Origin of the sequence: Candidatus Pseudomonas phytovorans (genome assembly GCA_029202525.1) — a bacterium.
Taxonomy (GTDB): Bacteria; Pseudomonadota; Gammaproteobacteria; order Pseudomonadales; family Pseudomonadaceae; genus Aquipseudomonas; species Aquipseudomonas phytovorans.
In genome coordinates this window covers 2,087,360-2,201,971 of record CP119325.1, presented here as the reverse complement: position 1 = coordinate 2,201,971, position 114,612 = coordinate 2,087,360, and the positions used below count along the sequence as shown (strand labels likewise).

At 61.9% G+C, this 114,612-nt stretch carries 105 protein-coding genes and 5 tRNA genes (1 of these 110 running past the window's edge); 38 read left to right on the top strand and 72 right to left on the bottom strand.

Annotated elements, in window-relative coordinates; genetic code table 11:
- The 27 genes from P0Y58_09870 to P0Y58_09740 all read right to left on the bottom strand — a co-directional run.
- Nucleotides 1-1,500 carry the 5' portion of an N-acetylneuraminate synthase family protein gene (locus P0Y58_09870; GenBank protein ID WEK32472.1) on the bottom strand. Its footprint begins 399 nt before the window's first position, so the window shows 1,500 of its 1,899 coding nt (coding positions 1-1,500); the start codon lies at nt 1,498-1,500; its stop codon lies beyond the left edge, outside the window.
- Entirely contained in the window at nt 1,497-2,861 is a 1,365-nt protein-coding gene (locus tag P0Y58_09865; protein ID WEK32471.1) for a CBS domain-containing protein, read from the bottom strand. The genes P0Y58_09870 and P0Y58_09865 overlap by 4 nt, the downstream gene beginning before the upstream one ends.
- Nucleotides 2,858-3,550 carry a sugar phosphate nucleotidyltransferase gene (locus P0Y58_09860; GenBank protein ID WEK32470.1) on the bottom strand — a complete coding sequence of 231 codons (693 nt, stop codon included), beginning with the start codon at nt 3,548-3,550 and terminating at the stop codon, nt 2,858-2,860. The genes P0Y58_09865 and P0Y58_09860 overlap by 4 nt, the downstream gene beginning before the upstream one ends.
- Entirely contained in the window at nt 3,550-4,872 is a 1,323-nt protein-coding gene (gene rfbH, locus P0Y58_09855) for a lipopolysaccharide biosynthesis protein RfbH (protein ID WEK32469.1), read from the bottom strand. The genes P0Y58_09860 and rfbH overlap by 1 nt, the downstream gene beginning before the upstream one ends.
- On the bottom strand, nt 4,865-5,932 hold the full coding sequence (gene rfbG, locus P0Y58_09850; protein WEK33305.1) for a CDP-glucose 4,6-dehydratase: 1,068 nt from the start codon (nt 5,930-5,932) through the stop codon (nt 4,865-4,867). The genes rfbH and rfbG overlap by 8 nt, the downstream gene beginning before the upstream one ends.
- The gene (gene rfbF, locus P0Y58_09845) at nt 5,923-6,693 is read right to left on the bottom strand and encodes a glucose-1-phosphate cytidylyltransferase (protein ID WEK32468.1); all 771 of its coding nucleotides are present in this window, start codon (nt 6,691-6,693) and stop codon (nt 5,923-5,925) included. Before rfbF ends, rfbG begins: the two co-directional genes overlap by 10 nt.
- 204 nt (nt 6,694-6,897) lie before the next feature.
- Nucleotides 6,898-8,373, bottom strand: coding sequence for a transcriptional regulator FleQ (gene fleQ, locus P0Y58_09840; protein ID WEK32467.1), 1,476 nt, complete (start codon nt 8,371-8,373; stop codon nt 6,898-6,900).
- Between the two features lie 168 nt (nt 8,374-8,541).
- Nucleotides 8,542-8,871 (bottom strand): flagellar protein FliT, encoded by a 330-nt coding sequence (locus P0Y58_09835; protein WEK32466.1) that lies wholly within the window; start codon nt 8,869-8,871, stop codon nt 8,542-8,544.
- Complete coding sequence (gene fliS, locus P0Y58_09830) at nt 8,852-9,253, bottom strand: flagellar export chaperone FliS (protein ID WEK32465.1); 402 nt, start codon at nt 9,251-9,253, stop codon at nt 8,852-8,854. Before fliS ends, P0Y58_09835 begins: the two co-directional genes overlap by 20 nt.
- Nucleotides 9,254-9,379: 126 nt before the next feature.
- Nucleotides 9,380-10,768, bottom strand: coding sequence for a flagellar filament capping protein FliD (fliD, locus tag P0Y58_09825; GenBank protein WEK32464.1), 1,389 nt, complete (start codon nt 10,766-10,768; stop codon nt 9,380-9,382).
- An 83-nt stretch (nt 10,769-10,851) separates the two neighbouring features.
- Nucleotides 10,852-11,202: a flagellar protein FlaG gene (locus P0Y58_09820; protein ID WEK32463.1), complete on the bottom strand. Its 351-nt coding sequence runs from the start codon at nt 11,200-11,202 to the stop codon at nt 10,852-10,854.
- A 77-nt stretch (nt 11,203-11,279) separates the two neighbouring features.
- Nucleotides 11,280-12,722 (bottom strand): flagellin, encoded by a 1,443-nt coding sequence (locus P0Y58_09815; protein WEK32462.1) that lies wholly within the window; start codon nt 12,720-12,722, stop codon nt 11,280-11,282.
- A 268-nt stretch (nt 12,723-12,990) separates the two neighbouring features.
- Nucleotides 12,991-13,920, bottom strand: coding sequence for a ketoacyl-ACP synthase III (locus P0Y58_09810; GenBank protein WEK32461.1), 930 nt, complete (start codon nt 13,918-13,920; stop codon nt 12,991-12,993).
- A gap of 376 nt (nt 13,921-14,296) precedes the next feature.
- On the bottom strand, nt 14,297-15,859 hold the full coding sequence (locus P0Y58_09805) for a flagellar hook-associated protein 3 (GenBank protein WEK32460.1): 1,563 nt from the start codon (nt 15,857-15,859) through the stop codon (nt 14,297-14,299).
- Nucleotides 15,860-15,872: 13 nt separating this feature from the next.
- Nucleotides 15,873-17,915, bottom strand: coding sequence for a flagellar hook-associated protein FlgK (flgK, locus tag P0Y58_09800; GenBank protein WEK32459.1), 2,043 nt, complete (start codon nt 17,913-17,915; stop codon nt 15,873-15,875).
- A 12-nt stretch (nt 17,916-17,927) separates the two neighbouring features.
- On the bottom strand, nt 17,928-19,082 hold the full coding sequence (flgJ, locus tag P0Y58_09795) for a flagellar assembly peptidoglycan hydrolase FlgJ (GenBank protein WEK32458.1): 1,155 nt from the start codon (nt 19,080-19,082) through the stop codon (nt 17,928-17,930).
- Nucleotides 19,083-19,093: 11 nt separating this feature from the next.
- Nucleotides 19,094-20,209, bottom strand: coding sequence for a flagellar basal body P-ring protein FlgI (locus tag P0Y58_09790; GenBank protein ID WEK32457.1), 1,116 nt, complete (start codon nt 20,207-20,209; stop codon nt 19,094-19,096).
- Nucleotides 20,210-20,215: 6 nt separating this feature from the next.
- Nucleotides 20,216-20,911 (bottom strand): flagellar basal body L-ring protein FlgH, encoded by a 696-nt coding sequence (gene flgH, locus P0Y58_09785; GenBank protein WEK32456.1) that lies wholly within the window; start codon nt 20,909-20,911, stop codon nt 20,216-20,218.
- A 36-nt stretch (nt 20,912-20,947) separates the two neighbouring features.
- Nucleotides 20,948-21,733, bottom strand: coding sequence for a flagellar basal-body rod protein FlgG (gene flgG, locus P0Y58_09780; protein WEK32455.1), 786 nt, complete (start codon nt 21,731-21,733; stop codon nt 20,948-20,950).
- Between the two features lie 47 nt (nt 21,734-21,780).
- Nucleotides 21,781-22,521 (bottom strand): flagellar basal body rod protein FlgF, encoded by a 741-nt coding sequence (locus P0Y58_09775; GenBank protein WEK32454.1) that lies wholly within the window; start codon nt 22,519-22,521, stop codon nt 21,781-21,783.
- A gap of 160 nt (nt 22,522-22,681) precedes the next feature.
- The gene (locus tag P0Y58_09770) at nt 22,682-22,873 is read right to left on the bottom strand and encodes a hypothetical protein (GenBank protein ID WEK32453.1); all 192 of its coding nucleotides are present in this window, start codon (nt 22,871-22,873) and stop codon (nt 22,682-22,684) included.
- 155 nt (nt 22,874-23,028) lie between these two features.
- Entirely contained in the window at nt 23,029-24,351 is a 1,323-nt protein-coding gene (gene flgE / locus P0Y58_09765) for a flagellar hook protein FlgE (protein WEK32452.1), read from the bottom strand.
- 28 nt (nt 24,352-24,379) lie between these two features.
- Entirely contained in the window at nt 24,380-25,081 is a 702-nt protein-coding gene (gene flgD / locus P0Y58_09760; GenBank protein ID WEK32451.1) for a flagellar hook assembly protein FlgD, read from the bottom strand.
- 12 nt (nt 25,082-25,093) lie between these two features.
- The gene (flgC, locus tag P0Y58_09755; GenBank protein WEK32450.1) at nt 25,094-25,537 is read right to left on the bottom strand and encodes a flagellar basal body rod protein FlgC; all 444 of its coding nucleotides are present in this window, start codon (nt 25,535-25,537) and stop codon (nt 25,094-25,096) included.
- Nucleotides 25,538-25,539: 2 nt separating this feature from the next.
- Nucleotides 25,540-25,950 carry a flagellar basal body rod protein FlgB gene (flgB, locus tag P0Y58_09750; GenBank protein WEK32449.1) on the bottom strand — a complete coding sequence of 137 codons (411 nt, stop codon included), beginning with the start codon at nt 25,948-25,950 and terminating at the stop codon, nt 25,540-25,542.
- Nucleotides 25,951-26,471: 521 nt separating this feature from the next.
- Nucleotides 26,472-27,299: a protein-glutamate O-methyltransferase CheR gene (gene cheR / locus P0Y58_09745; GenBank protein WEK32448.1), complete on the bottom strand. Its 828-nt coding sequence runs from the start codon at nt 27,297-27,299 to the stop codon at nt 26,472-26,474.
- A 50-nt stretch (nt 27,300-27,349) separates the two neighbouring features.
- The gene (locus tag P0Y58_09740; protein WEK32447.1) at nt 27,350-28,279 is read right to left on the bottom strand and encodes a chemotaxis protein CheV; all 930 of its coding nucleotides are present in this window, start codon (nt 28,277-28,279) and stop codon (nt 27,350-27,352) included.
- Between the two features lie 77 nt (nt 28,280-28,356).
- On the opposite strand from P0Y58_09740, the gene flgA reads away from it, so the two are divergent.
- The 4 genes from flgA (at nt 28,357) to P0Y58_09720 (ending at nt 30,926) form a co-directional block, all read left to right on the top strand.
- Complete coding sequence (gene flgA, locus P0Y58_09735; GenBank protein ID WEK32446.1) at nt 28,357-29,109, top strand: flagellar basal body P-ring formation chaperone FlgA; 753 nt, start codon at nt 28,357-28,359, stop codon at nt 29,107-29,109.
- 162 nt (nt 29,110-29,271) lie between these two features.
- Nucleotides 29,272-29,586 carry a flagellar biosynthesis anti-sigma factor FlgM gene (gene flgM / locus P0Y58_09730; GenBank protein ID WEK32445.1) on the top strand — a complete coding sequence of 105 codons (315 nt, stop codon included), beginning with the start codon at nt 29,272-29,274 and terminating at the stop codon, nt 29,584-29,586.
- Between the two features lie 49 nt (nt 29,587-29,635).
- Nucleotides 29,636-30,103 carry a flagellar protein FlgN gene (locus P0Y58_09725; protein ID WEK32444.1) on the top strand — a complete coding sequence of 156 codons (468 nt, stop codon included), beginning with the start codon at nt 29,636-29,638 and terminating at the stop codon, nt 30,101-30,103.
- 79 nt (nt 30,104-30,182) lie between these two features.
- Nucleotides 30,183-30,926 (top strand): flagellar brake protein, encoded by a 744-nt coding sequence (locus tag P0Y58_09720; protein WEK32443.1) that lies wholly within the window; start codon nt 30,183-30,185, stop codon nt 30,924-30,926.
- 104 nt (nt 30,927-31,030) lie between these two features.
- Here the strand turns inward: P0Y58_09720 and P0Y58_09715 are convergent, their stop codons facing one another.
- The 3 genes from P0Y58_09715 to bkdR form a co-directional block, all read right to left on the bottom strand.
- Complete coding sequence (locus P0Y58_09715) at nt 31,031-32,371, bottom strand: MFS transporter (GenBank protein ID WEK32442.1); 1,341 nt, start codon at nt 32,369-32,371, stop codon at nt 31,031-31,033.
- Between the two features lie 125 nt (nt 32,372-32,496).
- Entirely contained in the window at nt 32,497-33,738 is a 1,242-nt protein-coding gene (locus tag P0Y58_09710) for a glutamine synthetase family protein (GenBank protein ID WEK33304.1), read from the bottom strand.
- 275 nt (nt 33,739-34,013) lie between these two features.
- Nucleotides 34,014-34,499 (bottom strand): Bkd operon transcriptional regulator BkdR, encoded by a 486-nt coding sequence (bkdR, locus tag P0Y58_09705; protein WEK32441.1) that lies wholly within the window; start codon nt 34,497-34,499, stop codon nt 34,014-34,016.
- Nucleotides 34,500-34,697: 198 nt separating this feature from the next.
- Between bkdR and P0Y58_09700 the strand changes: the two genes are divergently transcribed.
- From P0Y58_09700 to lpdA, 4 genes are read left to right on the top strand one after another with little or no spacing between them, the layout of a single operon-like run.
- The gene (locus tag P0Y58_09700) at nt 34,698-35,930 is read left to right on the top strand and encodes a 3-methyl-2-oxobutanoate dehydrogenase (2-methylpropanoyl-transferring) subunit alpha (protein ID WEK32440.1); all 1,233 of its coding nucleotides are present in this window, start codon (nt 34,698-34,700) and stop codon (nt 35,928-35,930) included.
- A gap of 1 nt (nt 35,931) precedes the next feature.
- Complete coding sequence (locus tag P0Y58_09695) at nt 35,932-36,990, top strand: alpha-ketoacid dehydrogenase subunit beta (GenBank protein ID WEK32439.1); 1,059 nt, start codon at nt 35,932-35,934, stop codon at nt 36,988-36,990.
- Nucleotides 36,991-38,262: a dihydrolipoamide acetyltransferase family protein gene (locus P0Y58_09690; GenBank protein ID WEK32438.1), complete on the top strand. Its 1,272-nt coding sequence runs from the start codon at nt 36,991-36,993 to the stop codon at nt 38,260-38,262.
- Nucleotides 38,263-38,264: 2 nt separating this feature from the next.
- Nucleotides 38,265-39,644, top strand: a complete 1,380-nt coding sequence (gene lpdA, locus P0Y58_09685; protein WEK32437.1) for a dihydrolipoyl dehydrogenase — start codon at nt 38,265-38,267, stop codon at nt 39,642-39,644.
- A 179-nt stretch (nt 39,645-39,823) separates the two neighbouring features.
- Here the strand turns inward: lpdA and P0Y58_09680 are convergent, their stop codons facing one another.
- Nucleotides 39,824-40,822, bottom strand: a complete 999-nt coding sequence (locus P0Y58_09680) for a diguanylate cyclase (GenBank protein ID WEK32436.1) — start codon at nt 40,820-40,822, stop codon at nt 39,824-39,826.
- A 217-nt stretch (nt 40,823-41,039) separates the two neighbouring features.
- Between P0Y58_09680 and P0Y58_09675 the strand changes: the two genes are divergently transcribed.
- The 4 genes from P0Y58_09675 (at nt 41,040) to P0Y58_09660 (ending at nt 44,975) form a co-directional block, all read left to right on the top strand.
- The gene (locus P0Y58_09675; GenBank protein ID WEK32435.1) at nt 41,040-41,567 is read left to right on the top strand and encodes a hypothetical protein; all 528 of its coding nucleotides are present in this window, start codon (nt 41,040-41,042) and stop codon (nt 41,565-41,567) included.
- Nucleotides 41,568-41,693: 126 nt separating this feature from the next.
- On the top strand, nt 41,694-42,314 hold the full coding sequence (locus P0Y58_09670; GenBank protein ID WEK33303.1) for a GntR family transcriptional regulator: 621 nt from the start codon (nt 41,694-41,696) through the stop codon (nt 42,312-42,314).
- A 305-nt stretch (nt 42,315-42,619) separates the two neighbouring features.
- Nucleotides 42,620-43,993, top strand: coding sequence for a fosfomycin efflux MFS transporter AbaF (gene abaF / locus P0Y58_09665; protein ID WEK32434.1), 1,374 nt, complete (start codon nt 42,620-42,622; stop codon nt 43,991-43,993).
- 37 nt (nt 43,994-44,030) lie between these two features.
- Nucleotides 44,031-44,975, top strand: a complete 945-nt coding sequence (locus P0Y58_09660) for a dihydrodipicolinate synthase family protein (GenBank protein ID WEK32433.1) — start codon at nt 44,031-44,033, stop codon at nt 44,973-44,975.
- On the opposite strand, the gene P0Y58_09655 is transcribed toward P0Y58_09660, so the two are convergent.
- Nucleotides 44,972-45,850, bottom strand: a complete 879-nt coding sequence (locus P0Y58_09655; GenBank protein ID WEK32432.1) for a LysR family transcriptional regulator — start codon at nt 45,848-45,850, stop codon at nt 44,972-44,974. The genes P0Y58_09660 and P0Y58_09655 overlap by 4 nt on opposite strands.
- A gap of 121 nt (nt 45,851-45,971) precedes the next feature.
- Between P0Y58_09655 and P0Y58_09650 the strand changes: the two genes are divergently transcribed.
- The 3 genes from P0Y58_09650 to P0Y58_09640 all read left to right on the top strand — a co-directional run bounded on the left by P0Y58_09650 (nt 45,972) and on the right by P0Y58_09640 (nt 48,641).
- Nucleotides 45,972-46,706: an AzlC family ABC transporter permease gene (locus tag P0Y58_09650; protein WEK32431.1), complete on the top strand. Its 735-nt coding sequence runs from the start codon at nt 45,972-45,974 to the stop codon at nt 46,704-46,706.
- Entirely contained in the window at nt 46,703-47,029 is a 327-nt protein-coding gene (locus P0Y58_09645) for an AzlD domain-containing protein (protein WEK32430.1), read from the top strand. Before P0Y58_09650 ends, P0Y58_09645 begins: the two co-directional genes overlap by 4 nt.
- Before the next feature lie 202 nt (nt 47,030-47,231).
- On the top strand, nt 47,232-48,641 hold the full coding sequence (locus tag P0Y58_09640) for an amino acid permease (protein ID WEK32429.1): 1,410 nt from the start codon (nt 47,232-47,234) through the stop codon (nt 48,639-48,641).
- On the opposite strand, the gene P0Y58_09635 is transcribed toward P0Y58_09640, so the two are convergent.
- A tRNA-Arg gene (locus tag P0Y58_09635) sits at nt 48,620-48,696 on the bottom strand. The genes P0Y58_09640 and P0Y58_09635 overlap by 22 nt on opposite strands.
- 111 nt (nt 48,697-48,807) lie before the next feature.
- Nucleotides 48,808-49,401, bottom strand: a complete 594-nt coding sequence (phnN, locus tag P0Y58_09630) for a phosphonate metabolism protein/1,5-bisphosphokinase (PRPP-forming) PhnN (GenBank protein ID WEK32428.1) — start codon at nt 49,399-49,401, stop codon at nt 48,808-48,810.
- A gap of 345 nt (nt 49,402-49,746) precedes the next feature.
- Here phnN and P0Y58_09625 point away from each other — a divergent pair, with 345 nt between their 5' ends.
- Nucleotides 49,747-50,073, top strand: coding sequence for an Arc family DNA-binding protein (locus tag P0Y58_09625; GenBank protein WEK32427.1), 327 nt, complete (start codon nt 49,747-49,749; stop codon nt 50,071-50,073).
- Nucleotides 50,074-50,250: 177 nt separating this feature from the next.
- On the opposite strand, the gene mgtE is transcribed toward P0Y58_09625, so the two are convergent.
- The 21 genes from mgtE to acs form a co-directional block, all read right to left on the bottom strand.
- On the bottom strand, nt 50,251-51,693 hold the full coding sequence (mgtE, locus tag P0Y58_09620; protein ID WEK32426.1) for a magnesium transporter: 1,443 nt from the start codon (nt 51,691-51,693) through the stop codon (nt 50,251-50,253).
- A gap of 400 nt (nt 51,694-52,093) precedes the next feature.
- Nucleotides 52,094-52,170 (bottom strand) — tRNA-Arg (locus P0Y58_09615).
- A 74-nt stretch (nt 52,171-52,244) separates the two neighbouring features.
- Nucleotides 52,245-52,321, bottom strand: a tRNA-Arg gene (locus P0Y58_09610).
- A 71-nt stretch (nt 52,322-52,392) separates the two neighbouring features.
- Nucleotides 52,393-52,469 (bottom strand) — tRNA-Arg (locus P0Y58_09605).
- Between the two features lie 106 nt (nt 52,470-52,575).
- Nucleotides 52,576-52,666 (bottom strand) — tRNA-Ser (locus P0Y58_09600).
- Nucleotides 52,667-52,738: 72 nt separating this feature from the next.
- Nucleotides 52,739-52,927 carry a carbon storage regulator CsrA gene (gene csrA, locus P0Y58_09595; protein WEK32425.1) on the bottom strand — a complete coding sequence of 63 codons (189 nt, stop codon included), beginning with the start codon at nt 52,925-52,927 and terminating at the stop codon, nt 52,739-52,741.
- Between the two features lie 168 nt (nt 52,928-53,095).
- A complete protein-coding gene (locus P0Y58_09590; GenBank protein ID WEK32424.1) occupies nt 53,096-54,331 on the bottom strand; it encodes an aspartate kinase in 1,236 nt (411 codons plus the stop codon).
- Between the two features lie 84 nt (nt 54,332-54,415).
- The gene (gene alaS, locus P0Y58_09585; GenBank protein WEK32423.1) at nt 54,416-57,040 is read right to left on the bottom strand and encodes an alanine--tRNA ligase; all 2,625 of its coding nucleotides are present in this window, start codon (nt 57,038-57,040) and stop codon (nt 54,416-54,418) included.
- Between the two features lie 292 nt (nt 57,041-57,332).
- Entirely contained in the window at nt 57,333-58,340 is a 1,008-nt protein-coding gene (gene astE / locus P0Y58_09580; GenBank protein WEK32422.1) for a succinylglutamate desuccinylase, read from the bottom strand.
- Between the two features lie 10 nt (nt 58,341-58,350).
- A complete protein-coding gene (locus P0Y58_09575; protein ID WEK32421.1) occupies nt 58,351-58,641 on the bottom strand; it encodes a topoisomerase II in 291 nt (96 codons plus the stop codon).
- Between the two features lie 13 nt (nt 58,642-58,654).
- Nucleotides 58,655-60,004: an N-succinylarginine dihydrolase gene (gene astB, locus P0Y58_09570; GenBank protein WEK32420.1), complete on the bottom strand. Its 1,350-nt coding sequence runs from the start codon at nt 60,002-60,004 to the stop codon at nt 58,655-58,657.
- A gap of 23 nt (nt 60,005-60,027) precedes the next feature.
- Nucleotides 60,028-61,491, bottom strand: coding sequence for a succinylglutamate-semialdehyde dehydrogenase (gene astD, locus P0Y58_09565; protein ID WEK32419.1), 1,464 nt, complete (start codon nt 61,489-61,491; stop codon nt 60,028-60,030).
- Entirely contained in the window at nt 61,492-62,520 is a 1,029-nt protein-coding gene (gene astA / locus P0Y58_09560; protein ID WEK32418.1) for an arginine N-succinyltransferase, read from the bottom strand.
- 78 nt (nt 62,521-62,598) lie between these two features.
- Entirely contained in the window at nt 62,599-63,618 is a 1,020-nt protein-coding gene (gene aruF, locus P0Y58_09555) for an arginine/ornithine succinyltransferase subunit alpha (GenBank protein WEK32417.1), read from the bottom strand.
- Between the two features lie 135 nt (nt 63,619-63,753).
- On the bottom strand, nt 63,754-64,974 hold the full coding sequence (locus P0Y58_09550) for an aspartate aminotransferase family protein (protein ID WEK32416.1): 1,221 nt from the start codon (nt 64,972-64,974) through the stop codon (nt 63,754-63,756).
- Nucleotides 64,975-65,492: 518 nt separating this feature from the next.
- Nucleotides 65,493-66,473: a transcriptional regulator ArgR gene (argR, locus tag P0Y58_09545; protein WEK32415.1), complete on the bottom strand. Its 981-nt coding sequence runs from the start codon at nt 66,471-66,473 to the stop codon at nt 65,493-65,495.
- A 98-nt stretch (nt 66,474-66,571) separates the two neighbouring features.
- Entirely contained in the window at nt 66,572-67,336 is a 765-nt protein-coding gene (locus P0Y58_09540; GenBank protein WEK32414.1) for an ATP-binding cassette domain-containing protein, read from the bottom strand.
- Between the two features lie 22 nt (nt 67,337-67,358).
- Nucleotides 67,359-68,057 (bottom strand): ABC transporter permease, encoded by a 699-nt coding sequence (locus P0Y58_09535; protein ID WEK32413.1) that lies wholly within the window; start codon nt 68,055-68,057, stop codon nt 67,359-67,361.
- Nucleotides 68,054-68,743, bottom strand: a complete 690-nt coding sequence (locus tag P0Y58_09530; GenBank protein ID WEK32412.1) for an ABC transporter permease — start codon at nt 68,741-68,743, stop codon at nt 68,054-68,056. Before P0Y58_09530 ends, P0Y58_09535 begins: the two co-directional genes overlap by 4 nt.
- An 88-nt stretch (nt 68,744-68,831) precedes the next feature.
- Entirely contained in the window at nt 68,832-69,617 is a 786-nt protein-coding gene (locus P0Y58_09525) for an ABC transporter substrate-binding protein (GenBank protein ID WEK32411.1), read from the bottom strand.
- A gap of 516 nt (nt 69,618-70,133) precedes the next feature.
- Complete coding sequence (gene acs / locus P0Y58_09520) at nt 70,134-72,095, bottom strand: acetate--CoA ligase (GenBank protein ID WEK32410.1); 1,962 nt, start codon at nt 72,093-72,095, stop codon at nt 70,134-70,136.
- A 398-nt stretch (nt 72,096-72,493) separates the two neighbouring features.
- Here acs and P0Y58_09515 point away from each other — a divergent pair, with 398 nt between their 5' ends.
- Nucleotides 72,494-72,748, top strand: a complete 255-nt coding sequence (locus P0Y58_09515) for a DUF2790 domain-containing protein (GenBank protein ID WEK32409.1) — start codon at nt 72,494-72,496, stop codon at nt 72,746-72,748.
- 150 nt (nt 72,749-72,898) lie between these two features.
- On the opposite strand, the gene P0Y58_09510 is transcribed toward P0Y58_09515, so the two are convergent.
- Nucleotides 72,899-74,458, bottom strand: coding sequence for a sigma-54-dependent transcriptional regulator (locus P0Y58_09510; protein WEK32408.1), 1,560 nt, complete (start codon nt 74,456-74,458; stop codon nt 72,899-72,901).
- Nucleotides 74,459-74,713: 255 nt separating this feature from the next.
- Here P0Y58_09510 and phhA point away from each other — a divergent pair, with 255 nt between their 5' ends.
- From phhA to P0Y58_09490, 4 genes are all read left to right on the top strand, one after another.
- Nucleotides 74,714-75,502, top strand: coding sequence for a phenylalanine 4-monooxygenase (gene phhA, locus P0Y58_09505; protein ID WEK32407.1), 789 nt, complete (start codon nt 74,714-74,716; stop codon nt 75,500-75,502).
- Nucleotides 75,503-75,541: 39 nt separating this feature from the next.
- A complete protein-coding gene (locus tag P0Y58_09500; protein ID WEK32406.1) occupies nt 75,542-75,898 on the top strand; it encodes a 4a-hydroxytetrahydrobiopterin dehydratase in 357 nt (118 codons plus the stop codon).
- Between the two features lie 190 nt (nt 75,899-76,088).
- Complete coding sequence (locus P0Y58_09495) at nt 76,089-76,217, top strand: hypothetical protein (protein ID WEK32405.1); 129 nt, start codon at nt 76,089-76,091, stop codon at nt 76,215-76,217.
- A gap of 90 nt (nt 76,218-76,307) precedes the next feature.
- Entirely contained in the window at nt 76,308-77,507 is a 1,200-nt protein-coding gene (locus P0Y58_09490) for an MFS transporter (GenBank protein ID WEK32404.1), read from the top strand.
- A 137-nt stretch (nt 77,508-77,644) separates the two neighbouring features.
- Here P0Y58_09490 and P0Y58_09485 read toward each other — a convergent pair whose 3' ends face one another.
- Nucleotides 77,645-80,665, bottom strand: coding sequence for an FAD-binding and (Fe-S)-binding domain-containing protein (locus P0Y58_09485; GenBank protein ID WEK32403.1), 3,021 nt, complete (start codon nt 80,663-80,665; stop codon nt 77,645-77,647).
- Between the two features lie 152 nt (nt 80,666-80,817).
- Between P0Y58_09485 and P0Y58_09480 the strand changes: the two genes are divergently transcribed.
- Nucleotides 80,818-81,702 carry a LysR substrate-binding domain-containing protein gene (locus P0Y58_09480; GenBank protein WEK32402.1) on the top strand — a complete coding sequence of 295 codons (885 nt, stop codon included), beginning with the start codon at nt 80,818-80,820 and terminating at the stop codon, nt 81,700-81,702.
- Between the two features lie 181 nt (nt 81,703-81,883).
- Here P0Y58_09480 and P0Y58_09475 read toward each other — a convergent pair whose 3' ends face one another.
- The 6 genes from P0Y58_09475 to P0Y58_09450 form a co-directional block, all read right to left on the bottom strand.
- Nucleotides 81,884-83,302 (bottom strand): amino acid permease, encoded by a 1,419-nt coding sequence (locus P0Y58_09475; GenBank protein WEK32401.1) that lies wholly within the window; start codon nt 83,300-83,302, stop codon nt 81,884-81,886.
- Nucleotides 83,303-83,947: 645 nt separating this feature from the next.
- Nucleotides 83,948-85,054: a pseudouridine synthase gene (locus tag P0Y58_09470; protein WEK32400.1), complete on the bottom strand. Its 1,107-nt coding sequence runs from the start codon at nt 85,052-85,054 to the stop codon at nt 83,948-83,950.
- Between the two features lie 273 nt (nt 85,055-85,327).
- Nucleotides 85,328-86,095, bottom strand: coding sequence for an SMC-Scp complex subunit ScpB (gene scpB, locus P0Y58_09465; protein WEK32399.1), 768 nt, complete (start codon nt 86,093-86,095; stop codon nt 85,328-85,330).
- Complete coding sequence (locus P0Y58_09460; GenBank protein ID WEK33302.1) at nt 86,082-86,807, bottom strand: ScpA family protein; 726 nt, start codon at nt 86,805-86,807, stop codon at nt 86,082-86,084. The genes scpB and P0Y58_09460 overlap by 14 nt, the downstream gene beginning before the upstream one ends.
- Nucleotides 86,808-86,932: 125 nt before the next feature.
- A complete protein-coding gene (locus P0Y58_09455) occupies nt 86,933-87,562 on the bottom strand; it encodes an L-threonylcarbamoyladenylate synthase (protein WEK33301.1) in 630 nt (209 codons plus the stop codon).
- A gap of 13 nt (nt 87,563-87,575) precedes the next feature.
- On the bottom strand, nt 87,576-88,436 hold the full coding sequence (locus P0Y58_09450) for a PHP domain-containing protein (GenBank protein ID WEK32398.1): 861 nt from the start codon (nt 88,434-88,436) through the stop codon (nt 87,576-87,578).
- A 67-nt stretch (nt 88,437-88,503) separates the two neighbouring features.
- Here P0Y58_09450 and P0Y58_09445 point away from each other — a divergent pair, with 67 nt between their 5' ends.
- The 5 genes from P0Y58_09445 (at nt 88,504) to P0Y58_09425 (ending at nt 92,200) form a co-directional block, all read left to right on the top strand.
- Nucleotides 88,504-89,097, top strand: a complete 594-nt coding sequence (locus P0Y58_09445) for a septation protein A (GenBank protein ID WEK32397.1) — start codon at nt 88,504-88,506, stop codon at nt 89,095-89,097.
- A 1-nt stretch (nt 89,098) separates the two neighbouring features.
- A complete protein-coding gene (locus P0Y58_09440; protein ID WEK32396.1) occupies nt 89,099-89,398 on the top strand; it encodes a YciI family protein in 300 nt (99 codons plus the stop codon).
- Between the two features lie 205 nt (nt 89,399-89,603).
- Nucleotides 89,604-90,281, top strand: a complete 678-nt coding sequence (locus P0Y58_09435) for a response regulator transcription factor (protein ID WEK32395.1) — start codon at nt 89,604-89,606, stop codon at nt 90,279-90,281.
- Between the two features lie 101 nt (nt 90,282-90,382).
- Nucleotides 90,383-90,799 carry a Spy/CpxP family protein refolding chaperone gene (locus P0Y58_09430; GenBank protein ID WEK32394.1) on the top strand — a complete coding sequence of 139 codons (417 nt, stop codon included), beginning with the start codon at nt 90,383-90,385 and terminating at the stop codon, nt 90,797-90,799.
- A 60-nt stretch (nt 90,800-90,859) separates the two neighbouring features.
- The gene (locus tag P0Y58_09425) at nt 90,860-92,200 is read left to right on the top strand and encodes a HAMP domain-containing sensor histidine kinase (GenBank protein ID WEK32393.1); all 1,341 of its coding nucleotides are present in this window, start codon (nt 90,860-90,862) and stop codon (nt 92,198-92,200) included.
- Nucleotides 92,201-92,347: 147 nt separating this feature from the next.
- On the opposite strand, the gene P0Y58_09420 is transcribed toward P0Y58_09425, so the two are convergent.
- Entirely contained in the window at nt 92,348-92,905 is a 558-nt protein-coding gene (locus P0Y58_09420; GenBank protein WEK32392.1) for an NAD(P)H nitroreductase, read from the bottom strand.
- A gap of 102 nt (nt 92,906-93,007) precedes the next feature.
- On the opposite strand from P0Y58_09420, the gene P0Y58_09415 reads away from it, so the two are divergent.
- Nucleotides 93,008-94,462 (top strand): TrkH family potassium uptake protein, encoded by a 1,455-nt coding sequence (locus P0Y58_09415; protein ID WEK32391.1) that lies wholly within the window; start codon nt 93,008-93,010, stop codon nt 94,460-94,462.
- Here the strand turns inward: P0Y58_09415 and P0Y58_09410 are convergent.
- Nucleotides 94,419-95,480 carry an AraC family transcriptional regulator gene (locus P0Y58_09410; GenBank protein ID WEK32390.1) on the bottom strand — a complete coding sequence of 354 codons (1,062 nt, stop codon included), beginning with the start codon at nt 95,478-95,480 and terminating at the stop codon, nt 94,419-94,421. The two genes, P0Y58_09415 and P0Y58_09410, sit on opposite strands and share 44 nt — an antisense overlap.
- Nucleotides 95,481-95,634: 154 nt before the next feature.
- Between P0Y58_09410 and P0Y58_09405 the strand changes: the two genes are divergently transcribed.
- Entirely contained in the window at nt 95,635-95,946 is a 312-nt protein-coding gene (locus P0Y58_09405; protein WEK32389.1) for a DUF962 domain-containing protein, read from the top strand.
- 30 nt (nt 95,947-95,976) lie between these two features.
- Here P0Y58_09405 and P0Y58_09400 read toward each other — a convergent pair whose 3' ends face one another.
- Nucleotides 95,977-96,789 carry a UDP-2,3-diacylglucosamine diphosphatase gene (locus tag P0Y58_09400; protein ID WEK32388.1) on the bottom strand — a complete coding sequence of 271 codons (813 nt, stop codon included), beginning with the start codon at nt 96,787-96,789 and terminating at the stop codon, nt 95,977-95,979.
- A gap of 126 nt (nt 96,790-96,915) precedes the next feature.
- On the opposite strand from P0Y58_09400, the gene P0Y58_09395 reads away from it, so the two are divergent.
- A complete protein-coding gene (locus P0Y58_09395; protein ID WEK32387.1) occupies nt 96,916-97,683 on the top strand; it encodes an AraC family transcriptional regulator in 768 nt (255 codons plus the stop codon).
- 184 nt (nt 97,684-97,867) lie between these two features.
- The gene (locus tag P0Y58_09390) at nt 97,868-98,758 is read left to right on the top strand and encodes a DMT family transporter (protein ID WEK32386.1); all 891 of its coding nucleotides are present in this window, start codon (nt 97,868-97,870) and stop codon (nt 98,756-98,758) included.
- Here P0Y58_09390 and P0Y58_09385 read toward each other — a convergent pair whose 3' ends face one another.
- Nucleotides 98,759-99,040 carry a SelT/SelW/SelH family protein gene (locus tag P0Y58_09385; GenBank protein WEK32385.1) on the bottom strand — a complete coding sequence of 94 codons (282 nt, stop codon included), beginning with the start codon at nt 99,038-99,040 and terminating at the stop codon, nt 98,759-98,761. It lies immediately after the preceding gene.
- 67 nt (nt 99,041-99,107) lie between these two features.
- Between P0Y58_09385 and P0Y58_09380 the strand changes: the two genes are divergently transcribed.
- The gene (locus P0Y58_09380) at nt 99,108-101,294 is read left to right on the top strand and encodes a patatin-like phospholipase family protein (GenBank protein ID WEK32384.1); all 2,187 of its coding nucleotides are present in this window, start codon (nt 99,108-99,110) and stop codon (nt 101,292-101,294) included.
- Nucleotides 101,295-101,326: 32 nt separating this feature from the next.
- Here P0Y58_09380 and P0Y58_09375 read toward each other — a convergent pair whose 3' ends face one another.
- Together P0Y58_09375 and recQ are read right to left on the bottom strand one after the other, a co-directional pair.
- Nucleotides 101,327-101,764: a MarR family transcriptional regulator gene (locus tag P0Y58_09375; protein ID WEK32383.1), complete on the bottom strand. Its 438-nt coding sequence runs from the start codon at nt 101,762-101,764 to the stop codon at nt 101,327-101,329.
- Between the two features lie 150 nt (nt 101,765-101,914).
- Complete coding sequence (gene recQ, locus P0Y58_09370) at nt 101,915-104,062, bottom strand: DNA helicase RecQ (protein WEK32382.1); 2,148 nt, start codon at nt 104,060-104,062, stop codon at nt 101,915-101,917.
- A 247-nt stretch (nt 104,063-104,309) separates the two neighbouring features.
- On the opposite strand from recQ, the gene P0Y58_09365 reads away from it, so the two are divergent.
- The 3 genes from P0Y58_09365 (at nt 104,310) to P0Y58_09355 (ending at nt 106,940) form a co-directional block, all read left to right on the top strand.
- Nucleotides 104,310-104,897: a YecA family protein gene (locus P0Y58_09365; protein WEK32381.1), complete on the top strand. Its 588-nt coding sequence runs from the start codon at nt 104,310-104,312 to the stop codon at nt 104,895-104,897.
- Nucleotides 104,857-105,270 (top strand): YbaN family protein, encoded by a 414-nt coding sequence (locus tag P0Y58_09360; GenBank protein WEK33300.1) that lies wholly within the window; start codon nt 104,857-104,859, stop codon nt 105,268-105,270. The genes P0Y58_09365 and P0Y58_09360 overlap by 41 nt, the downstream gene beginning before the upstream one ends.
- Before the next feature lie 311 nt (nt 105,271-105,581).
- Nucleotides 105,582-106,940 (top strand): TolC family outer membrane protein, encoded by a 1,359-nt coding sequence (locus P0Y58_09355; GenBank protein WEK32380.1) that lies wholly within the window; start codon nt 105,582-105,584, stop codon nt 106,938-106,940.
- Nucleotides 106,941-106,982: 42 nt separating this feature from the next.
- Here the strand turns inward: P0Y58_09355 and P0Y58_09350 are convergent, their stop codons facing one another.
- Nucleotides 106,983-107,582 (bottom strand): DTW domain-containing protein, encoded by a 600-nt coding sequence (locus P0Y58_09350; protein ID WEK32379.1) that lies wholly within the window; start codon nt 107,580-107,582, stop codon nt 106,983-106,985.
- 258 nt (nt 107,583-107,840) lie between these two features.
- Here P0Y58_09350 and P0Y58_09345 point away from each other — a divergent pair.
- Nucleotides 107,841-109,195, top strand: a protein-coding gene (locus P0Y58_09345; protein ID WEK32378.1) for an IS3 family transposase whose coding sequence is annotated in 2 segments (ribosomal slippage) — nt 107,841-108,333 and nt 108,333-109,195 — 1,356 coding nt in all. Because the reading frame shifts where the segments join, the coding sequence is not laid out codon by codon here.
- Between the two features lie 82 nt (nt 109,196-109,277).
- On the opposite strand, the gene P0Y58_09340 is transcribed toward P0Y58_09345, so the two are convergent.
- Together P0Y58_09340 and P0Y58_09335 are read right to left on the bottom strand one after the other, a co-directional pair.
- On the bottom strand, nt 109,278-110,843 hold the full coding sequence (locus P0Y58_09340; protein WEK32377.1) for a PAS domain-containing methyl-accepting chemotaxis protein: 1,566 nt from the start codon (nt 110,841-110,843) through the stop codon (nt 109,278-109,280).
- A 136-nt stretch (nt 110,844-110,979) separates the two neighbouring features.
- Complete coding sequence (locus P0Y58_09335; protein WEK32376.1) at nt 110,980-111,873, bottom strand: LysR family transcriptional regulator; 894 nt, start codon at nt 111,871-111,873, stop codon at nt 110,980-110,982.
- A gap of 225 nt (nt 111,874-112,098) precedes the next feature.
- Between P0Y58_09335 and speB the strand changes: the two genes are divergently transcribed.
- Together speB and P0Y58_09325 are read left to right on the top strand one after the other, a co-directional pair.
- Nucleotides 112,099-113,049, top strand: coding sequence for an agmatinase (gene speB, locus P0Y58_09330; GenBank protein ID WEK32375.1), 951 nt, complete (start codon nt 112,099-112,101; stop codon nt 113,047-113,049).
- Nucleotides 113,050-113,181: 132 nt separating this feature from the next.
- Nucleotides 113,182-114,561, top strand: coding sequence for a sodium:solute symporter (locus tag P0Y58_09325; protein ID WEK32374.1), 1,380 nt, complete (start codon nt 113,182-113,184; stop codon nt 114,559-114,561).
- The last annotated feature ends 51 nt before the right edge of the window (nt 114,562-114,612 follow it).

Here is a 114,612-nt window from a genome sequence, read left to right as displayed (position 1 = left end):
GATCAGCTCGGTACCGGCGAAGTCCACCTGACGGCAGGCTTCATGGAAACGCTCGTAGAGTTCGGGCCGCATGGCCAGCGGGCGTGGCGCGTCGGCGGAGAAACCGCCGATGTTGGCAACGATCAGCCGAGCATCGGCCGCCGGGAAGAACTCGCCGATCTGCAGGGTGGCATCGACCACGCGCTGCAAGTTGTCGATGGAGCGTCGACGGTAGGCGGGATCGTCCGCAACCAGGTCCAGCAGCTCGCTGTTCTCGAACAGCTCCGGGGCGTGTACCACCAAGCGCGAGCAATCCACCTCGGCCAGGAAGGGCTGCGGCTTCAGGCTGAGGTCACGGTACGACAGGTGGAACTCGAACAGGTCCGGCTCGATGCGCCGACGGTAGTCGAGAAAATCGTGGTAGCGCACCGGCACACCCCAGCGAATCGGCATGTCGAACGCCAGCTTCTGCTCGGTTTGCCGTTCCAGCAAGTCGCTCTCGAAAAGGAAGTCGCCCTGGGCGATGTCGCGACAGGCAGGCTTGCCCAGCAGTTCCGGCAGCCGGTATGGCGGCAAGCCCTGGCCGGGGCTGGCGATGCGCAGCATGCCCTGTTCCAGTGCCGCGCCACGGGGGATGTCGCGGGCAGCGATCACGCTCTTGCCGAGGTTCTCGCGGTTCAGCAATTCACCCTGGCTGGCATGACGACCAGGCCCTTGCCAAGGCAGTGCCAGCTCCAGTTGGCGGATACCGTCCACCAGTTGGCGGAATTCGGTGGGCTCCAGGCTGGCTAGGTGATCCGGGCCTTCCATGTTGCGATCCAGCGTGATGTGGCGCTCCACCAGGCGGGCGCCCAAGGCCACAGCGCCAAGGGTGATGGCGATACCGCGCTCATGGCCGGAATAGCCGATCAGGCCATGCAGTTCCTGCAGCCGGCGCAGGTAGCCAAGCTGAATATCCGCTTCCGGTGCCGGGTAGGCGCTGTTGCAGTGCAGCAGCGCGAAGGGTGTGCCCAGCGCGTTGAGCTGTTCGATGGCACGGATGATTTCGTGCTCGAACGACATGCCGGTGGACAGGATCAGCGGCTTGCCCAGGCTGGCGGCCTTGGCGATCAGGTAGGGGTTGCTCAAGTCCGCCGAGGCGATTTTCAGGGCCGCCACATCGAAGTCTGCCAGGGCATCGACGCTAGGTTCATCCCAAGGGGTGCACAGATAAGTGATGCCCTTCTCAGCACAGTAGGCGCGTACCTCGCGGTGCTCGTCCAGGCTCAGTTCAACCTTGTCCAGCAGGTCCTGGATGTACTCCACACCGAGGTCTTCGGCACGCGAACCGTCGGCCTTGCGCCGGTACAGCGCCTCGCGGTTGCGCAGTTGGAACTTGACGCAGTCGGCGCCCGCCGCAATGGCGGCATCCACCAGTTGCCTGGCCAATGCCAGCGAGCCATTGTGGTTGTTGCCGGCTTCGGCGATGACGTACACGCGATCGCCACCCAGGGCGATGCCGTCGAGAAAAATTGTGGTCATTGGATTTTCGTCCGCCAGGAAGTTACACCGCTGGACTCGAAGCGGAAGCCTTGAGTCTGGCAGCCCAGTGCGCGCACCGCATGCACCACCCGTTGGCGATGCTGGGGCTGTACGTAGAACAGGAAGAAACCGCCGCCACCGGCGCCCAGCAGCTTGCCGCCGAGCGCACCGGCCGCCAACGCGGCCGCGTAGATTTCATCAAGGTGACCATGGCTGATTGCAGAGGAAAAACGCTTTTTCAGGCGCCAGGCCTCGTCCATGCACAGGCCGAAATCGCGCAGCTCGCCACGAATCAGATAACGGTGCATACGCCGACACAGCGCCACGCTGGCATGCAGCAGGTCTGTTTGCGAAGACTCCGACTGCATCTCCTCGCGCTGCAGTTCGTGCAGGCGACCGGAGTCGTGAGAAATGCCGGTGTCACACAGCACCAGGCAGGACTCCAGCTCATTGCGGATCGCCTCTTCCAGCCGAATCGGGTGTACCAGGTTGCGCTGGTTCTCGAACTCGATCAGGTTGAAGCCCCCGAAGGCCGAGGCGTACTGATCCTGCCAGCCACCCGCGATACCAAAGCACAGGCGCTCGGCCTGGAATGCCAACTCGGCGATCTCGTAAGTGCTCCAGCGATCCTGGCGCAGTTCATTGAAGACCGCGATGGTGGCCGTGGTGGCAGCAGAGGAGCCGCCTAGCCCGGAGCCCACGGGAAAGTCCGAACGCAAATAGAGGTCGAAGCCGTATTGCGGCTTGATCACCGAAACAATGGTCGCCAGCAGGCTTTTATCACTGGCAGCCAGCAAGTCAGCCAAGGAGTCGTAGTCTTCCTCGCGCCCCAGATCCTCGGAAAAAATGCGGATACCACGATCGCCACGAGGCACCAAGGTAGCGTGAGCATAAAGCCCGACGGTACAGCTGAGCACCGCTGCGGGGTGGTCGATGAAGAAATAGGTCAGGTCGGCGCCGCCGCCGCAGAAGCTCATGCGTACTGGTGCGCGTGCCCGCGCCAGCACCGGCACTTCCGGGCTGGCCGCCATCTGGCGGGTATAGACCTCAACCAGGTGCCCGTGCTCATCCACGGCAGGGATGGCGTTGAAACCCAGGTCGAAAGCCTTGAGCAACTCCTCTCGCGACGCACCGACCTGAACCGCGCGGTAATGGGTGTTCATGCAAGTCGTTACCGGCAGGTCGGTATGCCCGCCCTGCAGCAGGTGGCGACGCACATCGCCGTTGGTCACCACCCCCAGCAGACGGTGGTCGTCAGCAACCACAAAAGCGATCTGCAAGGCGCCCGCCTCGATGCACTTGACCGCATCGAGAATGCTTTGGCGCTCGCCAATGCTGAGGGTCTGCACCAGCAGGCTCATAGGGAAGTATCCGGATGAAATGCATGGGTGTAGTGCGCAAGCGACTCAGGCGTGCCGATGTCGATGAAACGCCCGCTGTAATCGACAACGTTCACGGGCCCTCGCTGGAGCAACTCGGGCAACAGGTCGTGCTCCATCGAGCATGCGCGAACGGGCGTATCGGCGAAGGCCGACGCGGTGAAGGCGTAAACCCCGGCGTTGATCAGCCCGGCGCCCTGCACGCCTTTTTCCTGCAGCGCAGCCAGGTGCCCGGTAGCCGTCAGCGCCAGGCTGCCATACCGGCTGCGGTCATCTACCCGCGCCGCCAGCACGGCGTTGCCTTCGCTCAGAAGCATCTGCCGGTAGCCCTGCACATCCACGAAGGTGTCGGCATTCAGTACCAGGTACCGACCCTGCGCAGTTTGCTCGCTCAACGCGTTGAGCAGCGCACCGCCAGTTCCCAGTGGGCTTTCCTCCACAACCATCGACAGTGGCAGCCCGGCCTGGCGAGCCAAATCGGCAAGCTGCTCGACTACCTGCTCGGCGCGGTAATGCGCGCACAGCACGCCTTCGCTGATGCCGGCACGGGCCAACTGGCTCAGTACGCGCGCCAGGAATGGCTCACCGTGAACGGGTACCAAAGCCTTCTGCGAGTCAGTGACGCTGCGCAGCCGCGTACCGAAACCGCCACACAGGACGTAGGCGCGCATCAGCACACCCTCTGCAGGTAGGTTTCCAGGCAGCGTGCCGCATGTTCCAGATGGTCGTCGCTCAAGCCCGGCCACAGGCCGATCCAGAACGTGTCGTTCATGATCTTGTCGGTGACCGGCAACTCGCCGGAAACCCGGTAGTTCAACCCCTGCATGTAGGGCTGACGGGTCAGGTTGCCGGCAAACAGCAAGCGCGTGCCCACACCGTGCTCATCCAGGTAGCGCACCAGTTCGACGCGATTTATTGCGCAGCCATCGCGCAAGGTAATCGGATACCCGAACCAGGAAGGGTCACTGTCGTGGGTAGCCTGCGGCAGGATCAGTTTGTCCGCACAACCGGCCAGCCGGTCGCTGAGCCAGCCAAAGTTGCGCTTGCGCGCAGCAACGAAATCATCAACCCGGTCCATCTGCGCCAGCGCGCAGGCGGCCTGCATGTCGGTGATTTTCAGGTTGTAGCCCAGGTGCGAGTATGTGTACTTGTGGTCGTAGCCTTGCGGCAGGTCACCCATTTGCCAGCAGAAGCGCTTGCTGCAGGTGTTGTCCTCGCCCGGCGCGCAGTAGCAATCGCGGCCCCAGTCGCGGTACGACTCGATGATGCGCTTGAGCAACGGCGAGTCGGTGAACACCGCTCCGCCCTCGCCCATGGTGATGTGGTGCGCCGGGTAGAAGCTGAGGGTGCCGATGTCGCCGAAAGTGCCGACCATGCGCCCCTGGTAGGTGGAACCCAAGGCATCGCAGCAATCTTCGATCAGCCACAGGCCGTATTTGTCGCACAGGGCGCGGACGACGCTCAGGTCGAACGGGTTGCCCAGTGTGTGGGCCAACATGATGGCCTTGGTTTTCGGGCCGATGGCCGCTTCGATAAGCGCGGGGTCGATGTTGTAGGTGCCCATCTCGATATCGACGAACACCGGTACCGCACCGAACTGCAGGATCGGGTTGACGGTGGTCGGGAAACCGGCAGCAACGCCGATCACCTCGTCACCCGGCTTGATCGCCCGGTCGCCGAGGCGTGGCGATGTCAGGGCGGAAAACGCCAGCAGGTTGGCCGAGGAGCCGGAGTTGGTAGTGAGTACGCAGCGTCGCCCCAGGTACTTGGCCAGGCGCTTCTCGAACGCCTCGTTGAAGCGGCCGGTGGTCAGCCAGCCATCCAGCACGGCTTCGGTCATGGACTGCAACTCGCCCGCGCCGATCACCTTGCCGGAAGGCGGAACGCTGCTCTGCCCGGCCACGAAGGGTTTCGGCGCCATCTGCAGCTCGGCATAGCGCCCGACCAGTTCGGCAATCTGTTGGCGCAACTGCTGCGCCGTACTGTCACTCATGGGTTCCGCCTTGGTGAACCGCGATCTGCTCGCGGGTAACGATGTTCATGTCACGCCCTGCGCGCCAGGCCAGGTGCCAGTCCAGGGTATGTTTCAGGGTGTCGTCCAGCGACCAGCGGGGTGCCCAGCCAAGCACTTGCCGCGCCTTGCTTGAGTCCAATGCCAGCAGCCCGGCTTCGTGCGGCTGGGCATCGCCGGCAACCGACCAGCGCGCCTCGCCCGGCCAGCGTTCGGCCAGGCGCTGGACGATGTCGCCTACGGTGGCCAACCCGGCGCTGTCGGGGCCAAAATTCCAGGCGGTTGCGTGTTGGCCCGCGTCAGTCAGCAAGCCCTGCGCCAGCTGCAGGTAGCCCATCAGCGGGTCGAGCACGTGCTGCCAAGGACGCGTCGCGTCGGGATAGCGCAAGACCACCTCTTCACCGGCCTGCCAGGCGCGGAAGATATCCGGTAGCAAGCGCTCGGCAGACCAGTCGCCGCCACCCAGTACATTCCCCGCGCGGGCCGTGGCCAAGGCCACGCCTGCGTTACGCAGAAACGAGTCGCGGTAGCTGGCGCACAGCAGCTCGACACAGGCCTTGCTGCTGCTATAAGGATCGAAGCCGCCCAGTGCATCCTGCTCCCGGTAAGGCCAGGGCCACTCGCGGTTGTCGTAGCACTTGTCAGTGGTCACCACCAACACCGCGCGTACCGAAGGCGTGGCGCGCACCGCCTCCAGCAGGTTGAGCGTGCCCATCACGTTGGTTGCATAGGTATCGGCTGGCGCACGGTAGGATTCGCGCACCAACGGCTGCGCCGCCAGGTGCAGCACCAGTTCGGGCTGAAACTCCTGCAGGGCACGCGCCAGCGACGAGGCATCGCGGATATCGGCGAAGTCACCGGGCGCCTGCTGTTCCAGCTGTGCAACCTGCCACAGCGATGGCGTGGTTGCAGCAGGCAAGGCATAGCCGCGCAGCTCGGCGCCAAGCTGGCGCAGCCATAGCGCCAGCCAGCCGCCCTTGAAGCCGGTATGCCCGGTCAGGAAGACTCGGCGGCCAGCCCAGAATGCCGGGCTCAACGCCATAGCTGCCATGCTGCGTCGCCGTTCTTCCAGTGTGTTTCAAGCAGCGTGCGATCACGCAGGGTATCCATCGGTTGCCAGAAGCCACGATGCAGGTGGCTCATCAGCTGGCCGTCTTCGGCCAGGCGACGCAGGGGCTCGTCTTCCCAGGTGGTGGCATCACCTTCGATGTATTCGAGCACGGCCGGTTCGAGCACAAAGAAACCGCCATTGATCCAGCCACCATCACCCGCGGGCTTTTCCTGAAAGCCACGCACCTGTTCGCCCTGCACATCCAGCGCGCCATAACGCCCTGGCGGTTGCACGGCGGTAACCGTGGCCATCTTGCCGTGCTGGTGATGGAAATCGATCAGGCGCGGAATATCGACATCGGACACACCGTCGCCGTAAGTCAGGCAAAAGGTTTCATTGCCAACGTACTCGCGGACACGCTTCAGGCGGCCACCGGTGGCGGTGTTTTCCCCAGTGTCCACCAGCGTCACACGCCAAGGCTCGGCGTGGCGGTTATGGATGTCCATGCGGTTTTCCACCATGTCGAAGGTCACGTCCGACATGTGCAGGAAATAGTTGGCGAAGTACTCCTTGATCACATAGCCCTTGTAGCCCAGGCAAATGACGAAGTCGTTGATACCGTAGTGCGAATAGATCTTCATGATGTGCCAGATGATCGGTTTTCCGCCTATCTCGATCATTGGCTTGGGGCGCAGGTGGGATTCTTCGCTGATGCGTGTGCCCAGCCCACCGGCCAGAATGACTGCTTTCATTGTGCTCTTCGTCCGCATTGGTCGGAGGGGCGACAGAAAACTGACCCCTGGCCCTATGCACTAGGCAAAGCAAAACGCATGCCTGCTTTATGAAAGCTTTTTAATGGATTGGATTTTGATCCTGGCCACTTGCCTGGCCCCATTCGCGGGTTCATCGATGCGTCGAACCGCGCGTAGAGGCCGGCACAGGCCAGGCGCCAGGCATCAATCCTCTGCCTGGTCCTCGCCGCCTTGGCGACTCATACCGTACTTGCGCATCTTCTCGACCAGGGTGGTACGACGAATACGCAAACGTTCAGCCGCGCGCGCAACGATACCGTTGGCATCGTCCAGCGCCTGCTGGATCAGGCCCTGCTCCAGGCTACCGAGGTAGTCCTTGAGGTCCAGGCCTTCGGGCGGCAGCATTGCAGGGTTGCTGAAGTTGGGTGTGTGACCGTTGATGGCCACGCGTTCTTCCAGGTCGCTGCGCAGGCTGTCGACCATCTGCTCGTCTTCGTCATCGACGTAGCGGAATTTCTTCGGCAACTCGGACACGCCAATCACCCCGTACGGGTGCATGATCGCCATGCGCTCGACCAGGTTGGCCAGTTCGCGCACGTTGCCCGGCCAACCGTGGCGGCAAAGCGACATGATCGACGCCGAGTTGAAGCGGATGGAACCGCGCTTCTCGTGCTCCATGCGCGAAATCAGCTCGTTCATCAGCAACGGGATGTCTTCCACCCGCTCACGCAGCGGCGCCATCTCGATGGGGAACACGTTCAGGCGGTAGTACAGGTCTTCGCGGAAGGTGCCGTCCTCGATCATGGTTTCGAGGTTTTTGTGCGTTGCCGCGATGATACGCACGTCGATGCTCTGGGTCTTGTTGCTACCCACGCGCTCGAAGGTACGCTCCTGCAGCACACGCAGCAGCTTGACCTGCATCGGCAACGGCATGTCGCCGATTTCATCGAGGAACAGGGTACCGCCGTTGGCCAGCTCGAAACGCCCGGCACGGCTGGTGATTGCCCCGGTAAAGGCACCCTTCTCGTGGCCGAACAGTTCGCTTTCCAACAACTCGGCCGGGATCGCGCCACAGTTAACCGGCACGAACGGCGCTTCACGGCGCTTGGAGTGATAGTGCAGGTTACGCGCCACCACTTCCTTGCCGGTGCCCGACTCACCCAGGATCAGCACGCTGGCGTCGGTATCAGCCACTTGCTGCATCATCTGCCGGACATGCTGGATGGCACGGCTGGTGCCGACCAGGCTGCGGAACAAGTTAGGCTCACGCTGGCGGCCGCGCTCACGCGCCTGGTCGTACATCTCGCGATAGACCTGGGCCCGGTGCAGCGAATCCAGCAACTGGCTGTAGCTTGGCGGCATTTCCAGGTTGGAAAGTACCCGACGGCGAAGGTCTTCCGGGAACTCCGCAGAAGAAATATCACCCAAAAGCATTACCGGAAGGAACTCATCCCACCCAGCCAGTGTCTTAATGAGCCCCAGAAGATTACCCGGAGCATTTACAGCACCGACGAGCACGCACAGCACTTCGCGACTGGAGGACAGCGGCTCGACAGCCTGCTGCCAGTCATGGCTGGCGCACGCGATATTTTCTTCGCCGAGGAAGTTCAGCACCACCGCCAGATCGCGGCGGCGCGCGCTGTCGTCATCGATCAGCAGAATCTTGGTTTCACGCCACATGCAATAGCAACTTCCCTAGTCATATCGCCGCCCTGCAGGGGCATGCTCGACATCATTCCGACTGAATGGTCAGTGTTCGGACGTCTGGAATTCGAGAACAGACACTAGTAAAGTCAAAAAGGCCCGCACAGTCAAATTTATGGCGCCTTTTGTCAGGTTGTGCGCATCTTAACTGAACAGATGGTATACCTTCGATGCATTTTTCGCCTGATTGATCTGCATCATCTCTTCGGCAATTGCCTGGCGCTCACCGGTTGTCACGTCGATGAGATTGCGGTAGACCAGCAGCACCCCTTCCAGTTTCTCGCGTAGCAACACCTGGTCCATCGCATGGGTTTCCAGCACATCGTCGATGCACGCGCGACACGCCACATCCAGCTGGGCAATGGCATCCCAGTCACGCTCACCCAAGGCGCCGATCAGGGCATCGCAGGTGTCATCGAGGCGTTGCAGTGCGGTCACGGTAGTCTCCTTGCCTTCAGCTGGCAGGCTGGGCATCGGCGATGCCGTCCCAACCGCTTTTCACGGTAATCAGCAGCTGGGCAACTTCGTCGATGATGCCGGCATCGTTGTCGATATTGGCCTGCATCAGGCGGTTGGTCATGTAAACGTACAGGGCGTCGAGTTTCTCTACAGCCTCTGGGTTTTCGCTCTTTTCAGGCTGCAAACCATCGCGCAGGCCGATAATGATGTCGATTGCCTTGCCAAGCATCAGCCCCTTTTCAGCGATGTCGCCACGGGCCATGGCACCCTTGGCCTGAGCCATGCGATCAAGGCCGCCTTCCATCAGCATCTGCACCAGGCGGTGCGGCGTGGCTTCGGAAATCTGGGCATGGGAATTGACCTTCTGGTACTGACGAAGGGCTCTCATGGGATTCATCTTGCGACCTCGTGACGGGCAGGCTTAAGGGGAGATATTCCTTGTATCGGGCAGGCGGCGAAAAACTTTACCGGCCGATGACATGAAGCCCGGCATCATGCCCGGGCCACATGCAATGTTCACGATTTAATCGTCACTGCTCGACTTGTTCAGCGCATTGAGCGTGCTCAGCACGGAGCTCTGCTGCTGGCGCAACTGAGTGACCAGGGTATCCATGTTGTTGTACTTGTCCTGCAGGCTCTTCTGCAGGGCTTCCATACGGGCGTCCAGGGTATCCTGCTCGGTCTTGAGCTTGGTCAGGCTTTCGCTCAGCACCTTGGAACGCTCGGCCAGGGTACCTGTACTGGCCTTGGCGAACGGCTCGGTGACCTTTTGCAGGCGAGCCAACAAACCGTCCTTGCCATTGAAGATACTGGTCAGGTCCGCCGCATTGGTAGAGGCCACCTTGTCCCACTTCTTGTCATCCAGGCTCAGCGCACCGCCATCCTGGGCTGAAGTGACGCCAAAGGCCGCAAGCGACTTCAAGGTGCCATTGCCCGATACCGCATTGAGCTCTTCACGAATGGAGGACAACAACGTCCGCATCGTGGCATCACCGGTCAGCGCCGCCGACGTCATGGTGCCATCGGCGTTCTTGGTGACCTTGGTTTCAGCGTTCATGACGGTGAGCAAGGCGTTGTAGGTATCGATGAAACCCTTAAGGCCCGACTTCAACGTCGTAGAGCTGGTAGTCAGCGAGAGAACCGTCGCTGTAACCTCGCCACTTGTAGCGTTTTTCGGCGAAGTACCTAACAACTTGATGTTCAGACCACTTACGGCATCGGTGATGTCGTTGGTCTTGGACTTCATCGCAATACCGTCAAGCGTGTACTCGGCATCCGCCGGCTCATCGACAACGGTATAGCCTGTATCAATGCCCGAATTGCCCGAAAGGGTGATTTCGGAGCCGTCACCCATCTTGGTCGAGGTGATGATCAAACGCGAGCCAGTGGCGTCGGTCAGGACGTTGGCACTCAGGCCTGCGGTACTGAACTGACTGTTGATGCTATCGCGAACCTGCTGCAGGGTTGCGCCAGCAGGAACACTCAGATCGTAGGGCTTGCCATTCTGGGTCATGGTCAACGTGGTCGGGCTGCCAGTCGCATTGACTACAGAGCCCGTACCATTTGCGTAGACCCTTGTCGAAACCTTCGACGCAGTCGCCAGTTTGTCGACAATCAACTTGAACGAACCATTGGCAGCCCCGGTGCCCATGGTCACGGTCGCCACCTTCTCATCCGAAGATTTGAGGCTGAGGCCACCGAAACTATTGGTGTCGGTCATGTTGGTCAAAGCGCCGCGGAAGGCACTCAGCGCCGACTGAATCTTGCCGATAGAGGACAACGTGGTGGTTGCCTTCAGCGTTTGGGTATTGATCTGCGCCTGCTTTGGCGCCTTTTGCGCGGCCACCAGGGAATCCACGATTGCCTGGGTATCAATGCCCGAGCCAATACCGCTGACTGTTGTACCTGCCATCATTGCTCTCCTTGTTCAGTAGCTGCCGGATCCTTGGCGGATAAATCCATCAAAAGGTCGACAGCAACAAAAATCATGCCAGCCTATACCTGATCATCGAACAGCAGGCTGCTGGCTTCACTGAGGCTTTGCGCCAGCTTCAGCGCAAGTTCCGACGGAAGCTGCCGGATCACCTCACCGGACTGGGTGGCAATCACCTTGACCACGACCCGACCCGAGGAATCATCAATGGAAAAATCCAGCTGACGCTGGCTCGACTGGACGAAATCACGAATCTCGCCAACCGCCGTTTCCAGTTCTTCACGCGAGTGCGGCTGTTTTTCGGGCGCGGTGGCTTCCTGCACTTTGGCAGGTACAGCAGGATCCCGATCAACTACTGCCGCCTGGGGTAACACTGACGGATACACCTGGCTCAACTTGACACTCATGTCCATGTTTCGAACTCCTCATGTCAAAAAGGGCAAAAGGGCACGTAAACGCGCCCTTTCACCCTTTTACTCAGGCGCCTGAATTACTGGAGCAGTTTCAGGACCGAAGATGGCAGCTGGTTAGCCTGCGACAGGATTGCAGTCGAAGCCTGTTGCAGCGTCTGCTGCTTCGTCAGCTCGGCAGTTTCCGAAGCGAAGTCCACGTCCTGCACGGTGGAGCGGGCAGCGGTGGAGTTCTTCTGGATGTTCTGCAGGTTGTCGACGGTGGTTTGCAGACGGTTCTGGGTAGCACCCAGGCCCGAACGCACGCTGTCGATCGAGCCGATGGCCTTGTCGATAACGGCCAGGGCGTTCTGGGCGTTGGTGGCCTCGGTAACATCGGTATCCGCGATGGTGGTCTTGCCCGAAGACTTGGAAGCTGCACCGAACAGGTCGGTAGCGCCAGTACCGGTGGTACCGTTGGCAACCGAGTAACCTTTGGCAGAGTCCAGGGAAATCTGGCCAGTTACAACCGATGTGTCATCGGCAGTAGCGGAAAGCGTGGCCAGAGTGGTTGGGAAATCACCACTGCCATCCCGCGCACCGACAGAAATGGCATCAGCGCCAGCCTTCGAGGTGAATTTCAGGTTCTCGCCAGTGTCCGACTTGACCGACAGACTCTTGGTCGATTCGTCGTAGTTGACGCTGATACCCAGCTTGGCGGCGTTGGACTTCAACTGATCAGCCAGGCTTGCAGTGTCTTTAACACCAATGAAGCTTACGGTGCTGCCACCAACGGTCAGCTCGAAGTTGGCTGGAGTGGTTGCTGCACCACTGGCAACGGCCAGCTTCACTTCGGTGCTGGCAGAGGCAGTCAGGCCACCGATCGAGCCGTTGAGTTTGGCAGCGATATCTTTGGCCGAAGCACCTTCATCATAGCTGATGGTCTTGGATTGGCCGTTACCGGTTACAACCAGATCTGCCGCTGCCACGCCGCTGGCGCTTGGAGTGATAGTGCCCGACTTGATCTGCTGCGAACCAATGCTCTTGGCCGAAACGTTGTCCAGTGCCAGGTTGATGGTTTCGTTGGCGTTGGCGCCGACCTGGATGGCCTTGGTGCCGTACGAGCCGTCCAGCAGCTTTTGGCCACCGAAGGTGGTGGTTTCCGAGATACGGTTCAGCTCAGCGGTCAGAGCCTGGTATTCGTCGTTGTTCGACTTACGGTCGTCGGCGCTCAGGGAGCCAGTAGCCGAGGACAGGGCCAGGGTACGCATTTTCTGCAGGATGTCGGTCGAAGCCTGCATCGCACCTTCAGCGGTCTGGGCGATCGAGATACCGTCGTTGGCGTTCTTCACAGCCTGGCCCAGGCCATTGATCTGGCTGGTCAGACGGTTGGCGATCTGCAGGCCGGCAGCGTCGTCTTTGGCGCTGTTGATGCGCAGACCCGAGGACAGACGCTGCATCGAAGTGGTCTGGGCAGTGCTGGCCTTGGTCAGGTTGCCCTGAGTGGTGATCGACGCAATGTTGGTGTTTACAGTTAAAGCCATGACGAAATCCTCGTTGGATGGGTACTGCGGCTTCCGGCCTTGGCAACCGCCGGACTGGCCTAGAGAACCTTCGTAATAGTTATCGTCGGGTGCGCGGGATGCTTGAGGGGTTTTTCGAAAAAAAAATGCTGGCATGGGGCCAGCCCTGAGAATTCAAGGGGTTAAGGGCGGTTTATTGGCGTCAAAAACCGCTCAAGACCCGACTGATGAGTATAAAAAAAGCGCCGAGCGGATGGCCGCTCGGCGCTTCTTCTGGACCGCGAATCAATCAGTCGCGATAGAGGATGGCCGAGCCCCAGGAAAGGCCCACGCCAAAGCCGCTGATCGCCACACGCTTCCAGCTGCCGTCAAGCATGTGCTTCTGCAGCAACAGCGGCACGCTGGAGGACACGGTATTACCGGTTTCCAGCATATCCTTCACGAACTTCTCAGGGTGCTCTTCTTCAAATCGACGCGCCACGGCATCGACAATCGCCGCACTGCCTTGGTGGATGCAGAAGGCGTCGATATCCGCCGACTTCAGGCCGCTGGCATCCAACAGCTCGTGCAGGTGCGCCGGCACCTTGACCAGGGCGAAGTTGAACACTTGGCGGCCATTCATGAAGAACTTGCCGTCAGTGACTTTCAGGTGCTCGGCACCGGAACCATCAGTGCCAAAACGCGCCTGGCCCAGGTTCCATACCGCGTCTTCACCCATCCAGGTAGCCGTGGCGGCGTCGCCGAACAGCATGGTGGTGTTGCGGTCTTCCGGGTCGACAATTTTCGAATACGGGTCGGCCGTGATCAGCAGGCCGTTTTTCAGCCCGGCAGCTTCCATAAAGCCTTTGATCGCGTACAGCCCATACACGTAGCCGGAACAGCCCAGCGACACGTCGAAAGCCGCCACGCGGGTAGACAGGCCGAGCTTGCTCTGGACGATGGCCGCGGTGTGCGGCAGGCCTTCTTCGTCACCGTTCTGGGTGACCACGATCAGCGCATCGATCGACTGCGGATCCAGGTCGGGGTTGCTGGCGAACAGGGCCTGGGCGGCTTCTACACACAGGTCGGAGGTTTCCTGCTCTTCGGCCTTGCGCGGCAGGAACGAGGCGCCGATCTTGCCGAACATGAACTCTTCGTCCTTGCCGAACTTCGCACCCTGGACGTAGTTGTCCAGGCCAGCGGTAGGCACGTAACTCGCGATGCTTTTGATGCCAATCATTCTGGCTTCCCAATGAAAACAGCCAAAGACCACCACTCGATGAATTGAGGGCGCCAAATACCGGGGCGTCACCGCCAGGGGTTGAAGGCAGAGCTCACCTGCGCACCGGTAACAAAATGCTGCAACAGCTGCTGCATAGAATACAGGGAAGATGAACGTTTTGACTCATTGGTCACATTGAAATGCTACGAAAGCCGTGCCGAGGGTGTGGGGACCGGGATTTTTGCAGGCATTAAAAAACCGGGGCCGCTTTGCGCCCCTTCTCGGGCACGCCCGCTCCCACAGGTTTGCGTGCGCTTGAGCACTGCGCAATACCTATGGGAGCGGGCGTGCCCGCGAAGGGGCGCATAGCGGCCCCGGCATTTTTGAAGGCAGATCAGAGCTTGTTGAACAGGCTCAGTTGCGAAATGCGCGAGAAGGCCAGCTGCGAGGCCTCAAGCATGGCTTGCTGCAAGGTCAGGGTGATGGCTGCCTGCGACATGTCGGTGTTGCCGATGGCGTTCTGGGTGGTCTTGTTGGCAAGGCCCAGGCTGGTGTTCTCCTGCCGCTGGATTTCCAGCGAGTTGCCACGGGCACCAATTGAACCACGGGTGATGTCGACCTGCTCACGGGCACTGGCCAGGTTGGCAATGGCCGACGCTGCGGCATCCTTGATCGCATTGGCCGCGCCTGCACCGGTCACCGGCGTGTCCAGGGCCGTACGCAGCTGGCTGATGGTCTCCAGCACGTTCTGGTTCTGGTGGGTATTGGCAGTGACCGCGAACTGGTCACCGGCCTCCGGCGCACCGGACACCTGATAGGTCACCCCGGCTACCGTCAGCGACGGCGCAGTAAAGGTACCGCTGGCAATTGCTTTGCTATCAGCGGTCAGCGGCTGGGCATACAGCTCGTAAGCGCCAGGGCCGGTGAACTTGATCACCGCACCATTGCTGGGGAAGGTGCTGCGATAGGCGGCTTCGTCGGTGACGCTGCTGCTGGTGACCTGGGCGCTGGAGGTGTTGTTGCCGTTGCGGGTGGCATTGAACGAATCCGGGCGTGCTTCCAGGGAAAACTCGCGCCCCGCCACTGCCGCGTCGGCATCGGCGCCCTCTTCCAGCGTTACGGTGATTTCAAATTCCACACCACGCAGGGCAATCTTGTTGGCGCCTTCGGTCTTGCTGTCGAAGGTACCGTTGGTGGGGGTTTCAGAGGTGACGTCGCGCCCACTGGCATCGGTAATGGTGTACTGGGTCGCGCTGGTGAAGGTCAGCTTGTACGGCTGGCCGGCAGTGAAGCTGTTGTTGTAGGTGGTGCTCGAGGTCATCAGGCCCGACGATACCCCGACCACGCCGTCGTCAGTGGCCGGCGTCAGCAGGGTCGACTGGGTGCGACTCTTGTTGCTGGCCGAGTCGAAGGCGCTGAACCCGGTGTCGTTGGTCGCCAGGTTCAGGGTGTCGGACACTTGCAGGCTAAGCTGCGTCTGGTCGCCGTGATAGCTGTAGGTGCCATCGGAGTTGCGCACATAGGGCGGCGTGGTGCTCTTCGACCCGCCGAACATGTAGTCGCCGTTGGCATCGCGCGAGTTGAGCAAACCGAAGATATTGGCCTCGATCTCTTTCAGCTCGGTGCTGATGGCCACACGGTCAGAGTCGGTCACCCCGGCACCACCGGCACGAATCGCCAGCTCGCTGGCGCGCTGCATGGCATCGTTGATGGTGGAGAGTACGCTCTCCTCCTGCAGCAGGGAGTTGCTCACCGTGTTGATGTTGCCGCTGTACTGGTCCAGCAGCGACTGCTGCTGTTGCAGCAACAGCAGGCGCGCGGCCCCGACCGGGTCATCGGCGGCGGTCTGGATACGGATACCCGACGTCACCTGATCGTTGGTCTTGTTCATGCTGGAGAAGTTCTTGGAGTAGCTACTGGCGCTGGCCTCATAGAACTGAGCAGTGGAAATACGCACGATAGTCTACTCCTTACAAAGCATTGATCAGGGTGCTGAAGGTTTCTTGCGCCGCCTTGATAATCTGCGACGACGCCGTGTAATAGTGCTGGAACTTCACCAGGCTGGCCGCCTCGTCATCGAGGTTGACCCCGGACACCGCGTTGCGGCTTTCGCTGGCGGACTTGAGCACCGCATCGGTCGCCGTCGTGTCGATGGTTGCCTGATTGGCCTTGGCACCTACACGCTCGACCAGCGAGGCATAAGCCGAGGTAAAGCTGGTACCACCGCCAGAGCCAGTATTCACCGTCGACTTGGTCTGCAGCCCCAGCAGCGCCGTAGCGTTGCGGTTGTCGGCCTTGCCGTCGGCGTTGAACGACAGGGTAAAGCTGTCGTTCTCCGCCGGGCTGCCGCCGATGGTGGTCTCAACACTGAAGGTGCGTGGGTTGCCGCCGCCATCCAGAATCGGGCTGCCGGCCGCGTTGAGCATTGGCACGGCCACCGACAGCTTGTTGTCAGTTCCAGGGACTACGCTGCCAGTGCCGATCTTGGTGCCCTTGGCATCAAACAGCGTGTAGCCCTGGGAGCCACCGCTGGCAGCGTCGAATACCACGCGCACCGGCATCGAGTCGCGAATCGACTGCTGGATCAGCGCGGTGTCGGCACCACCGTAGATGTCCAGCGACTCGCCCAAGGTCGGCTGGGTGATGGTGCCCGTGCCGCTGTTGCCGCTGCCCGAGGTCGCACTCACCGGCCCAGCAAAGGCCAGCTTGTTGGCATCGGTCAGGGTGGTGGTAATGCTGCCGGCCGCTGCACGGGTGGGAATCACCTTGAAGCTGTCGCCTGCCGCCAGGCCGCCGCCTTTCAGCGACAGGCTGAAGCCGTCGATCACTGGCGCCGGGTCGGCATTGAGGTCGAAGCTGCCCATGTCGGTGCCGTCGGAGCGACGCACGCTGTACTGGTTGGCGCTGGTGAACTTGACCTCGTAGTCGTAGGTGGTCAGCGCACCGCTGTTGGCGATGGTCACATCGAGGTTGCCGGAACCGGAACTGTTATTCGACGACGCCAGGCTGCGCTGGGCAATGGCGGTGGCGCTGTTGATGCTGGAGAACAGCGAACTGCCAAACTGGCCGTTGGCATCCAGGCCCTGACCCAGCTGGCTGTTGATACTGTCGGCCACCACCAGGGCGACACGGCCCAGCTCGTTCATCGACGGCGTCAGCACGTCCTGGCGATAGCGCAACAGGCCGCCGATCGAACCACCTGTCACCACCGAGGTGACGTCGGAGCTGAATGACTCGTAGTTGATGCGCAGGCTGGCCTGGCTCTTGTCGGCAGCACCCGGCTGCACCGACAGGGTATTGGCCTTGTTGCCGGTGACCAGCGACTGGCCGCTACCCAGGTAGACGTCGTAGTTGCCGTCACGCTCCTGCACGGTCACACCAACCAGCTCGTTGAGCTGGCGCACTGCTTCGCTGCGCGCATCCAGCAGGCTGTTGGGCGTGTTGCCAGTGCCCGATGCTGCCGCAATCTGCTTGTTGTACTCAGCGATGTTGGCAGTGAGCTTGTTGACCTGGCCAGCCATGGTGTCGAGCTGGGAGTTGATCGTTTCGTTCTGCTGGGTCAGCTGGGTGCTCACCGCGTTGAAACGGTTGCTCAGGGTTTGCGCCTGGGTCAGCAACAGCTGCCGGGAGGCAACGTCACCGGGCTTGGCCGCTGCCGTTTGCAGGGCCGAGAAGAACGCAGTCAGCACCGAGCTGATGCCGGTATCGCGGTCGGCCAGCAGCTTGTCGACACTGGTGATCTGGTCCTGGAAAGTAACGGAGTCTGCCTGCAGCGACGTTGCGGTCTGCAGCTGGTTGTCCAGGTAGGAGCTATAGATGCGACGCACGTCCGACAGCGTGGTACCGGTACCCAGGAACCCCGCCCCGATGTTGTGCGATGCCCCCGCTGCCTGGATCGTCTGCTGGCGCGAATAGCCACTGGTCGCGGCGTTGGCAATGTTGTTACTGGTTACCGACAAGGCCGCCTGGCTGGCACTCAGGCCACTCAGACCGATCGAAATCAGGCTCGACATGATTTAGTCCTTTTATAGATTCGTGGTTCTGCCAGCCATGGCGTATTGCGGGGTTGACTGCATTTGCTGGGCGATGCTGATGATTTTCTTCGCATAGCCCGGGTCGGTCGCATAACCTGCCTTTTGCAGCTCTCTTGCAAACTGCTCAGGGTTATCGGCCGAGTCCAGCGCATCTTGATAGCGAGAATTACCCTGCAGCAGGCTTACCAGGTCGTGGAAGCTGTCCTGGTAGGAGTCATAGCTGCGGAACGCTGCCGTTTCCTTGACGAACTGGCCATCGCGGAACTCGCTGGTGATCGCCCGCGCCTGCTCACCCTGCCAGTTACCAGTGGCTTTGATGCCGAACAGGTTATGGCTGCTGCTGCCATCGGTATTGCGCATCACCGATTTGCCCCAGCCGGTTTCCAGTGCGGCCTGGGCTACCAGGTAGCGCGGGTCCACACCAATGCGCTTGGCAGCTTGCTCGGCCATTGGCAGCATGGTGGCAACGAATTCGTCACTGTCGGCAAAGGCTTTGTTCGGCGCCAGCGGCGGCTGGGCCACGGCGCGACCGACAATGCGTAAGCCGTTGTCCGGCACGGCGAAGGCCTTGGCCACTTGCTGGCCGTCACGGGCAGGCACGGTGGCGCTATTGGCCGTGTCCGCCGATGGCACGATGCCAGCCAGCAGGCGGTCGGTAAGCTTGCTCGGCAGGGCCAGGCGGCGCGAGTTGAGCGCGGCGACGTCGTTACGGGTGCTGGTCGAGTCTGTGGCATGCACAGGCTCCGCCACCTTGTTGCCCCACAGCGCCGGGCCACTGCCGTCGGCACGCGGGAACGGGCTGGTGTTGACCGATGCGCTGCGACCCTTGGTCAGCTGGCGCACCAGCACATCCTGCAGACCGATACCGCCACCTTCGCGGGACATGCTCACGGCCAGCTGCTGGTCGTACATGTCGCGGTACTGCTTGACCGTTTCGGTGTTCATCGGGTTGTCGTCGGCCAGCACGTCGCTGGCCTTGCGTGAGGCCTTGAGCATTTCGCTGATGAACAGCGACTCGAACTCCTGGGCCACCTTGCGCACGTTGGCCTCGCTGTCGCGATCGCCGTGCTTGAGCGCACTCAGGCGGTTGAGGTCGGTATAGGCGCCGCTGTCGGCACTCCCGGAGACCTGGCTTTTGATATTCATCCGCGCCGTCCTCAGATCACGATCAGGTCGGCCTGCAAGGCGCCGGCCTGTTTCAGGGCTTCGAGGATGGCCATCAGGTCGCCGGGCGCTGCGCCCACCTGGTTCACCGCACGGACAATCTCATCCAGCGTGGTGCCCGGGCCGAACTTGAACATCGGCTTGGCTTCCTGCTCGGCGTTCACCCGCGAGCGCGGCACCACGGCCGTCTGGCCATTGGAGAAGGCCCCCGGCTGGCTGACGATCGGGTCTTCGGTAATGGTCACGGTCAGGCTGCCGTGGGTCACCGCTGCTGGCGACACCTTGACGTTCTGGCCGATGACGATGGTGCCGGTACGCGAGTTGATGATCACCTTGGCCACGGCCTGGCCTGGATCGATTTCGAGGTTTTCGAGAATCGACAGGTAATCCACGCGCTGGCTGGGGTCCATCGGCGCACTGACCCGCACCGAACCACCGTCCACGGCCTGGGCCACGCCCGGGCCCAGCAGGTCGTTGACCTTGTCGACCACACGCTTGGCCGTGGTGAAGTCGGGGCGATTGAGGTTCAGGGTCAAGGTGTTGCCCTGGTTGAAGCCACTCGGCACGGCCCGCTCGACACTCGCACCGCCCGGGATGCGACCGGCCGACGGAACGTTGACGGTGATCTTCGAGCCGTCACGGCCTTCGGCGTCAAAGCCGCCCACCACCAGGTTGCCCTGGGCAATGGCGTAGACGTTGCCGTCGATACCCTTGAGCGGGGTCATCAGCAGGCTGCCGCCACGCAGGCTTTTGGAGTTACCGATCGACGACACGGTAATGTCCACCACCTGGCCGGGCTTGGCGAACGCCGGCAGGTCGGCATGCACCGACACCGCCGCGACGTTTTTCAGCTGCACGTTGCCGGAGCCGGCCGGCACCTTGATGCCGAACTGCGACAGCATGTTGTTGAAGGTTTGCAGGGTGAACGGCGTCTGGGTGGTCTGGTCACCCGTGCCGTTCAGCCCCACCACCAGGCCATAACCGATCAACTGGTTGGAACGCACGCCAGAAATGCTGGCGATGTCCTTCAGGCGCTCTGCCTGCGCACCGAAGGCGCAGGACAGGAGCAGGGTTGCGGCAATCAGCTGCCTCACGTTGAACATGGTCATTCGTACTCAGAAAGGCCAAAGCGGGCTGATGAAGAAGCGGTCCAGCCAACCGGGCTGGCTGGCATCGGCGAACGAGCCAGTACCGGAATAAGTGATGCGCGCATCGGCCACACGGGTGGACGGCACGGTGTTGTCGGTGGCGATGTCGTCGGCGCGAATCATCCCGGCAATGCGCACCAGCTCTTCGCCGGTGTTCAGGGTCAGCCACTTCTCGCCGCGCACGGCAATGATGCCGTTGGGCAGCACTTCGGCCACGGTCACGGTAATCGAACCGGTCAGGGTATTGCCCTGGGTGGCCTTGCTGTCGCCCTTGGTGGTGCGCTCGCCGTTGTAGCCGGCTTCCAGCGACAGGTCACCGCCACCGAACGGGTTGTTGGTGCTGGGCGTGCTGCCGAACAGCGAAGTCAGGCCAAGGTTGGCGTTGCTGTTTTTCTGGATTTGCGAGCCGGCGTTCTTGCTGGCCGAGGTTTTCTCGTTGAGGGTAATGGTGATGATGTCACCCACCCGGAACGCCTTGCGGTCGCTGTACAGGCTCTGTTCGAAACCGGCCTGGTAGATAGAACCGTTGTTGGCCGCTGCCGGCAACGGGGTGCGCGGCAGTACCGGCGCGTAGTACGGGTCGTTGGGCTTGGGCGTCGGGCCGACGCAACCTGCCAGCAACACCGCCCCCCCCAGGGCGAACACGGACAACAGACGATTCATGGTGCATACCTCACGGGTGTAACGAAGCGACAGGGCTTAGAGCTGCTGGGTCACGAACGACAGCATCTGGTCGGCGGTGGAGATGACCTTGGAGTTCATCTCGTAGGCGCGCTGGGTGGTGATCATGTTCACCAGCTCTTCCACGGTGCTGACGTTGGAGTTTTCCAGGGTCTGCTGCTGGGTGGTGCCAAAGCCGTTCAGGCCTGGGGTGCCGACTTGCGGCGCGCCACTGGCGGCAGTCTCCAGGAACAGGTTGTCGCCGATGGCCTGCAGGCCGGCCGGGTTGATGAAGTCGGCGGTCTGGATATTTCCGATCACCTGCGCCGCCGGGTTGCCGGCTGTGGTGATCGACACGGTGCCGTCCTGGCCGACGGTGAAGGTTTGCGCGTCGTTCGGCACGACAACGGCAGGCTCAAGGGCGTAGCCGTTGGCGGTGACGATCTGGCCGTCGGAGTTCAGGTGGAAGGTGCCGTCACGGGTGTAGGAAACGGTGCCATCCGGCTGCAAGATCTGGAAGAAACCACGGCCGTTGACCGCCATGTCCAGCGGGTTTTCGGTGGTTTGCAGGCTGCCGGCGACGAAGCTCTTCTGAGTGCCGACAATACGCACACCGGTACCGACCTGCAGGCCCGAGGGCAGCTCGCTGTCCTGGGTCGACTGGGCACCAGGCTGACGGCGGATCTGGTACAGCAGGTCTGCGAACTCGGCGCGGTCACGCTTGAAGCCGGTGGTGGAGACGTTGGCCAGGTTGTTGGAAATGACCGTCAGGTTGGTGTCCTGGGCGGACAGGCCGGTTTTAGCGACCCAAAGAGCCGGAAGCATGTAAGTTCTCCTCGTGCGCCTGTTTTACGGCACCCGTTCAAAAGTGATTAGCCGATTTGCAAAACCCGAGCCATGGCTTCGTCGCCTTCTTTGGCCGTGTTCATCATCTTGACGTGCAGTTCGAACTGGCGTGACAGCGCCAGCACCGAGGTCATTTCCTCGACAGCGTTGACGTTGCTGCCTTCCAGAAAGCCCGACACCACCCGTACGTTGACGTCGGCATCGGCCGGTTGGCCAGAGGCGGTATGGATCAGGCCATCCAGGCCTTTCTCCATGCCTTTGGTGTCCGGGTTGACCAGCTTGATGCGGTCGACCTCGGCCATCACCCGCGGGTCTTCACCCATAGAGCGAATGCTGATGGTGCCGTCGGCGCCTACCTCAACCTTCTGCTCCGGCGGGATGGCAATCGGGCCACCGTTGCCGATCACCGGCATGCCGTTGCCGGCACGCAGTACGCCGAGGGCATCGATGTTCAGGCTGCCGGTACGCACGTAGGCTTCGCTGCCATCTGGAGCCTGCACGGCGATGAACCCCTTGCCGGTCACGGCAACATCCAGGTCACGACCCGTCTCGACCAAGGGGCCTTCGCTGAAGTCGGTGGCCGGGCGCTCGGTCAGGGCAAAGGCGCGCGCCGGAAAGCTGTCACCGAACACCGGCATCGAACGGGCCTGTTCCAGGTCGCGCTGAAAACCGTTGGTGGAAATGTTCGCCAGGTTGTTGGCGTGGGCCTTTTGCGCCAGGGCGTTCTGGCTGGCGCCGGTCATGGCCACATAAAGCAACTTGTCCACAGTATCTCCTCTGCGCGTCGCTGCCGCGCTGTCACTGTGCAGGTTCAAAGCAATAATCGAACCAAGTCTGAAACCGCCTGTTTACAGGGGTTTCAGCGCAGCAAGGGGCAAGAAACGTCAGTTTGTCGGCGGATATTTGCCGCCTGCGGCAAGGGCTTGTTCAGTGGGTGCGGCAAGCGGCATTGTTGTAGGGGCCGGCATGGCGCACCCAGCCTTCGCCCGGGTTGCTGGCCGAGCACATGTAACGGCCGGTGGCCAGGCTTTGCCATTGATAGAACGGCGCGGGGGCGGCCGAGAGCGGCAAGGCCATGGCCAGGAGGGGGAACAACGCCAGTAGTGATAGCCGCTTCATGAGCATTAGCCCTCAATATTTTGGGGCCGCTTTGCGCCCCATCGCCGGCAAGCCAGCTCCCACAAAGGTTCGCAACCTCCTGTGGGAGCTGGCTTGCCGGCGATGGGCTGCAAAGCAGCCCCAATTACAGACAACATCACACTAGCAAGCGACCATCAGGTCATCTGGATGATGGTCTGCATGATGGTGCTTTCGGTGGAAATGGTCTTGGCGTTTGCCTGGTAGTTGCTCTGCGCCTTGATCAGGTTAACCAGTTCGCCGGTCAGATCCACGTTCGAGTCTTCCAGCGCACCGCCAGTGATCTGGCCGAGGGTGCCGGTGTCCGGGGCGCCGATCACCGGTACGCCGGAGGCGTAGGACTCTTTCCAGTTGGTGCCGCCAATCGGGGTCAGGCCTTGCAGGTTGGCAAAGTTGGCGATCGCCACCTGGCCGATCACCTTGTCCTGGCCGTTGGTGAAGTTGGCGAACATGTTGCCGCTTTCATCAATGGTCAAACCCGACAGCTCACCCGTGGCAAAGCCGTCCTGGCTCTTGGCGGTGGTAGCGCTGGCTGCGTTGTACTGAGTGGTGCCGAGCATGTCCAGGTTTACCCCGGATGCGCTGGCAATAGCACCGTTGGCACTCCACACACCGGCCGCGTTTTTCTGTGCCGGGATCCAGTTGCCAAGGGTGAAGGTTTTGTTGGCCGCGATGGTCATGCCGCCGGTTACCGGGCCTTCCGTCATGGAAGCAGTATCCAGGGTGCCGTCAGACTTGAACGGCAGCTTGTTGGCCAGTGGCGTGGTGGAGGCCGGGTCGGCAGGGTTACGCCCGTCAACGGTGGTGTACATGGTCCACGAGTTGCTGCCGGCATCCTTGACGAAATACTGGTTCAACTGGTGGGCGTTACCCTGGCTGTCGTACACGTCGGTGTTGAACGTGTAGTTGTAGGTGTCCGTTCGGGTGGGGTCGAACGGCGTCTCGGTCGGCGCAGTAGCGCTGGAGTTCAGGTTGACGTTCTCGGAGATGCGCCCGGTCGGGTTGGGCGTCAGGTTCGAGGTGTCGATCTGCAGGTTGGTCAGCACGCCCTGGATGATCTTGCCGTTGGCATCCACCGCATACCCTTGCAGGTTGGAGCCCGACGAGTTCACTACGTAGCCGTCCTTGTCGCTGTAGAAGGCACCGGCACGGGTGTAGATTTTAGAGCCGTTGTCGTTCATCACGAAGAAGCCGTTGCCATCAATGGCCATGTCCAGCGCCTGGCCAGAGGCATTGATGTTACCGGGGGTGAACATCTGCGACACGGCGGCAGTCTTCACGCCAGTACCCACCACGTTCTTGCCGGCACTGGTGCCACGAACGGAGTTGGAATACTGGTCGGCGAACTCGGCGCGCGACGACTTGAAGCCGGTGGTGGCAACGTTGGCAATGTTGTTGCCGGTAACGTTCAGGGCCTTGTTTGCAGCATAGAGGCCGCTAAGGCCGATATTGAAAGACATGTGTAACTCCTGTCGTTTTGCTCAGGCCCTAGATGCCGATGCTTTGGATTTTGGAAAGCGCAACACTGCCCAGCCCGGCCAGGTTGAGCGTCATCTCCGAACCGTTGGTGCCCATGGTCACGCTGGTGACCGAGGCCGGCAGGTTGGTGGTCATGGCCGTAGCTGTACCGTCGATCGAGGCAGTGGCCTTGAAGGTATAGGTACCTGCTGCCGCGGCTTCGCCGTCGTCGTTCAGGCCATCCCAGGTGAAGTCGATCTTGCCGGCTTTCTGCGTTCCCAGGTCCAGGGTGCGTACCAGCTTGTCGTCCTTGTCGTAGACGCCCACCGAGGTGGCGGTGCTGGACGAGGTGAGGTTGACCGAACCCTTCATTTCCTTGCTGGTGTCGACCACGGCCTTGTCGGTCTGGACGATGACATTGCGCCCGACCAGTGACGAAGCCTGCAGCGCCTGGGAAGACTGCAACCCTGCCGCGATATAGGTCACCGAGTCATTCAGCGACTGCATGCTTTCAAGGCTGCTGAACTGCGCCAGCTGCGCCACGAACTCGCCGTTTTCCTGCGGGTCGAGCGGGTTCTGGTTCTTCATCTGGGTAACCAGCAGCTGCAGGAACGCATCTTTGCCCAGCGCACTGCCGGCAGCGCCGGTGCTGCTATCGGTCTTCGACGTCTGCTTTTGCAGCGAGGTCAGGTACGCACTGCTGACGTCAGAGGTGGAATTGGTAGTGGTCATATCGGCTTCCTATCACTGCCCCAGGGTCAGGACTTTCTGCATCATGCTTTTGGCCGTGTTCATCAGCTCGGCGTTGGTCTGGAACGCACGGCTGGCGGAGATCATGTCAGCCATCTCCTCGACCACATTGACGTTCGGGTAGTAGACGTAGCCGTCCTTGTTCGCCGCCGGGTGGTTTGGCTCGTAACGGGCTTCGAGGGTGCTCTGGTCTTCGACGATGCCTTTTACCTGCACGCCCTGCCCTGCTTCGCCCTGGTCTTCGAACAGCGACTGGCTGCCGCCGGCCTGAGCATCCTGGAACGTGGTGGCGAACACCGGGTGGCGGGCGCGGTAGGTCTGGTCGATGCTCGAGGACACGGTCTCGGCGTTGGCAATGTTGGACGCCACGGTGTTCAGGCGCGTGTTTTGCGCGCTCATGCCGCTACCGGCAATGTTGAAGACACTGGAAAGGGACATGGTCATTCTCCCCGCAGGGCGGAAACCAGCCCTTTGAATTTACTGTTGAGCAAGGTGAAGCTGGCCTGGAAGCCAATGGCGTTTTCGGTGTAGTTCGACTGCTCGATCTGCGCGTCCACGGTGTTCTGGTCGATCGAGGGCTGCAGCGGCGTGCGGTACTTGAGCGTGTCGTCAGCGGCGATGGCCAGGCCTTCGGCTTCGATGTGCCGGCTGTTGGTACGGTCCATGGCGAAGCGGCCGCTTTGCTGCTTGCTGGTTTCGGCGGCCAGCACCGAAGAAAAGTCCATGTCACGCGCCTTGTAGTTGGGCGTGTCGGCGTTGGCGATGTTGTTGGCCAGCACTTCGGCACGCTGAGCGCGGAAGCCCATGGCCTTTTCGTGGATACCAAGCGCCTTGTCGAAGCTGATGCTCATGTCGGGGAAACCTTCGGAGGTTGACCGGAATATCGTTGAACAAGGTTTAGCAAGGGCTGTGCCAACACATGAAAAGCCCGAAAATACGGGGTTGCGTGGCGTGGCGCTGTCAGGGTGATGCCAGAAAAGCGGCAAAGGCCTTCCGCCTTGGGCGGCGAAAGCGGCAATTGCCGGGCGGCAAAAGCGGCAAAACAAAAAATTGACGTCAGGGTTTGGCTGTAGAGATGTTTCGCCTGGGAGATCGAGCGCCGCCCGCGCGGCGCATCGCGGGGCAAGCCCGCTCCCACATTTGTTGCAACGTGGCCATGCCTGTGAGAGAGGCGTTGTCAGCCTTGGCGCATGTCTAGAGACGGGTGGGGCGGCAGCAGCCCCCGCCGAGAAATCAAGTCAAGGCAACAAGGCTGGCAACCATGGCCTGACAGGTTCGGCACGTTGCAACAGATGTGGGAGCGGGCTTGCCCCGCGAAGCGCCGCGCGGGCGGCGCTCGATCTCCCAGGCGCCGCCCCCCTCAAGACATGCCCTACTTGGCCTGGTAGATGATCCCCGGGCTGCACTGGACCATCTGGTAATGGTCCGGCAAACCGTTCAGCGCTTCCGAGGCACCAAGGAACAGGTACCCCCCCGGCTTCAGGGTGCTGTGAATGCGCAGCAGGATGTCGCGCTTCACCTGCGCCGAGAAGTAGATCAGCACGTTGCGGCAGAACACGATGTCGAATTTTCCCAGGCTGGCGTAGCTGTCCAGCAGGTTGAACGAGCGAAACTCGACGCGGCTGCGAATCGCCGGCTTGACCGCCCAGCGCCCCGCCCCCTTGGGGTCGAAGTAGCGCTGCAAGCGCTCCTGCGACAGACCGCGGGCAATCGCCAGGCTGTCGTACTCGCCGTTCTTGCAGTTGGTCAGCATGGTGCCGGACAGGTCGGTGGCAACGATTTGCGCGCCCATCTTCAGCTGGCCAAGGTTGCTGCGCTCGAACTCGTCGATGGCCATCGAGATGGAGTACGGCTCCTGCCCCGACGAACAGGCCGCCGACCACATGCGCAGGCGCTGGCCGGGGTTGTTGCGGATGAACTCGGGGATCACCTTGTTCTTCAGCACCTCAAACGGATAGGTATCGCGAAACCACAGGGTCTCGTTGGTGGTCATGGCATCGACCACCTGTTCACGCAAACCACTGCGTGGCTGGGCCTGGATGCGCTGCACCAGTTCACCCAGGCTCTTGATGCCCTGTTGCTCCATCAGCTTGTTGAGACGGCTGGAAACCAGGTACTGCTTATTCTCGCCCAGCAGGATGCCACAGGCTTTCTCCAGGAATACCCGGAACTGTTCGAAATCCAAATTACCCGTAGACACTACTGCCGCCTCTTTTCAATCACTGGTGCCGGGGGCTTGCCCCGGCTGCTTCAATGCGCTGCCTTGATCCGGTCGACCACCCGCTGGGCCAGGTCGTCCGGCTTGAACTTGGCCAGGAAGTCATCGGCGCCGACCTTCTTGACCATTGCCTGGTTGAACACCCCGGAGAGCGAAGTATGCAGGCAGATGTGCAATTTTTGCATGCGCGGGTCGCTGCGGATCTCCGCCGTTAGCGTATAGCCGTCCATTTCCGGCATTTCAATGTCCGAGATCATCATCAGGAACTCTTCTTCCGGCTTTTTGCCCTCATCCACCAGCTGGCGCAGGTAGTTCAGGGCCTGACGGCCGTCATTGAGTGCCACCACTTCAACGCCCACTGTCTGCAGGCAGCGGCTGACCTGCTTGCGCGCCACCGACGAATCATCGACCGTCAGCACCCGCATCAGCACGGCCTTGTCCTGGGTCTCGGCATCGATCACCCCGGCCGATACCGACTCGGACGACGGCGACACTTCAGCCAGCACCTTCTCTACATCGATGATCTCGACCATGCGGTTATCCACCCGGGTGACCGCAGTCAGGTAGTGGTCACGGCCGGTACCCTTGGGTGGCGGATGGATCTCTTCCCAGTTCATGTTGACGATGCGCTCTACCGAGTGCACCAGGAAGCCCTGGGTCTTGGTGTTGTACTCGGTGATGATCACGAAGCTGTTGCGTGTTTCTTCCTGCAGTGGCTGCAACCCGGTGGCCATCGACAGGTCGAGGATAGGGATGGTCGCCCCGCGAATGTTGGCAACGCCACGCACCACCGGGTGCGCCTTGGGCAGCAGGGTCAGCGCAGGGCATTGCAGCACCTCTCTGACCTTGAACACGTTGATGCCGTAAAGCTGTGCGCCATTGAGGCGGAACAGCAGCAATTCCAGGCGATTCTGCCCCACCAGCTGTGTGCGCTGGTTGACCGAATCCATAACACCCGCCATGCCAGACTCCTTAATCTTTCAGCCTTTCGGTGCAACTCAGGTTACGAGTCGGCACGGGCTTTGCTTTTTTGAGCGTCATGCATACGAAAACGACATTTTTCCGACGATTGACGCGCCTGCTGACGGGCTCGCTGGCCACGCTGTGCCTGCTGGCGCCCGGCGTGCGCACGGTAGCGGACGCGCTCACCTTGCCTGAACAGCTTATCGGTGTCACCCAAGGGTTTCTTGAATTCACTGTCGAAGATTACCTGGCCACCACCCAGACCGCCGGCCGCTATGAAATCCAGGTCAACCCGCTGGACCCGCGCCTGCGCATGCCGTTGTGCAGCCAGCAGCTGGACGCGTCGCTGGAAAGCCCCGCCCTGCCGCTGGGCCGGGTGACGGTACGGGTACGCTGCGACAGCGCGGCGCCCTGGACGGTGTTTGTCCCGGCCACGGTGCGGCTGTTCCGCGACGTGGTCGTGGTCACCCGCCCACTCAAGCGCGACAACACGGTGGGCGAAGGCGACGTGGCTCTGCGCGAGCGCGACGTCGGCACACTGGGCCAGGGTTTTCTGACCGAACTGGACCAGGCAGTGGGCATGAAAATGCTGCGCCCCACGGTAATCGACCAGGTGCTCACCCCCCAGCACTTGGAGCAGGCCGAGGTGGTACGCAAGGGCGACCAGGTCGTGATCATCGCCCGCAGCGGCAGCCTGAGCGTGCGCATGCCAGGCGAGGCCCTGAGCAAGGGCGGCCTGAGCGAACAGATACGGGTACGCAACCTGAACTCCAAACGGGTAGTCAAAGCCAGGGTAACTGGCCCGGGCCAGGTCGAGGTGAGCATGTAGCCAGCTGCAGATTGCGCTGGCAGTGAGGAACCGCTTTTCCTAAACTGTGTCAGAGAACGGGTTGACGAGCTTGCTGACAGGCGGCAATGCATTTGTGCCTAAAGTTTCTTTCGGGTTGGCCGAAAACAAGGCAAGCGTCCAAATACCCAGAGGTTTCTGATCATGGCCATCGACTTCAGTCGTTTGAACAACTCTCCGTCCGTCACGGGCGGCGTGCGCGGCAACACCGCGCCCGGCAGCGCCGAAAAACCGGCGGCCAGCCAGGAAGCGGCCAGCGGCACCAGCGCCAGCGGAGAAGCGGTACACCTCAGCCAAGAGGCCCAGCAGTTGCAGAAGATCAATGACAAGCTGCGCGACGAGCCAGTCGTCAACAGTGCCCGTGTGGCCGAGTTGAAACAGGCGATCGCCGACGGTAGCTATCAGGTCGATGCCGGCAAGATCGCCAGCAAACTGCTCGATTTCGAAGCCCAGCGCTGACCGTTCGGCGCGCTGACTTCACGGACGCTAGAAAAGCCAAGAGTTAGCCATGCACGACACCACCTTGCTGCAACTGATCGAAGATGACATTGCCCCGATGCAGGAACTGCTCGACCTTCTGCAAAAAGAAGCGATCGCCCTGCATGGCCGCGACATGCCGCTGCTGGAACAGATTCTGGCGCGCAAGCAGTCGCTGATCATCTTGCTCGAGCAGCATGGCCAGCGCCGCAGCCAGTTGCTCGGCAGCCTGGGCCTGAGTGCCGATCGCAGTGGCGTGCAGGCGGTAGCCGCACAATCGCCCCATGGCGATGCGATGTTGCAGCGGCTCGACATGCTGTCGCGGCTGATGGACGACTGCCAGCAGGTCAACCAGACCAACGGCCGGATCATCCAGGTGCAGCAACACGTCACCAACAACCAGATCAGAATCCTCATGGGCGGCGACTCTCCGTCGCTCTACGACAGCCGCGGCAGCACCTCGCCGCTGGCCAAGCCGCGGGCCCTCAGCCAAGTGTGATTTTTCTATCAAGGCACGGAACATACTGGCAAAATGCCGTTACTTGCGTGTGTCGCTTTTGCCTGGAGAACGATAAGCCGTGTTCAATGAAACCGAAGCACCGCAACCGCCAAAGGTGCTGAACACCCCCTTGGAAATTGCGGCCAACTTGCGGCAACTGCAGGAAAGCCACGACCCCCTGATCATCACCTTCCATGACCGCAGCCAGCGCTTCCAGAGCTACGTGGTGCATGTGGACCGTGAAAGCAACACCTTGGCACTGGACGAAATGATCCCGCGCGACGGTGAGAAATTCATCGAAAACGGCGAGCACTTCCGCGTTGAAGGCTTTCACGATGGCGTGCGCATCGCCTGGGAGTGCGACCACGAGCTGAAGATCAGCGAAGTCGACGGCCACCGCTGCTACAGCGGTGCCATGCCGCAAGAGATGACCTACCACCAGCGCCGCAACGCCTTCCGCGCGGCGCTGAAGTTGTCGCAACTGGTCGACATCATCCTCGATGGCACCCACCTGAAGGGCAACGGCGCCTTGCGTGGCAAGCTGCTGGATATCTCGGCCACCGGCTGCAAACTGCGATTTGAAGGCGATGTAGCAAGCCGCCTGCAACTGGGCCAGGTGTACGAGCGTTTCAAGTCCGGCAACCCGTTGGGCCTGGTGGACACCATGGTCGAACTGCGTCACCTGCACTATGAAGAGCACATCAACACCACCTTCGCTGGCGTGCGCTTCCATAACCTGAGCGGGCAGGCACAGCGCAAGATCGAGAGCTTTGTGTACCAGCTGCAGCGTGAGGCGCGGCGGTTCGACAAAGACGACTACTGATCGTCGGCCTATAAAAAACGCCACCTGATGAGGTGGCGTTTTCATTTGTATTCTTCCTGTACCGGCCTCTTCGCGGGCATGCCCGCGAAGAGGCCGGTACAGGCTTACACCGACTTGCTGACTTCTTCAGGCTCTGCGGCCTGTGGCTCAGCCCCCTTCCCTTCATCCTCGGTATCTTCCGCCGCCACCGGCGCCTGCATCACATCCTGCACGGTCTGCTCATCCACCCGTGGGTCCAGCGCTGCCGACAACGGCGAACCGGCCGCCGGCATCGCCACGTGGCCCAGCGGTGCATCCTGCACCTGGTGCAGCCCGGTGACCGCTTTCGGCCGAATCCGCCACACCAGCACCAGCGCGAAGAACACGAAGAAGGCATACAGCATCTGCGGGCCCAGCACCTTCATCAACACACCCGCCGCCAGCGGCCCGATGCACGCACCCACGCCATAGGTCACCAGCAGCATCGCCGTGAGTGACACCCGCCGCTCGCTTTCCACATGGTCGTTGGAAAACGCCACCGCCAACGGGTACAGGCAGAACTGCAGCAACGAAATCAGGAAGCCGATACCGAACAGCATCTCCAGCGGCACACTGGGCAGTATCGCCAATGGCGCAGCAGCCAGCGCCAGGCCTATTGCCACGCTTCGGATCAACACTGCCCGGTCGTAACGGTCCGACAACCAGCCCAGCGGCCACTGCACCAGCAGGCCGGCAAAAATGCAGCTACCCATGAACAGACCGATCTGCTCGGTGGTCATCCCCTGGCTGGAGGCATACAAAGGCGCCAGGCCGTAGAACGAGCCGACGATCAAGCCCGAGCCCAAGACCGTACTGAGCGACTGCGGTACGCGTTTGATGAAGAACTTCGGCTCCATCGGCGCCGGGCGCAAGGGCGCCGGGTGAATGCGCCGGGTCATGGCCACTGGCACCAGGCACAAGGCAAAGCACATCGCCACCAGCATCAGCAGCTCCGGGCCAAGCTCCGGGTGCACCACCAGGATCAGCTGGCCGAGCACCAGCCCCAGGTACGAGGCAATCATGTAGCCGCTGAACACTGCGCCGCGGTGCTTCGCGTCGGCCTGCTCGTTGAGCCAGCTCTCGATGACCATGTACTGACACATCATGCCCAGGCCAACGATCATCCGCAGCCCGACCCAGGCCGGTAGCCAGCTGGTCAGGCCATGGCCAAGTACCGCCGCCCCGACAATCCCGGCGCAGGTGGCATAGGCGCGTATGTGCCCGACTCGGCCGATCAGCCGGTGGCCAACCTTGCCACCCAGCGCCAGGCCAAAGTAGTTGGCCGCCATCAGCGCACCGATCCACAGGCTGTCGACATGGTCAGCCGCCAGGCGCAGGGCCAGGTAGGTACTGAGCAGGCCCGAGCCGATCAACATCATCAGCGCGGCGAAATACAACGACTGAAACGGCTTCCATACATTTCGCATAGGTCCCGTAAAGCTCCCTTGATCAGGTGGCGGGTGCTAGCAGCATAAGGGCAAAAACCGCCTGGCGCAGGCCCCCAACGGCGAATTAACGCGATGGGGCGTGTCCGGTGCAGGTCGTGTCGCGATCAGGTCTGTGCCGCCAGCACCCGGCGCTCCCACGGGGTGATCTCGTCGAAGAAATCGGTCAGTTCCAGGGTCTTGCTGGCGATGTAGCCTTCGATGAACTCGCTGCCGAACAGTTCCCGCGCCAGCGCACTACGCTTGAGCCGTTCAAGGGCGGCATGCAGGGTGCACGGCAGGCTCAGGTGCTCGGGCACCTCAAACTCGCCCTGAATGGCCGGGGAAGGCTGCAGGCGCTGTTCGATGCCGTGCAGGCCGGCGGCCAGGCTGGCGGCGATGGCCAGGTAGGGGTTGGCGTCGGCACCGGGCAAGCGGTTTTCCACCCGCCGCGCTGTCGGCGCACTGGCCGGAATGCGCAGACCGGCGGCGCGGTTGTCCTCGGACCAGCAGGCATTGTTCGGCGAGGCATAGGGGTGACACAGGCGTTGGTAGGAGTTGACGTTGGGCGCGAACAACGCGGTGAAGTCGGCCATGCACGCCTGCAGGCCACCAATGAAGTGGTGGAAGGTGTCGGTCGGCAGGCCTTGCTCGTCGCTGAACACGTTACGCCCACTGCCTGCCTCGACCAGGCTCTGGTGAATGTGCATGGAGCTGCCGGGCGTGCGTGCCAGCGGCTTGGCCATGCACACCACGCTCAGGCCGTGCTTGAGCGCCACCTCCTTGAGCAGGTGCTTGAACAGGAAGGTCTGGTCGGCCAGCAGCAGCGGGTCGCCGTGCAGCAGGTTGATCTCGAACTGGCTGACGCCCATTTCATGCATGAACGTGTCGCGCGGCAGGCCGAGCGCAGCCATGCACTGGTACACCTCTTTGAAGAACGGGCGCAGGCCGTTGTTGGAGCTGACACTGAACGCCGCATGGCCGAGCTCGCGGCGGCCATCGATGCCCACTGGTGGCTGGAACGGCTGCAGGGGGTCGCTGTTGGGGGCAAAAACAAAGAACTCGAGTTCGGTCGCCACCACGGGTGCCAACCCCAGTGCAGCGTAACGGGCGATCACCGCTTTGAGCTGACCACGGGTGGAGAGTGCCGAGGGCCGGCCATCCAGTTCATTGGCATCGCAGATGGCCAGGGCGCGGCCATCGCTGCTCCAGGGCAGGCGATGGACCTGCCCGGGTTCGGCCACCAGCGCCAGGTCACCGTCATCACTGCCGTAGAATTTCGCCGGCGGGTAGCCGCCCATGATGCATTGCAGCAACACCCCCCGGGCCATTTGCAGACGGCGGCCCTCAAGGAAGCCTTCGGCGGTCATCACCTTGCCGCGAGGGACGCCATTGAGGTCGGGGGTGACGCATTCGATTTCATCGATGCCCTGGAGCTGAGCAGTGCTCATGACGCTTGTCCTTGTTGTTGTACGCTGACAACAACATAGGCTGGCGGTGTTTAAAATATCAAGCAGCACTCTTGAGTGCCTGTACCGGCCTCTTCGCGGGCACGCCCGCTCCCACAGGTACGGCGCCGCCCTTGAGCATAGTGAGATCTCTGTGGGAGCGGGCGTGCCCGCGAAGAGGCCAGCACAGGCAACCTCTATTCCCGCAAAGTCATACCATTGGCCGGCAGTGGCAAGGCGGTCTTGTAGCGCACCTGTTTCAGGGCAAAGCTCGAACGGATATTTGCCACCCCTGGCAACCGCGTCAGGTAATCAAGAAAGCGCTCCAGCGCCTGAATGCTCGGCAGCAGCACCCGCAACAGGTAATCCGGGTCGCCCGTCATCAGGTAGCACTCCATCACCTCGGGCCGTTCGGCAATTTCTTCCTCGAAGCGATGCAGCGACTGCTCCACCTGCTTTTCCAGGCTGACATGGATGAACACGTTTACATCCAGCCCCAGGGCCTCGGGCGACAGCAAGGTCACCTGCTGGCGGATTACCCCCAGCTCTTCCATGGCCCGCACCCGGTTGAAACAGGGGGTGGGCGACAGGTTGACCGAGCGTGCCAGCTCGGCGTTGGTAATGCGGGCGTTTTCCTGCAGGCTGTTGAGAATGCCGATATCGGTACGATCGAGTTTGCGCATGAGACAAAATCACCGGTTTTTTGTGTTTATGCGGAATGTTTATCTGCACCGCTCGGCAAAGGCAATCAACTTGAGAGAAAAATTCTCCTGCCGGACCACTAAGATGTAGATGACGCTGACCTACCAGTCACAAGCCGGTACTCAGCGGCGGCCGCTTCAGAGCTCACAAAAACAAATACCCGAGCGAGCGTAAAAAGCATGAACGAGTACGCCCCCCTGCGTTTGCATGTGCCCGAGCCCACCGGCCGGCCAGGCTGCCAGACCGATTTTTCCTACCTGCGCCTCAACGATGCAGGTCAAGCCCGCAAACCGCCTGTCGATGTCGATGCTGCCGACACCGCCGACCTGTCCTACAGCCTGGTCCGCGTGCTCGACGAGCAAGGCAACGCGCAAGGCCCGTGGGCCGAAGACATCGACCCGCAAATCCTCCGCCAGGGCATGCGCGCCATGCTCAAGACGCGAATCTTCGACAGCCGCATGGTGGTTGCCCAGCGCCAGAAGAAAATGTCCTTCTACATGCAGAGCCTGGGCGAAGAAGCCATCGGCAGCGGCCAGGCGCTGGCGCTGAACCGCACCGACATGTGCTTCCCGACGTACCGCCAGCAAAGCATTCTGATGGCCCGCGACGTGTCGCTGGTGGAGATGATCTGCCAGCTGCTGTCCAACGAACGCGACCCGCTCAAGGGCCGCCAGCTGCCAATCATGTATTCGGTGCGCGAGGCCGGCTTCTTCACCATCAGCGGCAACCTGGCGACCCAATTCGTGCAGGCCGTCGGCTGGGCCATGGCGTCGGCGATCAAGGGCGATACCAAGATCGCTTCGGCGTGGATCGGCGACGGCGCCACCGCCGAATCGGACTTCCATACCGCCCTTACCTTCGCCCACGTGTACCGCGCCCCGGTGATCCTCAACGTGGTCAACAACCAGTGGGCCATTTCTACCTTCCAGGCCATTGCCGGTGGCGAGTCGACCACCTTCGCAGGCCGAGGCGTGGGTTGCGGTATTGCCTCGCTGCGGGTTGACGGCAACGACTTTGTCGCCGTCTATGCCGCCTCGCGCTGGGCTGCCGAACGCGCCCGCCGCGGCCTGGGCCCAAGCCTGATCGAGTGGGTCACCTACCGTGCCGGCCCGCACTCGACCTCGGACGACCCGTCCAAGTACCGCCCTGCCGATGACTGGAGCCACTTCCCGCTGGGCGATCCAATTGCCCGCCTGAAGCAGCACCTGATCAAGATCGGCCACTGGTCCGAGGAAGAGCACCAGGCCACCACGACCGAATTCGAAGCCGCCGTGATTGCCGCGCAAAAAGAAGCCGAGCAATACGGCACCATGGCCAACGGTCACATCCCGAGCGCCGCGTCCATGTTCGAGGACGTGTACAAGGAAATGCCCGACCACCTGCGCCGTCAACGCCAGGAACTGGGGGTTTGAGATGAACGACCACAACAACAGCATCAACCCGGAAACCGCCATGGCCACCACTACCATGACCATGATCCAGGCCCTGCGCTCGGCCATGGACGTCATGCTTGAGCGCGACGACAACGTGGTCGTGTACGGCCAGGACGTCGGATACTTCGGCGGCGTGTTCCGCTGCACCGAAGGCCTGCAGAACAAGTACGGCAAATCCCGCGTGTTCGACGCGCCGATCTCAGAAAGCGGTATCGTCGGCACCGCCGTGGGCATGGGCGCCTACGGCCTGCGCCCGGTGGTGGAAATCCAGTTTGCTGACTACTTCTATCCTGCCTCCGACCAGATCGTCTCGGAAATGGCACGCCTGCGTTATCGCTCGGCCGGCGAGTTCATCGCCCCGCTGACCCTGCGCATGCCGTGCGGTGGTGGCATCTATGGCGGCCAGACCCACAGCCAGAGCCCGGAAGCGATGTTCACCCAGGTGTGCGGCCTGCGCACCGTCATGCCGTCCAACCCGTATGACGCCAAAGGCCTGCTGATTGCCTCGATCGAATGCGATGACCCGGTGATCTTCCTTGAGCCTAAGCGCCTGTACAACGGCCCGTTCGACGGCCACCACGACCGCCCGGTAACGCCGTGGTCGAAGCACCCGCACAGCGCCGTGCCTGACGGCTACTACACGGTGCCGCTGGACAAGGCCGCCATTACTCGCCCTGGCAATGATGTGACCGTGCTCACCTACGGCACCACGGTGTATGTGGCCCAGGTGGCTGCCGAGGAAAGCGGTGTGGACGCCGAAGTGATCGACCTGCGCAGCCTGTGGCCGCTGGACCTGGACACCATCGTCGAGTCGGTGAAAAAGACTGGCCGCTGCGTGGTGGTGCACGAGGCAACCCGTACCTGCGGCTTCGGTGCCGAACTGGTGTCGCTGGTGCAGGAGCACTGCTTCCACCACCTGGAGGCGCCGATCGAGCGCGTCACCGGCTGGGACACCCCCTACCCCCACGCGCAGGAATGGGCTTACTTCCCAGGGCCTTCGCGGGTAGGTGCGGCATTGAAAAAGGTCATGGAGGTCTGAATGGGCACGCACGTCATCAAGATGCCGGACATTGGCGAAGGCATCGCGCAGGTCGAGTTGGTGGAATGGTTCGTCAAGGTCGGCGACATCATCGCAGAGGACCAGGTAGTAGCCGACGTCATGACAGACAAGGCCACTGTGGAAATCCCCTCGCCGGTCAGCGGCAAGGTGCTGGCCCTGGGTGGCCAGCCCGGTGAAGTCATGGCGGTCGGTAGCGAACTGATCCGCATCGAAGTGGAAGGCAGCGGCAACCATGTGGATGTGCCACACGCCAAGCCGGTAGAAACCCCGGCAGCCCCTGTGGCAGCCAAGCCAGAACCGCAGAAAGAGGTAAAACCCGCCGCTTGCCAGGCACCCGCCAACCACGAAGCTGCGCCCATCGTGCCACGCCAGCCGGGCGACAAGCCGCTGGCCTCGCCCGCCGTGCGCAAACGCGCCCTGGATGCAGGGATAGAACTGCGTTACGTGCATGGCAGCGGCCCGGCCGGTCGCATCCTGCACGAAGACCTCGACGCCTTCATGAGCAAGCCGCAAAGCAGTGCCGGGCAGGCACCGAATGGCTATGCCAAGCGCACCGACAGCGAACAGGTGCCGGTGATCGGCCTGCGCCGCAAGATCGCCCAGCGCATGCAGGACGCCAAGCGCCGGGTCGCGCACTTCAGCTATGTCGAAGAAATCGACGTTACCGCGCTGGAGGCCCTGCGCCAGCAGCTCAACAGCAAACACGGCGACAGCCGCGGCAAACTGACCCTGCTGCCGTTCCTGGTACGCGCCTTGGTCGTGGCGCTGCGTGACTTCCCGCAGATCAACGCCACCTACGACGACGAAGCGCAGATCATCACCCGCCATGGCGCGGTGCATGTGGGCATCGCCACCCAGGGTGACAATGGTTTGATGGTACCTGTACTGCGCCATGCCGAAGCAGGCAGCCTGTGGGCAAATGCCGGCGAGATTTCCCGCGTGGCCAACGCTGCGCGCACCAACAAGGCCAATCGCGAGGAACTGTCGGGCTCGACGATTACCCTGACCAGCCTGGGCGCCCTGGGCGGCATCGTCAGCACGCCAGTGGTCAACACCCCGGAAGTGGCGATTGTCGGCGTCAACCGCATGGTCGAGCGGCCGGTGGTGATCGACGGCCAGATCGTCGTGCGCAAGATGATGAACCTGTCCAGCTCGTTCGACCACCGCGTGGTCGACGGCATGGACGCCGCGCTGTTCATTCAGGCCGTGCGTGGCCTGCTCGAACAACCCGCCTGCCTGTTCGTGGAGTGAGCATGCACCAGACTATCCAAACTACCCTGCTGATCATCGGCGGCGGCCCGGGTGGCTACATCGCCGCCATCCGAGCCGGGCAACTGGGCATCCCCACCCTCCTGGTGGAAGGCCAGGCGCTGGGCGGTACGTGCCTGAACATCGGCTGCATTCCTTCCAAGGCGCTGATCCATGTGGCCGAGCAGTTTCACCAGGCTTCACGCTTTGCCGGGCCGTCGGAACTGGGCATCAGCGTTACCTCGCCGCGCCTGGACATTGGCCAGAGCGTGGCATGGAAGGACGGCATCGTCGACCGCCTGACCACCGGTGTGGCCGCCCTGCTGAAAAAGCACGGGGTCAAGGTGATACATGGCTGGGCGAAGGTGCTCGATGGCAAGCAGGTCGAGGTCGATGGCCAGCGCATCCAGTGCGAACACCTGTTGCTGGCCACCGGTTCCAGCAGCGTCAACCTGCCGATGCTGCCGCTGGGCGGGCCGGTGATTTCCTCTACCGAAGCCTTGGCGCCGAAAGCCCTGCCACAACACTTGGTGGTGGTGGGCGGTGGCTATATAGGCCTGGAGCTGGGCATTGCCTACCGCAAGCTGGGCGCGCAGGTCAGCGTGGTGGAAGCGCGTGAGCGCATACTGCCGACCTACGACAGCGAACTGACCGCCCCGGTGGCCGAGTCGTTGAAGAAGCTGGGCATCGCCCTGCACCTTGGCCACAGCGTCGAAGGTTACGAAAGTGGCTGCCTGCTGGCCAACGACGGCAAGGGCGGGCAATTGCGCGTGGAGGCCGACCAGGTGCTGGTGGCCGTGGGCCGCCGGCCGCGCACCCAGGGTTTCAACCTGGAGTGCCTGGACCTGAAAATGAACGGCGCCGCCATTGCCATCGACGAGCGCTGCCAGACCAGCATGCACAACGTGTGGGCCATCGGCGACGTGGCCGGCGAACCGATGCTGGCGCACCGGGCGATGGCACAGGGCGAGATGGTGGCCGAGATCATCGCCGGCAAGGCACGCCGCTTTGAGCCTGCCGCGATTGCCGCGGTGTGCTTCACCGACCCGGAAGTGGTGGTGGTCGGCAAGACCCCGGAGCAGGCCAGCCAGCAAGGGCTGGACTGTATCGTCGCGCAGTTCCCGTTTGCCGCCAACGGCCGGGCCATGAGCCTGGAATCGAAAAGCGGTTTCGTGCGCGTGGTGGCGCGCCGGGACAATCACCTGATCCTCGGTTGGCAGGCCGTTGGCGTGGCGGTTTCCGAACTGTCCACGGCGTTTGCCCAATCGCTGGAGATGGGCGCGTGCCTGGAGGATGTAGCCGGCACCATCCATGCCCACCCGACGCTGGGTGAGGCGGTACAGGAAGCGGCATTGCGCGCCCTGGGCCACGCCTTGCACATCTGACACTGAAGCGGCCAAGGCCGATTTGGCCCGCTGCGCCGAGAGGCGCCGCGGGTCTTTTTTATTCATGAATCAGTGCTGGCCTCTTCGCGGGTGAACCCGCTCCCACAGGAACATCACAACTTTCGAATACTGTGTTCTACCTGTGGGAGCGGATTCACCCGCAAAGAGGCCGGCACAAGCTACTCGGCTATGGCGTTCTTGCCATTGCCCTTGGCCCGGTACAATGCCTTGTCGGCACGCGCCAGCAGCGCATGCTGGTCCTCCCCTTCCTGCCACTGCACCACGCCATAGCTCATGGTCAACCGGCAATCGCCCACCGGCTCCAGCCGCTCCATCACCTGGCGCAAGTGCCCAGCTACCTCCAGCGCCTCGCCAAGCGTGGTCTGCGGCAGCACTATCGCAAACTCGTCACCGCCCCAGCGCGCCAGCAGGTCAAGCTCGCGCAGGCAGGTACGCAGGTTTTCCGCGACCCGTACCAGTGCTGCATCGCCACGGGCATGGCCATAGCGGTCGTTGATTGGCTTGAAGTCATCCATGTCCATGGCGATCAGCGACAACGGCTGGCGGAAGCGCTGAGCCCGCTCGCACTCGAGGTGCAACACCTTTTCCAACCGATAGCGATTGGCAATGCGGGTCAATGCATCGCGCTCAGCCAACTCGCGGTTTTCGTCCAGTTGCCGTTGCAACTGCTGGTTCACCCAGGACAGCTCGCGAGTGCGTTCGGCCACCTGGCACTCCAGCGACTGGTTCTTCTGTTCCAGCTGCGCCACGAGGCGCTTGCCGGCGTCGATGTTGCGGTGCGCCCCGAGCATGCGCGCCACCGAACCATCTTCGTTATGGGCGATGATGTAGCCGCTGTCTTCGATCCAGATGTAACTGCCATCCTGGCAACGGCAGCGGTATTCGATGAGGTAGCGCTCGTTGCGCTGGTTGATATAGGCCTCGAAATGCGCCATCACCCGCGGGTAATCCTGCGGGTGGATCACGCTTTCCCAGGTCAGTACCGAGTTGGCCATCGAGTGGCTGGCGTAACCGAGCATGGCGTACCAGCCCGGGTTGCGATAGACGTAGCCGGTATTGGCATTCCAGTCCCAGATGCCATCGCTGATCAACTCGAACAAGGTGTGCAACTGCTGTTCACTGAAGCCGGCGGGTGCCGGCCTGGTTTCCTGATTCATGGACGCTCTCCCTGATGCCCAGCAACTGCGCTCCGGTCAAGGGGCTGCCGACAGTGGTGGTAATTGCCGCAGGCGGCAAGATCATGCCTTGGACGGGCAAGCATATGCCCACCGTGCTGCCACCGGGAATAGCTCCAACGCGCTATTTTCGGGGCATGGGCGACTGGCATGGCATTTGCCCTTCCGCCCTGCCACTCACATTTCCAAGGACGACTTCATGACTATCGCCATAAACGGCCTCGGCTGGCAGGCCACGGTCCATCAGCAGCAGCGCGCCGGCAATGACCAGGCGCCGGTCGATGTGCCGCAGTTCCGCACACCGGTGGTCGCCAGCAACGCTACGGCGCAACAGGGCCTCCAGGGTAATACCTCGCAGCAGGATGCCGAGGATGCCCGCGAGGAAGCCTTTGCCAAGCTCAAGGTGCAGCTTCAGAACCCTGACAGCGGCCTCGGCCAGCCTGCCGAGGCAGGTACGGAACAAACCAGCAGCGCCAGGCAGGATTTTCAGGACTACATGTCCAAATCGCCTGCCGAGATGATCAAGGAAAAGCTGCTGCGCGAACTGGGCATGACCGAGGACGAATACAACGCGCTGCCGCCTGAGAAGAAGGAGTTGGTCGACCAGCAGATCGCCCAGCGCATGAAAGATGATGTCGAGGCCAAGACCCTGGCGAAGATCGACACCCAGATCACCCCACCTGCAATCGTTGGGGATGAGGACGCACTGGCGGCCAGCCAGGCGTGATCCCTTGGGCGGCGGCCGGTATGGCTGGCAAGGCGTTTCGTATAAGATATCCGCACCGCCTGATTGCTGGAATTTCCCGTGCCGCTGCCGTCCTTCAAAGCCACCGACCTGGGTGCAACGCCCTCGATGTCGGAAATCATCGCCAAGCACCTGCGCGAGGCAATCATCTCGGGCCAGCTCGCTGAAGGCGAACCGGTGCGTCAGGACGAAGTGGCGCAGGCGTTCAACGTCAGCAAGATCCCGGTACGCGAAGCCCTGAAACGCCTGGAAGCCGAAGGCCTGGTGGATTTTCAGCGCAACCGTGGCGCGCTGGTTACCCGCATCTCGGAACCTGAACTGGCGCAGATGTTCGAGGTACGGGTGCTGCTGGAAGTGAAAGCGATTCGCCTGGCGATCCCGAACATGACCGAAGCACACTTTGCCCAGGCTGAAGCCATTTGCGCGGAGTTCATCGGCGAAGACGACGTCGGCCGCTGGGCCGATCTCAACTGGGCGCTGCACGCCTGCCTTTACGAACCGGCACGGCGGCCCTACCTGATTGGCCTGATCCGCTCGATCCATGACAAGGTGGAACGCTACCTGCGCATGCAGATGAGCCTGTCAGCGGGCAAGCTGCGCGCCGATCACGAGCACCGCGATATTGTTGCCGCCTGCCGGGCGCGCGATGTCGAGCTGGCAGCACGTCTGATTGAAGAACACATCAATGGCGTGTGCCAGAGCCTGTACGAGCACTTGCCCCACAACTGACCCGGCAGGCTATCACTGCCCCGTGCAGGAGCAGCCTTGCACTCTGTGGGAGCGGGCTTGCCCCGCGAACACCGGCAAAGCCGGTGCCATGCACCGCGTGCTCCCCTTCGCGGGACAAGCCCGCTCCCACAATGACTCCTGTTTTCTCCTGCAGATGACTCGATGCGAGATCCCCCTTCTGGCTTCGTTTTTGCTTATCTAGATATCGTATACGAAATACCATATAAGGAATCAGCGGCGCCGGTTTTGCCAGCTCCGCGCTGCCTACTCCTTCTTCCAATAATTACGTATCGGAGTGCAAAACCATGGCCACACCCTCTTCGGCGACATCAGTGAATGTCGCAAACACAGCAGACAAAGCCCCTGCGGGCATCAAGCGTGTGGTAGCTGCGGCCATGGCCGGCGCAGTCGCCGAGTGGTACGAGTTCTTCCTGTACGGCACCGCTTCGGCACTGGTCTTCGGCCAGTTGTTCTTCCGCCAGACCGGCAGTGCCATGGACGGCATCATTGCCGCCTTTGCCCTGTACGCCGTGGGCTTTCTCGCTCGCCCCATCGGTGGCCTGGTGTTCGGCCACTACGGCGACAAGGTTGGCCGCAAGCACTTACTGCAGATCAGCCTGATCGTGGTCGGGATAACCACCTTCCTGATGGGGTGCCTGCCCACGTTCGAGCGCATTGGCTATGCCGCGCCCGTCCTGCTGGTGGTACTGCGGCTGATCCAGGGCTTTGCCTTTGGCGGCGAATGGGGCGGCGCTGTGCTGCTGGTGTCCGAGCACAGCCCGGACAACCGCCGCGGCTTCTGGGCCAGCTGGCCGCAGGCGGGGGTGCCGGCCGGTAACCTGATCGCTACCATCATCCTGCTGCTGTTGTCGTCGAACCTGAGCGAAGCACAGTTCCTGGACTGGGGCTGGCGGGTGGCCTTCTGGTTCTCGGCAGTGGTGGTGCTGATTGGTTACTGGATCCGCACCCGGGTCGATGATGCGCCAATCTTCAAGGAGGCCCAGGCCAAACAGCAGAAGCTTGAAAGCCAACAACTGGGCGTTGTCGAAGTCGTCACCAAATACTGGCGCGAAGTGCTGATCGGCATTGGCGCGCGCTTTGCGGAAAACATTCTCTACTACACCGTGGTCACCTTCTCCATCACCTACCTGAAACTGGTGGTGCACAAAGACACCTCGCAAATTCTGCTGTTGATGTTCGGCGCCCACCTGCTGCACTTCTTCATGATCCCGGCGATGGGCTACCTGTCGGACATCATCGGTCGCAAGCCGGTGTACCTGATCGGTGCCGTACTCACCGCGTTCTGGGGCTTTGTCGGGTTCCCGATGATGGACACCGGCAACGACTGGCTGATCATGGCCGCCATCACCTTGGGCCTTGCCATCGAGTCCATGACCTACGCGCCCTACTCTGCCTTGATGGCTGAACTGTTCCCCACCCACGTGCGCTACACCGCCCTGTCCCTGTGCTACCAGGTGGCGCCAATCCTGGCAGGCTCGCTGGCGCCGCTAATCGCCGTGACCTTGCTGAAGGAATACAACAGCTCCACCCCTATCGCCTGGTACCTGGTGGGCGCGGCGGCGATCTCGATTGTTGCCGTGGCGGCAGCCAAAGAAACCCGCGGCAAATCGCTGCGCGCCGTTGACGAAGAATCCGTGGCCCGCTACGCCGGCCGCTAAGCAACCAATAACAATTACACACCTTGAGGTAACGACCATGAGCAACATCTTCAACGGCACCATGCCCGCCCTGATGACCCCATGCACCGCCAAGCGCAAGCCGGACTTCGACGCCCTGGTGCGCAAGGGCCGCGAACTGATAGAGGCCGGCATGAGCGCCGTGGTCTACTGCGGCTCGATGGGCGACTGGCCGCTGCTGACCGAGGCCGAGCGCCAGGAAGGCGTGGCGCGCCTGGTGGCCGCCGGCATCCCGACCATTGTCGGCACCGGTGCGGTGAACACCCGCGAAGCCGTATCTCATGCCGCCCACGCCGCCAAAGTCGGCGCTGCAGGCCTGATGGTCATCCCCCGCGTGCTCAGCCGTGGCGCTTCGCTGATCGCTCAGAAGCACCACTTCTCGGCCATCCTCGCCGCCGCGCCGAAGCTACCGGCGGTGATCTACAACAGCCCCTACTACGGCTTTGCCACCCGCGCTGACCTGTTCTTCGAGCTGCGCCGCGAATTCCCCAACCTGATCGGCTTCAAGGAATTTGGCGGCGGCGCCGACCTGCGTTACGCCGCCGAGCACATCACCTCCAAGGATGACGACGTGACCCTGATGGTCGGCGTGGATACCCAGGTGGTGCATGGCTTTGTCAACTGCAACGCCACCGGCGCCATCACCGGCATCGGCAACGCCCTGCCGCGTGAGGTGCTGCACCTGGTAAGCCTGAGCAAGCAGGCGGCCAAGGGCGATGCCAAGGCCCGTCGCCTGGCCCGCGAGCTAGAGGCGGCACTGGCGGTGCTGTCGTCGTTCGATGAGGGCTGCGACCTGGTGCTGTACTACAAGCACCTGATGGTGCTGAACGGCGACAGCGAATACAGCCTGCACTTCAACGAGACCGACGTGCTGACCGATGCCCAGCGCAACTATGCCGAGCAGCAGTATTCGCTGTTCCGCAGCTGGTACGCCAGCTGGTCGGCGGAGCAAAACATCGCTTAAGCCAGATGCAACAGCGCCTCCTCGACAGCGGCAACCACCTGGTTGCCCTTGGCACCTGGCAATCGCCACGCAGCGATGGTCATGCCCAAGGGCACCGCGCAGTCGATCGGCGCAACCAGTTCACCGCTGTCCAGGTAGCGTTGCACCAGGGTTTTGCGCCCCATCAGCACACCCGCTGCGAGCAAGGCTTGCTGCAACGCAATCGAGTACAGGGAGAACCCCGGCCCACGGGCGACAAACTTGTGCCCGGGCATCACCACACCACTCCACACCGCCCAGTCGTTCCAGCCTACATCGGCGATGCAACGGGCGTCGGCGAGGTCCTCGAGGCTGGCAATGTTGGCCGCCAGTGCCGGTACGCACACGGGCAGGATTTCTTCCGCGGCAATCCTGCGCTGCCAGCGCTCGGGCTTTTCGGTGTAGAACAGGCACAGGTCGAACGGGCTGCGCTTCAGGTTGGGCGGCTCATCCACCGCCGTGACCGAAATCTCGATGGGCGCCAGCAGGCGGGTCAACTCCGGCAGGCGGGGCCCGATCCACAACTGCGCCAACGCCGGTGAGGTGACGATATGCACCCGCTGCGGAGCGGCCAGGCGCCGAAGGGTGCGCGCTGCGGCTTCCACGGCGTCGAACGCTTCGGTGAACTGCGCCTTCACGCTTTCGCCCAAGGGTGTGAGGTGCACGCCTTTGGCGTGGCGCTCGAACAAGGCCGCGCCGTATTCGCTTTCCAGCGTTTTCACCAGCGCAGCGATGGCACCGGGGGTTACCTTGAGTTCCAGTGCGGCACGGGCAAAGCCGCCCAGGCGGGCAGACGCCTCAAAGGCGCGCAAGGCATTGAGTTGCAGGGAGTGCCGGGTAGGGTTATCAAGGTACACGATGTCAGGCCTAGTTTTTTTAGGCCTACTATTCCAGAAATCTGACGTTGTAGCCAACTGTCACGCGCATTACCGTGGAGGTGCCTGACTAGCGCCTTCCCAAGACTTACAAGGAAATCAAATGCCGTACCCCAGCGGGACCCAAGCCTTCAGGCAGGGTGCCCATAACGCACTGCCTCTGACCTCCGGCATCGTGCCCTTCGGCCTGATCACCGGCGTCACCGCCATCGGTATGGGCCTGTCGCCGGCCGATGCCATCGGCATGACGTTGCTGTTCTATTCCGGGTCGGCGCAGATGGTGGTGATGCAGTTGATGCAGAACGCTGCCCTGCCGGTGACCATGGTCGTTACCGCGCTGGTCATCAACCTGCGCTTTTTGATGTACAGCGCCAGCCTGGCGCCGCACCTGGGCCAGCTGCCGCGTCGGAAAAAGTGGCTGATGGCCTACATGCTGTCTGACCAATCCTTCGCCCTGTGCACACTGAAGCTGGGCTCTGGCGGGCTCGGGCAGTACGCCTACCCCTACTATGCCGGCACGGCGATCACCATGTTCCTGGGCTGGAACCTCTCGGTACTGGCAGGCATGTACCTGGGTGCGGGCATTCCGGAAGACTGGTCGCTGGGCTTTGCCATCCCCTTGTCGTTCCTGGCCCTGCTGATTCCCGGCATTCGCAATGCAGCCACGCTTGGCGCGGCGCTTACAGGTGGCGTGCTTGCCGTGCTGGCAGCGGACCTGCCGTACAACCTGGGCCTGCTGACTGGCGCGCTGGGCGGCATCACCGCCGGGCTGGCTATCGAGAGCTGGAACAAACAGCAAGCCATGCCTGAAGCCAACAGCGAGCGGGAAGCATCATGAGCGAAATGACCCAATGGATAACCTTCGCCCTGATCGGCCTGGGCACCTTCGCCATCCGGCTGTCGTTCATCGAATTACACACGGTGCTGCGCATTCCACCGTTGTTTCGCCGGGCCCTGGCCTATGTGCCCGCTAGCGTGCTGGCGGCGCTGGTACTGCCGGCTGTGGTGTTCCCGGACCGGCACGCCGAATTCGACTGGATGAATCCGCAGATACCGGCGGCGGTGCTGGCCGCACTGGTGGCATGGCGCACGCGCAGTACATTGCTGGCGCTGATGGTGGGCATGGGGGTGTTGTGGGCGTTGAAACACTGGGCAGCGTGACGCTCCCACAGGGTCAGGTGCAAAACTGACCCTCAGGAAAAATCGGCAGGATGTTGTTCAGAGAATTCGTTTGAGGTCCTTGGCCTTATTGTCCATGGTGGCAGGCTGGTAGCTATTTGCCACGCGTGGACGCAGGCGCATGACGATGCCTGCGTTGGGGGACGTTGTCGGATCCCCCCGAACAATAAGAGAGGACAAGGAAATGCAATCCAACAGTTTGAAGCAAAGCCTCAAGCAGCGGCATATCACCATGATCGCGCTGGGTGGGGTGATCGGTGCAGGGCTTTTCATGGGCTCGGGCTCACTGATCGCATCGGCAGGGCCAGCGGCCATCCTGTCGTATTTCATTGGCGGCCTGGTGGTCACCCTGGTGATGTTCATGCTCGGCGAAATGGCCTGCCGCAACCCGGATGCCGGTTCGTTCTCGACCTATGCCAACACCTGGCTCGGCGACTGGGCAGGGTTTGCAGTGGGCTGGCTGTACTGGTTCAAATCGATGATGACCATCACCCTCGAAGCGGTGCTGCTGGGCGCCATCCTGCATGACTTTCTACCCTGGCTGCCGATCTGGGCAGGCGCCTTCCTGATGCTGGTGACCCTCATGGCCAGCAACGCCTACTCGGTACGTTCGTTTGCCGAAGTGGAGTACTGGCTGGCGGCGATGAAGGTGGCCACCATCCTCATCTTCATGCTGCTGGGTATCTCGATCCTGCTTGGCCTGCACAACGATATTCCTTCGCCAGGCCTGGTGAACCTCACTGCTCACGACGGCTTCATGCCTAACGGCCTGTCGCCTGTGATGGCAGGTGTCATTGTGGTGATCTTCTCGCTGGGCGGCAGCGAAATCGCCGCCGTGGCCGCAGGTGAATCGGAGAACCCGCGGCAGAACGTGATCCGCGCGATCAAGAGCGTGATCCTGCGGGTGATGCTGTTCTACGTCGGCTCGGTGTCGATCCTGATCCTGTGCCTGCCGTGGACCGACAAAGCCAACCTGGCCTCGCCGTATGTTTCGCTGTTCAGCCTGGCCGGGTTCGGTGGTGCTGCGGTGGCCATGAAACTGGTGCTGTTCGTCTCGTTCATGTCGGTGATGAACTCGTTCATGTTCTCCAACTCGCGCATGCTGTTCTCGCTGAGCCAGCGCGGGCACGCACCCAAGCTGTTCTCGCGCACCAGTGCCAAGGGCGTGCCGATCAATGCACTGCTGCTGAGCCTGTCGATCTGCACGATGATCCTGACCGTGCACTTTGTCAGCGCCGGCGACCTGTTCATGACCCTGGCCAAGAGTACCGGCAGCCTTGTGATGGTCGTGTGGATCTTCATCATCATCGCCCACGTGGCCATGCGCTGGAAAACCCGCCACGAAGCGGTCGACCCCAACGCCTTCCGTGCCTGGCTGTTCCCGTATGCCAATATTGTTGCGCTGTTCGCCTTGCTGGCAGTGATCGGCACCCAGGCGATAGACCCAGCGTCGCGTTTCCAGTTCTGGTTCACGGTGCTGACCGTGCTGCTGGTTGTGGCGGGGTACTTCCTGATGCGCCAACGGACAGCAGTGGCCAGGGAGGCGGAGGCAAAAATGGAAGAGAGAAGAAATGGCGTCCCAGGCAGGAATTGAACCTGCAACCTTCCCCTTAGGAGGGGGATGCTCTATCCAATTGAGCTACTGAGACGCTACGACCGGCAGCGAGCGCTGCACAGCGGGACGGCCAGCATGTTAACCAGCATGCTGGCATTTGTCATGCACCTGCCGGGCTTTTTCGCGTAATCCTTTTCTGGCACTGCTACACCTGTGGCAGCACACCTTCGTTGCGAAGCAGCCTGAACAGGGCTGCAACCGCGGCCTCCAGGGTTGTGGAGTTGTCCAGCACATGCACCGATGGATCAGGAAGTGCCTGCAAACGGACGCTGCGAGCCAGGCGCTGCTCGACTTCCTCGACGGTTTCGCGGCCTCGTGCCAGCAAGCGCTGGCGCAGCACCTCGGGCTTGACCTCGACCAGCACCGCCAACAGGTCCGGGTAACGCTGGCGCGCTTCGGCCAGGTAGGCCCGCGACCCATTCACCAGCACTGCCCTGCCCGCCGCCAGCCACTCGTCTACCTGCAGTGGAATGCCATAGTCCAGGCCGTTGGCCCGCCAGTGCATGGCGAATGCGCCTTGGGCACGCAGGGTCTCGAACTGCTCGGGCATGACGCCATGGGCGGCTTCGCCCTTGGATTCGGCCGAACGGGTGATGACGCGTCGGGCAATTTCTACCCCCGCAGCCGCCAGCCGCTCACGTGATGCGTCGATCAGGGAATCTTTCCCCGAACCCGACGGTCCTACCAGAAATATCAACCGGCCTTTCCCTGATCGACGGTTGCTTGCGTCATGTTGCATAGCCACTATGCTCTATGAAGGGAAACCGCCGCATTTTAGGTGTTTTCTTGGTCTTTTGCTGCGTTTTACCAGTTTTTGACGGCAAAAGTCTGACGGTTAGGCAAGTCGGATCATGTAAAACTTTTCAAACCAGTGCTCATTTCTGATAATTGGTACTGGCAGAAAGCCTTTATCCGGCTCACTATTTGTCACAGAATTGACGCCAAGGAAACGGCGACCATAAGGCAAGATGAGCATCCATTTTTTAATGACGGTTGAACATTTTGTCGTCGCCACGGTCGTATTTCCATCCCGTGCGGCCAATTTGAGAACCGCTTCCCCTGAACCAAAATCTGGTCAATTTATATGCGCCCATTGAAACAGGCTATTTATTCGAGCCGCACCGCTGACAAATTTGTCGTACGCCTGCCAGACGGGATGCGTGAGCGCATTGCCGAGGTAGCGCGCAACCATCACCGCAGCATGAACTCTGAAATCATCGCGCGCCTGGAACAGAGCCTTATCCAGGAAGGTGCGTTGGGTGACGAGCTGAGCATGCGCCTGGACAGCCCTGAGCTATCCCTCCATGAGCGCGAGTTGCTACAACGCTTCCGCCAACTGTCCCACCGCCAGCAGAACGCCCTGGTCGCCCTCATCGCTCACGATGTGGAAATGGCCGCCGACGCTTCCTGAGGTCTGCAGTGAACATGAAAAAGCCAGCGTAAGCTGGCTTTTTTGTGGGCGGCTATCTGAAGCAAACGCAGGCCTCTGTGGGAGCGGGTTTACCCGCGAACACCGGCTATGCCGGTGCCATGTACCGCGTTGCATTCTTCGCGGGTAAACCCGCTCCCACTGAGATTGTGTATGGGCTTAGAGAAGGAACACCGTAGCCAAGCCCAAGAAGATGAAGAAGCCGCCACTGTCGGTCACGGCAGTGATCATCACGCTCGCCCCCATCGCCGGGTCGCGCCCCAGGCGGGCCAGGGTCATCGGGATAAGCACACCCATCAACGCCGCCAGCAAAAGGTTCAAGGTCATCGCCGCGGTCATCACCACACCCAGTGACCAGCTGCCATAAAGCCAGAAAGCCACCGCACCAATCACTCCGCCCCAAACCAGGCCGTTGATCAGCGATACCGCCAACTCCTTGCGCATCAGGCGGCTGGTATTACCCGGCGACACCTGGTCCAGCGCCATGGCGCGGACGATCATGGTGATGGTCTGGTTACCCGAGTTGCCACCAATACCCGCAACAATCGGCATCAACGCAGCCAACGCCACCAGCTTTTCAATCGAACCTTCGAACAGCCCGATCACACGCGAAGCCACAAAGGCGGTAATCAGATTGATCGCCAGCCATGCCCAACGGTTACGCAACGAGCGCCACACCGAGGCAAAGATATCTTCCTCTTCACGCAGACCTGCCATGTTGAGGACTTCGCTCTCGCTCTCCTCACGGATCAGGTCGACCATTTCGTCAATGGTCAAACGGCCAATCAGGCGCCCGCCCTTGTCTACTACCGGTGCCGATACCAGGTCATAACGCTCGAACGCCAGCGCCGCATCATAGGCATCTTCCTCGGGCTGGAAGGACACAGGGTCAGTCGCCATGACCTCGGCTACCTTCTTCTCCGGGTCGTTGACCAGCAGGCGCTTGATCGGCAACACGCCTTTGAGGATGCCGTCGTAATCGACCACGAACAGTTTGTCGGTGTGGTTGGGCAGCTCTTTCAGGCGGCGCAGGTAGCGCAGTACCACTTCCAGGCTGACATCTTCGCGGATGGTGACCATCTCGAAGTCCATCAGCGCGCCGACCTGCTCCTCGTCGTAGCTCAGCGCCGAGCGCACACGCTCGCGTTGCTGGCCATCGAGGGTTTCCATCAACTCGTGAACAACGTCGCGCGGCAGCTCAGGGGCCAGGTCGGCCAGCTCGTCGGCGTCCATTTCCTTGGCGGCAGCCAGCAGCTCGTGATCGTCCATGTCGGCGATCAGCGATTGGCGTACCGAGTCGGATACTTCAAGCAGAATGTCGCCATCGCGATCCGAGCGCACCAGCTGCCAGACCGTCAAGCGGTCTACCAGGGGCAAGGCTTCGAGGATGTAGGCGATGTCGGCGGGGTGCAGGTCATCGAGCTTGCGTTGCAGTTCGACGAGATTCTGGCGGTGGACCAGGTTTTCCACCAGGTCGTTGTGCGCGCCTTCCTGGCGGTGCGTGAGGTCTTCGACCACGCGCTGGCGTTGCAGCAGTTCGACCACCTGGGCCAGGCGATCCTGCAGGCTGTCTTGCGCTTTTTTTACTTCTACTTCAGTCATAGGCGAACTCCACTCCCAGCAGCGGAGCACGCCGGGAGAATCAATCGGTCAGATCTTTCTGTATGAATGTTGCTAGCGAGTAACTACTGGGTAAGTCCATGGTGGTTTTCCACAAGCCCCGGCGGGGCTGACGGGCGCAATCATACACTGCTAAAGCTGTCAGATCGCTTAAATTTTTGGCCATAACAATCGTTTGCGCGATAAAGCTAGGACAACGCTCGAAGCTATCAGTGCGACGGTTGCCAGGGATGGGAAAGCACAATTGATTGTGCGTTCGCTCAGCGGCGCGGCCAAGCTACAGCACAATCATTACAGAAGAGCGTAGATCGACATGACCAACAATTCATTGGCGCAGAAAAACAAAAAGCCCGCTCAATTGAGCGGGCTTCTTGATGGGGTATGGCGGACTCAGCAGGATTCGAACCTGCGACCGCTCGGTTCGTAGCCGAGTACTCTATCCAGCTGAGCTATGAGTCCGCGAATGGCAGTTTTAAACCAGATTACCGCTGGTTGACTGAAGCAGCTTTGCAAGCAGAGCCACTTCAAGAAAGTGGCGGACTCAGCAGGATTCGAACCTGCGACCGCTCGGTTCGTAGCCGAGTACTCTATCCAGCTGAGCTATGAGTCCGCGATTGGCAGTTTTAAACCAGATACCGCTGGTTGATTGAAGCAGCCTTGCAAACAAAGCCACTTCAAAAGTGGCGGACTCAGCAGGATTCGAACCTGCGACCGCTCGGTTCGTAGCCGAGTACTCTATCCAGCTGAGCTATGAGTCCGTGTCTTGCCGCGCATTATAGGTCGCTGAAACATTTTTGCAAGAACGTTTTCGTTTAAAATCAACTACTTAGCATTCCTACCGTTTACAGCGCCCTACGCAAATAATGGCGGTGAAGGGGGGATTCGAACCCCCGATACCCTTATGAGGTATACTCCCTTAGCAGGGGAGCGCCTTCGGCCACTCGGCCACCTCACCGCAACACGAGGCGAATATTAAAGAACCTCTTTCACCTTTGCAACCCTTTTTTTGAAAAAAACTTCAAAAAAATTAAAGGCTTGGCTCTTCATCCTTCTCTTTCTTGATCCGCAGGTAGATTTCCTCGCGGTGAACGGCCACTTCTTTAGGGGCGCTGACGCCAATACGCACCTGGTTGCCCTTCACGCCGAGCACCGTCACGGTGATCTCGCCGTCTCCAATGATCAGGCTCTCGGCGCACCGACGAGTCAGAATCAACATAGCTTTCTCCTTACGCAAAACATTCAGGGGTAACAGTCTTTGGTATCAGGGCGTGGTCGTGGACGACGGCCAAGCCTTGGTTACTCGCCGCACAGGGCAGAACAGGGCCTGCGCGGCGAGCAGAAACGCGAAGGGCGCGGCACCAGCCGCGCCCTTCCAGGCAGCGCCTTACTCGCCCTGTCGGGCAGGGGCGTCGAGCTCGAACGCGGTGTGCAGCGCACGCACGGCCAGCTCCAGGTACTTCTCTTCGATCACGACCGAAACCTTGATCTCGGAGGTGGAGATCATCTGAATGTTGATGGTCTCCTTGGCCAGGGCTTCAAACATGCGGCTGGCAACACCGGCGTGCGAACGCATGCCGACACCCACGATCGAGACCTTGGCAATCTTGGTATCGCCGATCACTTCACGGGCACCGATTTCGCGGGCAGTGTTTTCCAGCACGCGTTGCGCGTTCTCGTACTCGTTGCGGTGTACGGTGAAGGTGAAGTCGGTGGTGTTATCGTGAGCAACGTTCTGCACGATCATGTCGACTTCGATGTTCGCAGCGCTGATCGGGCCGAGGATCTTGAAGGCCACGCCCGGAGTGTCCGGCACGCCGCGAATGGTCAGCTTGGCTTCATCACGGTTGAAGGCGATACCGGAAATGATCGGCTGTTCCATGGATTCCTCTTCATCAATGGTAATGAGGGTACCCGGACCCTCCTTGAAGCTGTGCAGCACGCGCAGCGGAACGTTGTACTTGCCGGCGAACTCCACCGAACGGATCTGCAGCACCTTGGACCCAAGGCTGGCCATTTCCAGCATCTCTTCGAAGGTGATCTTCTCCAGGCGTCGGGCCTGTGGCACAACGCGCGGGTCAGTGGTGTAGACGCCATCGACGTCGGTGTAGATCTGGCACTCGTCAGCTTTCAGCGCCGCCGCCAGGGCCACGCCCGTGGTGTCGGAGCCGCCACGGCCCAGGGTGGTGATGCTGCCGTGCTCGTCGACGCCCTGGAAGCCTGCAACCACAACCACGCGGCCTTCCTTGAGGTCGGCGCGAATCTTCTGGTCGTCGATCTGCAGGATGCGCGCTTTGTTGTGCGAGCTGTCGGTAAGAATGCGCACCTGGTTGCCGGTGTAGGACACCGCTGGCACACCACGCTTGATCAAGGCCATGGTCAGCAGGGCAATGGTGACCTGCTCACCGGTCGACACGATCACGTCCAGTTCACGCGGAACAGGCTGATCGGTAATCTGCTTGGCCAACTCGATCAGGCGATTGGTTTCACCGCTCATGGCCGACAGCACAACCACCAGGTCGTCGCCCGCTTCACGGTGTTTCTTGACCTTTTCGGCTACCTGCTCGATCCGCTCGATGGAACCGACAGAGGTGCCGCCAAATTTCTGTACGATCAACGCCATTTCAATGGTGCCTCAGCCCATACAGGGCCCCAAAAAACAATCCAACATGAAGAGGCCGGCGACTAGACCGCCGGCCCCTTCATCTCAAAGTCCCTGCTCTGCGAATGGCACGGCCAGCGCCAGGGCCTGGTCCAGTGCAGCGACGTCAACGCCACCACCCTGGGCCATGTCCGGACGGCCACCGCCCTTGCCACCCACCGCCGCAGCGGCTTGTTTCATCAGATCGCCAGCCTTGAGTTGGCTGGAGAGGTCCTTGGTCACGCCGGCCACCAGCACGACCTTGCCCTCATGCTCGCTGCCCAGCAGGATCACTGCGTGGCCGAGCTTGTTCTTCAGCTGATCGACCAGGGCCAGCAGGGCCTTGCCATCCTGCCCATCCAGGCGGGCGGCGAGGACCTTGGCACCCTTGACCTCAACGGCCGCATTGGAGAGATCATCTCCGGCGGCGCTGGCGGCCTTGGCCTGCAGCTGTTCCAGCTGCTTCTCCAACTGGCGGTTGCGCTCGAGCACAGCCGACAGCTTGTCGATCAGGTTGTCGCGGTTACCTTTGACCAGTTGCGCGGCTTCCTTGACCTGCTCTTCGGCAGCGTTCAGGTAGGCCAGCGCAGCGGCGCCGGTCACTGCTTCGATACGGCGCACGCCAGAGGCCACGCCGCCTTCGCTGATGATCTTGAACAGGCTGATGTCACCGGTGCGCTTGGCGTGGATGCCGCCACACAGCTCCACCGAGAAATCACCCCCCATGCTCAGTACACGTACGGTGTCGCCGTACTTCTCGCCGAACAGCGCCATGGCACCTTTGGCCTTGGCGGTTTCGATGTCGGTCAGTTCGGTTGTCACCGGCGTATTCTTGCGCACTTCGCGGTTGACGATGTCTTCCAGCTGCTTGATCTGCTCTGGCTTGACCGCCTCGAAGTGGCTGAAGTCAAAGCGCAGGCGCTGGCTGTCGACCAGCGAGCCCTTCTGTTGTACGTGCTCGCCCAGCACCTGGCGCAGCGCTTCGTGCAGCAGGTGGGTGGCGGAGTGGTTCAACGAGGTGGCGTGCTGCACATCGGCATCGACTTTGGCCTCGACTGGCGAACCGATCACCAGCGCACCGCTGGCAACCACACCGTGGTGCAGGAAGGCACCGCCGGTCTTGGTGGTGTCGCGCACGTCGAAGCGTGCAGCGCCGGCTTGCAGGAAGCCGGTGTCACCCACCTGGCCACCGGATTCGGCGTAAAACGGCGTGCGGTCGAGCACGACCACGCCCTGCTCGCCTTCACCCAGTTGGTCGACGGCCTGGCCGTCCTTGTACAGGGCGATGATCTTGCCCTGGCCTTCGGTGGTGTCGTAGCCGAGGAACTCGGTGGCGCTGTCGACCTTGACCACACTGTTGTAGTCCATGCCAAAGGCGCTGGCGGAGCGCGCACGCTCACGCTGGGCGTCCATCTCGCGCTCGAAACCGGCTTCGTCGATGGTCAGCTCGCGCTCACGGGCGATGTCGGCAGTCAGGTCCATCGGGAAGCCGTAGGTGTCATACAGCTTGAACACCACGTCGCCCGGTACCACGTCGCCTTTCAGCTGGGCCAGGTCCTGCTCGAGGATGCGCAGGCCTTGCTCCAGGGTCTTGGCGAACTGCTCTTCTTCAGCCTTGAGCACGCGCTCGATGTGCGCTTGCTGGCTCTTCAGCTCAGGGAACGCCTCGCCCATTTCGGCAGCCAGCGCGGCAACGATCTGGTAGAAGAAGCTGCCCTTGGCGCCCAGCTTGTTGCCGTGACGGCAAGCACGACGAATGATGCGGCGCAGCACATAGCCACGACCTTCGTTGGAAGGCAGCACACCGTCGGCAATCAGGAAGCCGCACGAACGGATATGGTCAGCGACCACTTTCAGCGACGCCTGGCCGTCATTGTTGCAACCGATAGCCTTGGCCGCAGCCGCCAACAGGTTCTGGAACAGGTCGATCTCGTAGTTCGAGTGCACGTGCTGCAGCACGGCGCTGACGCGCTCCAGACCCATGCCGGTGTCCACCGACGGCGCTGGCAGCGGGTGCAGCACGCCGTCGGCGGTGCGGTTGAACTGCATGAAGACGTTGTTCCAGATCTCGATGTAGCGGTCGCCGTCTTCTTCTGGCGAGCCGGGTGGGCCGCCCCAGATGTCTGCGCCGTGATCGTAGAAAATTTCGGTGCACGGGCCGCACGGGCCGGTGTCGCCCATGGTCCAGAAGTTGTCGGAGGCGTACGGGGCGCCCTTGTTGTCGCCGATGCGAACCATGCGCTCGGCCGGCACGCCAACTTCCTTGGTCCAGATGTCGTAGGCTTCGTCGTCAGTGGCGTAGACGGTGACCCAGAGCTTTTCCTTGGGCAGGTTCAGCCATTGTTCCGACGTCAGGAAGGTCCAGGCGAAGGTGATCGCGTCGCGCTTGAAATAGTCGCCGAAGCTGAAGTTGCCCAGCATCTCGAAGAACGTATGGTGACGCGCGGTGTAACCGACGTTTTCCAGGTCGTTGTGCTTACCACCGGCGCGCACGCACTTCTGGCTGCTGACCGCACGGGTGTAGGCACGCTTCTCCGCACCGAGGAAACAGTCTTTGAACTGGTTCATGCCGGCATTGGTGAACAACAGGGTTGGGTCGTTGTTCGGGATCAGCGAACTGGAGGCGACTCGGGTGTGTCCCTGCTCTTCGAAGAAGCGAAGGAAGGCTTCACGGATTTCTGCGCTTTTCATAGGTTCTTCCACGGAAACGGCGGCCCTGTTGGGCAAACGCGTCGACGAAACGACGGCAAAGGGCCGCATTATATCGGTCCTGCAATCTCGATGCAGTGTGTTTATACGATAGAAACCATCGTTTGGACGGTTTTTCGGGCTATGCAAACGAAAATGACATGACCGGATGCTAAATCCTGTCTTTCGCCACTGGCAAGCCAATTACCGCCTATGGGGAGGGAAAATGGAACAGGCGGTGAATTAAAAGGTTTTCATCATGAATGGGATCCGAAACCGCGCAACCCACGCGGCCTCAGCCCAGCCGCTGCCCCGAATCCGGCACGATCAGGATGCCGGCCCGTAACCCGTTCCTGACCTTGGGGTTGGGGAAGATAATACGCGTGCCCTCCTCCTCGACCACCCAGCGCGTCTCGGCCAGGTCTTCGGCCAGCAGGTAACCCTTGCTCAGCTCGGAGAAGTTCTCGATGTCCGCCGGAAGGTGCAGGTGAAAGCTGTCACTGTGCTTGATGATCTCGCGGGACACACTGAACAGTTGCAGGCCATCCAGCGAGCCTTCTCCCTCTGGCTCGGTGCCTTCGATGATCTGGATCAGGCGCTGCTCCAGCCGGTCGAGGTTGACCTGCTCGTTCTGGCCAAACGGGCGTGCCTTGCCCAGCTCCAGAGTGAAGGCTTCGGCCTCCAGCTGCTCATAGGTAAAGGCACTGAAGGTGATGGAGGACTTGCTCTGCAGCAGCACCGCTTCCATACCAGCCGCCGCCAGGCGCGCCAGCTCACGACGGGAGTGCTTGCGCCCCTCTTTATAAGGGTACAAAGCGAATTGCTCGATTTTCGAACCGCGGATGGCGGTATGCAGGTCGTAATGCAGGCGGCTGCGCCCCGGCTTGCTGAAGAACACCCGGGCGAACTGCTCAAGCTCCGCGGCACGCAACGCCTCAAAACCACTGGAAAGCTCATGGCGGCCGTTGAACAGCCGATTGATGTCCTGCTCGATGAAGCGCTCGCCTTTGCGGATCGCCACCGGGTTGCCGAACAGGAACAGCAGCCGTGCCTTGGGCTTGATCTTGCCGCTGGCCACACCGTGCAGCAGCCGTTCGAGCAACTCGATCGGTGCCGTTTCGTTGCCATGAATGCCGGCGGACAAGAGCATATCCAGCCCGCAATCCTCGCCTTCGGCAGGGCGCACTTCAAGCGCGCCCTCCCCCAGCCAGCGCAAACGCGCGCCCTTGGGTGTCACTTGGGTCTTCTCGGCCGGTTCGTGATCGGTGAGGGTCAGATCAAGCAATTTGCCAAGGGCGAGCATAGGTACTTCCTTAGTGGTGGTGGCCGCAATCGGGGCCATGGACGTGATCGTCGTCTTCGCCAACTTCGGCCGGCTCCATTTCCAGCTGCAGGCTGACCAGGTTGGTGGCCATCGGGCGCAGCAGCAGGTTGGCGTATTCGGTGTCGTCTTCGTCGACGTCCACACCGATCAGCAGCTGGCCACGACCGTCTTGCTGAATCCACACTTCCTTGCCTTGCCACACCACGGCAAAGCGGGTGCAGGAGGTTTCGAGCTGGGTGCCATCTTCATCTTCAAGGATCAGGCGCAGGGCATCGGTCATTACAATTCTCTCTTCATGGTTGGCGTTGGAACGGATATACCGGGCCCAACTTCAGGATCTGGGTCAATTCGTCCAGTGCCGTACGGCATTCCACCAGCAGTTGCGGGTCGGCCAGGTCTGCCTCGACGAGGCGATCGCGGTAATGCTTGTCGACCCACTGGACCAGGGTGTCGTATAGCGGGGCGGTCATGATAACGCCTTGGTTGACCGCCGCCAGTTCCGATTCCTTCAACGCCACGCGCAAACGCAGGCAAGCCGGGCCACCGCCGTTCTGCATGCTTTGCTTGAGGTCGAATACCTTGACCTCCTTCACCGGGCCACCCTGGCTGGTCAGCTGGCTCAGGTAGGCCCAGACCCGCTCGTTGTTGCGGCACTCTTCCGGCACCACCAGCAGCATGGAGCCGTCATCGCGGCTGAGCAGCTGGCTGTTGAACAGGTACGAACGCACTGCGTCCTCAACCGCCACCGCCGCCCGTGGCACACAGATGGCCTGGAGGTTGCCTCCCTTGCTGGCCAGTTTAGCTTGCAGCTGGCCAAGCACCGCGTCGGTCTCAAGGAACGCGTCCTCGTGGTAGAACAGCACTTCGCCATTGCCCACCGAAATCACATCATTGTGGAACACGCCCTGATCAATCACAGCCGGGTTCTGTTGAGCGTAGACCACACCGCCATCGCTCAGCCCATGCAGCCGGGCCACGGCCTGGGAGGCTTCCAGGGTTTGTCGGGCCGGGTACTTCTGCGGTGCCGGGTAACGGCTGTCAAAGGCGCTGCGGCCATACACGAAGAACTCCACGCCTGCATCGCCATAGGCGCGGCAGAAGCGCGTGTGGTTGGCCGCGCCCTCGTCACCGAACTGTGCCACGGCAGGCAGCGCTGCGTGGTGGGCAAAGTGTTTCTCGTTGTTGAACATGGCGCCCAGCACACGGCTGGTGGTCGGATGCTCGATGCTGCGGTGATATTTGCAGTTCAGGTTGGCAGCGGTGAAGTGCACGCGGCCATCAGCCGTGTCGGCACTGGGGCTGACCGTGGCCGCGTTGGCCACCCACATGCTCGACGCCGAGCAACTGGCGACCAGCAGCGGCATGGCCTCCCTGGCGGCGCGCTGGATCACTTCGGCATCGCTGCCGCTGAAGCCCAGCCGGCGTAGAGCGGCCACATCCGGTCGCTCCTGCGGGGCCAGCACGCCCTGCTTGAAGCCCATGTCGGCCAGCGCTTTCATTTTTGCCAGGCCTTGACGCGCGGCTTCGCGCGGGCTGGAACCCTGCTGGCTGTTGCTTTGCGAAGCCACGTTGCCGTAGGACAGGCCGCCGTAGTTGTGGGTAGGCCCCACCAGGCCATCAAAATTCACTTCATAGGATTTCATCGGCTAGGCTCCGTGACCTGTTGTTATAAGGTGACGCCCGGCGTCAGGGTCGCCGGCAAGGCAAGGCTGGGGGTCTCCAGCGAAGCCACGGGGTAAGCGCAGTAGTCAGCCGCGTAATAGGCACTGGCGCGATGGTTGCCGCTGGCACCCACACCACCAAACGGCGCACTGCTGGCGGCGCCGGTCAGTTGCTTGTTCCAGTTGACGATGCCGGCGCGGCTGCGCAGCCAGAAGTACTGGTAGCGGGCACGCGAGTCGGACAGCAAGCCGGCGGCCAGACCGTACTGAGTGTTGTTGGCCTCATTGATGGCCGCATCGAAGTCGGCATAACGGATGACCTGCAGCAGCGGGCCGAAGAACTCTTCGTCCGGGCGCTCGACCACGCCTGTGACATCGACAATACCCGGGGTCAGCAGCGCGGCACCGGCCTGCGGCTGGGTCATTTCCAGCAGCTTCACACCACCTTTGGTGGCCAGTTCGGCCTGGGCCGCAAGCAGCGCTCGCGCCGCCTGCAGCGAAATCACCGAGCCCATGAACGGCGCCGGCTGCTCATCGAACGCACCCACCGTAATGGTTTTGCACACCTCGACCAGGCGCGCGATCAGCGAATCACCCCAGGCACCTTGCGGCACCAGCAGGCGCCGTGCGCAGGTGCAACGCTGGCCGGCGGAAATGAACGCCGACTGGATAATGGTGTACACCGCGGCGTCGAGATCTTTGACCTCGTCTACCACGAGCGGGTTATTGCCGCCCATTTCCAGGGCCAGAATCTTGTCCGGGCGACCCGCGAACTGCTGGTGCAGCAGGTTGCCGGTGCGGCTGGAGCCGGTGAAGAACAGGCCATCGATCCCCGGGTTGGCGGCCAGCGCCACGCCGGTTTCACGCCCACCCTGCACCAGGCTCAACACGCCCGCCGGCAGGCCGGCGGCGATCCAGCAGTTGACCGTCAGCTCGGCGACCTTGGGCGTCAGCTCGCTGGGCTTGAACACCACGCAGTTACCCGCCAGCAACGCTGGCACGATATGGCCATTGGGCAAGTGACCGGGGAAGTTGTAGGGGCCGAACACCGCCACCACGCCATGGGGCTTGTGCCGCAGCACGGCCGTGGCGTCAGCCAGCGGGCCGCTCTTTTCCCCGGTGCGCTCACGGTAGCTTTGCACTGAAATCGCCACCTTGTTGATCATGCTGGTAACTTCGGTGGCCGATTCCCACAGGGGCTTGCCGGTTTCCTCACCGATGCACTGGGCCAACGCTTCGGCGTGCGTTTTCAACTGATCGGCGAACTTCTCCAGCACATCGATGCGCGCTTCCAGGCTCAGTTGCGCCCATGCCGGAAAAGTCTGGCGCGCTGCCTGCACCGCGGCGCCCACCTGGCTGGCGTCAGCGCCCTGCCCCTGCCAGACGACAGCCTGTGTCACCGGGTTCAGCGACTGCAGGGTTTCACCCTGCCCAGCCAGCCAATTGCCTGCAATGTAATGCGTGGTCATTTACTGGGCCTCCCGGTTGGCCGACAGCGGCACGGCACGCACATTGTCGCCGGCGCCCATGCGCAGACGCTTGGCGGTCAACGGGTCGACCACCAGGGTACCGGCGGCCAGCCGTGCAGGAGCCGCGGTGATGCGGCAATCGTCGCGCTTGCGGTTGTGGATGATGTAAGGGGTAGCGTCATCGCCCGGCGTGCCCACCGCCAGTACAAGGGTCTGGCTCTCGCGCACGGCGCGGATCTTGGCGGTGTCACACTCGATGGCGGGGCCTGCGTCAAAGATGTCGACATAACCCTGGTAGTTGAAACCTTCCTGCTTGAGCATGGCCAGCGCCGGTTCGGTGTCGACGTGCACCCGACCGATCACGTCGCGCGCAGCCTCGGACAAAAAGCAGGTGTACAGCGGGAACTTGGGCATCAGCTCGGCGATGAACGACTTATTGCCCACGCCGGTCAGGTAGTCCGCCTGACTGAACTCCATCTTGAAGAAATGCCGGCCAAGGCTTTCCCAGAAAGGCGAACGCCCCTGCTCGTCGGACATGCCGCGCATTTCGGCGATGATCTTCTTGCCGAACAGCTCCGGGAACTCGGCAATGAACAGCATGCGCGCGCGTGACAGCAAGCGGCCATTGAGCCCGGAGCGATGGTCGCTGCGCAGGAACAGCGAGCACAGCTCGGAGTTGCCGGTCAGGTCGTTGGCAAGGAACAGGGTGGGGATTTCGCGATAGATCTTCAGCTCCTGCGAGGCGCTGACGGTCAGGCCGACCCGGTAGTTGTACCAAGGCTCGCGCAGGCCGACGGCACCGGCGATTGCACTGATGCCGACCACCAGGCCTTCGTCGTTTTCCAGCACGAACAGGTAGTCGGTGTCGCCACGCTCGGCTTCGCCACGGAAGCTCTTTTCCGCCCAGCCAACGCGATGCCCCAGGCGTTCTTCGTTGGCCGGCAGCGTGGTCAGCCCGGTGGTGCCGGTGCTGCGTGCCAATTCGATCAACGCAGGCAAATCGCTGCTGCGTACAGGACGAACGATCATGCTATCTCCTTGTGCGGCGGCGTTGGCCGGCGCAAAACTCTTCTAACGCATCAATCCCGAAACGTCTGTTACCAGACCTCAGACCGCGACCAGGCGCACGCTGCCACCCTCGCCCACACCCAGCGCGTCGGCCGCAGCCGCGCTCAGGCTGACCGGCTTGCCGGGCACCCAGTCGAGGTCCAGCAGTACCGCGCGGTAGTCTTGCAACTGGCCATTGCACACCAGGTAAGGACGCCCCCCTTTACCTGCGGCTTCCTCGATTTTCACCGGCGCCGACCGGCTCTGGGAAATCGAACGGATACCCGATGTACGCGCATGCAGGGTCGGGCCGCCGTCGAAGATGTCGATGTAGTGCTCGGTTTCGAAGCCTTCGCGCATGAGGATGTCGAACGTGATCTGCGCACGCGGGTGCACCTGGCCCATGGCTTCCTGCGCCTCATCGGGCAGCAACGGCACGTAGATCGGGTAGTGCGGCATCAGTTCGGCGAGGAAGGTACGGCTCTTCAGGCCACACAGGCGCTCGGCGTCGGAGTAGTTGAGGTCGAAGAAATTGCGGCCGATGGCATCCCAGAACGGCGACTCGCCATTCTCGTCGCTGTAGCCGACGATTTCGGTCACGACCGAGTCGGCGAAACGCTCCGGGTGCGCGGCCATGAACAGCAGGCGACCGCGCGAATTGAGCTCGGCCCAGCCGCTGTTCACCAGCTCCGGCAATACATAGAAGCTGGTCAGCAGGCTGTTGCCGGTCAGGTCATGACACAGCGACAGCACGTGGATCTTGTTGTGGATCTTCAGCTCGCGCGAGGCGTGCACGAACGTTTCGTTACGAAAGCTGTAGAACGGCTCGGAGTAGCCAGCCGAAGCGACAATGGCCGAGCAGCCGGCAAGCTTGCCGGTCTCGCTGTCTTCGAGCACAAAAAAGTAGCTTTCCTCACCGTTGAAGCTGACCTCGGCGGCGAAAGAAGTCTCGGAAGCGGCGATCTTGTCGCCCAGGCGAGCAGTGTCGTCCGGCAGCGAGGTGACACCAATGGGGCTGTCTGCAGCCATGCGCTGCACTTCGTTCAGATCAGCCATTTGCGCGGGGCGCATCACCAGCATGGTGTCACTCCTTTGGAATACGGGCCGCTCACGGCGGCACGGAAAAACGGCAGGTACACAGGCACCTGCAGTGGAATCGGGTATCGCCGGCCAAGCCCGCGAGTGGCCGGGGCCGGCGATGGGACCGCAGGCGGATCAGCCTTTGGTCAGGGCAGCCACAGCGCGCTCGAAGCGGTCCAGGCCTTCATCGATGTCGGCGTCTTCAACCACCAGGCTTGGCGCAAAGCGGACCACATCCGGGCCGGCCTGCAGCACCATCACGCCTTCTTTCTCGGCGGCGTTGAGCACGTCCTTGGCCTTGCCTTGCCAGGCCTCGGTCAGTACGCAGCCGAGCAGCAGGCCAACGCCACGTACCTGGGTGAACAGGCTGTATTTCTGGCCAATCTGTTCCAGACGGGTTTTGAAGCGTGCGTGCTTGGCCTTGATGCCGGCCAGGGTTTCAGGGGTATTGACCACATCCAGCACCGCGCAGGCGACGGCGCAGCCCAGCGGGTTGCCGCCATAGGTGGTGCCGTGCGTACCGACAGCCAGGTGCTTGGCCAGGTCGGTGGTGGTCAGCATGGCGCCTATCGGGAAGCCGCCGCCGAGGCTCTTGGCGCTGGTCAGGATGTCGGGCGTCACGCCATAGTGCTGGTAGGCGTACAACGAACCGGTACGGCCCACGCCGGTCTGCACTTCGTCGAAGATCAGCAGGGCGTTGTGCTCGTCACACAGCTTGCGCGCGCCTTCCAGGTAGGCCAGGTCGGCCGGTACCACGCCGCTTTCGCCCTGGATCGGTTCGATCACCACGGCGCAGGTCTTGTCGGAAATCTGTGCCTTCAAAGCTTCCAGGTCGTTGTACGGCACATGGCTGATGCCGGTGATCTTCGGGCCGAAGCCGTCGGAGTACTTCGGCTGGCCACCGACGCTGACGGTGAACAAGGTACGACCGTGGAAGCTGTTCACGGTGGCGATGATTTCGTGCTTTTCCGGGCCGAAGCGGTCATGAGCGACGCGACGGGCCAGCTTGAAAGCAGCCTCGTTGGCCTCGGCGCCGGAGTTGCAGAAAAACACCCGGTCGGCAAAGGTGGCGTCCACCAGCTTGTGGGCCAGGCGCAGGGCCGGCTCGTTGGTGAACACGTTGGAAACGTGCCAGAGGGTGTTGGCCTGGTCGGTCAGGGCCTTGACCAGTGCCGGGTGGCAGTGGCCCAGGGCGTTTACCGCGATGCCGCCGGCAAAGTCGATCAGCTCGCGACCCGACTGGTCCCACACACGGGAGCCCTCGCCTCGCACAGGAATGAAGGCCGCCGGAGAATAGTTGGGGACCATGACCTGGTCGAAATCGGCACGTTGCACCGGGGCTTGCTCAACGGACATCTGAGTCTCCTGAAGAGGAACGCTGGCCTGGAAGTGGGCGAGCGATGGGGGGATTGTAAGGACTGATCCGCGCCTGTCCTTGCGGCCAAGCGACAACTTGTTACAGCGCAAAACCCGGTTTTGACAAGGCTTTCGGCAATGCGACAAACACTGTCGCAATCGCGCAGTGTACGGGAGAGAGGGTGCTGGGTGAACGGGTGTTCACAGGCAATTCGAGGAAGCAGCAGGTGCAAGTCGTTGTTGTTGCGTTGTGGCGGAAATCGAGCGCCGCCCGCGCGGCGCATCGCGGATAAATCCGCTCCTACATTTGTTGCAACGTGGCCATGCCTGGCAGGCCATGGTTGTCAGCGGTTTGCAAGACTCAAGACATGCACCAGGGCGGGCAACCATGGCGTAACAGGTTCGGCACGTTGCAACAAATGTAGGAGCGGATTTATCCGCGATGCGCCGCGCGGGCGGCGCTCGATTTCCGCCCCACCATCAAACCCAAGGCATACACCCCGGACCCAACCGAAATCTCAGCCTTTTTCGGCGGGCGCCGAGCTCAGCTCGAACGGGCTGCTACTGCGCCGCTGGTTGCGGTCTTCCCGTGGCGTGGCGCCAAAGAAGTTGCGATAGGCACTGGAAAAATGCGGCCCCGAAGAGAATCCGCAGGACAAGCCAATCTGGATGATCGACTTACTGGTCTGCATCAGCATCTGCCGCGCCTTGTTCAGCCGCAGCTCCAGGTAATACTGGCTCGGCACGCGGTTCAGGTACTGCTTGAAGATGCGCTCCAGCTGCCGGCGCGACACGCACACATGCTGGGCAATCTCGTCGGTGGTCAGCGGCTCTTCGATGTTGGCTTCCATCAACAGCACCGCCTGGGTCAGCTTGGGATGGCTCGAACCCAGGCGGTTCTGCAGCGGAATGCGTTGACGCTCGCCACCTTCACGGATGCGCTCCACCACCAGCTCTTCCGACACTGCCCCCGCCAGTTCCGCTCCGTGATCGCGGGCCAGCACGGCCAGCAGCAGGTCGGCCACGGCTAAACCGCCACAGGCAGTCAGGCGATCACGATCCCAGTCGAACAGGTGGCTGGTGGCAATGACCTTGGGGAAGCGCTCGGCAAAATCGTCCTGCCAGCGCCAGTGCACCGCAGCCCGGTAACCGTCGAGCAGGCCCAGCATCGCCAGCGGATAAACCCCGGCAGACAGGCCGCCGATCATGCAGCCACTGCGCGCCAGCTGCTTGAGCGCTGTCGACAAGGCAGGCCCTACCGCCGCAGGCGGCTCGTCAGCAACCAGGAACAGTTTGTGACACCCCTCCAAGCGGCCGGCCCACGGTTCGCCCGGCAAGCGCCAGGCACCCTCTTGCGCAGGCTCGGCCTGCAGGAAGGCCAGTTCGTAGACCACATCCGGATGCACCCGCTGCGCCACCTGCAACACTTCCTCGGCCAGCGCCAGGGTCAAGGGCCTGGTGCCGGGCCAGATGAGAAAACCGATTCGTTGGGTGGTCATAGGGTGCGGTCCGAAACCTGGGAACGTTCGAGTCTGTGCGCCGGGTCAGGCTGCGCTCGTCGCGCAGCATGCCCTATTCTGGTGCAAAAATGCAGCTTTTACTTCAGGCTGCCGGAGAGGAACTGCTTGAGGCGCTCCGACTGCGGATTGGCCAGCACTTCACGTGGGCAGCCAGTTTCTTCCACCAGGCCTTTGTGCAGGAACACCAGCTGGTTGGACACCTCGCGAGCAAAGCCCATTTCGTGGGTCACCACCACCATGGTCCGGCCTTCCTGGGCCAGCGCCTGCATGACCTTGAGCACGTCACCTACCAGCTCGGGATCGAGTGCCGAAGTCGGCTCGTCGAACAGCATAACCTCCGGCTCCATGGCCAGGGCCCGGGCAATTGCCACACGTTGTTGCTCACCGCCGGACATGTGCCCTGGGAAGGCGTCCTTGCGGTGGGCGACACCCACCTTGGCCAGGTAGTGTTCGGCCTTTTCAAGGGCTTCCTTTTTGTTCATGCCCAAAACATGCACCGGCGCTTCGATGATGTTCTCCAACGCAGTCATGTGCGACCACAGATTGAAGTGCTGGAACACCATCGACAGGCGCGAGCGCATGCGCTGCAGCTGGCGCGGGTCGCCGGCCTTCAGCGCGCCGTCTTTGCCGGCGACCAGCTTGAGCTCTTCGTTGTTGAGCAGGATCTTGCCGGCGTGCGGCTGTTCCAGCAGGTTGATGCAGCGCAGGAAGGTCGACTTGCCCGAGCCACTGGAGCCGATGATGCTGATGACGTCGCCGGCCTTGGCCGCCAGGGACACGCCCTTGAGCACTTCATGGCTGCCATAGCGCTTGTGCAGGTCTTGGACTTCGAGTTTGTACATGCTGTCGATTCTCACAAAGCGGTCAGTGCTTGCGCGGCGCCAGGTAGCCGAGCCAGCGGCGTTCGGCCATCTTGAACAGGCGCACCAGGATGAAGGTCAGGCACAGGTAGAACACGCCCGCCGTGATATAGGCCTCGAAAGGCAGGTAGTACTGGGCATTGACCGTGCGCGCGGCACCGGTGATGTCGATCAGGGTGACGATTGACGCCAGGCTGGTGGTCTGCAGCATCATGATCACTTCGTTGCTGTACTGCGGCAGCGCCCGGCGCAGGGCCGACGGCAGCAGGATGCGCCGGTACATCTTCATGCGCGACATGCCCATGGCCTTGGCCGCCTCGATTTCGCCATGGGGCGTGGCCTTGAGGCTGCCGGCGATGATTTCTGCGGTATAGGCACTGGTGTTGATACCGAACGCCAGGCAGGCGCAGAACGTGGCACTGGACAGCAGCGGCCAGAAGATGCTTTCGCGCACCGCTTCGAACTGCGCCAGGCCGTAGTAGATCAGGAACAGCTGCACCAGCATCGGCGTGCCGCGGATCACGTAGGTATAGAGCCAAGCGCTCATGTTCACCACGGGGTGCTTGGACACGCGCATCAGGCCTAGCGGAACGGCCGCCAGCAAGCCGAAGAACAGCGAAATCGCCAACAGCTTGAGGGTGGTCAGCAGGCCACCGAAGTACAGCGGCAGGGCCTCCCAGACAACGTTGTAGTCGAAGATCATAGCTCAACCACCTTGACGCCCACCGAGTAGCGGCGCTCGAGATACTTCAGGGCCAGCAGCGAGACACTGGTCAACACCAGGTACATCGCCGCCACCGCCAGGAAGAAAGTAAAAGGCTCGCGGGTGGCATCGGCCGCCTGCTTGGCCTTGAACATCATGTCCTGCAGCCCGACGACCGAGATCAGCGCGGTGGCCTTGGTCAGCACGAGCCAGTTGTTGGTGAAACCCGGAATTGCCAGGCGAATCATTTGCGGCACCTGGATGCGGAAGAACACCTGGCGGTTGCTCATGCCATACGCCACGCCCGCCTCGGCCTGGCCTTTGGGAATACCGAGGAAGGCACCGCGGAAGGTTTCCGACAGGTACGCGCCAAAGATGAAGCCCAGCGTACCGATACCCGCAACCAGCGGGTTCAGGTCGATGTAGTCTTCGTAGCCGAGCAGCGGCGCCACCCGGTTGATGATGTCTTGCCCGCCGTAGAAGATCAGCAGGATCAGGACCAGGTCCGGAATACCACGGATCACCGTGGAATACAGATCGCCCAGCCAGGCCAGCCAGCGCACCGGCGACAAGCGCAGCGCCACGCCGATCAGGCCGAGCACGATGGCCAGGGCCATCGACGACAGGGCGAGCTGCAGCGTCAGCCACGCCCCGTCGAGGATGACTGCCCCGTAGCCTTTCAACATGATGAGGTCCTCGACCTAAAGAATGAAAAATGGTGCAAACCTCAGAGCCTCTGCTGTTTGCACCATTGCACAGGTGAAACCCGACGTCTTAGTTCGAGTCTGGACCGTAGATGTCGAAGTTGAAGTACTTCTGCTCGATTTCTTTGTACTTGCCGTTGGCACGGATGGCAGCGATGGCTGCGTTGATGCGGTCGAGGTTTTCCTTGTCACCCTTACGCACGGCAATGCCGATGCCGTCACCGAAGTACTTGGCGTCGGTGAAGGCCGGGCCTACGAAGGCAAAGCCCTTGCCGGCGTCGGTCTTGAGGAAACCGTCTTCCAGCAGGGTGGCGTCAGCCACGGTGCCGTCGAGGCGGCCAGCAGCCACGTCCAGGTAGATTTCGTTCTGGGTGCCGTAAGGCACCACGGTGGCACCTTTGGCGCCCAGCACTTCCTTGGCGAAGCGGTCGTGGATCGAACCACGCTGCACGCCGATCTTCTTGCCTTTCAGCTCATCCAGGCTTTCGCTGACAGCGGTGCCGTCCTTCATGACCAGGCGGGCCGGGGTCAGGTAGTAGCGATTGGTGAAGTCGACCGACTTCTTACGGTCATCCGTGATCGACATGGACGACAGGATCGCGTCGATCTTGCGCACCTTCAGCGCCGGGATCAGGCCGTCGAACTCCTGCTCGACCCAGGTGCACTTGGTTTTCATCTGTTCGCACAGGGCGTTGCCGATGTCGTAGTCGAAACCGGCGATGCTGCCATCGGGCTGCTTGAAGGCGAAGGGTGGATAGGCGGCTTCAATGCCGATTTTCAGTGGTTTTTCATCGGCCTGCGACACCAGGGAAAACACAGACAGCGCCAGGGCGCCAAGCAGTGCGAGCTTCTTCATCAGGTAACTCCATCGGTACGGGGCAATACAAGGCAGGTAACAACTGCCCGATATGCGAATGGGTACAACGCGAGCCGCGCAGGGTTCGACCAAGGCCGCAGACCACGAGCGAGTGAGTGGCATTTTAGCGACAGCCCGGTAGTCGATATTTCTTCAAAGCGACAACTACTTACAGAAGCGCTTGAAACCGCTATGGGCGATGTTGACAGCCAATGCAAAATATGCAAAAGCGCAAGAAATAGAACCTATAGACCTAGCAATTCCTGGGCCTATTATTGGCAAAGCCTTGTACTACGGCAAGTGTAGCGTGCTGTGTTGCACAAAATGGCAACGCAAATGCACCGAAACGGGTCGGATTTGTTTCTTCGCGCCCCGAACGCGTGCGGGACCGGTGACAGAACAGTTACCGATGAATGTCGGGTAACAATAAAGCAAAAACCCCGCCGGTTGCCCGGGCGGGGTTTTTCCTCTTGCTGGGCCTGCGCATTCCCTGTGGGAGCGGGTTCACAGCTGCTATCAGGCCGAAGCCAGGTTCATGGCCTTGTGGGTGTCGATCAGGTGCTGCACCACGCCCGGGTCGGCCAGGGTCGAGATGTCGCCGAGCGCATCGTATTCAGCGGTGGCGATCTTGCGCAGGATACGGCGCATGATCTTGCCCGAACGGGTCTTCGGCAGCCCCGGCGCCCACTGGATCACGTCCGGCGAGGCAATCGGGCCGATTTCCTTGCGCACCCAGTTTTTCAGTTCCAGGCGCAGCTGCTCGTTTGCCTCGACACCGGCATTGAGGGTGACGTACACATAGATGCCCTGCCCCTTGATGTCGTGCGGCACACCCACCACCGCAGCCTCAGCCACCTTCGCGTGGGCCACCATGGCACTTTCGATCTCGGCAGTACCCATGCGGTGGCCGGACACGTTGAGCACGTCATCCACACGGCCGGTGATCCAGTAGTAGCCATCTTCGTCGCGGCGCGCACCGTCGCCGGTGAAATACATGCCACGGAAGGTCTTGAAATAGGTGTCGACGAAGCGGTCGTGGTCGCCATACAGCGAACGCGACTGGCCGGGCCAGGAGTCGAGGATCACCAGGTTGCCTTCGGCCGCCCCCTCGATCAGGTTACCGAGGTTGTCCACCAGCGCGGGCACCACACCAAAGAACGGACGGGTTGCCGAGCCCGGCTTGAGGCCGGTAGCGCCCGGCAGCGGGCTGATCAGGATGCCGCCGGTCTCGGTCTGCCACCAGGTATCGACGATCGGGCAACGCTCCTTGCCCACGGTCTTGTAGTACCAGTTCCAGGCTTCAGGGTTGATCGGCTCACCCACCGAGCCTAGCAGGCGCAGGCTGGAACCATCGGCCCCCTCAACAGCCGCCTGCCCTTCAGCCATCATCGCGCGAATGGCGGTTGGCGCGGTGTAGAGGATGTTGACCTTGTGCTTGTCGACAATCTTCGAGACGCGGGTAATGTCCGGGTAGTTCGGCACGCCTTCGAACAGCAAGGTGGTGGCGCCGTTGGCCAGCGGGCCGTAGACGATGTAGCTGTGGCCAGTGACCCAGCCGACGTCAGCGGTGCACCAGTAGACCTCGCCCGGGCGGTAGTCGAACACGCGCTCATGGGTCAGCGCGGCATACACCAGGTAACCGCCGGTGGTGTGCAGCACGCCCTTGGGCTTGCCAGTGGAGCCGGAGGTATACAGGATGAACAGCGCTTCTTCGGCGCCCATTTCCTTGGGTGCGCAGTGGCTGGAAGCCACTTTCATCAGGTCTTCGTACCAGATGTCTCGGTGCTGGTGCCAGGCAATCTCACCACCGGTGCGCTTGCACACGATGATCTTCTGCACGCTTTTGGTTTCAGGGTTGGTCAGCGCCAGGTCGACGTTGGCCTTGAGCGGGGTACGACGGCCGCCACGCACGCCTTCGTCGGCGGTGATCACCACCTTGGACTCGCAATCGATGATGCGGCCGGCCAATGCTTCTGGGGAGAAGCCACCGAATACTACCGAGTGGATGGCACCGATGCGGGCACATGCCAGCATGGCGACCACGGCCTCGGGGATCATCGGCATATAGATGGTAACCACGTCACCACGGTGCACGTCCTGGCCACGCAGGGCGTTGGCGAACTTGCAGACCTGCTCATGCAGTTCGCGGTAAGTGATGTTGCGGTGTTCGGAAGGGTCGTCGCCTTCCCAGATGATGGCCAACTGGTCGCCGCGCTCTTCGAGGTGGCGGTCCAGGCAGTTGGAGGAAACGTTCAGAGTGCCGTCGGCGAACCATTTGATATCGACGTGGTGGTCGTCGAAGGAGGTTTGCTTGACCTTGGTGAAAGGCTTGATCCAGTCGATACGCTGGGCCTGCTCGCGCCAGAAGCCGTCCGGGTTGATCACCGATTTCTGGTACATGGCCTTGTAGGTGGCCTCGTCGGTCAGGGTAGTGGCCGCAACCTCGGGACGAACGGGATACAGTGGAGCCGCACTCATCTGTGTTACCTCGGTGTAATAGTTGTTTTTGTATGGAACCGTTTGTAACTGTACCAGAGCGACAAAAGCCATTCGACGTTGGTAGTAATTTGGTACGCCCGTTCCGGCAAAGCCCTCTAGCTCGGGGGTTACAGCCTGCGGCGCGAAAAATAGAAGGGGGTTAACACAGGATTGTTACAGATTCTGTCAAAACACTTTATCAAAAGACCCACTGTTTCAGCCTTGGCCACCGCCCTAAAATTCACCTCGCCAGCAACGGCAAGGCGATTAACAACTGGTAACAGCCCCCACGAAGGCAAGCGTTAATCTCCCTCTAATCCCGATAGTTAAAACTCGCTGTACTCGCGGCGCCATAAGCGCCGCGTGCCCCCTCACGACCTTAGACAGGTAAATAGAAAATGAAAGCTTTACTGGTATTGGTACTTGGCAGTCTTTGCGGCGCGGCGATGGCCGGCGAAGCCAAAGATGCCGAGCAGATTCCGGTTGAACAGTACAGTTACTCGCAGCACCTGGACATTGCCCGCGTCATTTCCATGAGCGAAGTGCCCAATGTGTGCGAAGTCGTGCCAGCGCGCATGACCTATGAGGACTCCCAAGGCCAGAAGCACATTCTCGAATACCGCGTGATGGGGAACGGCTGCTCTAACGGCTAATCCTTGAGATTGGGGCCCCTGCGGGGCCCTTCGCGGGCTTGCCCGCTCCCACAGGTACCGCACAGTTTTCAAGTACCGTGCAATACCTGTGGGAGCGGGCAAGCCCGCGAAGAATATTGCACAAGATTAACAGGCTATTAATTACCCGCTTTAATCTGCCGACTTACCTAAGGAATAGTCCCTTAACTTGTTGGCAATCGTCGTGTGCGAAACACCCAGTCTTTTCCCTAACGCACGACTACTCGAAAACTCCCCCATCAAACTTTCCAGCACGGCTTTTTCAAAGCGTCCGACAATCTGCGAAAGATCCCCTTCCAGCGAAAACTCACCCAACGGCTGCCGTACACCATAATCCGGCAAGCGAATATGCTCGCTCTTGACCACGCCGCCTTCACATAAAGAAACCGCCTGGAACAACACGTTTTCCAACTGCCTTACATTGCCCGGCCAATGGTATTGCCCAAGTTTGTCCATCGCCGTCGGCGCGAGGCGTGGCAGGGCGCAGCCGATCTGCCGGCTGGCCTGATCGAGAAAGTGTTGCACCAGGCCTTCCAGCCCATCCATGCATTCACGCAAGGGCGGAATGTGCAGCGACAATACGTTGAGGCGGTGATACAGGTCCTGGCGAAATTCGCCACGGGCACACAACTCGGACAAATCCACCTGGGTCGCGCAAATCACCCGCACATCCAGGTACACCTCTTCATCGCTGCCGACCCGGCGGAAGCAGCCGTCCTGCAGAAAGCGCAGCAACTTCACTTGCAGGCGCGGGCTCATCTCCCCTACCCCGTCAAGGAACAACGTGCCGCCTGCGGTCAGCTCCAGCAGCCCCAGTTTGCCCTCGGCCCGCGCCCCTTCAAATGCCCCGGGGCCATAACCGAATAGCTCGGTCTCAGCCATCGACTCGGGCAATCCGGCGCAATTGAGCGCCATCAGCGGCGACTGGCCGCGCGGGCTGGCCAGATGGCAGGCGCGCGCGAGCAACTCCTTGCCGGTGCCGGTTTCGCCCTCGATCAGCAACGGCGCATCCAGCGGCGCCATGCGCCGCGCTTCACGCACCACGGCGGCCATCACCCGGGAGCTCTGGAAGATGCTGTCGAAGCCACGCAGTTCCTGCTTGCGCACGTTGTAGATACGCTCGCCGATGCGGTCTGCGCGGTGCAGGGTAAGCACAGCACCGGCCAGCGCCTCGCTCTCATCATGTTCGGACTGCAATGGCGCAATATCGGCCAGGAACACGTCACCTTTGACCTTGATACGCATGCCATTGATACGCGACTTGTTGGCCCGTACCAGCTCCGGCAGGTCGAAGTCTTCGACATAGCGCGCCAGCGGCATGCCGGGCACCTCGTCCACTCGCACCCCCAGCAACTGTGCAGCGGAGCGGTTGGCCGCGACGATGCTGCCGCCCATGTCGATCGACAGCACCGGGAAATCCAGCGCCCCCAACAGTGCATTCAGCTCCATGTGCCGGCGCTCACTGGGCATCAGGCCCACGCGTTTGACGCCAAATACGCCGGCAATCGCCTCGAACTTCGGGCGCAAGGCCTGGAACTGCAGGTTGATCAGGTTCGGGCAGTGCAGGTAGATGGCGTTGCCATGGTCGCCACCCACTTCGCCGCGCAGCACGTTGATGCCGTATTCCACCAGCAGGTTGAGGATGTCGCGCAGGATGCCAATACGGTTCTGGCAATGCACTTTGATACGCATGTGGGTTCTCGAAGCGCCAATGTTTTTCAACACAGCGCAGAAAATTCGTAAAGATAAGCTGACAAAAACAGCGCAACCATCAGCCATATCCCTCGGATTTTCCGATACCCAGGTATTTTTGTAAAATTATCGTTACGAAAATGAGGCTGTCACGCCCTGACCATAGCTGCTCGCCCTCGTGCAAAGCGGCGAGCGAAGGGATATTTCTTAGTCATGTCCTGCACATAACAAGAAAGCCCTCACCAGGAGAGCCTCATGAAACAGACGCAATACGTGGCACGCGAGCCCGATGCGCATGGTTTTATCGATTACCCGCAGCAAGAGCATGCGGTATGGAACACCCTGATCACCCGCCAGCTGAAAGTGATCGAAGGCCGCGCGTGCCAGGAATACCTGGACGGCATCGATCAGCTCAAGCTGCCCCATGACCGTATTCCGCAACTGGGCGAAGTCAACAAGGTGCTGGGTGCCACCACCGGCTGGCAAGTTGCCCGGGTACCCGCACTGATCCCCTTCCAGACCTTCTTCGAACTGCTGGCCAGCAAGCGCTTCCCGGTTGCCACCTTCATCCGCACCGCACAAGAGCTGGACTACCTGCAAGAGCCCGATATCTTCCACGAGATCTTCGGCCACTGCCCGCTGCTGACCAACCCGTGGTTCGCCGAGTTCACCCACACCTACGGCAAGCTCGGCCTGGCCGCGACCAAGGAACAACGCGTGTACCTGGCGCGCCTGTACTGGATGACCATCGAGTTTGGCCTGATGGAAACCCCGCAGGGTCGCAAGATCTATGGTGGCGGCATCCTCTCGTCGCCGAAGGAGACCGTCTACAGTCTGTCTGGCGAGCCTGAACACCAGGCCTTCGACCCGATAGAAGCCATGCGCACGCCGTACCGCATCGACATCCTGCAGCCGGTGTACTTCGTGCTGCCGAACATGAAGCGCCTGTTCGACCTGGCCCACGAAGACATCATGGGCATGGTCCATCAAGCCATGCAGCTGGGCCTGCACGCACCGAAGTTTCCACCCAAGGTCGCCGCCTGAGCGACCTTGCCGATAATAACTCGAACCGGAAAACACCTCATGAATGCCTTGAACCAAGCCCACTGCGAAGCCTGCCGCGCCGACGCACCGAAAGTCACCGACGAAGAGCTGGCCGAGCTGATTCGCGAAATCCCGGACTGGAACATCGAAGTGCGTGACGGCCACATGGAGCTTGAGCGCGTGTTCCTGTTCAAGAACTTCAAGCACGCCTTGGCGTTCACCAATGCCGTCGGCGAAATCGCCGAGGCCGAAGGCCACCACCCGGGCCTGATGACTGAATGGGGCAAGGTTACCGTGACCTGGTGGAGCCACTCGATCAAAGGCCTGCACCGCAACGACTTCATCATGTGCGCGCGTACTGACAAGGTTGCGGAAACGGCAGAAGGCCGTAAGTAACCACTGAGAACAAAGGGCCGAAAGGCCCTTTTTTTGTGGGCAAAATGTGCGCTGTTCGCCCGCAAACCCGACAAGCGACCGGGAAAAAATCCAAACTGTCATCCAGACTTGTGTATCCTGCCCCAGCTTTGCGAAGCTTCCAAACGCGCCTGGCGCAGACTTTTCACTCACACTTGCGAGGAACGACGAGATGCACGAGATCCCGAATCTTCCCTTCCCAAGCCTGAACCCAGAAGAGCCATCCGTGACCGTTCACGCCGAACCGGCTGCTGCCGTCGAGCAGGATGGTGACGATCAATCCAGCGCTGACCAGGAATAACTGCGCATCCCCGACTGTGTGAAAACGGCTGACCTGCGGGCTACCCCCGTCATCACGTTTTCACACCGTCCTGAACCCACGTAGGCCCCCATGCCCGACTCACCGCGCCCCCTTGCGGTCACCCTGCAAGTCGTCTCCATCGTCCTCTTCACCTTCATCGGCTACCTGAACATCGGCATTCCACTGGCCGTGTTGCCCGGCTATGTGCACAACGATCTGGGCTTCAGCACCGTGGTCGCCGGCCTGGTGATCAGCGTGCAGTACCTCGCCACCCTGCTCAGCCGCCCTACCGCCAGCCGCATCATCGATAACCACGGCAGCAAGAAAGCCGTGATGTACGGCCTTGCCGGCTGTGGCCTCAGCGGCGTGTTCATGTTGGCCTGCGCCTTCCTTACACACCTGCCCTGGCTGAGCCTGGCCTGCCTGCTGATCGGCCGCCTGGTACTGGGCAGCGCTGAAAGCCTGGTGGGCTCGGGCGCGATTGGCTGGGGGATTGGCCGGGTAGGCGCCTCCAACACGGCCAAAGTCATCTCCTGGAATGGGATCGCCAGCTATGGCGCACTGGCCATCGGCGCCCCGCTGGGCGTGCTGATGGTCAAGGGCCTGGGGCTGTGGAGCATGGGTGTGAGCATTATCCTGCTGTGTATACTCGGCCTGCTGCTGGCTTGGCCCAAACAGGCTGCGCCCGTTGTCAGCGGTGTACGCCTGCCGTTCCTGCGGGTGCTGGGCAAGGTGTTCCCGCATGGCTCGGGGCTGGCCCTGGGCTCGATCGGCTTTGGCACCATTGCCACGTTCATCACCCTGTATTACGCCAGCCAGGGGTGGGCCAATGCCGCACTGACCCTGAGCCTGTTCGGCGCCAGCTTCATCAGTGCGCGGCTGCTGTTCGGCAACCTGATCAACCGGATTGGCGGGTTTCGCGTGGCAATCGCTTGCCTGTCGGTAGAAACACTCGGGCTGCTGATGTTGTGGCTGGCACCCAGCGCCGAAATGGCCTTGGCGGGTGCAGCACTGAGTGGGTTTGGTTTCTCGCTGGTGTTCCCGGCCTTGGGCGTGGAGGCGGTGAATCAGGTGTCAGCGGCCAACCGCGGGGCGGCAGTGGGAGCGTATTCGCTGTTCATCGATTTGTCGCTGGGAGTGACGGGGCCACTGGTGGGCGCGGTGGCGGCGGGGTTCGGGTTTGCTTCGATGTTTCTGTTTGCGGCGGCGGCGGCGGCTTGCGGGCTGGTGTTGAGTTTGTATCTGTACAGGAAGGCGCGGCGGCATCGAGATCGCGCACCAGAAGCCTGACTCTTGTACAGCCTGAACCGGCCCTTTCGCGGGTAAACCCGCTCCTACAGGGACCGCGTCAACCCAGATTGACGCGATCCCTGTAGGAGCTGGCTTGCCTGCGATGGGCTGCAAAGCAGCCCCCGAGGCCCTGAACGTTAACGCTGGGCGTACTGCAACACCACTTCCAGCGGGTGGCGCATCTTGCGCTCGGTCATGCGCTTGACCTGGCTACGGCACGAATAGCCCGTCGCCAGCGGCTCCCCTTCCTTGTCCAGCTTGGTCGCCCACGACTGCTCAAAGATGGTCCGCGAGGTCTCCTGGTTACGCGCTTCGTGCCCGTAGGTACCGGACATGCCACAGCAGCCCGTCGCCTCGGTCACCAGCTTGAGCCCCAAACGGGCAAACACCTGCTCCCATTGCTTGGTGCTGGTCGGCACGTTGGTCTTCTCGGTGCAGTGCGCCATCAGGCGGAAATTGCCCGGCGCGGTTGGCGCCTGCTCCGGCAGCACATCCATCAGCCACTCCTGCGGCAACAGCACCTGCGGGCAACCATTCAGCCCGGGCACTTTCTGGTACTCCTGGCGATACACCAAGGTCATCGCCGGGTCCAGACCTACCAGCGGCACTCCACAGTCTGCCAACGCCTTGAGCTGGGTGGCATTGCGGATCGCCGCCTTGGCGAATGCGCCCAGAAAGCCCTGCACGTGCAGCGGCTTGCCGTTGGCACTGTAGGGCGCCAGGAACACCCGGTGGCCGAGCCGGTGGGCCAGGTCGATGAACGCCGACAACAGCGGCGTTTCGAAGTAACGGGTGAATGCGTCCTGCACCAACACAATGCTGCGCTCGCGCTGGGCCGGGGTCAGTTCGCGCAGGGCCGGCACCGTGGCCACGCCAACGCGGCAGCGGCTCAGGGTGGCCTGGAAGTTGAAGCGGCTGATCAGCGGGCTGTCGACCATACCGACCTTGTCCGCCAGCAGTTTACTCACCCACTTCGAGCCCATCACCGCGTTGTAAAGCCCTGGAGCGCGGGCCATGAACGGCAGGGTGAACTCCAGCGAGCCGATCAGGTAGTCACGCAGCGGGCGCTGGTAGCGGCCGTGGTACAACTCAAGGAAGCGTGAACGGAAGTCCGGCACGTTGACCTTGATCGGGCACTGCCCGGCGCACGACTTGCACGCCAGGCAGCCGGCCATGGCGTCGTACACTTCATGGGAGAAATCTTCCTGCCCTTGGCTGCGTTCGCGGTTGTTGCGCAGGCGCGCCGGCAGGCCCTTGAGCCACGAAACCTTGTTGCGTGCCGCAGCCAGCACGTCGATGTTCGCCTCGCCCTGCAGGCGCAGCCATTCACGCATCAGCGAAGCGCGACCCTTGGGCGAATGCTGGCGTTCGCGGGTCGCCTTCCACGACGGGCACATGGCGTCGTTGGGGTCGTAGTTGTAGCAGGCGCCGTTGCCGTTGCAGTGCACGGCGCTGGGGAAGTCCTGCCAGACCCGCTCGTCGATGGTACGATCAAGGTCGCCGCGCAGGGTCACGCCATCGACCGGGGTCAGGCCCTCGGCGCTGCCCGGCGGGGTGCAGATCTTGCCCGGGTTGAGCTGATTGTGCGGGTCGAAGGCCCCCTTCAGGCGCTGCAGCGCCGGGTACAGCTCACCGAAGTACTCTGGCACGTATTCCGAGCGCAGGCCTTTGCCGTGCTCGCCCCACAGCAGGCCGCCGTAGCTTTTGGTCAGCGCCGCCACCGCATCGGAAATCGGCTTGACCAGCGCAGCCTGGGCCGGGTCTTTCATGTTCAGCGCCGGGCGCACGTGCAGCACGCCGGCATCGACATGGCCGAACATGCCGTAGGCCAGGCCATAGCCATCGAGCAGCGCGCGGAAGTCGGCGATGTAGTCGGCCAACTGCTCCGGCGGTACCGCAGTGTCTTCGACAAACGGTTGCGGGCGCACCTCGCCCTCGACGTTACCCAGCAAGCCCACCGAGCGCTTGCGCATGACGTAGACGCGGGTGACCGCCTTGGCGCCTTCGGCCAGGGTATGCCCCAGGCGCTCGACGCTGGCGTCCGCTTGCAAGTGCTCGACAAAGGCCTGCACCCGGGCATTGACCTCGGCCGGCTCATCGCCACAGAACTCCACCAGGTTGATGCCCAGGGTCGGGCGCTCGGGGTCGGCCGGGAAGTATTCGGCAACGCTGTGCCAGACGATGTCTTTCATCGCCAGCATCAACACCTTGGAGTCGACGGTCTCGATCGACAACGGCTTGTGCGCCATCAGCGCATTGGCGTCGCGCAGGGCATCCATGAAACTGGCGTAGCGCACGTTGACCAGCACCGCGTACCTGGGGATCGGCAGCACGTTGAGCTTGGCTTCAACCACGTAGCCCAGCGAGCCTTCGGCGCCACACAGCACGCTGTTAAGGTTGAAACGGCCCTGCTCATCGCGCAGGTGTGCCAGGTCGTAGCCGGTCAGGCAACGGTTGAGTTTGGGGAAGGTGGTTTCGATCAGCTCAGCCTGGGTTTCCTGAATATCGCGGGCCATGCGGTACACCTCGCCGACCCGGCCGGGTGCCGCGCAGGCTTGCTCCAGCGCGGCATCGTCGATCGGTAGGCTGTGCAGGCGCTCGCCCCCAAGCAGCACGCTGTGCAGCTCCAGTACGTGGTCGCGGGTCTTGCCATAGGTGCAGCTGCCCTGGCCGCTGGCATCGGTGTTGATCATGCCGCCGACGGTAGCGCGGTTGGAGGTGGACAACTCGGGGGCGAAGAACAGGCCGTACGGCTTGAGCGCGGCATTGAGCTGGTCTTTCACCGTACCCGCCTGCACCCGCACCCAACGCTCCTCGACGTTGATTTCGAGAATCTTGTTCATGTGCCGCGACAGGTCGACGACGATACCGTCGGTCAACGACTGGCCGTTGGTGCCGGTGCCACCGCCGCGCGGGGTCAGCTTGACGTCCTGGAAGCGCGCCTCGCCCATCAGCGCGGCAACTCGCGCCACATCGTCGGCATCCAGCGGGAACACCGCCGCCTGAGGCAGGCGCTGGTAGATCGAGTTATCGGTGGCCAGCACTGTGCGGGTACCGTAGTCGGCACTGATCTGGCCACGGAAGCCGCTGTTGCGCAGTGCTTCGAGGAATTCGGGGTAGTTGGCGCTTGGTGCAACGGTCGGCAGCTGGGCGATCATCGAAGGATGGCCTCTTGATATTGGCTAATTCACGGGATTCCTGTCACCCCGGCATAGGTGTTGCCATGCGGGGGTGTCGTATAGGCCAATGTTCCTGTAGTTTCGCCTCAGGGGCAAACGGATAATCCTGCCGCTATCAATGACTTTTATGAATGAATTACCGCCACCTGACACCGTCCATGTCGCTGCTGCTGGCATTCGAAGCCGCTGCCCGGCATGAAAGCTACACCCGGGCTGCTGCCGAGCTGTCGCTGACCCAGAGCGCGGTCAGCCGCCAGGTGCAGGCGCTGGAGCAGCAACTGGGCCTGACCCTGTTCCGACGCGAGGGCCGCCAGGTGCAGCTGACCGATGTCGGCCGCCTGTACCAACGCGAGCTCAGCGAAGCTCTGGGGCGCATTCGCAGCGCGACCTTGCAGGCACTGGCCTACCAGTCCGGAGTGGGCACCTTGCGCCTGGCCACCCTGCCGACCTTCGGCTCGAAATGGCTGCTGCCGCGCCTGCATGCGTTTTACGGCGCTCACCCGGGCATGCTGGTGCACATTCACTCACGCATCGAAGCCATCAACTTCGACACCAGCGAAATCGATGCCGCCATCGGTGTGGCCAGCCACGATCTGCCGGGGCTGATCTGCCATCGCCTGCATGCTGAGGAACTGGTGGTGATCTTGCCGCCGGAGGCTGGCGCAGATAGCCAGGGCTGGAGCCCGGCACGGATCAGTGAAGAGGTGCTGTTGAATGTGGCCAACAACCCACACGCCTGGGGCGAGTGGTTTTCACACCATGGCCTGCCACACCGGTCGATGCGCCTGGGGCCGAGCTTCGAGCTGACTTCGCACCTGATCCAGGCGGTACGGGCCGGGATTGGTATCGGCCTTGTGCCGCGTATTCTGGTGGAAGAAGAACTGGCCAAGGGCGAGCTGCATAGCCCGGGAGGGGCGATTGCCAGCCAGCGCAGTTATTACCTGATCTACCCGCCCAGGAATGAGGCGCTGCCATCATTGCGGGCCTTCAGAAGCTGGTTGCTGGAACAGATCTGATCGCTTTCATTGCCAGTCCCGGCCTCTTCGCGGGCGCGCCCGCTCCCACAGGTACAGCGTTGTTGCTAAAGCCTGTGGTGATCCTGTGGGAGCGGGCATGCCCGCGAAAGGGCCGGAACAGACAACAAAAACCCCAAGTCAGTCGCCTGACTTGGGGTTTTCTGCAGACTACGTTGCCGAGTTACTTGGCTACGGTACCCGCAGCCCCACCGGCATTCATCTTGCGGCGTGGCTTGACCATGTAGATCACGAACATGGCAAACAACCAGACCGGCATCGCATACACCGAAACCTGGATGCCCGGGATCATCAGCATGATGCCCAGAATCAGCACCACGAAGGCCAGTACCAGGTAGTTACCGTAGGGGTACCACAGCGCCTTGAACAGGGGCTTCTGGCCGGTACGGTCCATGTGCTGACGGAACTTCAGGTGCGAGTAGCTGATCATCGCCCAGTTGATCACCAGGGTAGCCACGACCAGCGACATCAGCAGCTCCAGGGCGTTCTGAGGCATCAGGTAGTTCAGCAGCACGGCGACAAAGGTAAAGGCGGCCGATACCAGGATCGAACGCACGGGCACACCACGCTTGTCGACCTTGGCCAGCGACGCCGGGGCATCGCCCTGCTCGGCCATGCCCAGCAGCATGCGGGCGTTGCAGTAGGTGCCACTGTTGTACACCGACAGTGCAGCGGTCAGTACCACGAAGTTCAACAGATGGGCGGCCACGTCACTGCCCAGCAACGAGAACACCTGCACAAACGGGCTGCTGCCGTAGCTGCCACCCGAGGCATCGATGCTGGCAACCAGGTTGTCCCACGGGGTCAGCGACAGCAGCACCACCAAGGCACCGACATAGAAAATCAGGATGCGGTAAATGACCTGGTTGATCGCCTTGGGGATCACGGTCTTCGGCTTGTCGGCCTCGGCAGCAGTGAAGCCGAGCATTTCCAGGCCACCGAAGGAAAACATGATAAACGCCAGGGCCATTACCAGCCCGCTGACACCGTTGGGGAAGAAACCGCCATGCGCCCACAGGTTGGTGATGGTGGCGTCTGGGCCACCGCTGCCACTGGTGAGCAGGTAGGCACCCAGGCCGATCATGCTGACGATGGCCACGACCTTGATGATGGCAAACCAGAATTCGGCCTCACCGAAGAACTTCACGTTCATCAGGTTGATGGCGTTGATCAGCACGAAGAACGCTGCCGCCGTGACCCAGGTAGGGATCTCCGGCCACCAGTAGTGAACATACTTGCCGACCGCCGAAAGCTCCGACATGCCCACCAGGATGTACAGCACCCAGCAGTTCCAGCCCGACAGGAAGCCGGCGAAACCACCCCAGTAGGTGTGGGCAAAATGGCTGAACGAGCCGGCCACCGGCTCTTCAACAATCATTTCGCCAAGCTGGCGCATGATCATGAAGGCGATGAAGCCGCAAATGGCGTAGCCCAGGATCATTGACGGGCCGGCGGATTTCATCACGCCTGCCGAGCCGAGGAACAGGCCGGTACCAATTGCACCACCAAGGGCGATCAACTGGATGTGGCGGTTCTTCAGGCCCCGCTTGAGCTCGCCTGAATGCATGTTTTGTCCACTCATGAACGAAGTCACCTGCATTGTTTTTATCTGTGACGGAATCGGACCCACCGCGCTCGTGGCGCAGCGGAATGGGCAAGGTGGTTACCTTGGGTTTCTTGACCTCAGGTGCCGCCGAAGCGGGTCAACCAGGCGTGATCAAGAGTGCGCGGTACGCAAGGGGGTCACAGGTAAAACGCGGCGCACTGTATACCCCTGCAAACGCGCAGGCGTCAACGCGTTGCGTCCTTCCATCCGGAAAAAACGCAGCGATCCTGTGGTGTGGGCCTTGAAAGGCGGAGTGATCGGCGTACATGGCGCCTCCATTTGTTGTTTTGTCAGCCAGGCTCTGTGGACGGGCTGTTGCACACGGCAATGGCGGCTATAACACCGTGGGGACGGGGGTTTGGGCAAGGGTGGGTGAGGGCTGGGCGGCTGGCTTGGGGCTTGGGTGGCGGCAAACTTTGTTTACACGATCGGGCTAATTCTGAATTCAGGGGTGAAATTGGCCAAATTCGTATAGATTTCTTTACAAGCCGGTTCAAGAACTTGCCAGTCGTCCGAAAAATTCTTTTAGTTCAATATCTTGGGGCCGCTTTGCGGCCCAAAATTCCACAGGCATAAAAAAACCAGCCCGAAGGCTGGTTTCTCGATTACCGCCAAGGCCTATCAGCCACGCGGCTTGCCGCGACCACGGCCTGCCGGCTTGTCACCTTCAGGCTTGCCACGGCCACGAGCCGCCGGCTTGTCACCCTCTGGCTTGCCAGTGCGTTTGCGCATGTCGCTCGGGCGCTCGGCCACCGCACTGCCACGGGTGTTTTTACGCGGGGCCTCTTCACGCGGCTGACGCGCAGGGCGCTCGCCGGTAGCAGCGCCTTCGTGCGCCGGGCGCAGATTGCGCACGCGCTCGCCACGACCCAGCGGGCGGGACGACTTGCGCTGCAGGCGTTCCATCTTGTCCTTGGCCTTGAGGTTCAAGGTTGGCAGCGCAACCGGCTGCAAGCCCACTTCAGCGGCCAGGATGTCGATTTCGCCCTGGCTCATTTCGCGCCAGCGACCCATCGGCAGGTCAGAGTTGAGGAACACCGGGCCGAAACGCACGCGCTTCAGGCGGCTGACCACCATGCCCTGGGACTCCCACAGGCGACGCACCTCACGGTTACGGCCTTCCATCACCACGCAGTGGTACCAGTGGTTGAAGCCTTCACCACCCGGAGCCTTCTGGATGTCGGTGAACTTCGCCGGGCCGTCTTCCAGCATTACGCCGGCTTTGAGGCGCTCGATCATTTCGTCGTCGACTTCACCACGCACACGTACCGCGTACTCACGGTCCATCTCGTAGGACGGGTGCATCAGGCGGTTGGCCAGCTCACCGTCGGTGGTGAACAGCAGCAAGCCGGTGGTGTTGATGTCGAGGCGGCCGATGTTGATCCAGCGGCCTTCTTTCGGCCGAGGCAGGCGGTCGAACACGGTCGGGCGGCCTTCAGGGTCGTCACGGGTGCAGATTTCGCCATCGGGCTTGTTGTACATGATCACCCGGCGGGTGGCCTCGGCGGCCTCTTCGCGCTTGATCAGCTTGCCATCTACGGCAATGGCGTCATGCAGGTCGACGCGCTGGCCAAGGGTGGCGACGACGCGGTTGACCTTGATACGGCCCTGGCTGATCCAGGCCTCGACGTCACGGCGCGAGCCCACGCCAATACGCGCCAGCACTTTCTGCAGCTTTTCGCCGGCGGGTGGGGTGATCTCGGTATCTTGCAGGTCTTGCTCACTCATCTGGGCACCTCCCGGTGTAGGAATGAAAACAGGTTCTTGGCGACGAACGCGCCAAAAGGCCGCGCATCATACGCGGTTCGGCAGGGGAACGCACTGGAGGGTAGAGGGTTTTGTGGGCATTGGGAGAAGTTTCTGCCTAGTGGTGGTGTGTTGGCAGTACCGGCCCTTTCGCGGGCACGCCCGCTCCCACAGGGATATCACAGGCCCTGAGGGTCGCGCGGTACCCGTGGGAGCGGCGTGCCCGCGAAGAGGCCGGCACAGGCCCCCGCAAAATCAGGGCTGCAACTTGTCTTGCTCTTCCAGAGAGGCCTCAGGCTCCTCTTCGCGCAAATCTTCAAAATCGATCTTCAGCCCCTCTTCCATGGCATCCAGTTCCACCAGCAGACTACGGAAGCTGGTTTCGTCCTTTGGCTCAGCAACCTCTTCTTCGCCAAGGCTGGCATCCGCCAGCGCCTGCAGGTGCGCCGGCACCGGCGCATCATCCGGGTCAAGCAGCGGCTCTGGCTCTATCAGGCGCAACTCGGCCAAGGCCGGTAGCTCGTCCAGGCTCTTGAGATTGAAATGATCGAGAAACGCCTTGGTGGTTGCGAACATTGCCGGCCGCCCGGGCACCTCACGGTAGCCGACCACGCGGATCCATTCACGCTCCAGCAAGGTCTTGGTGATATTGCTGTTCACCGCCACACCGCGCACGTCCTCGATCTCGCCACGGGTGATCGGCTGGCGGTAGGCGATCAGAGCCAGGGTTTCGAGCAGCGCGCGCGAATACCGCTGTGGGCGCTCTTCCCACAGCCGGCCAACCCAGGGTGCAAAGTTTTCGCGAATCTGCAGCCGGTAGCCGCTGGCCACCTCTTTAAGCTCGAATGCGCGGCCGCTGCACGATTTGCCAAGCACTTCCAGGGCCTTCTTGAAGACCTTGGGCTCCGGGCGCTCGGCTTCTTCGAACAGTTCGTAAAGGCGTTCGAGGGATTGCGGTTTGCCCGATGCCAGCAAAAAGGCTTCGATCAGCGACGCCAGGTCGCGGGGTTCATTCAGGTTCATCAATTTCTTCAGCAAGCGCGGGTCGTAGCCGCACGTGGATCGCGGCGAAGGCTTCATTCTGCACCAGTTCAACCAGCGATTCCTTCACCAGTTCAAGAATCGCCATGAACGTCACCACCACACCGAGCTTGCCCTCTTCGGCAGTAAACAGCTCGACAAACGGAACAAAAGCACCGCCCTTGAGGCGTTCCAGCACCTGACCCATACGCTCGCGGGTCGACAGCGTCTCGCGGCTGATCTGGTGGCTTTCGAACAGGTCATTGCGGCGCATCACCTCGGCCATGGACATCAGCACTTCTTCCAGGCTGACCTGCGGCAACAGCTTGCGCACCTTGGCCTTGGGCGCCTCCAGGCACGGCACCACGACATCGCGGCCGACCCGCGACAGTGCGTCGATGCCCTCCGCGGCAGCCTTGAAACGCTCGTACTCCTGCAGGCGGCGGATCAGCTCGGCGCGCGGGTCGCCCTCCTCTTCCTCGACCTCGGCCGAGCGCGGCAGCAACATGCGGGACTTGATTTCGGCGAGCATCGCGGCCATCACCAGGTACTCGGCGGCCAGCTCCAGGCGCACGCTCTTCATCAGCTCTACGTAGCCCATGTACTGGCGGGTGATTTCCGCCACCGGGATGTCGAGGATGTCGATGTTCTGCTTGCGGATCAGGTACAGCAACAGGTCCAGCGGCCCTTCGAAGGCTTCAAGAATGACTTCCAGGGCATCCGGCGGGATATACAGGTCCAACGGCATTTCGGTCAGGGCTTCGCCGTAGACCAGGGCCAACTGCAACTGCTGGGGCGCCTCGATCTGCTCGGCAGGCGCTTCGGGTATATCCAGCTGGCTCACGCGTCGACCAGGAACGGCGTGGGGTCGCCGCAGCCTTCGCGGATCAGCGCCGGCTCGTCGCCAGTCAGGTCAATGATGGTAGATGCCTTGAGATCGCCGTAGCCACCGTCGATGATCAGGTCGACGTGGTGCTCAAGGCGCTGACGAATCTCGTAAGGATCGGTCATCGGCTCTTCCTCGGGCGGCAAGATGAGGCTGACGCTCATCAACGGCTCGCCCAGCTCTTCCAGCAGCGCCAGCACAATCGGATTGGACGGCACGCGCAGGCCGATGGTGCGTCGCTTCTCATGCATCAACAGCCGCGGCACCTCACGCGTGGCATTGAGAATGAAGGTGTAGGGCCCCGGAACATGCGCCTTCAGCAGGCGGAAGGTCGACGTATCGATCTTGGCGAACAGCCCCATTTGCGAAAGATCGCAGCACAACAGGGTGAAATTGTGTTGTTTGTCCAGTTTGCGCAATGTGCGCACGCGCTCGATCGCGCCTTTGTCGCCGATCTGGCAACCCAGCGCATACGCCGAGTCGGTCGGATACACCACCACGCCACCCTTGCGGATGATCTCGACGGCCTGTTTTATCAGGCGCGGCTGTGGGTTCTCCGGATGAATCTGGAAAAATTGGCTCACGTAGTCGTCCTGTTCATAGCGCCAAAGGCTGTTCATGGCTGAATCGACGCCACAGAGGTGGCAGGTCCTCGGGCAAAGGCCGGTAGGCACCGATCTCTCCCCAGGTGCCGGGGCCGTGGAAGTCACTGCCAGCGCTTGCCAGCAGGCCGAACTCACGGGTGAGGATGGACATCGTGCCCACCTGCTCGGCCGGCATCATCCCGTTGACCACCTCAAGTGCCTGCCCGCCTGCCTGAATATAGTCGGCAATCAGCCTTCTGCGCTTGCTGCGGGTCAGGTCGTAGTGCATGGGGTGCGCCAGGCTCACCCATGCTTTGGACTGGCGCAGGGTGGCGACAGTTTCGTCGAGGGTCGGCCAGTGCTGCTTGACGTCGCCCAGTTTGCCGGCACCGAGCCACTTGCGAAACGCCTCGCCACGGTCCTTGACGTGCCCGGCACGTACCAGGTATTCGGCAAAATGCGGACGCGCCGGGGCGTTGCCGCTGTCGCCCAGCTCGCGCTGCACGGCGCGGGCGCCCTCGAGCGTGCCGGACATGCCCTTGGCTGCCAGCCGTTTGTCGATTTCTTCGGCGCGTAGCCAGCGACCATGGTGCAGCGCTTCGATCGCCGCCAGCAAAGGCGGAGCGTCCAGCGGGAAGTCATAACCCAGCACATGGATGGTCGCGCCACCCCAGGTGCACGACAATTCCACCCCGCTGACCCAGCGCATGCCCCGCTCGATGCAGGCCTGGCGCGCTTCGGGCAGGCCCTCGAGGGTGTCATGGTCGGTCAGTGCCAGCGTTTGCACCCCGTGCTCATGGGCCCGGGCAACCAGTACCGAGGGCGACAGGGCGCCGTCGGACGCCGTGCTGTGACAGTGCAGATCAACATTCATGGAGGAGCGCTTTCGCTGGATTCGATGTTTGTTATTATGCCGTCACATCCCGATTCTGGCTGCCATTGTGAAACAATTCATCGATTTCATCCCGCTGCTGCTTTTCTTCATCGTCTACAAGCTGGACCCGCGCCCTATGGAAGTCGCCGGCCACAGCTTCGAATTCGGCGGCATCTACAGTGCCACGGCCATGCTGATCATCAGCTCGCTGGTGGTGTACGGGGCGCTGTTCCTGCGCCAGCGCAGGCTGGAAAAGGGCCAGTGGCTGACGCTGGTGGCCTGCCTGGTGTTCGGCGGCCTGACCCTGACGTTCCACAGCGAAACGTTCCTCAAGTGGAAAGCACCGGTAGTGAACTGGTTGTTCGCCCTGGGCTTTGCCGGCAGCCACTTCATCGGTGACCGGGTGCTGATCAAGCGCATCATGGGCCACGCCCTGAGCCTGCCCGATGCCGTCTGGGCCCGCCTGAACGTTGCCTGGATCGCCTTCTTCCTGTTCTGCGGCGCGGCCAACCTGTTCGTTGCCTTCACCTTCCAGGACTTCTGGGTCGACTTCAAGGTGTTCGGCAGCCTGGGCATGACCGTGATCTTCCTGGTGGCGCAAGGCGTGTACCTGTCGCGCCACCTGCACGACGACCCTTCTACTACCAAACCCAAGGATTGACATGCTCTACGCCATCATCGCCAGCGACGTCGCAAACTCCCTGGAAAAGCGCCTGGCTGCCCGCCCGGCGCACATCGAACGCCTGCAGCAACTCAAGGCCGAAGGCCGCGTGGTGCTAGCCGGCCCACACCCGGCCATCGACAGCAACGACCCGGGTGACGCAGGTTTCAGCGGCAGCCTGATCGTTGCCGAGTTCGAATCGTTGGCTGCAGCCCAGGCTTGGGCTGATGCCGATCCTTACATTGCTGCGGGCGTGTACGACAAGGTTGTGGTCAAGCCGTTCAAGCAAGTGCTGCCTTGAGCTGAGACCGAGTCGCCTTCTTCGCGGGCTTGCCCGCTCCCACAGGTAACCCACAAGCCTCGGATTCTGTGCGGTCCCTGTGGGAGCGGGCAAGCCCGCGAAGAAGGCGACTCGGTGTTGGCAGTTACACAGTTGCCATCAGTCTGCGGTATCTTTGCCGCTGGCGGGCCGAATAGCCGCCGTCAATGATTGAATTGAGTGAGTCATGAGCGAGCTGTTACTGATTGATGATGACCAGGAACTGTGCGAGCTGCTCGGCAGCTGGCTGACCCAGGAAGGGTTCACCGTACGTGCGTGCCACGATGGCCAAAGTGCACGCCAGGCCTTGGTCGAGCATGCCCCGGCAGCGGTGGTACTGGACGTGATGCTGCCCGACGGCAGCGGCCTGGAACTGCTCAAGCAATTGCGCAGCGAGCATACCGAGCTGCCAGTGCTGATGCTGTCTGCACGCGGCGAGCCGCTGGACCGCATCCTTGGCCTGGAGCTGGGCGCAGACGATTACCTGGCCAAACCCTGCGACCCGCGTGAGCTCACTGCCCGCCTGCGCGCGGTATTGCGCCGCAGCCACCCCACCGCCACCACCAGCCAGGTCGAGCTGGGCGATCTGGTCTACAGCCCTGCCCGTGGGGTCGCCAGCATCGATGGCCGCGAAATGACCCTGACACTGTCGGAGAGCCGCATCCTTGAAGCCCTGCTGCGCCAGCCCGGCGAGCCGCTGGACAAACAGGAACTGGCGCAGATCGGCCTGGGTCGCAAGCTGACCCTGTACGACCGCAGCCTGGACATGCATGTCAGCAACCTGCGCAAGAAGATCGGCCCGCATGCCGATGGCCGACCGCGCATCGTGGCACTGCGCAGCCGGGGCTATTACTACTGCCTCTGAACATCTTTACCGAGCCTTTACCATCCACTGACTGCGCTTGACGGTGATCTCCCTAGACTGTGCTCATCCGGTAAACACCGGCCTTTGACAGGAGAGACACCATGCGCAAGACCCTAATCGCCCTGATGTTCGCCGCCGCCCTGCCGACCGTGGCCATGGCCATGCCTGAAGGCGGCCCGCGTCACGACGGCCCCCATCATCGCGGTGATGCGCCTTTCCATCAACTGGACCTGAGCCGCGACCAGCGCCAGCAGATCGGCAAGCTGATGGGCGAGCAGATGCAGCAGCGTCGTGACATCAACGAGCGCTACCTGGCCAAGCTGCCGGCCGCCGACCAGAAAGCCATGAAGGACGAACTGCAAGCCAGCCGCGCCAAGACCGACACCGCCGTGCGCAACCTGCTCAAACCTGAGCAGCAGAAGAAGTTCGACGAACTGCAAAAGGAACGCGCCGCCAAGCAAGCCGAGTGGCAGGAGTTCCAGGCCTGGAAAGCTGAAAAAGGCACCAAGGCTCAGTAAGCTGTACGCCCCACGCCCGGCCCGCCACAATGCGGTCCGGGCTTTTACCGTTTACAGGAGGTGCACTTGCGTTCACTGTTCTGGCGCATCCTGGCCAGTTTCTGGCTGGCCATTACCCTGGTCGCAGGCCTGTCGATCCTGCTGGGGCACATGCTCAACCAGGACGCCTGGATCCTTAGCCGCCATCCGGGCCTGAATACCCTGGCCAGCAAATGGGCCAAGCATTACGAGCAGGAAGGCCTGGATTCGGCACAGCACTTTCTGGAGCGGCGCAAAGATCGTTACAAGATCGACGTGCAGGTACTCGACGACAGTGGCGAGGCCGTCGTGCCCGGTACCTTCCCGCGCCGTGCGGCAGCTTTCGAAGCACGCCAGCACAATGACGAGCGGCGCCTGCCATGGCGTCGGCTGACCGAGGAATACACCAGCCCCGAGTCCGGCGAAACCTACCTGCTGATTTACCGCATTCCCCACCCTGCACTGGACGCCTGGCACCGCGAAAGCCTGATGTGGCCGCTCAGTGCGCTGGGGATTGCCCTGGTGGTACTGACCCTGTTCAGCCTGCTGGTCACCCTGTCCATTACCCGCCCGCTCAGCCGCCTGCGCAGCGCGGTGCACGACCTGGGCCAGACCACCTACCAGCAGAACAGCCTGGCGCAACTGGCAGCCCGACGTGATGAGTTTGGCGTGCTGGCCAAGGACTTCAACAAGATGGGCGCGCGCCTGCAGAGCACCATTGGCAGCCAGCGCCAGTTGCTGCGCGATGTGTCCCATGAACTGCGCTCGCCGCTGGCCAGGCTGCGCATCGCCCTGGCTTTGGCCGAGCGCGCCGGGCCCGAACAGCGTGAGACCCTGTGGCCGCGCCTGACCCGTGAGTGCGACCGCCTGGAAGACCTGATCAGTGAAATTCTTGCCTTGGCCCGGGTCGATGCCGAGCAGGCGCATGCCGAGCCGGTCGACCTCAACGCCCTGCTCGGCAGCGTGCGCAAAGACGCCCTGCTCAGCGCACCGGACCAGGACGTGCGCCTGGAGGCGCAACCGGGGCTGACCCTGCAAGGCTGGCCAACGCTGATCGAGCGTGCCGTGGACAACCTGCTGCGCAACGCCCTGCGCTTCAATCCGATGGGGCAGCCGGTCGAAGTCAGCGCCGTGCGTGAGCAGGAGCGGATCGTGATCAGCGTGCGAGACCATGGGCCGGGGGCAGCGCCGGAGCATTTGGCGCAGTTGGGTGAACCATTCTTCCGTGCGCCGGGGCAGGAAGCGCCGGGGCATGGGCTGGGGCTGGCGATTGCGCGCAAGGCAGCGGAGCGCCATGGCGGGAGTCTGATTCTGGACAACCATCCACAGGGTGGGTTTGTCGCCAGGCTGGAGTTGCCCTTGGCTGAGGCGGCTGGCAGTTGATCTGATGTGATGGCTTCCGGCCTCTTCGCGGGCGCGCCCGCTCCCACAGGTACTGTGCGACGCCTGAGACTTGCACCGCACCTGTGGGAGCGGGCGTGCCCGCGAAGAGGCCAGTGGCCTTGATACAACAATCAGCCCAAGGCTGCGTTACTCGCCCCAACCACTGACGAAATCAGCGGTGTCCAGAATCGGCGCAGTACGCGGCTCGTTCTGCGGCGTACCGACATACAGGTAGCCAATCAGCTCTTCGCTCTCAGCCAACCCCAAGCCCTTGTGCACATGGGCATCGAACGCCATGTCACCGGTACGCCAGACCGCGCCGATACCCTGCGCATGCGCGGCAATCAGAATGCCGTGTGCCGCACAGCCCGCTGCCAGCCGCTGCTCGGACTTGGGCACCTTGAAGTGCTCCTGCAGCCTGGCGATTACCACAATCAGCAACGGTGCCCGCAGCGGCATGGCGCGGGCTTTGTCCAGCGCGGCCTGGCTGGCATCGCCCTTGTTCTGCACAGCTTCAGCGAACAGCTCGCCCAACTGCTCACGGCCCTGGCCTTCGATGGTCAGAAAGCGCCATGGCCGCAGCTGGCCATGATCCGGGGCGCGCAAGGCAGCCTGAAACAGCACCTCGCGCTGGGCGGCATTGGGTGCCGGGTCGGTCAGGCGTGGCACGGAAACACGGTTGAGCAATGCGTCGAGAGCCTCCATCGGCTACCCTCCTGGCAGTTGAATGTGCGGCCATTCTAGCGTTTACATCACCAGACCCATAGGTAGAATGGCGCCCTTCCGTTTCGAGTCAGAGCAGATCACATGGCGTTGCCGACCTTAAGGATCATTGGTTTCATCATCGGCATCTTCCTGATCACTCTCGCCGTGGGCATGGCCGTGCCCATGGCAACCCTGGTGATCTTCGAGCGCACCGGTGACATGCCGTCGTTCCTCTGGTCCAGCATGATCACCTTCATTGCCGGCCTGGCCCTGGTAATACCGGGGCGCCCCGAACATGTGCACCTGCGCCCGCGGGACATGTACCTGCTGACGGTCAGCAGCTGGCTGGTGGTGTGTGTGTTTGCTGCCCTGCCGTTCCTGCTGACCCAGCACATCAGCTATACCGACGCCTTCTTTGAAAGCATGTCGGGCATCACCGCCACCGGTGCCACCGTGCTCAGCGGGCTCGACAGCATGTCGCCGGGCATCCTCATGTGGCGCTCAATGCTGCACTGGCTCGGCGGCATCGGCTTCATCGCCATGGCGGTGGCGATCCTGCCATTGCTGCGCATCGGTGGCATGCGCCTGTTCCAGACCGAATCGTCCGACCGTTCGGAGAAGGTCATGCCGCGCTCGCACATGGTTGCCAAGTCGATCGTGGGGGTGTACGTCGGCTTCTCGATCCTCGGCTCGCTGGCCTTCTGGTGGGCGGGCATGAGCCCGTTTGATGCGATCAACCACGCCATGTCGGCGATCTCCACCGGCGGTTTTTCCACCTCCGACCAGTCGCTGGCGAAATGGGATATCCCGGCCGTGCACTGGGTGGCGGTGGTGGTGATGATTCTGGGCAGCCTGCCGTTCACCCTTTACGTCGCGACCCTGCGCGGCAACCGCAAGGCACTGATCCGCGACCAGCAGGTGCAGGGTTTGCTGGGCATGCTGGTGGTTACCTGGCTGGTGCTGGGCACCTGGTACTGGTACAGCACCGACCTGCACTGGCTCGACGCCCTGCGCCACGTGGCGTTGAACGTGACCTCGGTGGTCACCACCACCGGCTTCGCGCTGGGCGACTACAGCCTGTGGGGCAACTTCTCGCTGATGCTGTTCTTCTACCTGGGCTTCGTGGGCGGCTGCTCCGGTTCGACTGCGGGCGGTATCAAGATTTTCCGCTTCCAGGTTGCCTATATCCTGCTCAAGGCGAGCCTTAACCAGTTGATCCACCCGCGTGCGGTGATCAAACAGAAATACAACGGCCACCGCCTCGATGAAGACATCGTGCGTTCGATCCTGACGTTCTCGTTCTTCTTCGCCATCACGATCTGCGTCATGGCCCTGCTGCTGTCGTTGCTGGGCGTGGACTGGATGACCGCATTGACCGGTGCTGCCGGCACGGTTTCGGGTGTGGGGCCGGGCCTGGGTGAAGTGATCGGCCCGTCAGGCAACTATGCCACGCTACCGGACGCGGCCAAGTGGATCCTCGCTGCCGGCATGCTGCTTGGCCGCCTGGAAATCATTACGGTGCTGGTGCTGTGTATGCCGGCGTTCTGGCGTCACTGACCTCTTCGGCGTCCGCACCCAGGCGGGCGCGATACTCGCTTGGGGTGACATCGAACCAGCGGCGGAAGGCCCGGTAGAAATTGCTGGGGTCGGCAAAGCCCAACAGGTAGGCCGTTTCCAGCAATGTCATGCCCGGCTGGGCCAGGTACTGCTCGGCCAGCTCGCGACGGGTGTCATCGAGCAGGGTCTGGAAACTGGTGCCCTCCTCTTGCAGCCGCCGCTGCAAGGTGCGCTGCGACAGGTGCAGGGCCTGGGCCAGGGTTTCGCGCTTGGGCTCACCCTGCGGCAGGATGCGGCACAACACCTGGCGCACGCGGTGGGTAACCCGGCTTTCGGAAAAGCGTGCCAGGTAGTCCCCGGCAAAGCGGTCGTGGAGCACCGCCATGGCCTCGTTGGCCGTCGGCAACGGCGCCTCCATGTCGGCCCGCTCGAACACCAGCGCATCATGCGGCGCGCCAAACACCAGCGGTGAATGGAACGCCACCTTGTACGGCTCGACATTCCTTGGCTGCGGCCCCTGCACCAGCACCCGGCGCGGCTGCACCGGGCGCCCGCTGAGCCATTTGCACAGCGCAAGCGCACAGGCCAGCGATGCTTCGGCACTGTGCCGGGTCGGCGGCAGATGGTCGCCATGCACTGTCAGGATCAGCGAGTAGCCCTCGGCGCCGAGGACGAAACTGAGGTCGGAGCTTTCGGCGATGATGCGCTGGTAACGCACCAGGCGCTGGAAGCCCTCGGCCAGGGTGCGGCTGGACATCAACGCGTAGCCCACCACATGGAACGACGCCGGGCGTACCACGCGCGCCATGTTCAGGCCGATGGCTTCGTTGCCCGACAGCTCCACCGCCAGCTGCCAGAGCCGAGTCATGGAATCCTGGGGGAAGCGTGCATCGGGGTCGTCGAGGGCAGCAAAGTCCAGCCCCAGCTGCCTGAACATGGACGGGCAGTCCAGCCCTTCCAGTTCGAGCGCCTTCACAATCCCTGATGCCCAGCTGGCTGACGTGGTTCTTTCGCTCATGACAGGCTTCTTTTTACCGACCGCTCCTGCGGTGAACCCCAAGGATACTCATTTGGCGCCTATTGTCACTGGTAGGCCCCGTCAGTCACTCTAGACTCGAATCAGGCTCCACGCCGTGCATCTTGTCCAGAAGTATTAATCCCGGAGCACTGCCATGAACCGCACAGCGCAGTATCGCAGTTTTGCCGAGTTCTATCCCTATTACCTGGGGGAGCACAGCAACCCCACCTGCCGCCGGCTGCACTTTGTCGGCACCAGCCTGGTGATCGCACTGCTGGCCTACACCATTGGCAGTGGCAAATGGTTGCTTTTGCTGGCCGTGCCCCTGTTCGGCTACGGCTTTGCCTGGGTCGGGCATTTCTTTTTTGAAAAGAACCGGCCGGCGACATTTACTTATCCGCTGTACAGCCTGGCCGGGGATTTCGTGATGTTCCGAGATATCTTGCTGGGCAAGATCCGGCTGTAAGCGCTTGGGCAGGCGCCGGGTCCGCAAGCCCTAAGCCGGCTCGCGCAACGCCGCCACCGCCTGTGCTTCCCGCGCCTGGGCATCGGCCAGCCGATACAGCTCGATGCTGCCATCCCAGTGCTCGATCAGCGCCGTGCACGACTCCACCCAGTCCCCGCAATTGAGGTAGTCCACATCGCCCACCTTACGGATCTCGGCATGGTGGATATGCCCACACACCACCCCATGAAAACCTCGCCGGGTGCACTCATGGGCAATGGCATCTTCGAAGTCACTGATGAAGTTCACTGCGCCCTTGACCTTGTGCTTCAAGTAGGCCGACAGCGACCAGTAACCATAGCCATACCGCGCACGCCAGCGATTGAGCCAGCGGTTGAGCACCAGGGTGAACTCGTAGGCACGGTCTCCGAGAAACGCCAGCCAACGGTGGTAACGGGTAATTACGTCGAACTGGTCGCCATGGATGACCAGCAGGCGGCGGCCGTCGGCAGTCAGGTGCTCGGCCTCATCCACCAGCTGGATGTTGCCCAGCATCAGCTTGGAGTAACGACGCAGGAATTCGTCATGGTTGCCGGTGACGTAGATCACCTCGGTACCGCGTTTGCTCATGGTCAGCAAGCGCCGGATCACGTTGGTGTGGGCTTGCGGCCAGTAAATGCCGCCGCGCAGTTTCCAGCCATCGATGATGTCGCCTACCAGGTAAACGCGGTCGGCCTGGTAGCCCTTGAGGAACTGCGACAGGTGTTCGGCCTGGCAGTCGCGGGTCCCCAGGTGCACATCGGAGATCCACAGGGTACGCACGCGTTGCTTGCGCGAGGGACGGGACAGTTCGGCATGGGTCATGGGCAGGCTCCGGCGCAGTTTGCTGGAGACTGGCAGGCGCGCATGACAGTGCCGTGGCAAAACGGTGACGGGTGATGGCCTGCAGGGAATGAGGCACAATGGGCACCTGCCCTGCGAGGACGCCCCATGACCGCCGGCCCGATCCTTTCGCTGCGCCATTACCGCGACAGCCTGATTGCCCACAGCCACGAACACCCGCAACTGGTGTTCGGCCTGCGCGGCCGCCTGGAGTTCGAGGTGCAGGGGCAAGGCGCCGGGATCGACCGCCAGGGGCTGGTCGTGGTACCTGCAGGCGCACATCACACCTGCGCCAGCGATGGCGGTAGCCACTGCCTGGTGCTTGATGTGCCTGGGGAGCAGTGGCTGCACGAGCATCTGGGCGCGCATGCCGATGCCAGCCGCCGCCTGCTGGACCACCCCGCCGCGCTGGGCCTGGACGAGCGCCAGCAGCAATTGGTGGACTGGCTGGCGGCCAGCCCCATGGACGATCCGCTGATTGCCCGGCAAGGCGCAGCGCTGCTGCTGGCCAGCCTCAACTCCACCGCAGCAGCGAACGTGCGCCCCAGCCAGCGCCTGCCCTATGCAGCCTTCGATGCGCATATCGAGCAGCATGCTGCCTACCCGTTACAGGTCGCTGACCTGGCGCGCGTCGCCGGGCTGTCCAGCGCCCGGCTTCACGCGCGCTTTACTGCCGAATGCGCGATGACGCCAATGGACTACATTCGCCAGCGACGCTTGCTCAAGGCGCGACGACTGGTGGTGCAGACGCGACTACCAATGGGTGAAATTGCCGCGCAAGTGGGGTATGGCTCGCAGAGTGCGTTTTCGGCGGCGATGTTGCGGGCGTTCGGCTGTACGCCTTTGGCGTTGCGGCGAGAGTCTGGCAACAACTGACAGCAGTCTTGCGACAGAATGTGTTTGCCTGTGCCCGTACACTTTGCCTGTGCCGGCCTCTTCGCGGGCACGCCCGCTCCCACGGGTATCGCGCTGCCCTCAAGACCTGTGCAGTACCTGTGGGAGCGGGCGCGCCCGCGAAGAGGCCGGCACAGTCAGTAGAAATCTTGAGCAAGGACCCATCATGAACCACCGCACCGCCCTCGGCGCCCTGCACATTGGCGCGCTGTTCTTCGGCCTCACTGGCGTCTTCGGCAAGCTGGCCGCCACCGCCAGCCCGGCGATCATCGTGTTCGGCCGCGCCGCCTTCGCGGTGCTCGCCCTGGCCCTGTTCGCCAGCCTGACGGGCCCGGGTTGGCAACGCCTGAGCGGCCAGGACATCCGCCGCCTGTTGCTCGGCGGTGTGCTGCTGGCCGGCCACTGGGTCAGCTTTTTTATCGCCGTCAAAGTCGGCGGCGTGGCCATCGCCACCCTCGGTTTCGCCAGCTTTCCGGCCTTCACGGTGATCCTCGAAGGCATGCTGTTCCGCGAGCGTATCCGCCGCAACGAGGCCGTTCTGGTACTGCTGGTCAGCATCGGCCTGGTACTGGTCACGCCGGCCTTCGACCTGGCCAGCGAGGCCACTGGCGGCCTGCTCTGGGCACTGCTGTCGGGGCTGCTGTTCTCGCTGCTGTCGCTCACCAACCGCGCCGGCTCCGGGCGTTTGCCTGCAGTACAGGCAGCGCTGTGGCAAAACCTGGTGGTGGGCCTTTGCCTGCTGCCGTTCGCGGCACCAGGCCTGGCCGGCGTAGCGACCATGGACTGGCTGTGGATCGCCCTGCTCGGCATTTTCTGTACCGCTGTTGCGCACAGCCTGTTCGTCGCCAGCCTGGCGGTGATCAAGGCGCGCACCGCCGCTGTGGTGTTCGGCATGGAGCCGGTCTACGGCATTGCCGTGGCATGGGCAGTATTCGCCGAGACCCCGACCCTGCGCATGCTGCTGGGTGGCGCGCTGATCATCTTCGCCATCGTGCTGTCCAGCCGCATGGCCGCCGAACAACCGCCCAGTCAGCGGCCACTGGCCGAGGGCGCCTGATCAGCGGTCGTTGTGGCCAAGGTCACGCTGCGGGTCGATCTGGTCGCGCACCCGCTGCTTCAACACCTTGGCCTCGGGGAAGCCGCCATCGGCCTTGCGCTCCCAGATCTGCACGCCATTGCAGGTGATACGGAAGATGCCGCCGGTACCCGGCTCCAGTGCGACCCGGCCAAGTTCGTCGGCAAAAGTGCTGAGCAGTTCCTGGGCCAGCCAGGCAGCACGCAGCAGCCACTGGCACTGGGTGCAATATGTGATGACGATTTCGGGCTTGTTGTCAGCCATGCTGAGGCATCTCCAGGTGATGAGCCGCTTATACTAGCGGTCTTTAGCCCACGGTTTGAGACTCACGATGCGCCGTTTGCTGTTCTGTTTCCTGCTTGCCCTCACCGCCCTCACAGCAGCCGCCGCGGAACCTGCAAGGCCCAAGGTCGGCCTGGTGTTGTCGGGTGGTGCAGCCCGTGGCCTGGCCCACATTGGCGTGCTCAAGGCGCTGGAGGAACAGGGCGTGCGCATCGACGCCATCGCCGGTACCAGCATGGGCGCAGTGATCGGCGGGCTTTACGCCTCTGGCTACAGTGTCGAAGAGTTGGAAAAGCTCGCCACCACCCTCGACTGGCAACAGGCGCTGTCCGATGCCCCACCGCGCAAGGACGTGCCGTTCCGGCGCAAACAGGATGACCGCGACTTCCTGGTCAAGCAGAAGCTCAGCTTTCGCGACGACGGCAGCCTGGGCTTGCCGCTGGGGGTAATCCAGGGCCAGAACCTGGCACTGCTGCTGGAAAGCAAACTGGCGCACACCGCCGATACCCGCGACTTCGACAAGCTGCCCATCCCCTTCCGTGCAGTCGCCACGGATATCGCCAGTGGCGAAAAGGTGGTGTTCCGCCGTGGCCACCTGCCCCAGGTGATCCGCGCCAGCATGTCGATCCCTGCCGTTTTCGCGCCGGTCGAACTGGATGGCCGCTTGCTGGTAGACGGTGGCATGGTCGACAACATCCCGGTGGACGTGGCCCGCGAAATGGGCGTGGACCTGGCCATCGTGGTCGACATCGGCACGCCGTTGCGTGACCGCAAGCAACTGGCCACAGTGGTCGATGTGCTCAACCAGTCGATCACCCTGATGACCCGGCGCAATTCGGAAGAACAACTGGCCAGCCTGCACCGTGACGATATCCTCATCCAGCCATCGCTGACCGCGTTTGGCGTGACCGACTTCGGCCGTGCCCGGGAAATGATCGACGCCGGTTACCGGGCCACCCGGCTGCTCGACCCGCGCTTTGCCGCCCTGCGCCAGCCCGAGGGTGACAGCGACCTGGCCGTGGCCCGGTCACCACGCCAGCGCACGCCAGTGATTACCGCGATCCGGATCGAGAACGACTCCAAGGTCAGCGACGACGTGATCCGCTCGTACATTCGCCAGCCGCTGGATGCGCCGCTGGAACTCGACCGTTTGCAGACCGACATGGGCACGCTGTACGGCCTGGACTACTTCGACCGGGTGCAGTACCGCGTGGTGCACAAGGGTACCGACAATACCTTGGTGATCAACGCCCGCGGCCGGCGCGGCGGCACCGATTACCTGCGTCTGGGCCTGAATCTGTCGGACGACTTGCGCGGTGACAGCGCCTTCAACCTGGGCGCCAGCTACCGGGTCAATGGCATCAACAGCCTGGGTGCCGAGTGGCTGACCCGTGGCCAGATCGGCGACCAGCAAGAACTGTACAGCGAGTTTTACCAGCCACTGGACGTGGGTTCGCGCTACTTCATTGCGCCGTACCTGGACTTCAGCTCACAGAACATCGAAGCCACCCTGGACAACGACCCTGTCGCCGAGTACCGCCTGGAGCGCTACGGCTTTGGCCTGAACGTCGGGCGGCAGATTGGCACCAACGGTGAAGTGCGCCTGGGCGTGGGCAAGGCCTGGGGCGAGGCCGAGGTGCGCATTGGCGACCAGGACCTGCCCAAGGTCAGCTTCAACGAAGGATTTTATGAACTGAAGTACTCGTTCGACACCCTCGACAACGTGTACTTCCCGCACAGCGGTGAGGACATTGGCCTGACCTTGCGCAAATATGACAAGTCGCTGGACTCCGACCAGGATTACCGGCAGTGGCTGTTTAACCTGGACAAGGCCATCAGCAGCGGGCCGAACACCTTCGTGCTGGGTGGGCGCTACGGGCGCACGCTGGATGACACCGAAGTGGTGACGTCGAGTTTCGTGATGGGCGGAGCGCGGGAGTTGTCAGGCTTCCGGCAGGACTCGGTGTCGGGGCAGAACGTGAGCCTGATGCGGGTGGTCTATTACCGCCGCCTGACGCCACGGGCCTATGTGCCGCTGGACTTCCCGCTGTACATCGGCGGGTCGCTTGAGCGCGGGCGGGCATGGAACAACGACAACGAATTTGACAGCGGCTATATCAATGCGGCGAGCATCTTCCTGGGGCTGGAGACGCCGCTGGGGCCGCTGAACTTTACGTATGGCGCCAACAGTGCGCATGAACAGGCGGTGTACCTGAATCTGGGGCATACCTTCTAAATACTGGGGCCGTTTTGCGGCCCCTATGGCCCTCAGGATTTTTCCAGGTTGGCCAGAATCTTCGCATGCACGCGCATGCACACCTGCAGGTCGGCCTCGTCCACCCCGGTAAACAGCTCGATGCGCAACTGGTTGGCGATGGTCTCGATCTGCTCGATCAGCGGCTTGGCCGGTGGGCACAGCGCAATCTTCTTCGCCCGCCGATCTTCCAGCACCGCCTGCCGACGCACTAGCCCTTGCGCCTCCAGGCTATCGAGCAGCCGCGCCAGGGTCGGGCCTTCTACGCCCACGCTCTGGGCCAGCTCACGCTGGGTCGGGGCTTCTTCGAAGCGTGCCAGGTGCAGCAACACCAGCCAGCGCGCCTGGGACAGGTTGAGCCCGGCCAGGCGGCGGTCCAGCTCGGCACGCCAGCCCCGGGACATCTGGGCCAGCTGCATGCCGAAGCGGTGTTGGTTGTCGGTCAGGGGCATAAGTAACTCATTGAACAGATCTAATTATTAGGCAGCTAACCATGCCCCGCCCCACGAGGCAAGGCTCGCGCACCCTTCATTGTCCGATAATCGTCAAAAAGCATGACAAAGGTCAGCAGATGGCGGTTCTGCCCTCGAACCGCGTGCCCGTCACATCTCGAATTCGGCCGCCAGCGCCGCACGCACGCAGTACAGCACACCTTCCGGCACCCGCGCGCCGAACTGCGGCGCAATGGCAGACACCGGCGGTAGCTCGCCCTCGCCATCGAGGAAGGCGTCCTGCACTTCCATCAGCAGGTCTTCCGGCAAGTCGAGGGCCTGGTCCAGGCTCAGCTCCTGTCGCCCCAGTGCCTCGGCCAGCAGGCTGTATACGTTCTTTTCGCTGCAGTTGAGCTGCCCGGCAATTTGCGCCGGGGTCATGCCGGCGCGGGCCAGGCTGACCAGTTCGTGGCGCAGGTCGAGCACCACTTTCGGCGCCTCGTCGGTGCCACCGCTGTTGTTCAGCACCTCGAGGAACGCCTGGCCATAGCGCTCCAGCTTGCGCGCACCCACGCCACTGACCTGGCCCATGTCGCTGAGGCTGACCGGCTGGCTGCGCAGCATCTCCAGCAACGTCGAGTCGGGGAAGATGACATAGGGCGGCACGCTGTGTTCTTCGGCCAGCTTGCGGCGCAGAGTGCGCAACGCCTCCCACAGCTCGCGCTCTTCGGCACGCACCAGCTGGCTGGCCGGGCTGCCGCCGCCGGACGACGAGGCCTTGGCCGTGGTCTGCGGCTTGAGGTCACGACGCAGTTGCAAGGTCACCTCGCCGCGCAGCAGCGGCCGGCAGCTGTCGGACAGGCGCAGGCCGCCGTAACCTTCCAGGTCGATGTCGACCAGGCCACGCGCCACCAACTGGCGGAACAGCGAACGCCACTCGACCTCGGCCAGGCCCTTGCCCACGCCAAAAACCGAAAGCTTCTCGTGGCCGAAATTGCGCACCTTTTCGTTGTCCTTCCCCAACAACACATCAACCAGGTGGCCGACCCCATAGCGCTGGCCTGTGCGGAACACCGCCGACAGTGCCTGACGGGCCGGCTCGGTGGCGTCCCAGGTCTGGATGTTGTCGACACAGTTGTCGCAATGCCCGCACGGCTGTTCGAGGGTTTCGTCGAAATAGGCCAGCAGCGACTGGCGACGGCAACGGGTTTCTTCGCACAGCGCCAGCATGGCGTCGAGCTTGTGCTGCTCAATGCGTTTGTGGCGCTCATCACCTTCGGAGTTCTGCAGCATCTGCTTGAGCATGACCATGTCCTGCAGGCCGTAGGCCATCCAGGCATCGGATGGCAGGCCGTCACGGCCGGCACGGCCGGTTTCCTGGTAATAGGCCTCAAGCGACTTGGGCAGGTCGAGGTGGGCAACAAAGCGCACGTTGGGCTTGTCGATGCCCATGCCAAAGGCAATGGTGGCAACCATGATCAGCCCTTCCTCGTTGAGGAAGCGGTGCTGGTTGGCAGACCGCGTTTCAGCGGCCAGGCCGGCGTGATACGGCAATGCCGGGAAGCCCTGATCACAGAGGAAGGCAGCGGTTTCGTCGACCTTCTTGCGCGACAGGCAGTAAACGATGCCGGCGTTGCCGCGGCGCTCGCCAAGGAAGGCCATCAGCTGCTTGCGCGGCGCCTCTTTGGGCACGATGCGATAGAAGATGTTGGGCCGGTCAAAGCTCGACAGGAAGCGCTCGGCGCCTTGCAGGTGCAGGCGCTGGACGATCTCTTCGCGGGTGCGCATGTCGGCGGTGGCGGTAAGCGCAATGCGCGGCACATGCGGGAACAGTTCGGCCAACTGCCCCAGTTGCAGATATTCGGGGCGGAAATCGTGGCCCCATTGCGATACGCAGTGGGCCTCGTCGATGGCGAACAGCGAAATGTCCAGGTCACGCAGGAAGTCGAGCATGCGCGGCTGCACCAGGCGTTCCGGCGCCAGGTACAGCATCTTCACTTCGCCACGGCGCAGGCGCCCGGCCAGTTCACGCTGCTGCTCGGCATTCAGCGTGGAGTTCAGCGCGGCGGCGGCCACACCCAGCTCGTCGAGCGTGGCGACCTGGTCATCCATCAGCGCGATCAGCGGCGAGACCACCACCGTCAAGCCCGGGCGCAGCAGCCCCGGCACCTGGAAACACAGCGACTTGCCGCCACCGGTAGGCATCAGCACCAGAGCATCGCCGCCATTGGCCACGCATTCGATGATTGCTGCCTGGCGCCCACGGAAACTGTCGTAGCCGAAGATATCCTTGAGAACGCGCTGAGCCTGTTCGAGCATGTGCAACTCCACAAATCGCCGTACCATCCTGGATACAGGCTGGACGAAAAACCCGCCCCGCACACGCCGAATGCGTAAGCGGTTTTTACCAGGCAGCGGGTACAAGCCTGCCCCAGGGTGAAAAATGGCGGAGTATACCGCAGCGCTGCATTGCGCAGGGCACCGCGGCGATAGACGTTCCCTTTGCCCCGCCGTCGCTGCAAGGTGCTAGAATTCGTTATCGTTTATTCACCAAGGTAGCCCCGTAATGTCCTTCGCCGAGCAACTGACCCGCCTGCAAGCCTTCCTCGACGCCGACGAGCTGCATGAAGAAGCGCTGGACTACGTCGCCGCCCACGGCTACCTCACCGCCCTGTCGATCAACGCCGAAGAAGTGCCCGAGCGCGAGTGGATCGATGCCCTGTTCGCCGAAGAGCCGCACTACGCCAGCGAGGCCCAGCGCACCGAAATCGAAGCTACCTTGGTGGCACTGAAAGCGCACATCGCCCGCCAGCTGGCCAGCGACGAAGAATTCGACCTGCCATGCGAACTCGACCTGACCGACGAGCCGGACGATTCCGACCTGCGCGGCTGGTGCATCGGCTTCATGGAAGGCGTGTTCCTGCGTGAAGAGGCATGGTTCGAGAACGCCGAAGAAGAAGTCAGCGAAATGCTGCTGCCGATCATGGTTGGCTCGGGCCTGTTCGACGAACAGCCAGAGTTCGCCGACATTGCCAGCAATGCCAACCTGCAGGACGATATGATCGTACAGATCCCCGAGGCGCTGAGCGCGTTGTTCCTGCTGCTGCACGCGCCTGACGAAAAGCCGGCGCTGCTCAAGCCACGCCACCACTAAGTCGCCTGTGCGCTACCTGCTGCTGGCCATCGGCTGGCTCAGCGTTGCGCTGGGGGTGTTGGGAATCTTCCTCCCGGTATTGCCCACCACCCCGTTCCTGCTATTGGCGACAGCCTGCTTTGCCCGCAGTTCGCCGCGCTTTCACCACTGGCTGGTCCATCACCCCAAGCTCGGGCCATGGATCAGCGACTACCTCAGTGGTGAAGGCATCCCCCTCAAGGGCAAGGTCTACGCCATCGGCCTGATGTGGGCCAGCATTGGTCTGTCGTGCTATCTGGTGCCTCTGTTCTGGGCGCGCGCCTTCATGTTGACCAGTGCGGTGCTGGTAAGCCTGTATATCGTCAGACAGAAAACCCTGCACAGGCCAAAGTGACATTTTTTTGTCGCCAAATATCACTTTCGCCTAACTCGCGTTTTCTTTATCGGAAATAGTTCTGGAACCGTATAAAAGCCTTGTATCCTCTGGCTTTGGTGGCTTCCACCCTGCTTACCAAGATCATTTGGCGCGATCCTTGTTAGACAATATATGTCTTATGTGGCAATTTGATATGAATAAATCTTCTTATCTATCGCGTTGAATGTACTTAGCTGTGTTGTTAAAAACCTGCAACACTATACGCGATAACTTTATCGTCATTTTTTTGGCGAGCAGCAGGATCAATTCCAGGATCAGGGAGATGTACCATGCGCGTTTTGAACCCCATCACCAGTGCATTACTGTTGGCCCTGGCGAGTGCCAACGTACAGGCGATGTCGATCACCGAGGCCGTCCAGAGCGCCGTGGACTACCACCCGCAGGTCAGCTCCAACCGTAACAGCAAGCTCTCGGCTGATGAAGACGTGAAGTTTGCGCGTGGTGGCTACTACCCTTCCGTGGATTTGGTCGCCGGCTATGGCCGTCAGCGTTCGGACAACTCCACGACGCGTGCCGAGGGTAACCACAACAAGGAAACCCTGAACTACACCCAGTCCGAGCTGCGCCTGCGGCAGATGATATTCGACGGCTTCAACACGTCGAATGAAGTGGGCCGCACCGAGGCAGTCTCCACCTCCCGCGCCTACTACACCCAGGCCGTGGCCCAGGATGTTGCCCTGCGTGCGACCGAGGTGTACCTGGAAGTGCTCAAGCGCCGCGAACTGGTGACCCTGGCCAAGAACAACCTGCAGGCCCACCTGCGCGTCAACGACCAGATCGGCCTGCGTAACGAGCGCGGCGTCGGCAGCACCGCCGACCTTGACCAGTCCCGCGCACGTCGCGCCCTGGCAGAAAACAACCTGGATACCGCCGAGGTCGACCTGGCCGATGCCGAGGCCAACTTCTTCAGCGTGGTCGGCCGTGCCCCGGACGAGCTGGAAAGCCCGGCGACCATCAAGGGCGAGGTGCCTGAAAGCCTCGATGGTGCGCGCGACAGCATGCGCCAGAACAACCCCTACATCAAATCTGCCCAGGCAGACGTCAACGCCGCCGAGCAGCAATACGAAGTCGGCAAGTCGACCTTCTATCCGCGCTTCGACGCCATTCTGGCTACCGGTGCCAACAACAACACCGGCGGCGAGAAAGGCCACAGCAACAACGACTGGCAGGCCGGTGTAGAGATGAACTACAACCTGTTCCGCGGCGGCAGCGACAAGGCCCGCCTGCAGTCTGACGCACACAAGATCAACCAGGCGCTGGACATCCGCAACAACGCCCTGCGTGAGCTGACCGAAAACCTGAGCCTGGCGTGGAACGCCATGAACAACGCCAGCAAGCAGCTGCCGACCGCGCGCGAATACGCCGAAACCACCAAACGCGTGCGTGCCGCCTACCAGGACCAGTTCGGCCTGGGTCAGCGTACCCTGCTGGACGTGCTCGACAGTGAGAACGAGCTGTACAACGCAGACCGCCGCTACACCGAGGTACGCTACACCGAGGAGTTCTCGCGCTACCGCGTGCTGGCGACCATGGGTGAGCTGCTGAGCAAACAGCGTATTTCGCTGCCGCCAGAGGCGCTGGCTACCAGCGAAGTGCGCACCGATGCGCACCTGCCTGAGATGCGTTGATCGGATGTGAGATTGCCGGGGCCGCTTTGCGGCCCCCGGCTGTCAGTTGGTTCCATGGTTACGCTGGAATGTCTCTACACCCATCGCGCTGATCTGCCCCTCGATCAATGCCTCGAACGGCGCCAGCAACGCGACGAAGCAGGCCGGCTGCTCAAGCGCATTCAAAGCCCCCACCACCGCCTCGATCGTCGACAACGCCCCCGCTTCCGGCGCCTTGCGCAGCCGATAACGCGATGGCGCGACAGCCCCCAACGTCACCCGCGGCAACGCCTCCAGCAACGGATTCAGGTACAGCAGCTTGCGCGCCTTGCGCCAAGTGCCGTCGGGCACGATCAACATCAACGGTTTGTCGCTCGCCTCGCCATACGCCGTCAGCACCTGGGCGTCGTCGCCGGGGAACAACAGCACCGGCCGGTAGCCGGGTGTTGCGAGAAGCAGCGCCAAGTCATCGAACACCTCACCTACCCGCAGCTCGGCGTTGTTCAGGCCAAGGGCAGCAAGGCGCGCGGTATTCAGGGCGTGGGCGGTTTCACTGGGGTGCTGCAGCAGGATGACGCGGGTACGGCTGTCGAGCGCGGGAATCAGTGGGCAGAGGCAATGGTCGAGCGGGCGCTGACAGCGCTCGCAGCGGGGTCTGGGCATGGGGTTCTCCTTGGCGAGAACAGTTTGCCACAGAACCGGGGCCCGCTTTGCGGGCCATTCGCAGGCAAGCCAGCTCCCACAGGGATCGCATCAGGGCTTACAGGTGTTTGCCATAAGATATGCAGCGAACACTTGGCAACCCTGATGCCATTGCCAGAAACCATAGAATCTCCCACAGGTACTGCACAAGGCTCAGGCCTGTGGTGATCTGGACTGCCCCCAAGAAGTTGGACAAAAAATCCAACCCTTGGGGGACCTATGGGCAAATACACAGAGCAGTTCAAGCTCACAGCCGTCTCAGCCTACCTGGATGGCAATAATGGCTTCCGAAAGGTAGCCCAGCATTTCGATGTTGATTTCAGCCTGCTCCGCCGGTGGGTTTCCAGCCATCAGAGCGAATCCAGCCTTTCTTCACGCTCACATGGGCGGCGTTATGACGACGATTTCAAGCGACAGGTGCTGAGCTACATGCACGAACATCGCCTTTCCATGCGGCAAACCGCAGCACATTTTGGCCTCGGTCAATCATCGCAGATAGGCAGCTGGCAGCGGCAGTACTACAGTGGTGACCCTATAGCCCCTGTCGACCGCCAGAAAAAGCCGATCAAAGTGCCGAAGAAGATCAAACCAGCAAAACCCACAAATACTGACGATTCGCAAAAGCCCCGAGACCAGCTGATGGCGGAGCTCGAATATCTGCGCATGGAGAACGCTGTCTTAAAGGAGCTCAAGGCTTTGCGAGAGGAAAAGGAACGAATGTCGGGGAAAAAGTCCTGATCGTTTCGAGGCTCAAGCCTAGATTCCCTTTGCCTGACCTGCTGCGTCTGGTCGGGCTGGCTCGCAGTACCTTTTACTATCAGGTGCAAGCTCAGCAGAAGCCGGACAAATATGCCGAGCTTAAAGAGCAGATTCAGCAGGTCTATCGCAAAGAGAAAGGGCGTTACGGCTATCGACGCGTTGCACTCGTGATCAGAAAAGGTGGGGTACTGGTCAACAAGAAGGTCATCGAGAGGCTGATGGCTGCCCTGGGTCTGCAGTCACTGGTGCGACCTAAGAAGTATCAGTCGTACCGAGGTGTTGTTGGCAAGATAGCGCCGAATCTGCTGGAGCGAAATTTCGTTGCCCAGCGTCCTAATCAGAAATGGGTGAGTGACGTAACTGAGTTCAAAGTGGCTGAACAGAAGCTCTATCTTTCGCCTGTGATGGATTTGTACAACGGAGAAATCATCGCTTACGAGACGGCGAGTCGCCCTCAGTACAGCCTGGTTGGGAACATGCTCGACAAGGCACTCAAAACCTTGGGAGAAAAGCCGAAGCTGGTGCTCCACACCGACCAGGGCTGGCAGTACCAGCAGGGTCAGTATCGCCACCAGCTGCGCAGTCGTGGGGTGAAACAGAGCATGTCTCGTAAAGGCAATTGCCTAGACAATGCAGCTATGGAAAGCTTCTTCGGCACGCTCAAGTCAGAATTTTTCTACCTCAAGCGTTTCGAGAGTATTGATGAATTGAAAGCGGGCCTGGATGAGTACATTCACTACTACAACCATGACCGCATCAAGCTAAGGCTCAATGGCCTGAGCCCTGTCGAGTACAGGACCCAGGCGGCAGCATAGAACTGTCCAACTTTTGGGGGGCAGTCCAATCCTGTGGGAGCTGGCTTGCCTGCGAATGGGCCGCAAGGCGGCCCCAGCGATCTCAGCGGTTGAAGCGCTCCGCCAGGCTGTGCAGGTACTCCGCCATGCGCTCCAGGTCCTGGCTGATTTCGGCCCCCTGCCTGGCCTGCCCGGCACTCTGGTCACACAGCTGGGCAATCCTCACGATTTGCTGGTTGATGTCTTCGGCCACATGGCTTTGCTGCTCCGACGCCGTCGCCATCTGCTGGCTCATGCCGGTGATGCGGCTGACCGCCTGGGCAATCCCGCTCAATGCCGCCTGCACGGCCTCGACGCTGTGCACACTGTCCCGCGAGATCTGCTCACCCCGGTTGGCAGTGCTCACCGCCCGCTCCGCCCCCGCGCGCAGCGAGGCAATGATGTGGTGAATCTCGTCGGTCGATGCACGGGTACGCTGGGCCAGCGAGCGCACTTCATCGGCCACCACGGCAAACCCCCTCCCCTGCTCACCCGCGCGCGCAGCCTCGATGGCGGCGTTGAGCGCCAACAGGTTGGTCTGCTCGGCAATCGAGGTAATCACGTCGACCACGCTGCCGATAGACTGGGTCTGCTCCGCCAGGGCATTGACCGCCTGGCCGATGTCGCTGACGGCATCACTCATGCTGCCCATGGCCTTGAGGCTCTGCAGCGCCAGTTCGCTGCCATGCTGCGCCAGCTGGTCGGCATCGCCGGCCGCATGCGCCGTGCTCTGCACATTGTGGGTGACCTCCTGAATGGTCGCTGCCATCTGCGCAATGGCCGTGGCCGACTGGTCGGTCTCGCTACGCTGGCGGTCGAGCATCTGCGCCTGGGCATCGGACAGGTCGGACGACTGCGCAGCCCGCGACTTCACCCCGACCCCGGCGTCCACCAGGCGGGTCAGGGCCGTTTGCAAGCGGGCTTCCTCGCTGATGATGGCCAGGTCAAGCTGCCCCTGCAGGCCCGGGTTGTCGCTGTAGGTGAGCGCCACCAGCGGGCTGGTGAAGGCCTTGGGATGCTCGGCCAAGGTGCGGCGGATAGCCTGATTTTGCCGATGCTCGACCAGGTACCAGGCCAACAGCTGGCTGGCCATCAGCACGCCGAGCGCTGCATAGACCGGCAGCCACAGGTAACCGGCCGCCGACAGCAGGCCCGCGCCGATCAACGGCCAGCCATGGGCCAACCCATGCCCCAGCCGGGCCGCCCAAGGCACGGCAGCACGGTCGGCGCGCAGGCGGGCATACAGTGCCTCGGCGCGGCGGATCTGCTCGCGCGTGGGCACCGAGCGCACTGACTCGTAACCACTGATGCGGCCCTGCTCGTAGACCGCCGTGACGTAGGCACTGACCCAGTAGTAGTCGCCGTTCTTTGCGCGGTTCTTGACCACCCCCATCCACGGTTTGCCTTGCTTGATCGTCTCCCACATATGCCCGAACACCGATGGCGGCATGTCCGGGTGGCGCACCAGGTTGTGCGGTTGGCCGACCAGCTCGTCGTAGGTAAAACCGCTGATCGCCACGAAAGCCTCATTGCAGTAAGTGATACGGCTATTGAGGTCAGTCGTGGAAATCAGGCGTTGATCGCTTGAGAAGGTTCTTTCGTGCTCAGTGACGGGCAAATTCATGCGCATCGGGGCGATCCTTGCAGGATGAAATAAGGGGAAAATCATCAGCGCAAGTTGATATGTAGCAGAGCGCTATCAGGTTAGCGGTCGGCTTTTGCCGGAATTTAACGCCGCCCGACGGAATGCATGAATGCGTTGTTTCTCAGCCCACATTCAACTGGCTTTTCAGCAGGTCGCGGAAGGTCTGGATCAGAGGTTCACGGCTGCGCCCACGGCGAACGATCAGCGAAAACGGTGCCTGATAGCCAAAGGTCGATGGCGACAGCACGCGCAAGTCGCCCTTGTCGACCCAGGCCTGGGCATAGTGCTCTGGCAGGTAGCCGATATAGGCGCCGGACAGGATCAGGATCAACTGCGCTTCCATACTCTCCACCGTCGCCGCGCTGTGCTTGAAGCCATGCCGGGCCAGCTCGGCCTGGCTCCAGTAGCCGCGCCCGACCATGCGTTGCTGGGTCACCACCTGCTCAGGGATACGCCGCTCGGTGAACAATGGGTGGCGGCTGCTGCAGTACAGCCAGTGCTGTTCACGGTACAACGGCTGGTAAAGCAGGCCGCTCATGCGTGAAGAGAACGCACCAATGGCCAGGTCCAGGCGGTTGTCCTGCACGCCCAGTTGCAGCTCGTACGGGCTGGACACCGACAGGTGCAGGTGCACCGCCGGGTGCTCCTGGCTGTAGGCGCCGATGGCTTCGGCCAACGGCAAGGCCCGGTCACCGACCGTGGAGTCGATAACCCCGAGGTTGAGGGTGCCCCGCAACTCGCCCTTGAGGGCAGCCGCGTACTGCTCGAAGCCATCCATTTCGGCCAGCAGCCGCAGGGTTTCCTGGTGGAACAACTCGCCCTTGCTGGTCAGGCTGAAACCGCCGCGGCCGCGGTGGCACAGCACGATGCCCAAGGCGCCCTCCAACTGGCTCATATAGGTACTGATGGCCGAGGTCGACAGGTTCAGCTCGCGCTGCGCGTTGGCGAAGCCCTGGTGGCGCGCCACGCTGACAAAGATGCGCAGCAGTTTCAGGTCGGGCAAGGTCGAGGCCATGGTGCAACGGTTCCGCAAGGGTATTTGCGCGCAGTCTAACCGCTCTGCCGGCCTTTAGTTCAGAAATTCCTGAACTAAGTATTTGTCGGTAGCGATTCTTCCCCGGCACTACCTTGAGCAGACTTGGCCGAAATGTCCCTGCCCGCCGGCTGATCCACACTTGAGAGGCGCGCGGCGGCACAGGTTCGAACAAACACAACAATCGACCGACTGATGAGGCCCACCGTGGACAAGACTCTCCACCAACCACTGGGCGGCAACGAAATGCCGCGTTTCGGCGGCATCGCCACCATGCTCCGTCTTCCCCACCTGCAAAGCGCCCAAGGCCTGGATGCTGCCTTCATCGGCGTACCGCTGGACATCGGTACTTCGCTGCGCTCCGGCACCCGCTTCGGCCCGCGGCAGATCCGCGCCGAGTCGGTGATGATCCGCCCGTACAACATGGCCACCGGTGCCGCCCCGTTCGACTCGCTGTCGGTTGCCGACATCGGTGACGTGGCAATCAACACCTTCAACCTGCTGGACGCCGTGCGCATCATCGAAGAAGCGTATGACGAGATCGTCGAGCACAATGTCATCCCGATGACCCTGGGCGGCGACCACACCATCACCCTGCCGATCCTGCGTGCCCTGCACAAGAAGCATGGCAAGATCGGCCTGGTACACATCGACGCCCATGCCGACGTCAACGACCACATGTTCGGCGAGAAGATCGCCCACGGCACCACCTTCCGCCGCGCCGTGGAAGAAGGCCTGCTCGATTGCGACCGCGTGGTACAGATTGGCCTGCGCGCCCAGGGCTACACCGCCGATGACTTCAACTGGAGCCGTCGCCAGGGCTTTCGTGTCGTCCAGGCCGAAGAATGCTGGCACAAGTCGCTGGAGCCATTGATGGCCGAAGTACGGGAAAAGGTCGGTGGCGGCCCGGTTTACCTGTCGTTCGACATCGACGGCATCGACCCGGCCTGGGCACCTGGCACCGGCACCCCGGAAATTGGCGGCTTGACCACCATCCAGGCAATGGAGATCATTCGCGGCTGCCACGGCCTGGACCTGATCGGCTGTGACCTTGTCGAGGTCTCCCCGCCTTACGACACCACCGGCAACACCTCGCTGCTCGGTGCCAACCTGCTGTTCGAAATGCTCTGCGTGCTGCCTGGCGTAGTGCGTCGCTAATACCGCTACACCCCGGCAGAAGCCATCAGGGAGGGCCACTGAGGCCCGCCAACACACAACAAGACCGCCGGGCGCCGTGCAACCGCCCGCGTGGTCGATCTCGCCATAATAAAGATAATCGGGAGACCCCCAATGGCCTTGGACATCATTGTTGTAATGATCTACACCGCAGGCATGCTCGGGCTTGGCTGGTACGGCATGCGACGCGCAAAAACCCATGAAGACTACCTGGTAGCCGGGCGCAACCTCGGCCCGGTGCTGTACATGGGCACCATGGCCACCACCGTGCTGGGTGGTGCTTCCACCGTCGGCACCGTGCGCCTGGGCTACGTCCACGGCATCTCCGGCTTCTGGCTGTGCGCAGCCCTGGGCCTGGGTATCATCGCCATCAACCTGTTCCTGGCCAAACCACTGCTGCGCCTGCGCATCTTCACCGTCACCCAGGTGCTTGAGCAACGCTACAACCCCACCGCACGCCAGGCCAGCGCCGTGATCATGCTGGCTTACGCGCTGATGATCGGCGTCACCTCGACACTGGCCATGGCCACCGTATTGCAGGTGCTGCTGGATTTGCCGTTCTGGGCTTCGCTGATGCTCGGCGGCGGTGTGGTGGTGCTGTACTCCACCATTGGCGGCATGTGGTCGCTGACCCTGACCGACATTGTCCAGTTCGTGATCAAGACCGTCGGCCTGATGTTCATCCTGTTGCCGGTATGCCTGTACAAGGCCGGTGGCTGGGACACTCTGGTGGCCAAATTGCCCGCAGCCAGCTTCCAGCTGACGACCATTGGCTGGGACACCATCATCACCTACTTCCTGATCTACTTCTTCGGCATCCTCATTGGCCAGGATATCTGGCAGCGGGTGTTCACCGCCCGTGACGAAAAGGTCTGCCAGCGTGCCGGTACCGTTGCCGGTGTGTACTGTGTGGTGTACGGCCTGGCCTGCGCGGCCATCGGTATGGCCGCACATGTGCTGATGCCCGACCTGGCCAACCCGAACAACGCCTTTGCCGAAATGATCAAGAGCACCCTGCCCGATGGCATCCGTGGCCTGCTGATGGCTGCAGCCCTGGCGGCCATGATGTCCACCGCAAGTGCTGGCCTGCTGGCCGCCTCGACCACCATCACTGAAGACCTGCTGCCCAAGCTGCGCGGCGGCAAGCAGTCGAGCCTGGGCATGAGCCGCCTGTTCACCCTGCTCACCGGCCTGGTGGTGCTGGGTATCGCGCTGGTGGTGAACGATGTGATCAACGCCCTGACCCTGGCCTACAACCTGCTGGTCGGCGGCATGCTGATCCCGCTGATCGGGGCGATCTTCTGGAAGCGCGCGACCACTGCCGGGGCGATTGCCAGCATGTCGCTGGGCTTTGCCACCGCGCTGCTGTTCATGTTCAAGGACGGGCTGGAGGCCAATACGCCGATCTACTACAGCCTGGCGATTGGCTTGGCGAGCTTTGTTGTGGTTAGCCTGATGTCCCGCAAATCTGTGGCTGCGGTAAAACTGGCCTGATCCATAGCCTGTTCTGACAGACACAAAAAGGCCGCTGCACCCAACCAGGTA

Excerpts from the sequence above, each read along its gene's own strand:
- P0Y58_09865 (WEK32471.1), bottom strand. The coding sequence starts at position 2,861 with ATGAGCCTGCTGGTGCAGACCCTCAGCATTGGCGAGCGCCAAAGCATT.
- P0Y58_09860 (WEK32470.1), bottom strand. The coding sequence starts at position 3,550 with ATGCGCGCCTACGTCCTGTGTGGCGGTTTCGGTACGCGGCTGCGCAGC.
- rfbH (WEK32469.1), bottom strand. The coding sequence starts at position 4,872 with ATGAGTGACAGTACGGCGCAGCAGTTGCGCCAACAGATTGCCGAACTG.
- rfbG (WEK33305.1), bottom strand. The coding sequence starts at position 5,932 with ATGGCGTTGAGCCCGGCATTCTGGGCTGGCCGCCGAGTCTTCCTGACC.
- rfbF (WEK32468.1), bottom strand. The coding sequence starts at position 6,693 with ATGAAAGCAGTCATTCTGGCCGGTGGGCTGGGCACACGCATCAGCGAA.
- fleQ (WEK32467.1), bottom strand. The coding sequence starts at position 8,373 with ATGTGGCGTGAAACCAAGATTCTGCTGATCGATGACGACAGCGCGCGC.
- P0Y58_09835 (WEK32466.1), bottom strand. The coding sequence starts at position 8,871 with ATGCCCAGCCTGCCAGCTGAAGGCAAGGAGACTACCGTGACCGCACTG.
- fliS (WEK32465.1), bottom strand. The coding sequence starts at position 9,253 with ATGAATCCCATGAGAGCCCTTCGTCAGTACCAGAAGGTCAATTCCCAT.
- fliD (WEK32464.1), bottom strand. The coding sequence starts at position 10,768 with ATGGCAGGTACAACAGTCAGCGGTATTGGCTCGGGCATTGATACCCAG.
- P0Y58_09820 (WEK32463.1), bottom strand. The coding sequence starts at position 11,202 with ATGGACATGAGTGTCAAGTTGAGCCAGGTGTATCCGTCAGTGTTACCC.
- P0Y58_09815 (WEK32462.1), bottom strand. The coding sequence starts at position 12,722 with ATGGCTTTAACTGTAAACACCAACATTGCGTCGATCACCACTCAGGGC.
- P0Y58_09810 (WEK32461.1), bottom strand. The coding sequence starts at position 13,920 with ATGATTGGCATCAAAAGCATCGCGAGTTACGTGCCTACCGCTGGCCTG.
- flgK (WEK32459.1), bottom strand. The coding sequence starts at position 17,915 with ATGTCGAGCCTGATTTCGATCGGTCTGAGTGGCCTGAGTGCCAGCCAG.
- flgJ (WEK32458.1), bottom strand. The coding sequence starts at position 19,082 with ATGAATATCAAAAGCCAGGTCTCCGGGAGTGCCGACAGCGGCGCCTAT.
- P0Y58_09790 (WEK32457.1), bottom strand. The coding sequence starts at position 20,209 with ATGACCATGTTCAACGTGAGGCAGCTGATTGCCGCAACCCTGCTCCTG.
- flgH (WEK32456.1), bottom strand. The coding sequence starts at position 20,911 with ATGAATCGTCTGTTGTCCGTGTTCGCCCTGGGGGGGGCGGTGTTGCTG.
- flgG (WEK32455.1), bottom strand. The coding sequence starts at position 21,733 with ATGCTTCCGGCTCTTTGGGTCGCTAAAACCGGCCTGTCCGCCCAGGAC.
- P0Y58_09770 (WEK32453.1), bottom strand. The coding sequence starts at position 22,873 with ATGAAGCGGCTATCACTACTGGCGTTGTTCCCCCTCCTGGCCATGGCC.
- flgE (WEK32452.1), bottom strand. The coding sequence starts at position 24,351 with ATGTCTTTCAATATCGGCCTTAGCGGCCTCTATGCTGCAAACAAGGCC.
- flgD (WEK32451.1), bottom strand. The coding sequence starts at position 25,081 with ATGACCACTACCAATTCCACCTCTGACGTCAGCAGTGCGTACCTGACC.
- flgC (WEK32450.1), bottom strand. The coding sequence starts at position 25,537 with ATGTCCCTTTCCAGTGTCTTCAACATTGCCGGTAGCGGCATGAGCGCG.
- flgB (WEK32449.1), bottom strand. The coding sequence starts at position 25,950 with ATGAGCATCAGCTTCGACAAGGCGCTTGGTATCCACGAAAAGGCCATG.
- P0Y58_09740 (WEK32447.1), bottom strand. The coding sequence starts at position 28,279 with ATGGCGGGTGTTATGGATTCGGTCAACCAGCGCACACAGCTGGTGGGG.
- flgA (WEK32446.1), top strand. The coding sequence starts at position 28,357 with ATGCATACGAAAACGACATTTTTCCGACGATTGACGCGCCTGCTGACG.
- flgM (WEK32445.1), top strand. The coding sequence starts at position 29,272 with ATGGCCATCGACTTCAGTCGTTTGAACAACTCTCCGTCCGTCACGGGC.
- P0Y58_09725 (WEK32444.1), top strand. The coding sequence starts at position 29,636 with ATGCACGACACCACCTTGCTGCAACTGATCGAAGATGACATTGCCCCG.
- P0Y58_09715 (WEK32442.1), bottom strand. The coding sequence starts at position 32,371 with ATGCGAAATGTATGGAAGCCGTTTCAGTCGTTGTATTTCGCCGCGCTG.
- P0Y58_09710 (WEK33304.1), bottom strand. The coding sequence starts at position 33,738 with ATGACCGCCGAAGGCTTCCTTGAGGGCCGCCGTCTGCAAATGGCCCGG.
- bkdR (WEK32441.1), bottom strand. The coding sequence starts at position 34,499 with ATGCGCAAACTCGATCGTACCGATATCGGCATTCTCAACAGCCTGCAG.
- P0Y58_09700 (WEK32440.1), top strand. The coding sequence starts at position 34,698 with ATGAACGAGTACGCCCCCCTGCGTTTGCATGTGCCCGAGCCCACCGGC.
- P0Y58_09695 (WEK32439.1), top strand. The coding sequence starts at position 35,932 with ATGAACGACCACAACAACAGCATCAACCCGGAAACCGCCATGGCCACC.
- P0Y58_09690 (WEK32438.1), top strand. The coding sequence starts at position 36,991 with ATGGGCACGCACGTCATCAAGATGCCGGACATTGGCGAAGGCATCGCG.
- lpdA (WEK32437.1), top strand. The coding sequence starts at position 38,265 with ATGCACCAGACTATCCAAACTACCCTGCTGATCATCGGCGGCGGCCCG.
- P0Y58_09680 (WEK32436.1), bottom strand. The coding sequence starts at position 40,822 with ATGAATCAGGAAACCAGGCCGGCACCCGCCGGCTTCAGTGAACAGCAG.
- P0Y58_09675 (WEK32435.1), top strand. The coding sequence starts at position 41,040 with ATGACTATCGCCATAAACGGCCTCGGCTGGCAGGCCACGGTCCATCAG.
- P0Y58_09670 (WEK33303.1), top strand. The coding sequence starts at position 41,694 with ATGTCGGAAATCATCGCCAAGCACCTGCGCGAGGCAATCATCTCGGGC.
- abaF (WEK32434.1), top strand. The coding sequence starts at position 42,620 with ATGGCCACACCCTCTTCGGCGACATCAGTGAATGTCGCAAACACAGCA.
- P0Y58_09660 (WEK32433.1), top strand. The coding sequence starts at position 44,031 with ATGAGCAACATCTTCAACGGCACCATGCCCGCCCTGATGACCCCATGC.
- P0Y58_09650 (WEK32431.1), top strand. The coding sequence starts at position 45,972 with ATGCCGTACCCCAGCGGGACCCAAGCCTTCAGGCAGGGTGCCCATAAC.
- P0Y58_09645 (WEK32430.1), top strand. The coding sequence starts at position 46,703 with ATGAGCGAAATGACCCAATGGATAACCTTCGCCCTGATCGGCCTGGGC.
- P0Y58_09640 (WEK32429.1), top strand. The coding sequence starts at position 47,232 with ATGCAATCCAACAGTTTGAAGCAAAGCCTCAAGCAGCGGCATATCACC.
- phnN (WEK32428.1), bottom strand. The coding sequence starts at position 49,401 with ATGCAACATGACGCAAGCAACCGTCGATCAGGGAAAGGCCGGTTGATA.
- P0Y58_09625 (WEK32427.1), top strand. The coding sequence starts at position 49,747 with ATGCGCCCATTGAAACAGGCTATTTATTCGAGCCGCACCGCTGACAAA.
- mgtE (WEK32426.1), bottom strand. The coding sequence starts at position 51,693 with ATGACTGAAGTAGAAGTAAAAAAAGCGCAAGACAGCCTGCAGGATCGC.
- csrA (WEK32425.1), bottom strand. The coding sequence starts at position 52,927 with ATGTTGATTCTGACTCGTCGGTGCGCCGAGAGCCTGATCATTGGAGAC.
- P0Y58_09590 (WEK32424.1), bottom strand. The coding sequence starts at position 54,331 with ATGGCGTTGATCGTACAGAAATTTGGCGGCACCTCTGTCGGTTCCATC.
- alaS (WEK32423.1), bottom strand. The coding sequence starts at position 57,040 with ATGAAAAGCGCAGAAATCCGTGAAGCCTTCCTTCGCTTCTTCGAAGAG.
- astE (WEK32422.1), bottom strand. The coding sequence starts at position 58,340 with ATGCTCGCCCTTGGCAAATTGCTTGATCTGACCCTCACCGATCACGAA.
- P0Y58_09575 (WEK32421.1), bottom strand. The coding sequence starts at position 58,641 with ATGACCGATGCCCTGCGCCTGATCCTTGAAGATGAAGATGGCACCCAG.
- astB (WEK32420.1), bottom strand. The coding sequence starts at position 60,004 with ATGAAATCCTATGAAGTGAATTTTGATGGCCTGGTGGGGCCTACCCAC.
- astD (WEK32419.1), bottom strand. The coding sequence starts at position 61,491 with ATGACCACGCATTACATTGCAGGCAATTGGCTGGCTGGGCAGGGTGAA.
- astA (WEK32418.1), bottom strand. The coding sequence starts at position 62,520 with ATGATCGTTCGTCCTGTACGCAGCAGCGATTTGCCTGCGTTGATCGAA.
- aruF (WEK32417.1), bottom strand. The coding sequence starts at position 63,618 with ATGCTGGTGATGCGCCCCGCGCAAATGGCTGATCTGAACGAAGTGCAG.
- P0Y58_09550 (WEK32416.1), bottom strand. The coding sequence starts at position 64,974 with ATGTCCGTTGAGCAAGCCCCGGTGCAACGTGCCGATTTCGACCAGGTC.
- argR (WEK32415.1), bottom strand. The coding sequence starts at position 66,473 with ATGACCACCCAACGAATCGGTTTTCTCATCTGGCCCGGCACCAGGCCC.
- P0Y58_09540 (WEK32414.1), bottom strand. The coding sequence starts at position 67,336 with ATGTACAAACTCGAAGTCCAAGACCTGCACAAGCGCTATGGCAGCCAT.
- P0Y58_09535 (WEK32413.1), bottom strand. The coding sequence starts at position 68,057 with ATGATCTTCGACTACAACGTTGTCTGGGAGGCCCTGCCGCTGTACTTC.
- P0Y58_09530 (WEK32412.1), bottom strand. The coding sequence starts at position 68,743 with ATGTTGAAAGGCTACGGGGCAGTCATCCTCGACGGGGCGTGGCTGACG.
- P0Y58_09525 (WEK32411.1), bottom strand. The coding sequence starts at position 69,617 with ATGAAGAAGCTCGCACTGCTTGGCGCCCTGGCGCTGTCTGTGTTTTCC.
- acs (WEK32410.1), bottom strand. The coding sequence starts at position 72,095 with ATGAGTGCGGCTCCACTGTATCCCGTTCGTCCCGAGGTTGCGGCCACT.
- P0Y58_09515 (WEK32409.1), top strand. The coding sequence starts at position 72,494 with ATGAAAGCTTTACTGGTATTGGTACTTGGCAGTCTTTGCGGCGCGGCG.
- P0Y58_09510 (WEK32408.1), bottom strand. The coding sequence starts at position 74,458 with ATGCGTATCAAAGTGCATTGCCAGAACCGTATTGGCATCCTGCGCGAC.
- phhA (WEK32407.1), top strand. The coding sequence starts at position 74,714 with ATGAAACAGACGCAATACGTGGCACGCGAGCCCGATGCGCATGGTTTT.
- P0Y58_09500 (WEK32406.1), top strand. The coding sequence starts at position 75,542 with ATGAATGCCTTGAACCAAGCCCACTGCGAAGCCTGCCGCGCCGACGCA.
- P0Y58_09495 (WEK32405.1), top strand. The coding sequence starts at position 76,089 with ATGCACGAGATCCCGAATCTTCCCTTCCCAAGCCTGAACCCAGAAGAG.
- P0Y58_09490 (WEK32404.1), top strand. The coding sequence starts at position 76,308 with ATGCCCGACTCACCGCGCCCCCTTGCGGTCACCCTGCAAGTCGTCTCC.
- P0Y58_09485 (WEK32403.1), bottom strand. The coding sequence starts at position 80,665 with ATGATCGCCCAGCTGCCGACCGTTGCACCAAGCGCCAACTACCCCGAA.
- P0Y58_09480 (WEK32402.1), top strand. The coding sequence starts at position 80,818 with ATGAATTACCGCCACCTGACACCGTCCATGTCGCTGCTGCTGGCATTC.
- P0Y58_09475 (WEK32401.1), bottom strand. The coding sequence starts at position 83,302 with ATGAGTGGACAAAACATGCATTCAGGCGAGCTCAAGCGGGGCCTGAAG.
- P0Y58_09470 (WEK32400.1), bottom strand. The coding sequence starts at position 85,054 with ATGAGTGAGCAAGACCTGCAAGATACCGAGATCACCCCACCCGCCGGC.
- scpB (WEK32399.1), bottom strand. The coding sequence starts at position 86,095 with ATGAACCTGAATGAACCCCGCGACCTGGCGTCGCTGATCGAAGCCTTT.
- P0Y58_09450 (WEK32398.1), bottom strand. The coding sequence starts at position 88,436 with ATGAATGTTGATCTGCACTGTCACAGCACGGCGTCCGACGGCGCCCTG.
- P0Y58_09440 (WEK32396.1), top strand. The coding sequence starts at position 89,099 with ATGCTCTACGCCATCATCGCCAGCGACGTCGCAAACTCCCTGGAAAAG.
- P0Y58_09435 (WEK32395.1), top strand. The coding sequence starts at position 89,604 with ATGAGCGAGCTGTTACTGATTGATGATGACCAGGAACTGTGCGAGCTG.
- P0Y58_09430 (WEK32394.1), top strand. The coding sequence starts at position 90,383 with ATGCGCAAGACCCTAATCGCCCTGATGTTCGCCGCCGCCCTGCCGACC.
- P0Y58_09420 (WEK32392.1), bottom strand. The coding sequence starts at position 92,905 with ATGGAGGCTCTCGACGCATTGCTCAACCGTGTTTCCGTGCCACGCCTG.
- P0Y58_09415 (WEK32391.1), top strand. The coding sequence starts at position 93,008 with ATGGCGTTGCCGACCTTAAGGATCATTGGTTTCATCATCGGCATCTTC.
- P0Y58_09410 (WEK32390.1), bottom strand. The coding sequence starts at position 95,480 with ATGAGCGAAAGAACCACGTCAGCCAGCTGGGCATCAGGGATTGTGAAG.
- P0Y58_09405 (WEK32389.1), top strand. The coding sequence starts at position 95,635 with ATGAACCGCACAGCGCAGTATCGCAGTTTTGCCGAGTTCTATCCCTAT.
- P0Y58_09400 (WEK32388.1), bottom strand. The coding sequence starts at position 96,789 with ATGACCCATGCCGAACTGTCCCGTCCCTCGCGCAAGCAACGCGTGCGT.
- P0Y58_09395 (WEK32387.1), top strand. The coding sequence starts at position 96,916 with ATGACCGCCGGCCCGATCCTTTCGCTGCGCCATTACCGCGACAGCCTG.
- P0Y58_09390 (WEK32386.1), top strand. The coding sequence starts at position 97,868 with ATGAACCACCGCACCGCCCTCGGCGCCCTGCACATTGGCGCGCTGTTC.
- P0Y58_09385 (WEK32385.1), bottom strand. The coding sequence starts at position 99,040 with ATGGCTGACAACAAGCCCGAAATCGTCATCACATATTGCACCCAGTGC.
- P0Y58_09380 (WEK32384.1), top strand. The coding sequence starts at position 99,108 with ATGCGCCGTTTGCTGTTCTGTTTCCTGCTTGCCCTCACCGCCCTCACA.
- P0Y58_09375 (WEK32383.1), bottom strand. The coding sequence starts at position 101,764 with ATGCCCCTGACCGACAACCAACACCGCTTCGGCATGCAGCTGGCCCAG.
- recQ (WEK32382.1), bottom strand. The coding sequence starts at position 104,062 with ATGCTCGAACAGGCTCAGCGCGTTCTCAAGGATATCTTCGGCTACGAC.
- P0Y58_09365 (WEK32381.1), top strand. The coding sequence starts at position 104,310 with ATGTCCTTCGCCGAGCAACTGACCCGCCTGCAAGCCTTCCTCGACGCC.
- P0Y58_09355 (WEK32380.1), top strand. The coding sequence starts at position 105,582 with ATGCGCGTTTTGAACCCCATCACCAGTGCATTACTGTTGGCCCTGGCG.
- P0Y58_09350 (WEK32379.1), bottom strand. The coding sequence starts at position 107,582 with ATGCCCAGACCCCGCTGCGAGCGCTGTCAGCGCCCGCTCGACCATTGC.
- P0Y58_09340 (WEK32377.1), bottom strand. The coding sequence starts at position 110,843 with ATGCGCATGAATTTGCCCGTCACTGAGCACGAAAGAACCTTCTCAAGC.
- P0Y58_09335 (WEK32376.1), bottom strand. The coding sequence starts at position 111,873 with ATGGCCTCGACCTTGCCCGACCTGAAACTGCTGCGCATCTTTGTCAGC.
- P0Y58_09325 (WEK32374.1), top strand. The coding sequence starts at position 113,182 with ATGGCCTTGGACATCATTGTTGTAATGATCTACACCGCAGGCATGCTC.